The 115,343-nt window shown below is 45.0% G+C and carries 107 protein-coding genes, 1 tRNA gene and 1 pseudogene (2 of these 109 running past the window's edge); 65 read left to right on the top strand and 44 right to left on the bottom strand.

Annotation, left to right across the window (positions count from 1 at the left end; translation table 11 throughout):
- Positions 1–390, bottom strand: the 5' portion of a protein-coding gene (locus ABIX36_RS18535; RefSeq protein ID WP_348083660.1) for a hypothetical protein. It extends 111 nt beyond the left edge of the window; only the first 390 of its 501 coding nucleotides appear in the window; its start codon is at positions 388–390; its stop codon lies beyond the left edge, outside the window.
- Positions 391–404: 14 nt separating this feature from the next.
- Here ABIX36_RS18535 and ABIX36_RS18540 point away from each other — a divergent pair, with 14 nt between their 5' ends.
- Positions 405–1,313, top strand: coding sequence for a serine hydrolase (locus ABIX36_RS18540; protein ID WP_348083661.1), 909 nt, complete (start codon positions 405–407; stop codon positions 1,311–1,313).
- On the opposite strand, the gene ABIX36_RS18545 is transcribed toward ABIX36_RS18540, so the two are convergent.
- Positions 1,314–1,802 carry a VOC family protein gene (locus ABIX36_RS18545; RefSeq protein WP_348083662.1) on the bottom strand — a complete coding sequence of 163 codons (489 nt, stop codon included), beginning with the start codon at positions 1,800–1,802 and terminating at the stop codon, positions 1,314–1,316.
- A gap of 217 nt (positions 1,803–2,019) precedes the next feature.
- On the opposite strand from ABIX36_RS18545, the gene ABIX36_RS18550 reads away from it, so the two are divergent.
- From ABIX36_RS18550 to ABIX36_RS18590, 9 genes are all read left to right on the top strand, one after another.
- On the top strand, positions 2,020–4,740 hold the full coding sequence (locus ABIX36_RS18550; protein ID WP_348083663.1) for an outer membrane beta-barrel protein: 2,721 nt from the start codon (positions 2,020–2,022) through the stop codon (positions 4,738–4,740).
- Positions 4,741–4,855: 115 nt separating this feature from the next.
- A complete protein-coding gene (gene yihA / locus ABIX36_RS18555; protein WP_348083664.1) occupies positions 4,856–5,494 on the top strand; it encodes a ribosome biogenesis GTP-binding protein YihA/YsxC in 639 nt (212 codons plus the stop codon).
- A gap of 84 nt (positions 5,495–5,578) precedes the next feature.
- A complete protein-coding gene (locus tag ABIX36_RS18560) occupies positions 5,579–5,977 on the top strand; it encodes a DUF559 domain-containing protein (RefSeq protein WP_348083665.1) in 399 nt (132 codons plus the stop codon).
- Positions 5,978–6,202: 225 nt separating this feature from the next.
- Complete coding sequence (locus tag ABIX36_RS18565) at positions 6,203–7,057, top strand: UbiA-like polyprenyltransferase (RefSeq protein ID WP_348083666.1); 855 nt, start codon at positions 6,203–6,205, stop codon at positions 7,055–7,057.
- The gene (locus ABIX36_RS18570) at positions 7,045–7,653 is read left to right on the top strand and encodes a Crp/Fnr family transcriptional regulator (RefSeq protein ID WP_348083667.1); all 609 of its coding nucleotides are present in this window, start codon (positions 7,045–7,047) and stop codon (positions 7,651–7,653) included. The genes ABIX36_RS18565 and ABIX36_RS18570 overlap by 13 nt, the downstream gene beginning before the upstream one ends.
- Positions 7,654–7,778: 125 nt before the next feature.
- Positions 7,779–8,705 (top strand): NAD-dependent epimerase/dehydratase family protein, encoded by a 927-nt coding sequence (locus tag ABIX36_RS18575; protein WP_348083668.1) that lies wholly within the window; start codon positions 7,779–7,781, stop codon positions 8,703–8,705.
- 130 nt (positions 8,706–8,835) lie between these two features.
- The gene (locus ABIX36_RS18580; protein WP_348083669.1) at positions 8,836–10,536 is read left to right on the top strand and encodes a M3 family oligoendopeptidase; all 1,701 of its coding nucleotides are present in this window, start codon (positions 8,836–8,838) and stop codon (positions 10,534–10,536) included.
- A gap of 185 nt (positions 10,537–10,721) precedes the next feature.
- Positions 10,722–11,213, top strand: coding sequence for a hypothetical protein (locus ABIX36_RS18585; RefSeq protein WP_348083670.1), 492 nt, complete (start codon positions 10,722–10,724; stop codon positions 11,211–11,213).
- A gap of 195 nt (positions 11,214–11,408) precedes the next feature.
- Positions 11,409–12,071, top strand: a complete 663-nt coding sequence (locus ABIX36_RS18590; protein ID WP_348083671.1) for a hypothetical protein — start codon at positions 11,409–11,411, stop codon at positions 12,069–12,071.
- On the opposite strand, the gene ABIX36_RS18595 is transcribed toward ABIX36_RS18590, so the two are convergent.
- Positions 12,068–12,736: a phosphatase PAP2 family protein gene (locus ABIX36_RS18595; protein ID WP_348083672.1), complete on the bottom strand. Its 669-nt coding sequence runs from the start codon at positions 12,734–12,736 to the stop codon at positions 12,068–12,070. The two genes, ABIX36_RS18590 and ABIX36_RS18595, sit on opposite strands and share 4 nt — an antisense overlap.
- A gap of 81 nt (positions 12,737–12,817) precedes the next feature.
- On the opposite strand from ABIX36_RS18595, the gene ABIX36_RS18600 reads away from it, so the two are divergent.
- Positions 12,818–14,527: an amino acid permease gene (locus ABIX36_RS18600; protein ID WP_348083673.1), complete on the top strand. Its 1,710-nt coding sequence runs from the start codon at positions 12,818–12,820 to the stop codon at positions 14,525–14,527.
- 336 nt (positions 14,528–14,863) lie between these two features.
- On the opposite strand, the gene ABIX36_RS18605 is transcribed toward ABIX36_RS18600, so the two are convergent.
- Positions 14,864–16,825 (bottom strand): KUP/HAK/KT family potassium transporter, encoded by a 1,962-nt coding sequence (locus tag ABIX36_RS18605; RefSeq protein WP_348083674.1) that lies wholly within the window; start codon positions 16,823–16,825, stop codon positions 14,864–14,866.
- A 483-nt stretch (positions 16,826–17,308) separates the two neighbouring features.
- Here ABIX36_RS18605 and ABIX36_RS18610 point away from each other — a divergent pair, with 483 nt between their 5' ends.
- The 9 genes from ABIX36_RS18610 (at position 17,309) to ABIX36_RS18650 (ending at position 24,090) form a co-directional block, all read left to right on the top strand.
- A complete protein-coding gene (locus ABIX36_RS18610) occupies positions 17,309–17,821 on the top strand; it encodes a T9SS type A sorting domain-containing protein (RefSeq protein ID WP_348083675.1) in 513 nt (170 codons plus the stop codon).
- Between the two features lie 129 nt (positions 17,822–17,950).
- Positions 17,951–18,562, top strand: a complete 612-nt coding sequence (locus ABIX36_RS18615; protein ID WP_348083676.1) for a fumarylacetoacetate hydrolase family protein — start codon at positions 17,951–17,953, stop codon at positions 18,560–18,562.
- A 327-nt stretch (positions 18,563–18,889) separates the two neighbouring features.
- On the top strand, positions 18,890–20,581 hold the full coding sequence (locus tag ABIX36_RS18620; RefSeq protein ID WP_348083677.1) for a M23 family metallopeptidase: 1,692 nt from the start codon (positions 18,890–18,892) through the stop codon (positions 20,579–20,581).
- Positions 20,582–20,583: 2 nt separating this feature from the next.
- Complete coding sequence (bcp, locus tag ABIX36_RS18625) at positions 20,584–21,045, top strand: thioredoxin-dependent thiol peroxidase (protein WP_348083678.1); 462 nt, start codon at positions 20,584–20,586, stop codon at positions 21,043–21,045.
- Between the two features lie 63 nt (positions 21,046–21,108).
- Positions 21,109–21,663, top strand: coding sequence for a sigma-70 family RNA polymerase sigma factor (locus ABIX36_RS18630; RefSeq protein WP_348083679.1), 555 nt, complete (start codon positions 21,109–21,111; stop codon positions 21,661–21,663).
- Positions 21,664–21,714: 51 nt separating this feature from the next.
- Positions 21,715–22,728, top strand: coding sequence for a hypothetical protein (locus ABIX36_RS18635; RefSeq protein ID WP_348083680.1), 1,014 nt, complete (start codon positions 21,715–21,717; stop codon positions 22,726–22,728).
- Between the two features lie 16 nt (positions 22,729–22,744).
- Complete coding sequence (locus tag ABIX36_RS18640) at positions 22,745–23,230, top strand: hypothetical protein (protein ID WP_348083681.1); 486 nt, start codon at positions 22,745–22,747, stop codon at positions 23,228–23,230.
- Positions 23,231–23,448: 218 nt separating this feature from the next.
- On the top strand, positions 23,449–23,835 hold the full coding sequence (locus ABIX36_RS18645; RefSeq protein WP_348083682.1) for a DUF1634 domain-containing protein: 387 nt from the start codon (positions 23,449–23,451) through the stop codon (positions 23,833–23,835).
- A gap of 39 nt (positions 23,836–23,874) precedes the next feature.
- Complete coding sequence (locus tag ABIX36_RS18650; protein ID WP_348083683.1) at positions 23,875–24,090, top strand: KTSC domain-containing protein; 216 nt, start codon at positions 23,875–23,877, stop codon at positions 24,088–24,090.
- Positions 24,091–24,125: 35 nt separating this feature from the next.
- On the opposite strand, the gene ABIX36_RS18655 is transcribed toward ABIX36_RS18650, so the two are convergent.
- A complete protein-coding gene (locus ABIX36_RS18655) occupies positions 24,126–26,576 on the bottom strand; it encodes an outer membrane beta-barrel protein (protein ID WP_348083684.1) in 2,451 nt (816 codons plus the stop codon).
- A gap of 207 nt (positions 26,577–26,783) precedes the next feature.
- On the opposite strand from ABIX36_RS18655, the gene ABIX36_RS18660 reads away from it, so the two are divergent.
- Positions 26,784–28,070, top strand: a complete 1,287-nt coding sequence (locus tag ABIX36_RS18660) for an alpha/beta hydrolase (RefSeq protein ID WP_348083685.1) — start codon at positions 26,784–26,786, stop codon at positions 28,068–28,070.
- Between the two features lie 144 nt (positions 28,071–28,214).
- Here the strand turns inward: ABIX36_RS18660 and ABIX36_RS18665 are convergent, their stop codons facing one another.
- On the bottom strand, positions 28,215–28,688 hold the full coding sequence (locus tag ABIX36_RS18665) for a DinB family protein (protein WP_348083686.1): 474 nt from the start codon (positions 28,686–28,688) through the stop codon (positions 28,215–28,217).
- Between the two features lie 95 nt (positions 28,689–28,783).
- On the opposite strand from ABIX36_RS18665, the gene ABIX36_RS18670 reads away from it, so the two are divergent.
- Together ABIX36_RS18670 and ABIX36_RS18675 are read left to right on the top strand one after the other, a co-directional pair.
- Positions 28,784–30,568, top strand: coding sequence for a DUF885 domain-containing protein (locus ABIX36_RS18670; RefSeq protein WP_348083687.1), 1,785 nt, complete (start codon positions 28,784–28,786; stop codon positions 30,566–30,568).
- Between the two features lie 62 nt (positions 30,569–30,630).
- Positions 30,631–30,828 carry a DUF5808 domain-containing protein gene (locus ABIX36_RS18675; RefSeq protein ID WP_348083688.1) on the top strand — a complete coding sequence of 66 codons (198 nt, stop codon included), beginning with the start codon at positions 30,631–30,633 and terminating at the stop codon, positions 30,826–30,828.
- 124 nt (positions 30,829–30,952) lie between these two features.
- On the opposite strand, the gene ABIX36_RS18680 is transcribed toward ABIX36_RS18675, so the two are convergent.
- The 5 genes from ABIX36_RS18680 to ABIX36_RS18700 form a co-directional block, all read right to left on the bottom strand.
- The gene (locus ABIX36_RS18680; RefSeq protein WP_128535841.1) at positions 30,953–31,249 is read right to left on the bottom strand and encodes a septum formation initiator family protein; all 297 of its coding nucleotides are present in this window, start codon (positions 31,247–31,249) and stop codon (positions 30,953–30,955) included.
- 322 nt (positions 31,250–31,571) lie between these two features.
- Positions 31,572–32,936, bottom strand: a complete 1,365-nt coding sequence (locus ABIX36_RS18685; RefSeq protein WP_348083689.1) for a DEAD/DEAH box helicase — start codon at positions 32,934–32,936, stop codon at positions 31,572–31,574.
- 456 nt (positions 32,937–33,392) lie between these two features.
- On the bottom strand, positions 33,393–33,932 hold the full coding sequence (lspA, locus tag ABIX36_RS18690) for a signal peptidase II (RefSeq protein ID WP_348083690.1): 540 nt from the start codon (positions 33,930–33,932) through the stop codon (positions 33,393–33,395).
- A gap of 541 nt (positions 33,933–34,473) precedes the next feature.
- Complete coding sequence (eno, locus tag ABIX36_RS18695) at positions 34,474–35,769, bottom strand: phosphopyruvate hydratase (protein WP_348083691.1); 1,296 nt, start codon at positions 35,767–35,769, stop codon at positions 34,474–34,476.
- 104 nt (positions 35,770–35,873) lie between these two features.
- Positions 35,874–36,605, bottom strand: a complete 732-nt coding sequence (locus tag ABIX36_RS18700; protein ID WP_348083692.1) for a DUF2490 domain-containing protein — start codon at positions 36,603–36,605, stop codon at positions 35,874–35,876.
- Positions 36,606–36,863: 258 nt separating this feature from the next.
- Between ABIX36_RS18700 and ABIX36_RS18705 the strand changes: the two genes are divergently transcribed.
- Positions 36,864–37,163, top strand: coding sequence for an antibiotic biosynthesis monooxygenase (locus ABIX36_RS18705; protein WP_348083693.1), 300 nt, complete (start codon positions 36,864–36,866; stop codon positions 37,161–37,163).
- 6 nt (positions 37,164–37,169) lie between these two features.
- Positions 37,170–37,535, top strand: coding sequence for a nuclear transport factor 2 family protein (locus ABIX36_RS18710; protein WP_348083694.1), 366 nt, complete (start codon positions 37,170–37,172; stop codon positions 37,533–37,535).
- Positions 37,536–37,626: 91 nt separating this feature from the next.
- Here the strand turns inward: ABIX36_RS18710 and ABIX36_RS18715 are convergent, their stop codons facing one another.
- From ABIX36_RS18715 to ABIX36_RS18740, 6 genes are all read right to left on the bottom strand, one after another.
- Positions 37,627–38,802: an ABC transporter permease gene (locus ABIX36_RS18715; protein ID WP_348083695.1), complete on the bottom strand. Its 1,176-nt coding sequence runs from the start codon at positions 38,800–38,802 to the stop codon at positions 37,627–37,629.
- 160 nt (positions 38,803–38,962) lie between these two features.
- Positions 38,963–39,727: an ABC transporter ATP-binding protein gene (locus ABIX36_RS18720; RefSeq protein WP_348083696.1), complete on the bottom strand. Its 765-nt coding sequence runs from the start codon at positions 39,725–39,727 to the stop codon at positions 38,963–38,965.
- Between the two features lie 217 nt (positions 39,728–39,944).
- Positions 39,945–40,121 (bottom strand): DUF2945 domain-containing protein, encoded by a 177-nt coding sequence (locus tag ABIX36_RS18725; protein ID WP_348083697.1) that lies wholly within the window; start codon positions 40,119–40,121, stop codon positions 39,945–39,947.
- Between the two features lie 430 nt (positions 40,122–40,551).
- On the bottom strand, positions 40,552–41,265 hold the full coding sequence (locus ABIX36_RS18730) for an SIP domain-containing protein (RefSeq protein ID WP_348083698.1): 714 nt from the start codon (positions 41,263–41,265) through the stop codon (positions 40,552–40,554).
- A 77-nt stretch (positions 41,266–41,342) separates the two neighbouring features.
- On the bottom strand, positions 41,343–42,194 hold the full coding sequence (locus tag ABIX36_RS18735; protein ID WP_348083699.1) for a helix-turn-helix transcriptional regulator: 852 nt from the start codon (positions 42,192–42,194) through the stop codon (positions 41,343–41,345).
- Between the two features lie 98 nt (positions 42,195–42,292).
- On the bottom strand, positions 42,293–42,613 hold the full coding sequence (locus ABIX36_RS18740) for a DUF6686 family protein (RefSeq protein WP_348083700.1): 321 nt from the start codon (positions 42,611–42,613) through the stop codon (positions 42,293–42,295).
- A 269-nt stretch (positions 42,614–42,882) separates the two neighbouring features.
- Between ABIX36_RS18740 and ABIX36_RS18745 the strand changes: the two genes are divergently transcribed.
- Complete coding sequence (locus ABIX36_RS18745; RefSeq protein WP_348083701.1) at positions 42,883–43,425, top strand: hypothetical protein; 543 nt, start codon at positions 42,883–42,885, stop codon at positions 43,423–43,425.
- Positions 43,426–43,521: 96 nt separating this feature from the next.
- On the opposite strand, the gene ABIX36_RS18750 is transcribed toward ABIX36_RS18745, so the two are convergent.
- The gene (locus ABIX36_RS18750) at positions 43,522–44,361 is read right to left on the bottom strand and encodes a hypothetical protein (RefSeq protein WP_348083702.1); all 840 of its coding nucleotides are present in this window, start codon (positions 44,359–44,361) and stop codon (positions 43,522–43,524) included.
- Positions 44,362–44,576: 215 nt separating this feature from the next.
- Positions 44,577–45,677 (bottom strand): glutamine-hydrolyzing carbamoyl-phosphate synthase small subunit, encoded by a 1,101-nt coding sequence (carA, locus tag ABIX36_RS18755; protein WP_128535851.1) that lies wholly within the window; start codon positions 45,675–45,677, stop codon positions 44,577–44,579.
- Between the two features lie 502 nt (positions 45,678–46,179).
- Here carA and panB point away from each other — a divergent pair.
- Together panB and ABIX36_RS18765 are read left to right on the top strand one after the other, a co-directional pair.
- Positions 46,180–46,995 (top strand): 3-methyl-2-oxobutanoate hydroxymethyltransferase, encoded by an 816-nt coding sequence (gene panB, locus ABIX36_RS18760; protein WP_348083703.1) that lies wholly within the window; start codon positions 46,180–46,182, stop codon positions 46,993–46,995.
- A 91-nt stretch (positions 46,996–47,086) separates the two neighbouring features.
- Positions 47,087–47,809 (top strand): RluA family pseudouridine synthase, encoded by a 723-nt coding sequence (locus ABIX36_RS18765; RefSeq protein ID WP_348083704.1) that lies wholly within the window; start codon positions 47,087–47,089, stop codon positions 47,807–47,809.
- A gap of 13 nt (positions 47,810–47,822) precedes the next feature.
- Here ABIX36_RS18765 and yiaK read toward each other — a convergent pair whose 3' ends face one another.
- Positions 47,823–48,857, bottom strand: a complete 1,035-nt coding sequence (yiaK, locus tag ABIX36_RS18770; RefSeq protein WP_348083705.1) for a 3-dehydro-L-gulonate 2-dehydrogenase — start codon at positions 48,855–48,857, stop codon at positions 47,823–47,825.
- A gap of 164 nt (positions 48,858–49,021) precedes the next feature.
- Between yiaK and ABIX36_RS18775 the strand changes: the two genes are divergently transcribed.
- Together ABIX36_RS18775 and purN are read left to right on the top strand one after the other, a co-directional pair.
- Positions 49,022–49,525 (top strand): hypothetical protein, encoded by a 504-nt coding sequence (locus ABIX36_RS18775; protein ID WP_348083706.1) that lies wholly within the window; start codon positions 49,022–49,024, stop codon positions 49,523–49,525.
- Positions 49,526–49,570: 45 nt separating this feature from the next.
- Entirely contained in the window at positions 49,571–50,149 is a 579-nt protein-coding gene (purN, locus tag ABIX36_RS18780) for a phosphoribosylglycinamide formyltransferase (RefSeq protein ID WP_348083707.1), read from the top strand.
- Here purN and ABIX36_RS18785 read toward each other — a convergent pair.
- The 4 genes from ABIX36_RS18785 to ABIX36_RS18800 all read right to left on the bottom strand — a co-directional run bounded on the left by ABIX36_RS18785 (position 50,146) and on the right by ABIX36_RS18800 (position 51,998).
- The gene (locus ABIX36_RS18785; RefSeq protein WP_348083708.1) at positions 50,146–50,697 is read right to left on the bottom strand and encodes an STM3941 family protein; all 552 of its coding nucleotides are present in this window, start codon (positions 50,695–50,697) and stop codon (positions 50,146–50,148) included. The two genes, purN and ABIX36_RS18785, sit on opposite strands and share 4 nt — an antisense overlap.
- A gap of 67 nt (positions 50,698–50,764) precedes the next feature.
- Positions 50,765–51,166: a hypothetical protein gene (locus ABIX36_RS18790; RefSeq protein ID WP_348083709.1), complete on the bottom strand. Its 402-nt coding sequence runs from the start codon at positions 51,164–51,166 to the stop codon at positions 50,765–50,767.
- Positions 51,167–51,174: 8 nt separating this feature from the next.
- Positions 51,175–51,579, bottom strand: coding sequence for a lipocalin family protein (locus ABIX36_RS18795; RefSeq protein WP_348083710.1), 405 nt, complete (start codon positions 51,577–51,579; stop codon positions 51,175–51,177).
- A gap of 23 nt (positions 51,580–51,602) precedes the next feature.
- A complete protein-coding gene (locus ABIX36_RS18800) occupies positions 51,603–51,998 on the bottom strand; it encodes a lipocalin family protein (RefSeq protein WP_348083711.1) in 396 nt (131 codons plus the stop codon).
- A 185-nt stretch (positions 51,999–52,183) separates the two neighbouring features.
- Here ABIX36_RS18800 and purH point away from each other — a divergent pair, with 185 nt between their 5' ends.
- From purH to rodA, 6 genes are all read left to right on the top strand, one after another.
- Positions 52,184–53,710, top strand: coding sequence for a bifunctional phosphoribosylaminoimidazolecarboxamide formyltransferase/IMP cyclohydrolase (purH, locus tag ABIX36_RS18805; RefSeq protein ID WP_348083712.1), 1,527 nt, complete (start codon positions 52,184–52,186; stop codon positions 53,708–53,710).
- 284 nt (positions 53,711–53,994) lie between these two features.
- Positions 53,995–55,017 carry a rod shape-determining protein gene (locus ABIX36_RS18810; RefSeq protein ID WP_067054626.1) on the top strand — a complete coding sequence of 341 codons (1,023 nt, stop codon included), beginning with the start codon at positions 53,995–53,997 and terminating at the stop codon, positions 55,015–55,017.
- 94 nt (positions 55,018–55,111) lie between these two features.
- On the top strand, positions 55,112–55,945 hold the full coding sequence (gene mreC, locus ABIX36_RS18815; RefSeq protein ID WP_348083713.1) for a rod shape-determining protein MreC: 834 nt from the start codon (positions 55,112–55,114) through the stop codon (positions 55,943–55,945).
- Complete coding sequence (locus ABIX36_RS18820; protein WP_348083714.1) at positions 55,938–56,453, top strand: rod shape-determining protein MreD; 516 nt, start codon at positions 55,938–55,940, stop codon at positions 56,451–56,453. Before mreC ends, ABIX36_RS18820 begins: the two co-directional genes overlap by 8 nt.
- Positions 56,453–58,456 (top strand): penicillin-binding protein 2, encoded by a 2,004-nt coding sequence (gene mrdA, locus ABIX36_RS18825; RefSeq protein ID WP_348083715.1) that lies wholly within the window; start codon positions 56,453–56,455, stop codon positions 58,454–58,456. The genes ABIX36_RS18820 and mrdA overlap by 1 nt, the downstream gene beginning before the upstream one ends.
- Entirely contained in the window at positions 58,443–59,723 is a 1,281-nt protein-coding gene (gene rodA / locus ABIX36_RS18830; RefSeq protein ID WP_348083716.1) for a rod shape-determining protein RodA, read from the top strand. The genes mrdA and rodA overlap by 14 nt, the downstream gene beginning before the upstream one ends.
- Here the strand turns inward: rodA and ABIX36_RS18835 are convergent.
- Positions 59,714–60,889, bottom strand: coding sequence for a hypothetical protein (locus ABIX36_RS18835; protein ID WP_348083717.1), 1,176 nt, complete (start codon positions 60,887–60,889; stop codon positions 59,714–59,716). The genes rodA and ABIX36_RS18835 overlap by 10 nt on opposite strands.
- Before the next feature lie 75 nt (positions 60,890–60,964).
- On the opposite strand from ABIX36_RS18835, the gene ABIX36_RS18840 reads away from it, so the two are divergent.
- The 3 genes from ABIX36_RS18840 (at position 60,965) to ABIX36_RS18850 (ending at position 62,471) form a co-directional block, all read left to right on the top strand.
- Positions 60,965–61,555 carry a thymidine kinase gene (locus ABIX36_RS18840; protein WP_348083718.1) on the top strand — a complete coding sequence of 197 codons (591 nt, stop codon included), beginning with the start codon at positions 60,965–60,967 and terminating at the stop codon, positions 61,553–61,555.
- A gap of 151 nt (positions 61,556–61,706) precedes the next feature.
- Positions 61,707–61,997 carry a putative quinol monooxygenase gene (locus ABIX36_RS18845; RefSeq protein ID WP_348083719.1) on the top strand — a complete coding sequence of 97 codons (291 nt, stop codon included), beginning with the start codon at positions 61,707–61,709 and terminating at the stop codon, positions 61,995–61,997.
- A 108-nt stretch (positions 61,998–62,105) separates the two neighbouring features.
- Positions 62,106–62,471, top strand: coding sequence for a response regulator (locus ABIX36_RS18850; protein WP_348083720.1), 366 nt, complete (start codon positions 62,106–62,108; stop codon positions 62,469–62,471).
- A gap of 103 nt (positions 62,472–62,574) precedes the next feature.
- On the opposite strand, the gene ABIX36_RS18855 is transcribed toward ABIX36_RS18850, so the two are convergent.
- Positions 62,575–62,796: a hypothetical protein gene (locus ABIX36_RS18855; RefSeq protein ID WP_348083721.1), complete on the bottom strand. Its 222-nt coding sequence runs from the start codon at positions 62,794–62,796 to the stop codon at positions 62,575–62,577.
- 199 nt (positions 62,797–62,995) lie between these two features.
- Between ABIX36_RS18855 and ABIX36_RS18860 the strand changes: the two genes are divergently transcribed.
- From ABIX36_RS18860 to ABIX36_RS18875, 4 genes are all read left to right on the top strand, one after another.
- Positions 62,996–64,414: an alkaline phosphatase family protein gene (locus ABIX36_RS18860; RefSeq protein ID WP_348083722.1), complete on the top strand. Its 1,419-nt coding sequence runs from the start codon at positions 62,996–62,998 to the stop codon at positions 64,412–64,414.
- Between the two features lie 23 nt (positions 64,415–64,437).
- Positions 64,438–65,514 carry a lysylphosphatidylglycerol synthase transmembrane domain-containing protein gene (locus tag ABIX36_RS18865; protein WP_348083723.1) on the top strand — a complete coding sequence of 359 codons (1,077 nt, stop codon included), beginning with the start codon at positions 64,438–64,440 and terminating at the stop codon, positions 65,512–65,514.
- A gap of 20 nt (positions 65,515–65,534) precedes the next feature.
- Positions 65,535–65,909 carry a hypothetical protein gene (locus ABIX36_RS18870; RefSeq protein WP_348083724.1) on the top strand — a complete coding sequence of 125 codons (375 nt, stop codon included), beginning with the start codon at positions 65,535–65,537 and terminating at the stop codon, positions 65,907–65,909.
- A 565-nt stretch (positions 65,910–66,474) separates the two neighbouring features.
- Positions 66,475–67,122 (top strand): hypothetical protein, encoded by a 648-nt coding sequence (locus ABIX36_RS18875; RefSeq protein WP_348083725.1) that lies wholly within the window; start codon positions 66,475–66,477, stop codon positions 67,120–67,122.
- Between the two features lie 339 nt (positions 67,123–67,461).
- On the opposite strand, the gene ABIX36_RS18880 is transcribed toward ABIX36_RS18875, so the two are convergent.
- The 9 genes from ABIX36_RS18880 to ABIX36_RS18920 form a co-directional block, all read right to left on the bottom strand.
- On the bottom strand, positions 67,462–68,310 hold the full coding sequence (locus ABIX36_RS18880) for a hypothetical protein (RefSeq protein WP_348083726.1): 849 nt from the start codon (positions 68,308–68,310) through the stop codon (positions 67,462–67,464).
- A gap of 118 nt (positions 68,311–68,428) precedes the next feature.
- Entirely contained in the window at positions 68,429–70,165 is a 1,737-nt protein-coding gene (locus tag ABIX36_RS18885; RefSeq protein ID WP_348083727.1) for a phospho-sugar mutase, read from the bottom strand.
- Positions 70,166–70,391: 226 nt separating this feature from the next.
- Entirely contained in the window at positions 70,392–71,540 is a 1,149-nt protein-coding gene (locus ABIX36_RS18890) for a hypothetical protein (protein ID WP_348083728.1), read from the bottom strand.
- Positions 71,541–71,652: 112 nt separating this feature from the next.
- On the bottom strand, positions 71,653–72,240 hold the full coding sequence (locus tag ABIX36_RS18895) for a nucleotidyltransferase family protein (protein ID WP_348083729.1): 588 nt from the start codon (positions 72,238–72,240) through the stop codon (positions 71,653–71,655).
- Complete coding sequence (locus ABIX36_RS18900; protein ID WP_348083730.1) at positions 72,240–73,379, bottom strand: XdhC family protein; 1,140 nt, start codon at positions 73,377–73,379, stop codon at positions 72,240–72,242. Before ABIX36_RS18900 ends, ABIX36_RS18895 begins: the two co-directional genes overlap by 1 nt.
- A 22-nt stretch (positions 73,380–73,401) precedes the next feature.
- On the bottom strand, positions 73,402–75,552 hold the full coding sequence (locus tag ABIX36_RS18905; RefSeq protein WP_348083731.1) for a xanthine dehydrogenase family protein molybdopterin-binding subunit: 2,151 nt from the start codon (positions 75,550–75,552) through the stop codon (positions 73,402–73,404).
- Between the two features lies 1 nt (position 75,553).
- On the bottom strand, positions 75,554–76,534 hold the full coding sequence (locus ABIX36_RS18910) for a xanthine dehydrogenase family protein subunit M (protein ID WP_348083732.1): 981 nt from the start codon (positions 76,532–76,534) through the stop codon (positions 75,554–75,556).
- On the bottom strand, positions 76,531–77,172 hold the full coding sequence (locus tag ABIX36_RS18915; RefSeq protein ID WP_348083733.1) for a (2Fe-2S)-binding protein: 642 nt from the start codon (positions 77,170–77,172) through the stop codon (positions 76,531–76,533). The genes ABIX36_RS18910 and ABIX36_RS18915 overlap by 4 nt, the downstream gene beginning before the upstream one ends.
- A gap of 380 nt (positions 77,173–77,552) precedes the next feature.
- Positions 77,553–78,098, bottom strand: coding sequence for a hypothetical protein (locus ABIX36_RS18920; RefSeq protein WP_348083734.1), 546 nt, complete (start codon positions 78,096–78,098; stop codon positions 77,553–77,555).
- Between the two features lie 572 nt (positions 78,099–78,670).
- Here ABIX36_RS18920 and ABIX36_RS18925 point away from each other — a divergent pair.
- Positions 78,671–81,118, top strand: a complete 2,448-nt coding sequence (locus ABIX36_RS18925; RefSeq protein WP_348083735.1) for a glycoside hydrolase family 95 protein — start codon at positions 78,671–78,673, stop codon at positions 81,116–81,118.
- A gap of 86 nt (positions 81,119–81,204) precedes the next feature.
- On the opposite strand, the gene ABIX36_RS18930 is transcribed toward ABIX36_RS18925, so the two are convergent.
- From ABIX36_RS18930 to ABIX36_RS18940, 3 genes are read right to left on the bottom strand one after another with little or no spacing between them, the layout of a single operon-like run.
- Positions 81,205–81,765, bottom strand: a complete 561-nt coding sequence (locus ABIX36_RS18930; RefSeq protein WP_348083736.1) for an N-acetyltransferase — start codon at positions 81,763–81,765, stop codon at positions 81,205–81,207.
- Positions 81,762–82,346 (bottom strand): DUF1543 domain-containing protein, encoded by a 585-nt coding sequence (locus ABIX36_RS18935; protein ID WP_348083737.1) that lies wholly within the window; start codon positions 82,344–82,346, stop codon positions 81,762–81,764. The genes ABIX36_RS18930 and ABIX36_RS18935 overlap by 4 nt, the downstream gene beginning before the upstream one ends.
- Positions 82,343–84,064 carry an FAD/NAD(P)-binding protein gene (locus tag ABIX36_RS18940; RefSeq protein ID WP_348083738.1) on the bottom strand — a complete coding sequence of 574 codons (1,722 nt, stop codon included), beginning with the start codon at positions 84,062–84,064 and terminating at the stop codon, positions 82,343–82,345. Before ABIX36_RS18940 ends, ABIX36_RS18935 begins: the two co-directional genes overlap by 4 nt.
- 519 nt (positions 84,065–84,583) lie before the next feature.
- On the opposite strand from ABIX36_RS18940, the gene ABIX36_RS18945 reads away from it, so the two are divergent.
- The 7 genes from ABIX36_RS18945 to ABIX36_RS18975 all read left to right on the top strand — a co-directional run bounded on the left by ABIX36_RS18945 (position 84,584) and on the right by ABIX36_RS18975 (position 92,820).
- Positions 84,584–86,248, top strand: coding sequence for an altronate dehydratase family protein (locus tag ABIX36_RS18945; RefSeq protein ID WP_348083794.1), 1,665 nt, complete (start codon positions 84,584–84,586; stop codon positions 86,246–86,248).
- Between the two features lie 15 nt (positions 86,249–86,263).
- Entirely contained in the window at positions 86,264–87,028 is a 765-nt protein-coding gene (locus tag ABIX36_RS18950) for a glucose 1-dehydrogenase (RefSeq protein WP_348083739.1), read from the top strand.
- Between the two features lie 6 nt (positions 87,029–87,034).
- On the top strand, positions 87,035–87,892 hold the full coding sequence (locus ABIX36_RS18955; protein ID WP_348083740.1) for a fumarylacetoacetate hydrolase family protein: 858 nt from the start codon (positions 87,035–87,037) through the stop codon (positions 87,890–87,892).
- Between the two features lie 50 nt (positions 87,893–87,942).
- A complete protein-coding gene (locus tag ABIX36_RS18960; protein ID WP_348083741.1) occupies positions 87,943–88,692 on the top strand; it encodes a (Fe-S)-binding protein in 750 nt (249 codons plus the stop codon).
- A complete protein-coding gene (locus ABIX36_RS18965; RefSeq protein WP_348083742.1) occupies positions 88,689–90,050 on the top strand; it encodes a lactate utilization protein B in 1,362 nt (453 codons plus the stop codon). The genes ABIX36_RS18960 and ABIX36_RS18965 overlap by 4 nt, the downstream gene beginning before the upstream one ends.
- 79 nt (positions 90,051–90,129) lie before the next feature.
- On the top strand, positions 90,130–90,726 hold the full coding sequence (locus ABIX36_RS18970) for an LUD domain-containing protein (protein WP_348083743.1): 597 nt from the start codon (positions 90,130–90,132) through the stop codon (positions 90,724–90,726).
- A gap of 120 nt (positions 90,727–90,846) precedes the next feature.
- Positions 90,847–92,820, top strand: a complete 1,974-nt coding sequence (locus tag ABIX36_RS18975; protein ID WP_348083744.1) for a sialate O-acetylesterase — start codon at positions 90,847–90,849, stop codon at positions 92,818–92,820.
- 3 nt (positions 92,821–92,823) lie between these two features.
- Here ABIX36_RS18975 and ABIX36_RS18980 read toward each other — a convergent pair whose 3' ends face one another.
- The gene (locus tag ABIX36_RS18980; protein WP_348083745.1) at positions 92,824–93,693 is read right to left on the bottom strand and encodes a helix-turn-helix domain-containing protein; all 870 of its coding nucleotides are present in this window, start codon (positions 93,691–93,693) and stop codon (positions 92,824–92,826) included.
- A 188-nt stretch (positions 93,694–93,881) separates the two neighbouring features.
- On the opposite strand from ABIX36_RS18980, the gene ABIX36_RS18985 reads away from it, so the two are divergent.
- The 3 genes from ABIX36_RS18985 to ABIX36_RS18995 all read left to right on the top strand — a co-directional run bounded on the left by ABIX36_RS18985 (position 93,882) and on the right by ABIX36_RS18995 (position 97,221).
- On the top strand, positions 93,882–94,661 hold the full coding sequence (locus ABIX36_RS18985) for an SDR family oxidoreductase (RefSeq protein ID WP_348083746.1): 780 nt from the start codon (positions 93,882–93,884) through the stop codon (positions 94,659–94,661).
- 18 nt (positions 94,662–94,679) lie between these two features.
- On the top strand, positions 94,680–96,944 hold the full coding sequence (locus ABIX36_RS18990; RefSeq protein WP_348083747.1) for a glycoside hydrolase family 95 protein: 2,265 nt from the start codon (positions 94,680–94,682) through the stop codon (positions 96,942–96,944).
- A 204-nt stretch (positions 96,945–97,148) separates the two neighbouring features.
- Positions 97,149–97,221 (top strand) — tRNA-Phe (locus ABIX36_RS18995).
- A 727-nt stretch (positions 97,222–97,948) separates the two neighbouring features.
- On the opposite strand, the pseudogene ABIX36_RS19000 reads toward ABIX36_RS18995, so the two are convergent.
- Positions 97,949–98,728: pseudogene (locus ABIX36_RS19000) on the bottom strand (recombinase family protein); the annotation flags it as partial.
- Positions 98,729–98,832: 104 nt separating this feature from the next.
- Here ABIX36_RS19000 and ABIX36_RS19005 point away from each other — a divergent pair.
- From ABIX36_RS19005 to ABIX36_RS19015, 3 genes are read left to right on the top strand one after another with little or no spacing between them, the layout of a single operon-like run.
- Positions 98,833–99,387 (top strand): hypothetical protein, encoded by a 555-nt coding sequence (locus ABIX36_RS19005; RefSeq protein WP_348083748.1) that lies wholly within the window; start codon positions 98,833–98,835, stop codon positions 99,385–99,387.
- Positions 99,388–99,396: 9 nt separating this feature from the next.
- Positions 99,397–100,899, top strand: a complete 1,503-nt coding sequence (locus ABIX36_RS19010) for a hypothetical protein (protein ID WP_348083749.1) — start codon at positions 99,397–99,399, stop codon at positions 100,897–100,899.
- A 1-nt stretch (position 100,900) separates the two neighbouring features.
- Positions 100,901–101,947 carry a hypothetical protein gene (locus ABIX36_RS19015; RefSeq protein WP_348083750.1) on the top strand — a complete coding sequence of 349 codons (1,047 nt, stop codon included), beginning with the start codon at positions 100,901–100,903 and terminating at the stop codon, positions 101,945–101,947.
- On the opposite strand, the gene ABIX36_RS19020 is transcribed toward ABIX36_RS19015, so the two are convergent.
- A complete protein-coding gene (locus ABIX36_RS19020; protein ID WP_348083751.1) occupies positions 101,944–103,413 on the bottom strand; it encodes a recombinase family protein in 1,470 nt (489 codons plus the stop codon). The two genes, ABIX36_RS19015 and ABIX36_RS19020, sit on opposite strands and share 4 nt — an antisense overlap.
- Complete coding sequence (locus ABIX36_RS19025) at positions 103,410–103,571, bottom strand: hypothetical protein (RefSeq protein WP_348083752.1); 162 nt, start codon at positions 103,569–103,571, stop codon at positions 103,410–103,412. The genes ABIX36_RS19020 and ABIX36_RS19025 overlap by 4 nt, the downstream gene beginning before the upstream one ends.
- 190 nt (positions 103,572–103,761) lie before the next feature.
- Here ABIX36_RS19025 and ABIX36_RS19030 point away from each other — a divergent pair, with 190 nt between their 5' ends.
- From ABIX36_RS19030 to mobC (ABIX36_RS19045), 4 genes are all read left to right on the top strand, one after another.
- A complete protein-coding gene (locus ABIX36_RS19030; protein ID WP_348083753.1) occupies positions 103,762–103,929 on the top strand; it encodes a hypothetical protein in 168 nt (55 codons plus the stop codon).
- Between the two features lie 187 nt (positions 103,930–104,116).
- Positions 104,117–104,524: a plasmid mobilization relaxosome protein MobC gene (gene mobC, locus ABIX36_RS19035; RefSeq protein ID WP_348083754.1), complete on the top strand. Its 408-nt coding sequence runs from the start codon at positions 104,117–104,119 to the stop codon at positions 104,522–104,524.
- Positions 104,509–105,762, top strand: a complete 1,254-nt coding sequence (locus tag ABIX36_RS19040; protein ID WP_348083755.1) for a relaxase/mobilization nuclease domain-containing protein — start codon at positions 104,509–104,511, stop codon at positions 105,760–105,762. Before mobC (ABIX36_RS19035) ends, ABIX36_RS19040 begins: the two co-directional genes overlap by 16 nt.
- Positions 105,763–105,774: 12 nt before the next feature.
- Positions 105,775–107,835 carry a conjugal transfer protein MobC gene (gene mobC / locus ABIX36_RS19045; protein WP_348083756.1) on the top strand — a complete coding sequence of 687 codons (2,061 nt, stop codon included), beginning with the start codon at positions 105,775–105,777 and terminating at the stop codon, positions 107,833–107,835.
- Between the two features lie 123 nt (positions 107,836–107,958).
- Here the strand turns inward: mobC (ABIX36_RS19045) and ABIX36_RS19050 are convergent, their stop codons facing one another.
- Positions 107,959–108,717, bottom strand: coding sequence for a hypothetical protein (locus ABIX36_RS19050; protein WP_348083757.1), 759 nt, complete (start codon positions 108,715–108,717; stop codon positions 107,959–107,961).
- Positions 108,718–108,950: 233 nt separating this feature from the next.
- A complete protein-coding gene (locus tag ABIX36_RS19055) occupies positions 108,951–109,310 on the bottom strand; it encodes a helix-turn-helix domain-containing protein (protein ID WP_348083758.1) in 360 nt (119 codons plus the stop codon).
- A gap of 114 nt (positions 109,311–109,424) precedes the next feature.
- On the opposite strand from ABIX36_RS19055, the gene ABIX36_RS19060 reads away from it, so the two are divergent.
- From ABIX36_RS19060 to ABIX36_RS19075, 4 genes are all read left to right on the top strand, one after another.
- A complete protein-coding gene (locus tag ABIX36_RS19060; RefSeq protein WP_348083759.1) occupies positions 109,425–110,045 on the top strand; it encodes a sigma-70 family RNA polymerase sigma factor in 621 nt (206 codons plus the stop codon).
- A gap of 71 nt (positions 110,046–110,116) precedes the next feature.
- Entirely contained in the window at positions 110,117–111,277 is a 1,161-nt protein-coding gene (locus tag ABIX36_RS19065; RefSeq protein WP_348083760.1) for a FecR domain-containing protein, read from the top strand.
- A 237-nt stretch (positions 111,278–111,514) separates the two neighbouring features.
- Positions 111,515–115,075 carry a SusC/RagA family TonB-linked outer membrane protein gene (locus ABIX36_RS19070; protein WP_348083761.1) on the top strand — a complete coding sequence of 1,187 codons (3,561 nt, stop codon included), beginning with the start codon at positions 111,515–111,517 and terminating at the stop codon, positions 115,073–115,075.
- 2 nt (positions 115,076–115,077) lie between these two features.
- Positions 115,078–115,343, top strand: partial view of a RagB/SusD family nutrient uptake outer membrane protein gene (locus tag ABIX36_RS19075; protein ID WP_348083762.1) — the 5' portion only. 1,135 nt of this gene lie beyond the right edge of the window; only the first 266 of its 1,401 coding nucleotides appear in the window; it begins with the start codon at positions 115,078–115,080; its stop codon lies off the right edge, out of view.

Here is a 115,343-nt window from a genome sequence, read left to right on the forward strand (position 1 = left end):
CGACATCAAAACGAAAAATCTAAATAATCTATCCCAATATTTGGGGTCTAAACTAAAAACCACATCTCCGCCGTCGAAAAAAGCTAATCTGTCATCTCCTTTTTTTGAATTGAAAATTACGTTGGTCTTCGCCCCTTCAAATCTTACAAAATGCAGATCGGATATGATAACCTGGCGGTCTGCTGTATGATCTGTCAAATCAACCATTGCCATCGCGAGCAATTTAAAATCTTCAGGAGTGCCTAAAAAACACAGGTTCGGGCCGTCAAAACTAAACCGGACATCGTGTGATAATTCAATTAACATAAGCCCATATTTTTCATATCTACTACTGCGGTATCCTTCATGCTCTAATTTAGAGAAAATATTTAAATTAGTTTTTCTTTTCACATCAAATCCAAATCATGAAACACCTTTTACTCGCCGCCTTTCTATTTCTAACTGCCACCTCCTTCGCCCAAACCGATAAAAAGCTAACAGCGCAGCTGCAAACCGCCGTGCAGGGCTTTAACGGACAAGTAGGCATTTACGTGCAGAATTTAAAAACCGGCAAAACCGCAGCCATTAACCAGGATACGCTGTTCCCTACCGCGAGCATGATCAAAGTAAGTATCCTGAGCGGCGTAATGGATAAGATAGAAAAGGGCGAACTAAAGTACAATCAAAAACTTGCCTACCGCGATTCGCTGCTTTACGAGGGCGAGGATATCCTTGGTTCTTTTAAAGATAAAGACACCATTATGCTAAGCAAGGTAGCTATGCTTATGATCACGATGAGCGATAATACGGCTAGCCTTTGGCTGCAAAAACTTGTTACGGGTACCCATATTAACAATTGGCTGGATAGTAATGGCTTTAAAAGCATGCGGGTAAACTCGCGCACGCCCGGCCGCGAGGCGATGCGCAAGATCTATGGCTGGGGTGTTACCACGCCTTACGAAATGTGTAAGCTGTTCACCATGATCCGCAACAGGCAGGTAGTGAGCCAGGCAGCAAGCGAGCGCATGAGCCGTACGCTGAACCGTATTTATTGGGATAATACCGCCCTTTCGCAGATACCGCCTTACGTGCAGTGTTTATCCAAACAGGGCGCGGTAGATGAGTCCCGGTCCGAAACCGTGCTGGTGAATGCCCCGCATGGCGATTACGTTTTCTCTATCATCACCAAAAATAATAAAGACCAGCGTTGGGTAACGGATAACGAAGCCTACGTACTTATTCGCAAGGTATCGGCCCTGCTATGGCATTATTACGAGCCTAAAGACGAGTGGAAACCTGCCCCTGGCATCGAAAAATACATGCTGAACGAATAATTATTTCAGCTCGGCAAGCAGGCCGGGTATGTTCAGGCTGCGGGTAAACATCGTCATTTCGCCTGCTTCGTTTGTTGGCCATTGTTCTTTTGGCCGGTCCCAGTAAAGCTCTACGCCGTTACCATCGGGGTCGTCCAGGTAAATAGCTTCAGATACGCCATGGTCCGATGCCCCGGTGATAGGATACTTGGCACCTATCAGGCGTTGCAGTATGGCGGCAAGGTCCTTCCTTTCCGGGTACAAAATAGCGGTGTGGTATAAACCAGGTGCATATTCCGGCGCGGGCGATGCACCTTTGCTATGCCAGGTGTTTAAACCGATATGGTGGTGGTAACCACCGGCAGAGATGAAAGCTGCCTGGTCGCCGTACATCATCTGTACTTCAAAACCCAGCAGGTCCCCGTAAAAGCCCAGTGATTTTTGGAGATCGCTCACTTTTAAATGCACGTGCCCTATGCGGGTTTGCGCGGGTATTTTATAATCGCTCATGTTATTGTATGTTTCGTTGTTGCAATGTTGTAAAGGTACAAGGTTGATTTTGTTGAAGGCATGTAATTTAAATGTTTAAACATTTAAATTACAATGTATTGTTCATGTAACTTTATTGTTAACGTTCTTTAATAATAGTTAACGAATGTTAACGGGTAAGCATAATCCAAAACATTTTATAGATTTTTAGGCAATTAAACATGCGCCTACACCTTATATGTATAAATACCTGCTTTTTTCGCTCTTATTAATCATCGCAACACAGGCCGGGGCGCAAAACAAAGCTAACGTTAAGGGTAGGGTAGTAGATTCGTTAAGTGCCAAACCTATTGAATTTGCAACCGTTGCTATTTTAGATAACCGCGACACAAGCGCCCACCTGCTCTCTTATACCATTACCGATAAGAACGGCGCATTCGCCCTGCACAACATCCCGCAGGGCATCCCCATAAAAGTATTTATATCTTTTGTAGCTTACCAGCCTTACCGGAAAATAGTAACCCTTAAAACTGATGCACTGGACCTTGGTACCATCAAATTAAATATTAAGGAACTGAACGAGGTGGTGATAAAAGGCGAGCGCATGCCTATCGTCATAAAAAAAGACACCATTGAGTTTAACGCCGAAGCATTTAAGGTAAGGCCCAATGCCGTGGTGGAGGACCTGCTGAAAAAATTGCCCGGCCTGGAAGTGGGCAGCGATGGCGGCATCACGGTAATGGGTAAAGACGTTACCAAGGTACTGGTGGATGGGCATGAATTCTTTTCGGCGGATACGCGTATGGCCACAAAAAATATTGATGCCGATATGATAGATAAGATACAGGTGTATGATGACCGCGAGAACGACCCCGACCACCTCATCCCCGCATCAAAGCTAAACAAGATCATCAACCTTAAATTTAAAAAGGCGTTCAAAAAAAGCATTTTTGGAAAGGGTTATGCGGGGGCTGGCACCAGCGGGCATTACCAGGCGGGCGGGCTTATCAATACCTTCAGGGATACTTTGCAGATAAGCATCCTGGGTTCATCAAACGATCTGAACAACACAGGCTTCGATTTTAACGACCTGTATGGCAGTGGCGGGCTTAACCGCGGTGGCGAGGCGATCTCCAGGGCGGGCATTGCCTTTGGAGGCGGCGGTACAGGTAAGCAAACAGCCACCAACGCGGGCTTTAACATCAATACCGATTACGGCAAAAAGCTGAAGGTGAACTTTGCCTACATCTACAAAAAAGAGAACTCGGAGTACAACACCCTCACCAAACGGCAGCAATTCCTGGCAGATACCACGGTGTTTGGCAACTCGGCAAACAAGCGCAATGGCGATAACAGCAGCCACGCCATAAGCAGCACCATTGTGTGGCAGCCCGATGATAAAACCCGCTTACGGTATACCCCTTATATCAATATCAGTAATAATACATCGGCAAACCAAACTACCGGCAGCAGTTACAGCAACTTTACAAATCCTATCAACGTTTCAACAAATACCAACAACGCCAGCGGCAATAATATCAACTTTTCGCAGGCGCTGAATTATAACCGCCAGCTCAAAAAAAAGGGAGCGTCCATAAACATCGACCATACCCTCACCTTTAGTCCCCGCAACAGCACCAATTTCGATAACACCAACCTCACGTCTTACGCAGCGGCTTTGCCATCCTACGCGTTTAACCAATTGGGCGATAACCGCTCGCGCAGTACCGATGCAAGTTTATCGGCAGGCATTAGTTACCCGGTAACCGAAAAAATTAAAGTAGATGTTAACGCACAAGCCAGCTACGGCCACAGCCTGGATAAGGTATCTACCTATGATTACAGCCCCGCCACCGGCGAATACGACAGCTTTTTGCTGGAGAAAAGCAATAACCTGGCCCGCGATAAATGGATGCAGGGCCTAAACCCCGGCCTGAGTATTGAGCTGAAAAAGGACATTAACGTGCGGATGCACTTTAACACCCAGTTTCAGCAGGTGAACAATGCTTTTGGGCGCGGCGCTGCCGATCTGGATCAGCATTTTGTGTTCTTTATGCCGAACATCAATTTTAACATGAAGGGGCTCTCGGTAGATTATTCGCGGTTTACGTTTTTACCTAACATTGGCGATATGGTACCTTATACCGTGGTGTTTAGCCCCTCGTCTTCCGTTACCGGTAACCCTTTTTTAAAACCAACCAGCAGTAATTCCTTTAGCATCAATTACTCCAAATACAATTTCCAAACCCGTACCAGTTACAATGTGCGCGCCTCGGTTGTGTTTTACGAGAACAGCGTTTTCAGGCAGCGCACGCTGGATGCACAGTCGGTAGAAACCAGCACGCCCATCAACCGCGACGGCAGGTATTACATGAATTTCAGCGCTTACATTAACAAGCAATTGAAGAAGGAGGGCGATGTGCAGCTGGATGCCTCAACCAATATCAACCTAACAAAAAGTCACGATTTTTTTGTGCTGAATAGGATGGATGGCTTCCAGGATTCGTACCGGGGCACCTTGAATGAACACGTCACCTTTAATTATAAAGATGTTTTGGAACTGAGTCCCCAATACCGCCTCAGCTATACCTACACCACTTATAGCGGCGTAAACTACGGCAGCCAAAAATATATTACGCACGCCTTCGATACGCATTTCAGGGTGAACATGCCCTTTAAAACCAATATCGACGGTAACTACACTTACAACTACAATCCGCTGGTGCCGGCCGGTTTTCAAAAGAGCAGCAACCTGTTAAATGTGAGCCTTGCCCGCCAGTTTTTGAAAAAGGATAAGGGCGAAATTAAACTATCCTGCTACGATCTGCTGAACCAGAATATCAATACTTACCGGTACATTAACCAAAACTCCATTACCGATACCCAATCGCAAATCATCAGGCGCTATTTTTTACTTACCCTGCAATATAAATTCACCAAATCAACCGTAAAAAAGTAACCTAAATACAACCTACACCGCCAACTTCCCCAACTTTTTAACTTCTCGAGCCCTTCCAACATCTCCAACTTTTCTAACTTCTCCAACCCTTCTAACTTTTACCTACCTTTGCGGCATGATCATCAAATCGGCCGATTTTATTTGCAGCAACACCCAGATCTCCAGGTTGCCCATCCCTATTAAACCCGAGTTCGCGTTTATCGGGCGCTCCAATGTTGGGAAATCATCCCTGATAAACATGCTGGTGCAGAAAAAAGGGCTTGCAAAAACTTCGCAAACGCCGGGTAAAACCCAGCTTATTAACCATTTTATGGTAAACGAGTTGTGGTACATTGTCGATCTGCCGGGATACGGTTACGCCAAGATCTCTAAAAGCAAAAAAGAGGATTGGAATAAATTTATCCGCAGTTACCTGGATAAACGCGAAAGCCTGCAATGCGTAATGGTGCTGATAGATAGCCGCCTGGAGCCGCAAAAGATAGACCTGGAATTTTGCAGCTGGCTTGGCGAAAAAGGCCTGCCCTTTGTATTAGTATTTACCAAAGCCGATAAGCAAAGCAACATAAAAACCGACCAGAACATCGCCAAATTCCGCAAAGCGATCCTTACCACCTTTGAAGAAGCGCCGCAGCATTTTATAACATCGTCGGAAACATTGATGGGCCGCGACGAGATCCTGGAATTTATAGATGGCATCAACCGCGATTTTACGCCGCCAGTGTTTGATGAAGAGTATTATAAACCGATGAAATAGGTAATATTGAACCGCGCTTCCCCTCTTGAGAGGGGTCAGGGGTGTGTTAGTGAAGCGACAAGCAACTGAGAATATTCATTGTTAATGAAGCGTAAAATAATTCCATATAACCCAAACCTTAAACTATTAGCCCGGAAACTCCGTAAGGATAGCACACCCGGCGAGGTGTTGCTTTGGAAAGAGTTAAATGGTAAACAAATGTTTGGCTTTGACTTTCATCGCCAAAAGCCATTGTTAAATTATATAGTAGATTTTTATTGCTATGAATTAGATTTGATAATTGAAATAGATGGCCATTACCACAATAACGAAGAACGATATAATTTGGATGTGTTAAGGGAAGCGGAACTGGCGGAATACGATTTAACGGTAATGCGTTTTACCGAAATGGAGGTTAGAAGAGATATGGGCAATGTTTTGAGGACAATTGAAACTTATATCTTGGAATATAAGGGTGGCTTTGGCGGCGAAACACACCCCTGACTTCTCTCAAGAGGGGAAGCGAGGTTATTAATCTCTACTACAACTCCGCTCCTCGTTTGAGGGTGGGCGCAAAGGAATGGTGCGGCAGTAGACCCTGTGTTAGTGAACTTGACAATAGGCTAATACACTTCCTAAGCCTATTATAGAGGTATATAATTTATTAAGCTGGGTGGCGAACACACCCCTAACCCCTCTCAAGAAGGGAATTAAGAAAGAAAACAAACAATGAAAAAATACCTTTCGCTCGTAACTTTTACCCACACCATATTTGCCATGCCATTCGCCTTTATTGGCTTTTTTTTGGCAGTTACCACTACCAACCATCAATTCGAATGGCAGAAACTGGTAATGATGCTGCTTTGCATGGTGTTCGCCCGTAACTCGGCTATGGCCTTTAACAGGTACCTGGATAGGAACATCGATGCCAAAAACCCGCGTACCAAACAACGCGATATCCCGGCAGGGCGTATTAGTCCGGCAGCGGCGCTTACATTTACTTTAACAAACTGCGGGTTGTTTATCTTAACCACCTGGTTTATTAATCCGCTTTGCTTTTACTTGTCGCCAATTGCGTTACTGGTGGTATTGGGTTACAGCGCTACCAAGCGTTTTACCGCGCTTTGCCACATGGTTTTGGGGCTGGGTTTATCGCTTGCACCTATCGGGGCATATTTGGTAGTTACGGGGGCGTTTGCTTTAACGCCGGTATTCTTTTCTTTATCAGTTTTATGCTGGGTGAGTGGCTTCGACATTATCTACGCTTTGCAGGATGAAGACTTCGACAGGAACGAAAATTTACACTCCATACCGGCCTGGCTGGGTAAGGAGAACGCGTTAATACTTTCTACGGTACTGCATGTTTTTTCGGCGGCATTTATTGTGATGCCGGTGTTTTATACCAACGTGGGCCTATTGTATTACATCGGCATCACCTTCTTCTGCACTATGCTGGTTTACCAGCACCTGCTTGTAAAGCCAAACGATCTGAGTCGTGTAAACATCGCTTTCATGACCACCAACGGTATCGCCAGCGTGGTGTTTGCAGCCTTCTTTTTAATGGATAGGGTATGGATGCGCTAACCTCGGCACAGCTCGCAGCCTTGCGCAAAGGCATGGAACCCTACGTGGTTTTCAACGAGGCCGAATGGATCGTATTTATTCAGCAAATCGGCTTACAAACTTTTAAAAAGAAACAGCTTTTTGCCGAAGCAGGTAAAGTTTGCAGCCATGTGGGCTTCGTGCTGAAGGGCTCGGTACGTTATTACCATATTAAAGATGGAGCGGATATTACCAGCTATTTCAGTTTCGAGAACGAGTATGTAAGCAGCTATACCAGTTTCCTCACCGGTGAGCCGGCCTTAAATTATATTGAGGCTCTGGAACCCAGCCAGATCATCGTTATCAGCAAAAAGAACATGGAACTGATGTTGAATAACCCTATGCTGGCCTACAAAATGGAACGCTTTGGCAGGCTGATAGCCGAGCATTACCTTATCTGCTACGAAGAACGCCTCTCATCATTCATCACCCAAACACCCGAGGAACGTTACCTCAAACTCCTGCAAAACGGCCGCGAAATCCTCCAGCGCATGCCCCAGCACTACATTGCCAATTTTTTAGGCATAACACCGGTATCGTTATCGAGGATAAGGAAACGGATATTGGTAGAGAAGTAATCCTTCATCAAAGCTAAATCCGAAATCGAACATCCGAACTCCGAAATCAAGAAATTCTTATCTTAAGTTAACGTTTTGATTTTCAACCGGCGCCTACATTTGTATCATACTTAAAGAAAAAAAACATGCATACCATATTAGGAGCTGGTGGCCCGGTAGCCAACGCGCTCACCCGCCAGTTAGAAAGCCATAACGAAACCATCCGTCTGATAAGCAGGCGCGAAATAAAATCCGGTAAAAACACTGCCTGGAAAAAAGCCGACCTGTTGAATTTAACCGAACTGAGCGAAGCCTCAAAAGGTTCAACCGTGATCTACCTGTGCGCAGGTATTGTTTACGATGCCGAAATTTGGAAACAGCAATGGCCCGTTATCATCAAAAACGTAATTGCCGTTGCCAAAGAGAACAACGCGAGGCTGATATTTTTCGATAACGTTTACAGCTACGGCCTGGTGGATGGTGCCATGACCGAAACCACGTTATATAATCCAAACAGCGAAAAAGGTAAAGTGCGGGTGGGCGTTGCGAATGCCATTATGGATGAGGTAAAGGCCGGTAACCTGCAAGCCAGCATTGCCCGCGCGCCCGATTTTTATGGTACCGACAGCACTAACAGCTTTTTCGATATGATGGTGCTTGCCAAATACGCCAAAAAAGAAATGGCGCAATGGATAGGGGATGCCAACACCAAACACAGTTTTATTTATATTGAAGATGCCGGCAAGGCAATGTTTTTGTTAGGTCAAAACCCCGATACCGATAACCAGGTATGGCACCTGCCAACTGCTCCTGCGCTCACCGGCAAACAGTTTATAGAAATGGCAGCGGCTATCTATAAAACCAAACCCAGCTACTTCAGTCTGAAGAAATGGATGCTGTGGGTGATAGGGAAATTTATGAAGGTAGTTGCCGGTACGGTAGAGATGTATTACCAGTACGATCATGATTATATCTTCGACTCAAGCAAATTTGAGAAGCGGTTTAATTTTAAACCAACACCGTATGCGGACGGGATAAAGAAGATGTCGGAAACGTTGTACAAGGCGGTTTAACGGGGGAGTCCTGAGTCGAAAGTCTTAAGTCCATGCAAGTGTAACAAATTCTCACTTCCGACTAAAGACTTCCGACTTTCCCTACTAATCTGCATATTTGCACATCTGCAATCTGCACATCTAAAGAACCATGATCCACAAAAAAACAAGACATTATATCCCCGCCGATCTCGAAATTAAATGGGAAACGCTGGAGCCTATTTACCAGGAATTAACCAACCGCGCTATCAATTCTGTTGAGGAATTAGAGCAATGGCTGAAAGACAGCAGCGAACTGCAAGCCGCTTTGGAAGAGGATTTTGCATGGCGCTATATCCGCATGACCTGCGATACCATGAACCCCGATCTGCTGGAGAGTTTCCAGTATTTCGCTACCGAGATAGAGCCAAAAACCGCTCCCTACAACAACGAGCTGAACAAAAAGCTGGTGAACAGCGATTACGTTGGTGAACTGAGCGAAGAGAAATTCTACATTATGCTGCGCGCGGTAAAAAAATCGCTGGAGCTTTTCCGTGAGGAGAACATCCCGTTGCAAACCGAGATCCAGGTAGAGCAACAAAAATACCAGTCGATAACCGGCGCTATGTCGGTGCATATTGATGAGAAGGAATACACTTTGGAGCAGGCTTCGGTATTTTTAAAAGGTACAGATCGCGCCAAGCGGCAGGAAGTTTGGGAGAAAATAACCGCCCGCCGCCTGCAGGAAAAAACCGTGCTGGATACCTTGTTCGATCACCTGCGTGTGTTGCGCCATAAAGTGGCCCTGAATGCTGGTTTCGAAAACTTCCGCGACTATATGTTCCAGGCACTGGGCCGTTTTGATTATACGCCGCAGGATTGCTATGCTTTCCACGCCGCTATCGAAACCGAAATTGTACCCATCCTGCGCGAGCAGGCCGAGAAACGCAAAGAGGCTTTAGGCGTGGATTCGCTGAAGCCATGGGATATGGATGTTGATGTATCGGGCAAGCCCGCGCTTAAACCATTTAACAGCGGTGCCGAGCTGGTAGAAAAATCTATCCAGTGCTTTACCAATATCAGCAGTTACCTGGGCGAGCGTTTGGAGATAATGAAGGATAATAATCTGTTTGATGTGGAAAGCCGTAAAGGCAAGGCACCGGGTGGTTATAACTACCCGCTCTCGGAAACCGGCGCGCCGTTTATCTTCATGAACTCGGCCAATACCTTCCGTGATCTAACCACAATGGTACACGAAGGCGGCCACGCGGTACACACCTTCCTGACTGCCGACCTGGAGCTGAATGATTTTAAACATTGCCCAAGTGAGGTTGCCGAACTGGCTTCCATGTCGATGGAGTTGATCTCCATGGATAACTGGAATGTGTATTTTGATAACGAGGAAGACCTGAAACGCGCCAAGCGCGACCAGCTTTTTGATGTGTTGAAAACCTTGCCATGGGTTGCCGTGGTGGATCAGTTTCAGCATTGGATCTATACCAACCCCGAGCATACCGCTGCCGAGCGCACCGAGGCCTGGTTAAAGATCTACGAACCCTTTGGTGCCGGCTTTGTGGATTGGAGCGTTAACCCCGAAGCAGAGCAAAACCTGTGGCAAAAGCAACTGCACATTTTTGAGGTGCCGTTCTACTACATCGAATACGGTATGGCACAGTTAGGCGCTATCGCCGTTTGGAAAAACTATAAAGAGAACCCCGAGAAAGGGCTTCAACAATACCTCGATGCCCTAAAATTGGGTTACACCAAAACCATCACCGAGATCTACGAAACCGCCGGCATCAAATTCGATTTCAGCGCGGGCTATGTAAAAGAGCTTGCCGAATTTGTGAAAACGGAGATGGATAAGATATAAAAGCCACGACAGCCCTCTCCAACACGGAGAGGGCTTTTTTATTTCCAGGCCCCCTGCGGGCGTTGCGGTGAGGACACCACAACGAGGGGGGATTTTTTATTTATCCCCTAAGGCGTTGTCCTCACCGCCGTCTGCGGGATATTACCCCACCGTTGTCAACAGCACTTTTCGTATCTTCACACCAAATGAACCAGGCCGTAAACTTCTTCTGGACGATACTTTGCTTTACGCCGGTTATTACCGTTTGGGCAAACCATTACTCCACATTATGGCTTTGCGTTTTTTTGGCGCTGAGCGTTTTAAGTCAGGTATTTCCGGCAAGATTGCTGCAATTGAGCAGCAGCCCTAAGTTTTACGAACGGATGGGTGTAAAGTTTATTCGCAAGTTTGTGCAGAACGGGCAATACGTAAGCCGCCACCTCCGCAAAGGCAACCCCGACTATAAAGTAATAAAAAACAAGGCTACCGCTTTGCAGTACCAAAACACTATTGTAATGTACGAGCGTTTCCACCTCATTTGCTTTATATTTTTTGTGTTTACTGCTGCTTACGCACTTTTGGGTTCGCAATTTACCCTCGCTATTATTGTTTTATCGGCCAATATCATTTACAATATCTACCCCATCTTATTGCAGCAGTACAACAGGGCAAGGTTGTTAAGGGTATTGAGAATATGATTGTTTAACTTCATTTTACAGGGAGATAATATAATGATCTTATCGAACTGGGTGCAACTAAATGCGTGAATTTGGAAATATGAACCCTTACCGCAGCGGTCTGAATTAGTTAATAATCCCCCTAAATATTATAATACCTATCTCATAAATACAACTGTTTTAAAACTTATCTGTGTTTTTCAGGTTAAAACAACTATGAAAAAGATATTGATAAGTTTTAGCCTCCTGATTTTATCGGCTGCAGGCTTTGCGCAGGCCCCATTAAAGCCTGTTAAGATAGATAGCCTTGTCGCGGTTTCGTTACCGGAAACATTTACTAAGAAGGATACCCTCGGGCAACAAATATATTCGGGTAATACAAATTTGGGTTACATGGTAGTTATCAGGCAGCCAAATGCCGAAAACAACACCCCTTTAAAAAAGGAACGTGACCTCAACAAAGTGCTTAAAGATTATATCAAAGGCATCAAAGGCCAGGCAGAAGGTTCGGATGCGTTAAACGTGCGCGATACCACCATGGGGCACCTCAAAGCAAAAACCTTTACGCTTTCTACAGACCAGGGTGCCGGTGTGCAGTTTCGTAATTTTATAGTGATATACACGCAGGATGTAACCTACACCTTTGAGTATTACTATCAGCAGAACCGGGCCGACCTCATCAAAGACGAGTACAAGAAATTTTCGGGTTCCATTGTGATATCGCCGGAATTGAAGCGTACAGATCAGTACTTATCTAACGCAAAAGGTATTTCGCCGCGTTTAATAACCGGTGTGGTAATCGGCGTGTTGTTGATAGGTATCATTGTGTTTTATATCACCCGCCGCAATAAAAAACTAAGGGAACAATTAGAGCGCTAATTCCCTTTCTGTTTAATGATCCCCCTGTTCCAACGGGGGGATCTTAAAAATTGCTTGCTATCTATGAAACCCAGCCATATCATCGTAACCACTACGCCTATGGCCGAGCCGGCGGTAACATCCTCAAAAAAATGCTGGCTCAGATACATGCGCGAGTAACCCACAAGCATGGCTAAAAGCAGCAAAGCCACTCCCCATAGTTTGTTTTTAATAAGATAGGTAAGCACTATCCCTGCCGAAAAAGCGGTCACCGTATGCCCTGAGGGGAAACTCTGGATGCCGGCCACTACATGTACGCCCTCAACAAAACGCAGGCGGCTAATTTCGTTGTCGAAATAAGCACGGGGCCTTGGGCTGTTAATACTGTATTTAAGTATTTGGGCCGCTAACGCGGTTGCTAAAAAACTGGTGAAGAGTAAAAAAGCGTTGCGATAACTGTAAAGGGTCAGGATCAACGATATGATTATAATGGTGAGTCCGTCGCCGATATCGGTAACATAGGGGGCGAGGAAATCGCCTGCGCTGTTATAAACCCCATTTACAGCAAAGTATATTTCCTGGCGCGTGTAAAGTAGTTTAACAATTAAACAGGCGCACAATACGACGAGGTAGGGTACAAAAAAATATCTTACCCGGTATAAAACATCCTTAAAGCCTGTTTTCATTGCGCACAAAGTAACGCATATAGTTTTTCAATGCAAAAAAATGGTTATGTTTGGTTTGAAGAACTAAACTGATCAAAATATATGTCTAAAAGCATATTCCGCAAAAAATCTGTAGCCAAGATATTAGCCGATGTTGAATGTGGTTTCAGCGATGCGGAGCATCCCGGCACCGCTTCCCAACTCCAAAAAGAACTTAATGTAAAAGACCTTACCCTGATGGGGATAGCCGCCGTTGTAGGCGCGGGTATCTTCTCCACCATCGGCGAAGCATCGTTTTATGGTGGCCCCGGGGTATCTATATTATTTATTATAACCGCGGTAACCTGCGGTTTTTCTGCTTTATGCTATGCCGAATTTGCTTCGCGTATACCCGTTGCGGGCAGTGCTTATACCTATGCGTACGCTTCTTTTGGCGAACTTATCGCCTGGATCATAGGCTGGGACCTGCTAATGGAATACGCCATAGGTAATATAGCAGTAGCCATATCCTGGAGCACCTACTTTGTAAACCTGCTGGAGGGTTTCCATATCCACATGCCCGAGTACCTTACCATGGACTACTTTTCGGCATTCCGCGCGCAGGAGAAGATCCAGGAACTTACAGCCGCCGGCAAGCTCGGCGAAATAACCGATAACATGAAGAGCGCGGCCGTTGCCTGGGCTAATGCACCGGGTTTTGGCAATATAAAGCTGATCGCTAATTTACCAGCTTTAGGTATTGTGTTCGTTATCACCTACCTCGTTTATATCGGCATCCGCGAAACAAAGAAAGCAACCAACGCTATGGTGGTGTTAAAGGTGGTGATCGTTATCGCGGTTATCGCGATAGGATTTTTTTACGTAACGCCTGCCAACTGGCACCCATTTATGCCCAACGGTTTTAAGGGGGTGATGAAGGGGGTATCGGGTGTGTTTTTTGCTTACATCGGTTTTGATGCTATCTCAACCACTGCCGAAGAATGCAAGAACCCGCAGAAGGACCTGCCCCGGGGGATGATCTATTCGTTGCTGATCTGTACCGTGTTATACATTCTCATATCGCTGGTATTAACGGGTATGGTGAACTATAAAGACCTGCAGGTGGGCGACCCGCTCGCCTTCGTATTCGCTAAAGTAGGATTGAAAAACATCAGCTACGTAATATCCGTCAGCGCGGTTATTGCAACTGCCAGCGTATTGCTGATATTTCAGTTAGGGCAACCACGTATCTGGATGAGCATGAGCCGCGATGGCCTGCTGCCTAAGGCATTTTCGCGCATTCACCCAAAATTTAAAACCCCGTCGTTTGCTACTATTGTAACTGGTTTTGTGGTGGCTATCCCCGCCTTATTTTTAAACCTTACCGAAGTAACCGACTTAACCAGCATTGGCACCTTATTCGCCTTTGTATTGGTTTGCGGTGGCGTATTATTAATGCCGAGAGAAGCAGCCGTAAAAGGTAAGTTTCACCTCCCTTATGTTAACGCGAAATTTGTGGTTCCGTTTATTTTTATTGGGATGATTTACCTGTTTTGGAAACCATTCCTGAATATTATGGCCGGGGAAAACATACACGAAAAATTCCCTTTCTTCCTGTTTATCATATTATCTGCCGCGCTGACGATAGCGGCTGTTGTACGCAACCTGTCGCTGATACCTGTTTTAGGCCTGCTAAGCTGCTTTTATCTCATGACCGAACTTACCTACCAAAGCTGGATCAGGTTCCTGGCATGGCTGTTAATAGGCCTGGTGATCTACGTGCTTTATGGGTATAAGCATAGCTTGATTGGAAAAGCGGAGAAGTCGAAATAGAGAATAAAACCTACCGGGTTTAATACAAAGAGCCCCAGATGATAAACTTAAGGCTCTTTTGGTTTTAAGGAGATTTGCAGGCTCGCTCCGGGATGTTCCGGGCTATCTACCCGAAAGGTCTTTGCTTAAAAAAGCAGGCAATCAGGGTTAACATAATTCAAAAATATATTTTGTAAAATACTAATAATCAATAAGTTATATTTTGAGAGGGTTAACATAAAATGCTCTTGCGTTTATGAATAATTATTGTGATTTGTCTCTGCGTTTTAAAGCATCATATAAACAAAAAAGGGTTGCCATTTCCCGGCAACCCTTTTTTATCATTTAAGATTCTATTTAAACCACCCTCGTCAGGTTTACCGATTCTGGAGAGGTAAGCATCAGCGGTACTTTTTCTACCGTTACAAAACTTAGGTCGAGACCAAAGTTGCGTTCTTCCGAAAGGCTTATCTTTTTCATGTGCGAATAAATGAACATCACCACCTTTTCGTAGAAGGACAGGTTATGCGAACGCGATAAAACTTTCTCTATCACCACAAACCTAAAATCGCCCACAATTTTATGCTTGTTTAACGATTTGTAGGTGCTGGTAATATCTACTTCGCCATTCTTCACCAGGTCTTCCACCACCTTACGGAACAGCAGGTTTATTTGCTGCTCTACGCGGAAACCAAGTTTAAAGTCAACGCGGATCAATTTGCCAGGGATCAAAAAGTCAACCTCGTATTCGCTTTTGTACGGCTCATCCACCACATCAACGTGTACCAGCCAGTAAACATCGGCACGTTTGGGCTGCTTTTGTAAAATGGAGTAAATGATCTTGGATTCTACTTCCGAATTGAAGTTGGCGCTGGTTAAATAAATCAGCTGCGAAGCGTATTTGGGCACCGTTTCGTCTTCGCTCATCTCCTTGATGATGTTGTAATAATCATCTATCTCAATAAATTTTACATAGCGGTTCTTGATCTTGCGGGCGGTGTGCCACGTCCACATGATGATGAACAGGAACAGGCCGATAGATAAGGTGAACCAGCCGCCGTGTACGAACTTTACCAGGTTTCCAAGCAAAAATGTGCCTTCTATCAGTAAATAAAGCCCTAAAAAAGTGCCGATGATATAGGTTGGTACCTTTTTGCGTTGCAGGAATTTTGATACCAGGATGGTGGTCATTAACATGGCTACGGTAATACTTAAACCGTATGCCGCCTCCATCTTAGCCGAATGACGGAACAGTAACACTACGCCTATACAGCCAAAGCAAAGCAGCCAGTTTACACTGGGTACATACAATTGCCCTTTTTGCTCGCTCGGGTAGTTGATGCGTACTTTGGGCCATAAGTTTAGCCTCACTGCTTCGGCTATCAGGGTAAACGAACCCGAAATAAGCGCCTGGCTGGCAATTACCGCCGCTATGGTGGCTATGCCTATACCAAATATCAGGAACCACTCGGGCATGATCTTATAGAACGGGTTGTTGGCGTTCAGATCGATAGATTGACCTTCGCGTTGTAAAAGCCAAACCGCCTGCCCAAGGTAATTGAGGATAAGGCAGGTTTTAACATATATCCAGCTGATCTGGATATTTTTACGCCCGCAGTGGCCTAAATCGGAATATAAAGCCTCGGCACCAGTAGTACACAGAAATACCGCTCCCAATATGATGAACGCGTTGTAATTACTGGTAAGTAGGTTATAGGCGTAATATGGGTTTAAGGCCTTTAGTATAGAAGGCATTTGTATAATATACGATATACCCAAAACGCCCATCATGGTAAACCAGATGAACATGATAGGCCCAAAAGCTTTACCCACCAGTGAGGTGCCGAATTGCTGTATAATAAACAGCCCCGCTATAATGGCGATAACAATTTGCACGGTTGGCAGTTCGGGGTAGTAGGTTTTTAAACCCTCAATGGCCGATGATATGGTAATTGGCGGGGTGATGATACCATCGGCAAGCAAGGCGCAACCGCCCAACACAGCAGGTACAATAAGCCATTTAGCTTTACGGCGCACCAACGAGAACAGGGAGAAAATGCCACCCTCGCCTTTGTTATCGGCCCTTAAGGTTATTACTACGTACTTGAGCGTGGTTTGCAGCGTAAGCGTCCAGAAGATGAGGGATACGCCTCCTAATACCAGGGTTTCGGAAATACGTTGCGAAAAGTTTGAATGTTCTGAACCAACAATGGCTTTAAAAACATACAGGGGAGAAGTACCAATGTCTCCGTAGATTATTCCTAAACTAATTAGCAGCCCAGCGGCCGTTAGTTTTTGCAGATCTTTATGATTTGACACAGTGTTTTAAAAAGTTTACAAATTTATAAAAATTACATTAGCACAACCGTAATTTTAAAATTGTGTGTTTGAGCGTTTAACATTTACCGAATTGCACAGAAAGCAAAGCATTATTTGCATAATTTTTAAACAGCGCAATAAAAAGCCTTGATGATTTAGTAAACTTTCAATTCTCGTTTATGTTTTATTTACTTGCTGGAGACTGATTGCCAGGAGTTTTAATGAATTTCTGCCTGTAGAGGCACAGGTCTCTGCCCGGGTAGGCGGTTCTGATACCCTCAATTTAGTGTGGATAAGTAGCGCTCCCGTCAGAAATTATGCAGGCAACTTAAACTATTGTGCATCGTATAAGTCAATAGTTGTGAGTTTATTAAAATAAACTGGAAAATGTGTATTTTGTTAAAAATTGTTAAAACTATTTATTAATTCATTACAAAATGAATTGTAGCGCACAATATTTATACTTTTGCATGTAATATTGATATGGGTAGAAAATTTACTAAACTTAATTCCTGGTTTACATTAGCACTGCTTGCGGTGATGGTAAACGTTGCGCTTGCAAAAGGAGTAGTTGCCCAAAAAACGGATACCTCATACCTGCGGTACATTAAGGGTAAAGCCAAACCCATCAATAAAAATATCCTGCATTTATCATTGCCTCCTATAAAACCTGCTGTTATTTCAAGTACGCGCATATCGGTTGCGCCGGGGCGATCGCTGACGGCTTCAGATAAGCTACTATCAAATGTACAGGTTTATCCAAACCCGGTTAATGATGTGCTCAATGTAAAATACACCGTAGCGCGCGAAGCCTTTGTTAATATTAAAATAATGGATATGCTTGGTAACGATGTGCTTGTCCTTTTATCGCAACGTGTTGAAGTAGGTGATCAAAGCATCACTTATAACGTAAACGGCAGGCTTAACCGCGGTTTTTACTTCCTGCGCATAAACGTTGGTACCGAATCTGTAAACAAACGGATCTCGCTACTTTAATCTCCCATTCTTCTGAAGGGAGTCAAATTATTTTTCTTTAGTATTTAGAGGTTAGGTTTTGGAATTTATCCCCTTAGTATTTAGGATTTAGGGCTTAGAGTTTCTATTTTCGGCTTTATTCTGTTTACTATGAAGATAATAGCCATTGGCCGCAACTATGCCGAACATGCTAAAGAGCTTAACAACCCCGTGCCCAGCGTTCCGGTGATATTTATGAAGCCCGATACCGCGCTTTTGAAAGACAACAAACCTTTTTATCACCCGGAGTTTTCGCAGGACGTACATCACGAGATTGAGATCGTGCTAAAGGTTTGCAAGGAAGGCAAGCACATTGCCGAAAAATTTGCGGCCAGCTATTACGATGAGATAGCTTTGGGCGTAGATTTTACCGCGCGCGATATCCAATCGAAACATAAAGAAAAAGGGCTGCCCTGGGAACTGGCCAAGGCCTTTGATAACTCGGCACCCGTGAGTAACTTTTTGCCAAAGGCCCAGTTTGCCAATTTGTACGAACTGAATTTTAAGCTGGATGTGAACGGCGAAACCCGCCAGCAGGGTAATACTAAGGATCTGCTCTTTTCCTTCGAGCGCATCATCGCTTTCGTATCGCAATACATCACCCTAAAAAAAGGCGACCTGATATTCACCGGCACCCCGCAGGGCGTAGGTAAAGTAGCCATAGGGGATAAACTGCAGGGTTATTTGGAAGGCGAAAAGATGTTTGACTTTGAGGTGAAATAAGGTAACTACCCATTCATAATGATTATTACGCCTGCTACGCAAAAAAAACTTAAAGATTCTGCTCACTCTCTTTACCGCAGGTAGAGGGAGTAGGGCAGCGAAGCGTACCCGGGGTGAGTCAAACGGCAAGGCGGGCGAAACCCTTTCGTGCTATCGAACGGGCCAACCGCAAGCCTCCCATGGAGGGAATTGAAAAAAGCATAGATAATCCAATCAACAAAACCGTCGCGAGGTGGTTATCTAAACAAAATTTATAAAAGTATGCCAGTTCGACCGTGCAGCAAGGACAAACCGATAAGAAAGAATTGTAAAACATATGCAGTATTCGTGCTGCTGTCGCTGTTGGGCACTGTTACCCAAGCCCAGGATATTATCCAGAGCAAGCAATACCCGCAAGGCTATTTTCGCTACCCATTAGATCTTGCGCCCGTTACGGCCGGCTCTTTCGGTGAGCTGAGACCCGCCCACTTTCATTCGGGATTGGATTTTAAAACAATGCAGCGTACAGGCTACCCCGTACACGCGGTAGCCGACGGCTATGTTTCGCGCCTGCGCATCCAGTTCGGCGGTTTTGGGCAAGCTATTTACATCACCCATCCAAATGGCTACACTTCTGTTTACGGCCATATCCAGAGTTTTACGCCCGAGGTTTTTAGGTACATCCGCGATTATCAGTACAAAAATCAAACCTTCGAGGCGGATATCCCCGTACCCGCCGGAACATTTAAGGTGATAAAAGGGGAAGTGGTTGCCATGTCGGGCAATGAAGGTGCATCCGCAGGGCCTCACGTGCATTTTGAGTTAAGAGATACCGCTACCGAAGAAACCATCAACCCCCAGTTGTTCGGGCTTACCATTCCGGATGAAGTACCGCCAAGTATTACGGATATCGGTGTTTATCATTTAAACGGTAACCCTTTTAGCGAGAACACCCCCAAGGAGTTTTTAAGCGTAGCTGGTGCCGCGGGTAATTATCACCTTTTAAAGCCCCAGGTGCTGCAGCTAAGCGGCAACACAGGGTTCGGTATTGCCGTAACAGATCAAAACAGCTCGTCAAACAACCGCAATGGTGTATATTCTATCGAAGTAAAGCTCGATGGCCGTTCGGTTTACACTTTCGCGGTGGAGCGTTTCGCGTTCGATCAAACCCACGCGGTTAACGCTTACATAGATTATCCCACGTTTTTGTTTAGCCACCGCACCATACAAAAATGTTTTATCCTGCCCGGCAGCCGCATATCGCTGTATCCGCAATCGGTTAACAGGGGCATCATTCCTTTTAATGATAACGAAGTACACGATGTGGAATTTATATGTAAAGATATTGCAGGCAACACATCAACCCTGAAAGTTAAGGTGCAATCGAGCTCGGTTGCCAATAATATGGCCCCGGCCAAGGCCGTAGGCAAAATGTTCTATTTTAACGATCTAAACGAATTTAATACCGACCGCCTGAAAATACAGATACCCACCAGCAATCTGTACGATGACCTGGACTTTTTATATTCCAGCCTGCCTGCCAAACCGGGCGCTTACTCCGTTACCCACCGCATCCATAACAAGTTTACGCCGATACATGACGGTTACGATATCTGGATAAAACCCGACATCAGCCTGGGAGCCTATACTGATAAAGCTGTAATTGTAAGCGCGGCAGCAGGCAGTATTGGAGGTGAGTACGATAAGGGCTTTATTAAGGCAACCGCCAGAGCTTTCGGCGATTTTTATATCAGGATAGACACCGTACCGCCGGTTATTACACCCATCAACATCCGCAATGGCAGCATCCTCAAAGGCATCAGCGCTATCAGGCTACGCATGAGCGATAACCTCTCGGGTGTAAAAAGCTTTGCCGGCAAAATAGACGGTAAATGGGTGCTGGTAGAGCGCAGTTATAAAACAAAAATATTAAGTTATACCTTTACTAACGATATTGCGCCCGGAAAGCATAATTTTGAATTTACGGTGATAGACGCAAAAAATAATAGCACTACGTTTACAGCAGAATTTACACGATAACAATGGCAACTCTTCAACCCGGCGATAAAGCCCCCGATTTTACCGCGAAAGACCAAAATGGTAAGGACGTTTCCTTGTCAGATTATAAAGGAAAAAGCGTGATCCTGTACTTTTACCCAAAGGATGATACCCCGGGCTGCACCGCAGAATCATGCGATTTTAGGGATAACTATCAATCGCTGCTGAGCCAGGGTTTTGATGTAATTGGCGTGAGCGTTGACGACGAAAAATCGCACAAAAAGTTTGAAAGCAAATACAGCCTGCCCTTTACACTGATAGCCGATACCGACCATGGCATTGTAGAAGCTTACGATGTTTGGAAAGAGAAAAACATGTACGGCAAAAAATATATGGGCACCGCACGCACCACGTTTGTTATTAACGGCGACGGCGTTATCGACCACGTGATTGATAAGGTAGATACCAAAGCGTCATCGCAACAGGTGTTGGAACTGATAAAATAACTGTCGAAAAAACATATTAAAACAAAAAAGCTTTATATTTATTTAAAAGATAAATTTTGATAGATGGCCATACAGGCAGAAGACGAAGAGATACTGAACAAGTTTAGGGACGAAAAAACCCGCAACGAAGCATTTAACATGCTGTTGAAGAAGTATCAGCAAAAAATATACTGGCACGTGCGCCGCATGGTGATAGACCATGATGATGCCGACGACCTTACACAGGACGTATTCATTAAGGTTTGGAAAAACCTGCCGGGCTTTCGTAACGATGCCCAGCTATACACCTGGATGTACCGCATTGCCACCAACGAGTGCATCACTTTTTTAAATAAAAAGAAGCAGAAGAATAATATTTCGCTGGATGATGTGGACTATGAGTTGGCGGACACGCTATCAAGTTCTGACCAGTTCACCGGCGACCAGATCCAGCGAAAATTGCAAGAAGCTATATTGACACTGCCTGATAAACAGCGACTTGTGTTTAATATGAAGTACTTTGACGATATGAAGTACGAGGAAATGAGCGATGTGCTGGGTACCAGCGTGGGCGCTTTAAAAGCGTCGTTTCACCTGGCTGTGAAAAAGATAGAGGCTTTTGTTACGAATACTGATTAAATTTTGAATTAACGTTAAACCTTTGGTAATTTTATTCATCTATAACAGAGTATGAAAAGCGATATGGAGAATAAGGAGTGGGGGGACGAAGAAATGTCACTTAAACGGTTTACCCGAAATAACCCGTTTACAGTGCCGTCTGCCTATTTTGAACAAGCCGGTCAGCGCATTTTATCATTGGTTAAATTAGATGAATTAAAAAGTACAGACCCGGCAAACGGTTTTACGGTACCTGCAAATTATTTTGATGCGCTTTCGGCAAACATCATCAGCAGGACCAACATAGATGTGGACGCAAACGCGGAGCATAACGGCTTTGTGTTGCCTGCAAATTACTTTGATGCGCTTACGGCAAACATTACCAGCCGTGTAAACATAGGGGTTGATGCAGAAGCGGAGCACAATGGCTTTGCTTTGCCTGCAAATTATTTTGATGAACTTTCGGCGAATATTACCGCTCGCATCAATATTGAGGCAGAAGCGGAGGATAATGGTTTTGCCATGCCTGCCGGTTACTTTGATGAGCTTGCAAGCAAAATTCAAAGCCGCGTAAATATTGAAGAGTTTGCCAAAGGCGAAGAGTTTTTTGCCGTTCCCGAAGGATACTTTAACGATATGCAACAGCAGATAACTGCCCGCATAGCAGTTGAAGAGATACTGGAAGAAAAAACAACAGGATTTACTGTTCCGGAGAACTATTTCGAAATGCTAAATCGAAATATCTTAAATAAAACGGTAAATAAGGAAGTTGTAATACGCAAAACTATTGTACGTAAATTATTTGCCAGCAATACATTTAAGTATGCAACCGCCGCCTGCCTGGCTTTAATTGTTGGTACCGGTGCCTTTTTAAGGCAGAATGGCAGCGAGGTAGTAGTACCCGCCGTGGCGCACCAAAAAACTTTATTGCACAGCGAACTGGCAAATGTGCCTGTTGATGAAATAAAAGATTACCTTGAGCTGAATGTTGATGCCGGCGACGCAACCGGACTGATACAGGATGATAAACAAATTAATACCAAGGCGCTGGACGAAGACCTCAGCGATTATATTGATGTTAATTAACGCTACCCCGTACGTAATGATTAAATTGTTCAGATATATAGTTATTGTAATAGTTATTGCCGTTGCCGCCGGCTATGAAGTATCTGCGCAAATCCCTACAAATAACTTGCAGCAAGCTAACGGTGTGAAACGAAATTTACAGCCCCGGAGCAATAAGGGCGTGGGTAAAAAAATAGAAGCTGCCCGCGATAAATTTTTATCGCAGCAGTTGGAACTTACCGATGACGAGGCCGATAAATTTTGGCCACTGTACCACCAGTACCAGGAAGAACTAAAGGCCATACGCATCCTGAAAAGGTTGAACGGCAAAAGTGCAACGGGTAGCCCGGAAAAAGAACTTTATTACGATAACCAGATGCTTACCACCAAGAGGCGTTACCTGGATGAGTTTTTGAAAATAATCCCATCATCCAAAATAAGCATCCTCTACAAAAGCGAGCAAGCCTTTAACGACGAGGTGATCAAACAACTCAGCGAACGCAGTATCCGCGCGGGGAATTAATTTGCTTGCGATAGGAGGCACCTACGGAGCCAGAAGGTCATTTAAATTATTTGCTATAAACAGGATACTCCTAACGGAGTGTTCTGTTCTTCGTTTATAGCGGCCTGGCGAGGCCTCCCTTAAACCTAATTAGATTTTTAATTAGCCAGCAAGTGCTTGTTTAAATACGTAGTTTTGCTTTTGTCGTAGGGTTAATGACCCAATGACCCAATGACTCTATGACCAACACGAGCTTCAAAGAAAAGGATATGCAATCCATCATCGGGTGGATCTTACGCGCAGGGGTATTCATCTCCATGACTGTTGTTTTCCTGGGTGGTATACTCTACATCTATCGCCACGGTAACGAGGTTCCCGACTACCACACGTTTAAAGGCGTACCAGATTTTGTGCATAATGCTTCGGGTATTATCAACGGCATCTTCACCTTTAGAGGTAGGGCTATCATTCAGGCTGGCATCATTCTACTCATCGCTACGCCTGTTGTCCGTATAATATTTTCGGCCATCGGCTTTGTGCTGGAGAAGGATTACCTGTATGTAGGCATTACGTTGGTGGTATTGCTTATTATCTTCAGCAGCATGCTTAGCGGCCACGCCGGCTAAGTTTTTAAAACCATTTTTATTTTGCCTTGCTATATAAATATGCAAAGGCAGCCTGTACAATCGTCCGCTTTAGAAAGCATTGGCTACAATGCGGAAACGCATACACTGGAGCTTGAATTTAAAGAGCATGGCGGCGTATGGCAATACTTTAACTTTAAACCTTCGGCATTAAAAAAATTCCTGGGCAGCCCGTCGCTGGGTAATTTCTTCGTCACTCAAATAAAGGGAAAGTATAAAGAAAAAAAAGTAGGCTAACCCGCAGCACGCGATACATCATGTCTTTTTTTTGCTTAATTGGTGCCTTTACGCATCCTGTCCTGCTCCAGCTCGGTGCCGGTTTGGTGTTTGGTGGCAGCTTTTACAGTGGTTTTACCAAACCGGTAACTTAGGCTAAGCCTTGCTATCCGCGTTTCGGGTTTGCCGGTAATACGCAGATCGATGTTTTGGTAGGCGGTGTAGGCCCTGTCGCGGTTGGTGTTAAAAATATCCGACACATTTAGGCTTAGTTTACCGCGTTTACCAAATACCGGGGTACTTAAGCCTGCGTTGAGGTAGTAATTTGGGCTAAAGCGCCTGATGCCGTACTGGTTGGCGGTTTCGTAAAAGCCGGTTATTTCTAACGCCAGGCTTTTGCTTAGCGTTATGTTTTGGGTAGAATTGACGATAAGGTCGCCGGTCCCCTTATCCAGGTTGCCATTTTCGGGGTAAGTGGTGTAGCGGTAGTAACCGGCGTTTACGTCCAGCTCACCGCTCCACCAGCCGGTAAAAGTGTAAGGTGTGTTAATTTGTATGCCGATATCTTTTACGTCGCCCAGGTTGCGCGTAGTAGTAAGGTTTACTTTGGTGGCGTCGTTTTGAGTGTAAAAGGAGAAATTCGCGTCGGTAGTTTTGGCCGCGTATAACGATACCGATATGCTTTGATTGTAGAGGTAAGTTAGCGTTATAGTATTGTTAAATTCGGGCTTTAAATACGGGTTCCCGCTCTGGTAATCATAAGGGTCTACATAATAAAGGAAGGGGTTAAGGCTCTCATAATCGGGCCTCAAAATACCACGTGCAAAAGTTAAACTGTACTCATGCTTATCGTCCTTAACAAAGTGCAGCAGCAAATTGGGGAACAGCTTAAAATAATTGAAGATATTTAAAGTGGCGCTGGTTGATGCAGCACTTACCGATTCCCCCTGCGAATGGGTGTACTCGCCACGGAGCCCGGCTACCATATCAAACTTGCCGAATGCCGCTGTATAGTTTAAATAGCCCGCGTGCACATCCTCGTTATAAAAAAAGTTATTGCTGAGGATCGGATCTACTGTGTAAACGCCGTTAATCTGCGGGCCAAAAACAAGGTTGTTATCGCTTTTGGTATGGCTAAACTTAACGCCTGCTTCAAGCTTTGATGTTTTATTCAAGGGGTTTACAAAATCCAGTAAACCCGTCCAGTTACGGCGGTGCGATGGCGAAAGGTTTTGCAACAGGTTATCGGCGCGATACTTACTCCCTAACGCATCAAAAAACATGTTGTTGATATACTCGTTGGAGCGCCTGGTATAGGGCAGATAGGTTACGCTTGCAGATATGGCTCTGCCCGCATTATCCAGCTTGCCTGCGTAGTTGATATTGTAATTGATGTTGCGCAAATCGCGGTCTACGGATGAACCCACCTGGATCACCGAATCCAAGTGCCCCTGATTGGATATCCGCAGGGTGTTGTTTTTAGTAAAATCGTTATCGGTAACAAAACCGTAAACCTGCACACCCAGGGTATGGTTGGCCGACAATGAAAAATCGGCCCCGAGGCGGTAATTATGATTAATGGTTTCCTGACGGCCATAGTAATTGAGGTTGTAGCTGCTTAATACCCCTCCCGAGTTGATATTGCGGTAGCTATCAAAGCCACGGTAAGTTTTATTAGCATTTACATTATACAGCCCGAACACATTTACATACTTGCTGCGGCTGTTAAAGGTAAAGCCGGCAACGCCCTTGTAATATTTTCCGTAGCCGGCGGTTAAGTTTACGGTACCGTTAGTGCCTATATTTTTTCCCTTCTTTAAAATAATATTGATAACGCCGCCCGCTGAAGCATCATATTTGGCCGAGCCGCCGGTGATAAGTTCTATCCTGTCTATATTGCTGCCCTGGGTGCTGCGCAGGAGCGAGGCAAGGTCGGCACCCGTCATGTTGGTGGTTTTACCATCTATAAGTACCAGTGCGCTTTGCCTGCCGCTGATGCTGATATCATCGGTGTTACTCACCTTTACACCCGGCGATTGCGCCAGGATCTCCAGCACGTTCTTGCCGTCAGCCGTAATGCTGGCCGCCGGGTTAATAATGGTTTTCCCGGGCCGTACTTCCACAAATGGTTTTTTGGCTACAACGGCAACTTCTTTCAGTTCGGTGCTAAGCGGCTGCAGGTAAATGGGCTGTATAGTAACTATTTGCTCCCCAGATATTTTATAAATGGTTGAATATGCTTTGGCGTAACCCAGGTGATAGGCAAGCACGAGGTAAGTGCCGGGTTGAACTTTCTTAAATTCGAATGCGCCCTTGTTATCAACCAAAGCCGACATCACGATAGCGGAATCTGCCTGGTTTAGCAATATAGCGGTTGCCGCCTCTGCGGCCGTATTGTTTTGTAGATAAACATTCCCTCTTAAAACTGAAGAGGTGGTTTGGGCGGAACAAAAACTATAAAAACCAGCCACCATTGCCAGTAGCAAACCCCCTTTTTTTACCCTCATTAACTATTAGTAGATTTTATTCGATATTGTGTGTTTAGGAAATTCAAATTTAACAAAATATTAAATTTATAATATGTTTAATACGCTTTTTACGAATTATAATAATAAATGTTGCTTTGAGTTATAAACACATGGAATAACAAAAGCTTTCAATTTTTAGTAAATTCGCACATTAGTATCCCCAAAGTATAAACAGGTTAACCCCGGATGAAAAGAATATATACCACTGCAATAGTACTGTTTTTTGCTATCGGCGCAATAGCGCAAACTGTTCCTGCAAACTTTACGCCTGTACTGGCTAAGTTTAAACAGTTTTACAACAACAATCAGCCAGATAGTATTTACGCCATGTTTGCGCCCGAAATGAAAGCCACCATGGCTGCGGATAAATGGAACCAAACTACCATTCAGATAAAATCACAACTGGGTGTACTAAATAAAACGGAGGTAGACCGTTATGTGGCGCCAACGGCCATTTATAAAGCCACTTTTGCCAATGCGGTATTCTTGTTAAACTTATCGCTAAACAGCCAGAATAAGTTAGTGGGCGTATTTTTTTCGCCTTACCAGGAGGCTGCCAAAACCATCCAGATGGATGCATCAATTACCGAGGAGCCGGTTTTGTTTAAAATGTTTACCGGCACTATCCCCGGTACGCTAAGTATCCCCAAAAATGCTAACGGTAAAGTGCCGGTAGTGCTTATTATCCCGGGTTCGGGCCCAACAGATCGCGATGGCAACAGCCCCAAACTTGGCTTAAATGGCAATACTTATAAAATGCTGGCTAATGAACTGGGTAAAAATAATATTGCTGTTTTACGCTATGATAAACGTTTGGTGGGCCAGAGCGTAAGTTCTACCAAAGAAAAAGAACTGCGTTTTACAGACTATGTAGATGATGCAGTAGGCTTGGTTAATATGCTGCATGATGACCCCCGTTTCTCTAAGGTTATTGTTTTGGGGCACAGCGAAGGCTCGTTGGTTGGCTTGCTTACCCTACGCGACCAACCGGTGAAAGGGTTTATTTCTGTAGCAGGAGCGGGGCAAACTGCCGAAAAAATAGTGCAGGAACAGGTTGAGAAATCGATGCCGAAATTTTTGGCCGATCAATATAAAACCGTTGTTGATAGCTTGAGAAAAGGCAAAACTACTGATTATATCGATCCACAGCTGTATTCCATTATCAGGCCGAGCATACAGCCGTACCTGATGTCGTGGTTTAGGTACGACCCTATCCGGATGATGAAAAGCGTAAAAGTACCTGCACTTATCTTACAAGGGACCACAGATATACAGGTAGGCGTAAGTGACGCTGAAAAGCTAAAAAAGGCCGATTCTGATGCAAAGCTGGTGATCATACCAGGTATGAACCATATCATGAAAGAAGCCCCTACAGACCGTGAACAGAATATGGCCACTTATAATAAGCCCACGCTTCCACTCAAACCAGAACTGGTAACCGCTATTGTTGAGTTTGTGAATGGGGTAAAGTAAAGCCCCCTCCGCCCCCTGAAGGGGGAACTTTTGAAATGCATTGAAGCCCGGCTAATAGTTCAGCTGGGCTTTACTTTTACCTTAATTGTTATGTCTTGATGTACTGTGCCTAACTCCTGCTCCCCCTTTAGGGGGCTGGGGGGCTTACTCCCATATCCCCAGCAACCTCCTCAATAATATAATTTCCGAAGTATGATAAGCATTATGGTCCGCAATCTGCAGCGCTTCACGCAGAATGTTTTGCCCGGTGCCGTGAGGGATGGGTTTATAAATATCTTCATTTTTCAGCAACGCTAAAAACTCCGTTCTGTCTGCATGGATCTGCTCGATGGTATTATCCCAGGCGGCATCATCCTTTGGTTCGCTTTCTTTGGGCCAGTAATCATCGGGCCATTTTGGCGATTGGTGGTTACCGTCTTTGCTAAACTCCAGCATGTCCCACTGTGCTATCCGGATATGCTCTGCCAGTTGCCATATGCTGTAAGGCAGGTTATGAGGTTTTATGCCACGGTATTTGGCGGGTATATCATTCAAGGCATCCTCTAATGTTGCATGTGCGCCACCGCCAATTATCAGTTTCTCCAGTTCGGCTACAAGTATTTTATGCTGATCATCCATAAGTAAAAGCTTTCCTTAGTAACAAAATCGCGGTAAGTTTGATTTATATGCGGCAAAATTTCTAAGTTTATAAACCAAAGCAAACCCTTACTAAGGTGATAAAGAAACTACTTTTACTTTCCCTGTACGTAGCCGCGTTTTCGGCCTGTAAAAAAGACGGGCAATCATCCGAGCCGCTTTCGGCTAAAGACGATGCAGCCTTCCAGCTATACGAAGACCATTTTTTGGATGATTTTTGGAAAGAGAATCCCGAATGGGCAACCACCGCCGGCTACCATAAATACGATAGCTTACTGCTTATCCCCAATGATGATAACCGAAAAAAGGCCATCAAATTTACTAAAGTGCATATGGATTCGCTCAGCCGTTTTGAAGTTGGCACCTTATCTGATGCCAATAAGATAGATCACCGCATGATGCAGAACCAGCTGGAATCTATCCAATGGAACCTGGAGCAACTGCGCGAGTACCAGTGGAACCCGGCATCGTATAATGTTATAGGCGGGTTTGCGCTTATCCTGAACGAACATTACGCTCCGTTGGAAAAACGCCTGCGCAGTTTTTATCAGCGCATGGCATTTATCCCCGCGTATTACAAAGAAGCCCAGAAACAGCTTAAAAACCCGGTTGTTGAGCTAACTAACCTGGCTATAGACCAGCATACCGGTGGGCTGAGCGTGATAGAAAGCGACTTTGCCGATTCCCTTAAAAAAACAAAGATCCCAGATGCAGAGCAAAAGCAGATGCTGGACCGTGTACGCATCTCGGTTGATGCGATAAAGGGCTTTGTGGCTTATTTAAAAGTAATGAAGAACGATAAGCCCCGCAGTTTTAGGTTGGGTAAGGAATACTACGAAAATAAATTCAAGTACGAGATCCAGTCGGAAAGTACCGCGCAGCAGATCTTCAATGCCGCTATGGAGCGCAAAAAATACCTGCACCGCGAGATGGCCAAGATCAGCCGAACGTTGTGGCCAAAATATTTCGGAACCAAAGCGATGCCTGCAGATTCGCTGGACCTGATAGGGCAAATGATAGATACGCTATCTACCAGGCATGTGGCACCGTCGGAGTTTCAGTCTGCCATTGAGGCCGAACTGCCAAAGCTAACCGCGTTTATAAAAACTAAGGACCTCCTAACGCTCGACCCAAGCAAGCCGCTCATTGTACGCAAGGAACCCGGTTATATGGCCGGTGTGGCCGGTGCATCGGTGAGTTCGCCCGGACCTTATGATAAGGGCGGCAACACCTATTACAATGTGGGCAGCCTTGCGGGCTGGTCGCCGGAGCGGGCAGAGAGCTACCTGCGCGAGTACAACCAGTATATCCTGCAGATATTGTGCATTCACGAGGCTATACCGGGGCATTATACGCAACTGGTTTATGCCAATAAATCGCCAAGTATTGTGAAAGCCGTATTTGGTAATGGCGCCATGGTAGAGGGCTGGGCAGTTTATACCGAGCAGATGATGCTGGATGCAGGCTTTGGCGATAAAGAGCCGGAGATGCGCCTGATGTGGTATAAATGGCACCTGCGGTCGGTATGTAATGCTATTTTGGATTATAGCGTACACACCGGTAATATGACCAAAGAACAGGCGGTGAAGATGCTTACTCACGAGGCTTTCCAGCAACAAGCCGAAGCTGATAACAAATGGAAACGGGTAAGCGTAAGCAGTGTACAACTCACCAGCTATTTTACCGGTTACAAAGAAATTAACGACCTGATGTTGGCCTGGAAAAAGAAACAAGGCGATAAATACCGGATCAAAGAGTTTAACGAGAAGTTTCTGGGTTACGGCAACGCTCCGGTTAAACTCATCAAAGAGGCGATGTTTGCCGTACCAAAAATAGATACCAAACAAGGTACAGGCGGATAGGCAGATGTGCAGATGTGCAGATGTGCAGATGTGCAGATGTTTAAATTTTGGGATACAAAGATATGAACGAATTAGATAAAAACGACGCAAGCCACTGGATATGGCGCATGTTCTACTACAATCCCGCCGACCCAAAACTCGTGGTAACCAAACGTTTTGGCTGGGGCTGGACGTTTAACTTCGCCCACAAAACTACCTGGTTATTTTTGCTGGTTGTAATAGGTATTGCTATTGCGGTGAGCGTGTTGGCGAAGAGATAGATAGAGCGGCTCTCCAGATATTGTTACAATAACGTGCGTATAAAAAAACAAAGCCTTTCAAGCTAAACTTGAAAGGCTTTTATCATTTGCACATCTGCATATCCACGCATCTGCACATCAAAAATTAGTTTTTCTTCTCGTGCTCTATTACAAAAACATCCTCGTTATCTTTTTTCATGAGGTATTTTTCGCGGGCGAATTTTTCCAGCTTGGCTTTATCTGAGGTAAGTTCGTCCAAGTCTTTGTTCACTTTGGCAGTTTCGGCTTTGTAAAAATCGCGCTCCTGTTCCAGTTTGCTTAGCTGCTGCTTGTATTGGTATTGAGAGAACAGGTCGTTCTTATCAAAGAAGATCATCCAAACCACAAATATTACGGTTATCAGGAAAAATTTGTTTTTGATAAGGTTGATAAAACGTTTCATCGGCGCGTACTGAATTTAATTATAAAGCTATTTAATTTATCTGAACGCCGCAAATATCGTTATTAACTTGTTAACAAGGTGAGAAGAGGGGCGAGAAATAAGAGACAAGAATCAAGAGTAACTACGCAGACTTTAAGATCATATAAAACCAAAATAGCGATGGGTATCAAACCCATCGCTATTAAAATTCTATTTACTACACCCTCTTTGCGGAGCAGCGGGGGTCGACGCACGTTGTGCCGTCGGGGTGAGTTCACTTTGCGAGCGGCACGATTGATTTGTAGGTTTTAAAACTACTCACCACTCAACCACTCACAACTTTCTACTTCCTCCCGGTATATTTACCAGCTGCACCGCTCATGCCGCTGGCACCGCCTGCTTTGCTACCACCGGCAGCATTACGGCCACCGCCAGATCTGCCGCCACCACCATTACGGTTGCCACCGCCACTTGGGCGACCGCCACGTGAACCACCGCCGCCACCGCTCTTGCCTTTAGCAGGTGCGTTTTTGGCTTTGCTCATCATCTTCTCCGTCATGGCCTGGATGCTTAGCGGGTAAGGGTGGCCTTCCTCCACAGGGATCTCTTTGGCTATCAGCTTATGAATATCTTTCAGGAAATCTATCTCTTCCTCGCCATCGCAAAACGTAAGGGCTATGCCGCTTGCACCCGCGCGGCCTGTACGGCCAATACGGTGTACATAGGTTTCGGGGATGTTAGGGATCTCGTAGTTAATTACGTGCGTAAGGTCGTCTATATCGATACCACGGGCAGCAATGTCGGTAGCAATCAAAACGCGCGTGGTGCGATTTTTAAAGTTACTTAGTGCACGCTGGCGGGCATTCTGCGATTTGTTACCGTGGATGGCCTCAGCAGTGATGCCGGCTTTTACCAGGTCTTTCACCACTTTATCGGCACCATGTTTGGTACGGGTAAATACCAGCGCGGTTTTAATATTCTTATCTTTCAGGATGTGGTTAAGCAACAAACGCTTATCGTTCTTCTCCACAAAATATAATGATTGCTGTATAGTATCGGCTGTAGAAGATACAGGAGCAACTTCTACTTTAGCAGGTTTCTGTAGGATAGAATCGGCCAGGCTTTGAATTTCGCTTGGCATGGTAGCCGAGAAAAACAACGTTTGCCTGTTTTGCGGAACCTTAGCGATGATCTTTTTCACATCGTGTACAAAGCCCATATCCAGCATACGGTCGGCCTCATCCAGGATCAGCATTTTGATCTGGTCCAGGTGTACAAACCGTTGGTTCATCAGGTCTAATAAACGACCCGGGGTAGCGATAAGGATATCAACGCCACGGCGCAAAGCATCTGTTTGCGGGCCCTGCGATACACCACCGAAAATCACCAGGTTTTTCAAGCCGGTGTTTTTACCGTAAGCGGTAAAGCTTTCGCTTATCTGGATGGCCAGTTCGCGGGTTGGGGTTAAAATAAGGGCCTTTATAGATTTTTGCTCCTTATGTTTTTGCTTATCTAAAAACAATAACTGCAAAATAGGGATAGCAAAGGCAGCCGTTTTACCGGTACCGGTTTGGGCGCAGCCCAGCAGGTCGCGGTGTTGTAATATAAAAGGGATTGCTTGTTCTTGTATTGGTGTTGGGGTTGTATAACCCTCTGTTTTTAAAGCCTTTAAAATAGGCTCAATTAAATTTAAATTTTCGAATGACATGTATTGAATGTAATGTATTATGTGCTAACGCGAAGCATTAAGCGGATCTGAAGAGTGTCTATTGATCAAAACCGTAAATCAACGGGTAATTATTTCTGCAAAGATACGCTTTTTATTATGAAGTAGGGTAGGTGGGTAGTTTTGCGGCGGAATGTGACAGATAGATGTGCAGGGAATGATGTACAGATGTGCAGATTTCAGATGTGCAAATGAGGAGGAGGATATCCAGATATGCAGATTTCCAGATGTGCAAATGAGGAGGAAGATGTGAGGATATATATACAAGAGGAGGATATTGCTGTGCAAATGAGCGGCAACTACTCACTAATAAACCACTTACCAATTATGGCGTTGCCTTCGGCCCGGGCTTTACGCTACAACTCCTCATTCTGCGGCGCTGATAGAAACGCCGCTTCATTCCGGGTTTCCGCTGCAATCCCTAACGCAAAATGCAACTTATTCAGCGTCTACCGTTTTTACCGATTGTTCCTGCTCTAATCGCTTTTCGGCCATTTTCTTCAATATCGCATCCAACAATATCAGCCCGATGCCTATCATAATAGATACATCGGCCACGTTGAAAATACCGGTTTGGAAAATACCGAAACGGATGTGCATAAAATCGGTTACAGAGTCATGGGCAATACGATCGTAAATATTACCGATGCCACCACCGATAACGCAAATAAGTCCGCCAAGGATAAGCTTGCTGAAGTTCTTTTGCGTAAGCATAAATATGGTACCCGCCAACAGCGAAAGCACAGGCAAGAGGGTAAGCAGGATAAAGCGGTAAGGATTGGTTAGGGTATCGCCAACGCTTAAAAAAGCGCCGGTGTTCTCTATCTTAATAAGCGTAAAATGGTTTTGTATAAAGCTGATGGGTTCGTCGTAGCTCATTTTTTTGCGCACGATGGATTTGGAAACCTGGTCGCAACTAATATTGAGGGCGAGAATAACTAAAATAACAACAGCCCGGTACAGTCCTTTCAATTTCATTACCACGAAAGTAAAAAGAGAATTTGAGAAATGCTAATGTTATGTTTTGGCGATGACACCACAACGTGTTTCAACTATTGTTTTTGTAACGCTTTTTATTTGCAATAAAGGTTAAAACGCTTATTAGTAAAAATAGCCCGCCTGCAGGGTACATATATAAATTAAGTTCGGGATATATGTATGCCGCATAAATAAATAGCAATCCCATCGAACCGTAAATAAAAACCGTCCGGTTGTAAGTGCTCACAGCCCTCTTAGATAAGTTCTTATTTCGTTCTATTAATTCATTTATTGATTTTACTTCGCCTATACAGGTTGCTGTACACGCAATTCCATTTTTAATTTCGGTAAGGCAATCCGGACAAAGGCCCTTATTGCAATTTTTGCAAATAGCTACTGCTGGTGTGGTAACGTGGTTAAAGCAATTCATGTGATGAGGTTATAAGACTTCTAAGGTAATAATTCCGTAACAAAAAAAGCCCCGGCAAAACCGGGGCTTTAAATATTTATCCTACTCCCCCCCTTCAGGGGGTTGGGGGGCTTATTTCTTTAAAAACTTAAAGTTTTTACCAATAAAACGTGCAGAATCGCCCAATTCTTCTTCAATGCGCAATAACTGGTTGTATTTTGCTATCCTGTCTGAACGTGAAGCAGACCCGGTTTTGATCTGGCCACAGTTTAGGGCTACAGCTAAATCGGCAATGGTAACATCTTCTGTTTCGCCGCTACGGTGGCTCATTACTGACGTATAACCGTTGGTTTGTGCTAAACTAACCGCGTTGATGGTTTCGGTTAAGCTTCCAATCTGGTTTACTTTCACCAAAATAGAGTTAGCAGTATCGTTATCAATACCTTGTTGTAAGCGTTTTACGTTGGTTACAAACAAATCATCGCCCACTAATTGTACTTTGCTGCCCAATTTTTCGGTTAATAATTTCCAGCCGGCCCAATCATCTTCTGCCATACCATCTTCAATAGAGATGATAGGGTATTTACCTGCTAATTCGGCAAGGTATTCTACCTGCTCTTCGCTGGTGCGGATAGAGCCTTTTTCGCCTTCAAATTTGGTGTAATCGTATTTGCCGTCTTTGTAAAACTCAGAAGCAGCGCAATCAAAAGCAATAAAAATGTCAACACCTGGTTTGTAACCGGCTTTTTCGATAGCTTTCAGGATAGTTTCAACGCCATCTTCGGTACCATCAAAGGTTGGTGCAAAACCACCTTCGTCACCCACTGCGGTAGAAAGGCCGCGGTCGTGTAATATCTTTTTAAGGTTGTGAAACACTTCGGTACCCCAGCGCAAAGCTTCAGAGAAAGAAGAAGCACCAACTGGCATGATCATGAATTCCTGGAAAGCGATAGGCGCATCAGAGTGCGAGCCACCGTTTACGATGTTCATCATCGGGATAGGCAAAGTGTTTGCATTTACACCGCCAATGTAGCGGTATAAAGGCTGGCGGCTTTCCTGCGCTGCAGCTTTAGCAACCGCTAAAGAAACACCAAGAATAGCGTTAGCACCTAAATTGCCTTTGTTTTCGGTACCGTCAAGGTCAATCATGAGCTTGTCTATCAGGTTTTGCTCAAATACATCTATACCTTTAAGTTCGGCAGCAATTTTATCATTTACGTTGGCAACGGCTTTTAACACGCCTTTACCCATGTATACTTTCTTGTCATCATCGCGAAGCTCAACAGCTTCATGCATACCTGTTGAAGCACCAGAAGGTACTGCAGCACGGCCCAATGCGCCATTTTCGGTTAAAACATCTACCTCAATTGTAGGGTTACCGCGCGAATCAAGTATCTGGCGCGCATGAACATCAATTATTAAGCTCATAATTTATTATTGTTGTATTTTTTGGATTACTATACTAATTTGGTCGGCTAAGTTAAGCGCAAAATCAGCAAATCGCAACGTAAATTTTCTATTTGTTATGATTATTAATCAATTGTAGTAGGTATATGTTCCTTAGGCTTGGTGTTTTTACGGTTTATGCGATACATAACCGTTATAGCCAGGTTGTTTTTGGCCCCTGCGGTGGTAAGGTTGTAATTATACTGATCCAGCCAGCCGGCCTGCACGCTTAACGATTTATCAAACTGGTAGCCAAACGCCGCCGAAAAACGGTTACGTTCGAAGTGCGGCGCTACATTGTTCAAAAAGATTTCATCAAATACTGATACAAAGAAAGTTTTAGCTTCTATTTTTTTGTGGTTTAAGGGGACAACCAGGTTAAGGCGGTAGCGGAAACGGTTTCGGTAGATGCCGTTGAGCCAGCGCTGTTCGGCGCGGTAGCGGTGCTCTATTTTTATCCTGTCTAAAAAGGAGTTAATCGTCAGCTGTTCCCACATCCTAAACTCTTTTACTGTCGGCGGTGCATCTAAGTTGTTATAATCATAAGTTACATATCGCCCGGTACCTATCAGCGCGGTATAATTTTTGGCGATATCGTAGCTTATCCCACCTTTTGTTTCGTAATAAAAAAATTGATTAAATAGGGTGTTGGCACGTGCCTGCAGTTCAACGTATCCACCCCAATGGTGGGTGCTGTCGCCGGGTAAAACTACGGTGGCAATGCCCCATGTACCTGTTTTATTATTTTGAGCATTCGCGGTGTTTAAAAGTAACACCATAATGAGGGTTAATAGTACGGGGGCGGTATTTTTTAACATTTACTTAATATTATTTTAATGCAAATGTATTACCACAATATTAGCTGAATGTTAACATTACGACTCTTAATGTTATCATAATGTTAAGAATTGATTTTTAAATTGATGTGGGGATAACCATCCTTCGGCAGAATGATGGGTTTTTTTGCCGCAACTCTTAACATCGTGACCTGTTTCACCCCGCAACCTGTCGCCTATGCACCTCACTCAAATTCAATGCTCCGCCGTAGTTTTGGTATAAATTAAAAACAAACAGCTATGAAGCATTCCATTATCCAATACACCGTAAAAGAAGGGCGCGCCACCGAGAATGAGAGTTTAATTAAAGATGTATTTGCCCAACTACAGGAGAGTAAACCTGATGGCATAGAATATGTAGTGTATAAAACCGGCGACAGCTCTTTTATGCACATGATATCATTTGACAGCGATGACGCCAACGCGGCGTTTACCGAAATGCCCGCCTTTAAAGCATTTAGGGCTGCATTAAAAGAGCGTATAGAAACCCCGCCCGCACGTACAGAGGTAAGCCAGGTAGGGAATTATCAACCAAAATAATAAAACATGGAAACGAAAGAAATTGCACAAAAATTGACAGCCTATTGCCGTAAAGGCGATTGGCTGGGCGCTTACAACGAATTGTTTGCCGAAGATACTATCAATATTGAGCCAATTCCATCTCCTTTATCCGGCTTAGAAACCAAAGGGCTGGATAAAATAAAGGAGAAAGCAAAAGGCTATAATGCCATGGTTGTAAAATCGTACGGGTACACCGTATCGGAGCCATTGGTAGCCGGTAATGGCATAGCTTTTATATTAACAATGGATAACGACATGAAAGACCAGGGCCGATCTACCGTAAGTGAGCTATGCGTTTACGAAGTAAAGGACGGCAAGATCATCAAAGAACAATTTTATTACGAGCATTAAATTTTTAGAGATAAAAAGAGAGGGAGCCATAAAGGACTCCCTCTTTTTTACCTCTTGATTCCTGAATCTTACAATCTTGGGGCTCTTCCCTCTATTCCCATTTAAAGGTTTTTACGGCCACTGCGTAAACACCTATTCCCCATAGTAGTAAAATGAATAGTTGATGTGTAACATCGCCCAGGCCGGCACCTTCAAAGGCAACCTTGCGCATAGCGTTATTAAGGTGGGTGAGTGGCAACGCGTTGCTCACATATTGCAGCCATTTTGGAAACGCCGTAACCGAAAAGAAGGTACCCGATAACAAAAATTGCGGCAGCGTAATGATATTGGATAGCGGCGGCACCGTGCTTTCGTTTTTAGCGATGCCCGATACCGTAAACCCGAAGCCCATAAATATAATGAGCCCAATTGCCGAAAGGACGAGCATGTTTAATACCGTAACCACACCATGTATCAGCGTAAAGCCAAACATAAAGTGCCCCACCATAATAATAAATACGGCACCCAATAGCGAAAAGGTGAGCCTTGCCAACGCCTCGCCCAGTACAATACTGTAGCGTTTAACAGGCGTTGCAAAAAAGCGTTTGATTACCAGCGTAAGCCTTAAACTAATGAACACAAAGGCGGTACCAAACACCCCGCTGCTTAACAGCGAGAAGCCCAACTGCCCCGGAAGGATGAAATCGATGTATTTGTAGGCGCGGCCGGTAACCGTTGTTTCTCTAAGCTCGGCGCTTTGTGGCATGGCGGGCATTCCAATTTCTTTTAAAAGCTCGGCGTTCATTTGCAGCATAATATTGCTTAGTACCGATTTAAGGATACTGCCTTTATTAGACGAGGTAGTGTACTGCACGTTAACAGTATAAGGCGGTATAAATTTTTCGGGCGATGAAGTACTTGGCACCAAGGGTGAGGCTATTGTAAACGAAAATCTCTTCGTGGCAAAAGCATTTTTCTTGATATCTATAATGGCATCAAGACTTCCCTTAGATAGATTCTTGCCCATTTCATCGGCAGTTTGAGTGGTTATAAGATTAATCACACTAACCTTTCGCAACGCCTTATAAACAGGACTAAGCGTATCGCTGCCCTTCGCCACACCAACATCAACAGTTACACCCCCGCCGCCGATATTGGCAAACACTAAAATGAATATTAGCGGGAAGGCCAAACTAAAAACCACCGCCGATGGGCTGCGGATAATAGAACGGAAACTTGCTTTGGCGATGGCCAGCGTTGCGCGGGTATTACTGTATTGTTGGTTCATTTGTTCATTGGTTCAATAGTTCATTGGTCTTTTTCGCCTCACCCTGCCCTCTTCAAGAGAGAGGGTTCTACAATATTTTACTTAAAGTCCTCTCCTTTGGAGAGGATTTAGGTGAGGCTTTCTCTGCTAAGTTCTGCTCCCCCTTCAGGGGGCCGGGGGGCTATCCTTCCCGCCATTCCTTCCCTGTCAGGTTGATGAAAACATCCTCGAGGTTGGCATCTTTTACTTGTTTTTTGCGTTCGAAACCGCTTTCTATCAGTTTATCAATAAAATGGTCGGGGGTGTCTATACCTACAATATGGCCGCCGTCTACAAAAGCCACGCGGTCGCAAAGTACTTCAGCTTCATCCATGTAATGGGTGGTAATTACCACGGTGGTTCCGTTGTTGCGGATCTCGCGGATCAGGTCCCAAAGGTTGCGGCGGGCTTGTGGGTCGAGGCCGGTGGTGGGTTCATCCAAAAATATAATACGCGGATCATTTATTAAGGTGGTAGCTATGGAGAAGCGCTGCTTTTGTCCGCCGGAAAGTTCCTTGTATTTGGCTTTAGCCTTATCGGTAAGGGCGACTTTCTCCAGCATTTCCATCGGGCTTTTGGTGATGCCGTATAAGCCGCAGAAGAGGGAAATTAATTCCGACAGGTTGAGATTGGGGTAATACCCTGCTGTCTGCAACTGCACACCTATTATTTTTTTAATACTGTCGGCATCCTTATCTATCGAAAAACCGTCAACCATAACCTCACCCGATGTTTTTTCGCGCAGGGTTTCGATGATCTCCAGCGTGGTGGTTTTGCCTGCACCGTTGGGGCCAAGGAGGCCGAAGATCTCGCCCTCATAAACCTCAAAGCTGATGCCCTTTACCGCGGCGAAATCACCGTAGTTTTTTGTGAGATTATTAACCGTGATAATAGGTTGTTTTGCCATACCGTAAATATAGTAATGGATTTATGGTATTTGTGTATTGGCTTACGTTAGGACATTAAAATTCCATTAGATTTTGTAAGCTTAAAACTGTTAGTGGTGTATTGGGTGATGAATTAGATAGCTGTGCGCAAATCTGCGCCATCGGCGATGCCGTTTTGTAGAGATAAGGTATCAACAATATACTACTTGCCGCCCTTCTTCAACTCACTTCTATATTTCAGCACTTTGTTGCCGTTTTGTTGTTTATTTCGAAAGCCTGTTCATCAGCGCTGGCCTTGCGTTTTACCTTTGTGCCTTTTATGGTTTGGGTAACGGGTTGGGTATGCTTCTTTTCTATTTTGCCTTCTGCTTCAGATGCACCCCATTGCCAGTGTACGGTATCTCCTTTTTTCATAATTAATTGTTTTTGCCGGGGATAAAGCAATATACTGCCAGTTTAGCAGGTTAAGCAACCTATGCTGATAACTACCACTGCGGTAATTACAAGGGCTATCATTGAGTAAAGAGAAGGTATGGTAAGCGACGTTGTCATGATGTTTTTGTGTTGTTTTACAATACAAAGGTGCATCAGCGGGCAAAAATCGTTTAGCGTTATTAGGCGAAGTAGCGCAAAATGTCGGTGAATGGATTTGTAGGGGGAACGAGTGGGGCAGGCATTATCGGTGAAATGCGCAAGCATCGGTAAGCGGCGCTTTTTGGTGTGCGAATGCGGCTAAAGATTATTTACACAACCGGCAGTGTAACATAAAAAATCCGCATAGCCATTTGTTTATAGACTATGCGGAAGCGCAATAGTTTATTTTAACCGGCTAAATAACCCGGCCTTAGTTCCAAAACCCTTGTGTTTTAATTTGCGATGACGGATACCCCAGCTGCTTTAATAACTTGCGTAATTCGCTCACCATGGTGTTGTTGCCGGCCAGATAAAATACGGTGTGTGCCATATCATAGTGCTGCTGTATCACCCATTGTATAATACTGTGGTGCCCGTATACATCGGTCCGTTCGATAGGCTGCAGTGGCGACCAAAAATACTCCTCAAATAATTTGCGGTGATGCGGGTTGGCCATAAGCACCGCACCCGAAAAGCGTGCCCGTGGTATCACCATTTGCTGCAGGGCAAGCATATGGCCCATGCTGCTTTCGTCGCCCAGGCCAATAATGGCCGATGTACTTTGCGGTGCATGGCGGGTGCTGCCTATTTTAAGGTAATGCACAGCGTCATCTTTTTTCAGGCTGGCTGCCCATTGGCTGCCCGGGCCGTTGTGCGCGGCATCAATGTATAGCGTGCAGGTATGTGTTTCGGCATCCCAGCCACTTGGGGTATAATCGCGGTAGGTGAGGCTATCCACCTTAAATTTAATGTAAGGGATCTCCTGCCAGTTTTGTACATCGGCATGGGGCAGGTACAGGTCTATCTCTATCATGGTGGCGGGTTCCCAGTGGCGCACTTCCAGTACGCGGCCGCTTTGCAGCAGCCGGTGTTCCAGCAGGCGGCCTGCCCGGGCTTTTAGTTTATGTAAGGTAGATGTTTGCATTGGTGTGATATTTTAATATCGCAAAGTAAGGCAAGTACGAGCCTCCAGGCAATGGCCGCTTCGGGGTAATGATTGGACTATTTACGGGAATGCCTGCGAAATTCCAGTGGCGTAAGGTTGGCTGTCCGTTTAAATATGCGGGAGAAATAAGTATGATCTTCATATCCCAGGGTATGTGCTATCTCTTTGGTATTCATTTCGCTATAGTACAAAAGGCGTTTGGCTTCCAGCACAACTTCCTGCATTATCCAGTAGCTAACCGTCATGCCGGTGGTTTTTTTGAGGGCCTCGTTCAGGTACGATTCTGATACATTAATTTGCGCCGCATAGGCCGAAGGGCTTTTTATGGTGCGCATATTTTCGGTAAGCATTTTTTTGAATTGCTGGGCCAACTGTGCCGGCCGCGACAATTGTTGACTGTTGTTATTGGCGGTGCAATAGCAGCTTGCAGCTATCCCCAAAAAAGATTGAAGTAATGAATGTAAAACGGGCCGGTAAAAAGGGTCGTCTTCGTTACTTTGATATTTGTTTTCCAACAAAGTCAGTATGGCGTGGCATTCGTCTAACTGTTGCGGACTTAGTGGGTAGGGTTGCTGCAGTTGTAAATGGCCCTCAAATACCATGCGGTAATCCGGCGATATCAATGGCGTATCCACAGCGATGAACCAGCCATCGCCCAAATTGTATCGTGTGGGGTGATGCACCTGCCCCGGTAGCAGGTAAAACAGCGACCTTTCTGCAAAGTGCATTTCATGAAAATCGACCATGAGCGATGCACTGCCTTGCCGCAATACAAAAAATATGTAATGGTCATCGCGGTGTACGCCCAATTTTCCAACGTCCTTTGAATGGGCACCTGGTACAAAATGGCGTATATCCAGGCCATTGTTGCCCCTGTCCTGTATTTTATGTACCGGGATATCTTTCATGGTCGGCGGCAAAGTACTTTATTTGAAACCGATTATTGCGAACGAATCCTAAAATATTCTGTTATATCTTACTTCTTATCTCTTGCTTCTGGTCTCTTCTATCCGCCCATTAGCGAATATACTTCCTGCATATAGGCGGCCTCTTCCATAGCGGCCTGGAAATCTTCCCACTCATCGGTTGTAAAAGTAAACTGAATGTCGTTGGTTGGCGTGCGCATCACCACGCGTTCCTGTCCATCGGGGAAGGGGAAGGAGTGGCCGATAAAATCAAGGTCGGCGGCAAAATCCTTAAACTGCATAAACTGCTCGGGCGTAAAACTGAGAATGAGATTATGGTTCCAGATGAAAACACAATGGCATTCGGAGCACCGGCTAATTACCGAAGCCCCTTTCTGACTAAGAACTTTTGCGTCGCACATAGGTAGGTGGATTAAAGAGTTTGTGCCTGCTCTATTGGCAAAATACCGCACCAACAGTATCCGCCATAAAAGCAGGGCTTAAGTTTTCATAGCCGTTATTACCGGCTCACATCAGCAAAGTAAAACCTTATTTAGAATAAATCCAAATAAAAATAACGAATTTTATTTTTATAGCGACTCGGCGCGTTAGGAGGAATTATGGCATTGTTAAAGTTTGAAAAGAGGACGTAATTCTGTATTTTCGTCTAAAACCAACTCACCATCACAGAATGAAAAACCTTTTATTGATCGCCGTTTTGGCCTTGGGCATATCGGCCTGCCAATCGCCGGAAAAAAAATCAACCGATGTCTCGGCAATCCCGTCGACTTACACCGTGCCCGAGGATAGCGCAATTACAAAAGCCGTGCATGATGCCTATGCCGCCATCAGTTTTAAAAAAGGGGAGAAGCCCCGGTTTGATGAGATAGGTAATTACTTTATCCCGCAGGCACAGCTGATCAATTTCCGCACCGATACAGCAGACATAACTGCCCTGCCGCAATTCATTACACTTTATAAGCAATTTGTGACCGGTGGCCATATAGATATGTTTTACGAAGAAGAGGCGTTCGGCAAGACGGAACAGTTTGGCCGGGTGGCGCATCGCATCAGTACCTATAATACCTATTTAAATACCAGGGATACCATCGCCGAGCGCGGTGTAAACAGCTTCCAACTAATAAAAACACCAAAAGGATGGAAAGTGAGCAGTATTATATGGGATGTAGAAAGTAAGAAACTGTCAATACCCGCTTATTACCTGAAGAAGTAACAAGCAAATGCCCGAGTATCTGGAGAAGAGTTAACTTGCTTTAGGGCCGGAGTATGGCAAATAATATCTCCGGCCCGAGAGGTTTAACTTATGCCGCTAAGGTTGCGTATCAGAAGTGCTTTTGGATTTAAATATAGAGTATCCCAACCCTATGCCAAACCAGGGTTTGCTTTTATAATCCCAGTTGCGGCCAACATTGCCGCCCAAATAATCGATACCCGTAAATGCGCCTATCTGAAAGTTATCTATCTGGAATAAATACCCCAGGTGCCAGGTAAATGCGGCAAGGTTAGTTTCTGAAGTAACCGTGCTTTTTGTATTACCCGGGGTAACACCAATGGAAGTAAGTGCTATTCCGGTTAGTAGGTTATGTGAATATTTCTTACTTGGCGAGTACTTGTAGCCTATAGAAAGACCTATGCTCACATCATTGGCAAAAGTAAAGTCGCGGTGGTGGTTAGGGTCTGATGTTTCGCCGCCGAAGCGTAATTTAATTGGCAGCACCAATGCGCCGAGTGTGAAGCTATGGCGATTAAGCCGTTTATCGCAACTGTTTACAAATACCTTTAATGGTAATTTAAAATAACGATCTATTGTTCCCGCCTTTCCGGTAGTTTGGTCGGTTGTTGAACTTACAAAAGTTGTGTTTAAGTTTTTTCGCCTGTTTTTTTCGGCATCGTCTACACCGTCGGGATTCCAGATTAAAAAGCGGATAACGAAATTTCCGTCATCCAGTATTTTAGTTACCCTAAACTCTATGCCGGTAGGGATATCGGTGTCAGAACCTGCTATATCCACACCTTTTCCGTTACATCTCAGCAAAGTCTCAGACGTTAGGAAAGTGTATACATTATCGTAGATAGATTTATCTACAGTTTGTGAGAATGCTGGCTTGCAGCTAAAAAGTAACGCGATCAACAATAGTTTATATTTCATGACGATAAGATTTTGAATGTTTATGTCAAAAATATAAAGGAAACTTAGGTATGGTTACCGTAAAAATACCCTAATAATATCGGTATAAAACAGGGGGTATCGGCAGGTAAATTCTATCGCTAACGCACATGGAATGAGATTGGCAAGCAATAATTCACATTGTCAATATCTAAGAAATCTGTGGAATCAATCTTAATCGGTGTAGTCCCTAATAATTACTTCATCAAATTAATAAAATCGTCAAATAAATAACGGCTGTCATGCGGGCCGGGAGATGATTCTGGGTGGTATTGTACCGAAAATGCTTTTTTACCTTTTACACGGATGCCTTCTATCGACTGATCGTTAAGGTTTACGTGGGTGATCTCTACCTTTTCGGACGCCCTTACGGCTTCCGGAACCACGCCAAAGCCATGGTTTTGTGAGGTAACTTCGCAATGGTTGATGATCACATTCTTCACCGGGTGGTTTAAGCCACGGTGCCCGTTAAACATTTTTTTAGTCGGGATATCATTAGCCAATGCCAGTAACTGGTGGCCGAGGCAGATGCCAAATAATGGTTTATCGGCAGTTAATATTTCTTTTACAGTATCAATAGCGTACGGCATGGCAGATGGATCGCCGGGGCCGTTGGAGATAAAATATCCCGATGGTGCAAAATCCTTTTCCATTTCTGCAAAAGTGGTTTTTGCAGGATAAACCTTCGCGTAAACATCGCGGTCGTCAAAATTACGCAGGATGTTCTTTTTAACGCCAAGGTCTAAAACAGCTACACGGTAGGCAGCGCTTTCGCTACCAAATGTGTAAGTTTCTTTGGTGGAAACCTGCGAAGAAAGCTCGAGGCCATCCATATCCGGTGCTTCGGCCAATTTGGCTTTCAGTTCTTCCAGATCTAATATTTCTGAAGATATAATAGCATTCATGGCACCTTTATCGCGGATGTGGCGAACCAACTGGCGGGTATCTATATCAGAGATTCCTACAATGTTTTGCCCCTGGAAATAATCCTGTATCGATTCATCCGCCTGTTTGCGGCTATAGGCAATGTTGTAGTTTTTACAAACCAAACCGGCTATTTGTATCTGGCCCGATTCTACCTCTTCGTTAGCAATACCGTAGTTACCAATGTGGGCATTGGTAGCCACCATTATTTGTCCAAAGTACGATGGGTCGGTAAAAATTTCCTGGTAACCTGTCATCCCGGTGTTAAAGCAGATCTCGCCGGTGGTGGTGCCTATTTTGCCGGCGGCCTTGCCGTAGAAAACGGTGCCATCGGCCAACAATAATATAGCAGGCAATTTGGTGTAGTGATTCATTTTGCAAAAAAATTTAAAGGGTAATTCGTTCGGATTTTCTGGCACGAAGCTCCGTAAAAACTGGACGGAAGATTGAAGTAAAACACCTCTTTAGTCACGCCGCAAAAGTAGGTATTAAATTTCGAATTGAAAATACCTGCTCCCGATTTTTTTAAAATATCACCAATAACTTAAAGAAGTTTACTTCCCGCTGTTACCCCAAAAGAAAGTTGTTTTAAGGCAATGAGTACACCAAAAGGGCCTTACCGGTAAAAACGGGAGAAATTTCTTGAGATAAAAATTACGCGGCTTACGATCGGTATGGTTCATAGGTTTACCACAGTAAACACAGGGATATATTTTTTCGGCCATTAAAATTGGATAGTATTATATGATATAATTGGGTTGCCCCTAAAGTATAAAATATTAAATAAATGTAAAGCAATGGTGATGTTTTTTCATTCGAATAAATCCCGAATGAGTTTCTAACTTTGCGGGCAGAAATTACACCAACTAAAAAGCTATGTCGGTAAACAAGGAAGTAAAGCGCATTACCGTGCACACCCTGCAGGAAATGAAAAACCGCGGCGATAAAATTGCCATGCTCACTGCATACGATTATTCCATGGCATTAATAGTAGATAATGCCGGTACCGATATTATTTTGGTTGGCGATTCGGCTTCCAATGTAATGGCCGGGCACGAAACCACCTTACCCATCACCTTAGACCAGATGATATACCACGCCGCATCAGTAGTGCGTGCAGCTAAGCGCTCGCTGGTGGTGGTAGATCTTCCCTTTGGCTCTTACCAGGGTAACTCAAAAGAGGCCTTAGCTTCGGCCATACGTATCATGAAAGAAGCCGGTGCACACGCCGTGAAACTGGAGGGTGGGGTAGAAATTGCAGAATCCATCAGCCGGATATTAACGGCCGGCATACCGGTAATGGGCCATTTGGGCCTTACGCCGCAGTCGATATATAAATTTGGCACTTACACGGTTCGCGCCAGGGAAGATGCCGAAGCCGCAAAACTGAAAGAAGATGCTTTAAAACTACAGGAGCTGGGCTGCTTTGGTATCGTGCTGGAGAAGATCCCGTCTAAACTGGCTAAAGAAGTAAGCGAAAGCCTGAATATCCCAACCGTTGGTATAGGTGCCGGGCAGCATTGCAGCGGCCAGGTATTGGTGATACACGATATGCTGGGACTTAACAAAGGCTTTAAGCCCCGCTTTTTGCGCCAATACGCAAACCTTTACGATGTAATGGATGGCGCTATAAAAAACTACGTAAGCGATGTAAGGGCGAACAACTTCCCGAACGAGAAAGAGGAATATTAGGTATTTCATGGCGTATGGTTGATAGTTCATAGCTGAGCTGCCAACATACGATATACCATGAACTATCATCCATGAACTATGAACTAAAGAAATGGCCCGCCCCGAACATAATTACACCAACCACGATATTACCGATAAGGATATCCTTTACGAGGATAACCACCTGATTGCCGTAAATAAGCGCGCCGGCGATATTGTGCAGGTAGATGATACCATGGATGAGCCTTTGGACGAGAAGGTAAAAAAATACATCGCCCAAAAATACAGCAAACCCAACGGTGCTTTCCTGGGCGTGGTACACCGGCTGGACAGGCCCGTAAGCGGCGTGATCCTGTTCGCCAAAACCAGTAAGGCGCTGGAGCGGATAAATAAGCTGTTTAAAGGCCGCGAAATGCATAAAACCTATTATGCCATTACCCGTAAACGGCCCCAGCCCGAAGCTGGCACCCTGGTTCACTGGCTGATAAAAAACCCGCAGAAAAATGTTACCAAGGCCCACGATAAAGAAGTACAGGGAAGCCTCCGTTCGGAACTGAGCTACAAGCTTGTAGGCGAACTGGATGGCTATTATGTAATAGAGGTTGACCCGATCACCGGCCGCCCACACCAGATACGCGTTCAATTATCCACCCTTGGCTGCCCCATAGTAGGCGATAATAAATATGGTTATCCGCGCGGCAGCCTGCGCAAAAGTATTTGCCTGCATGCACGCCGCCTGCAATTTGTGCATCCCGTAAAAAACGAACCTATCCTTATTGTGGCCCCATTACCAAAGGATGGTTTTTGGGAGAAGTTTGAGGGTTTGGTGAGGTAGGAGGCGGTTTTTATTACATCCCCTTAGCTTCTTCCCAAATCTTCTCATCTACTAAAACACCTTCGGCCATACTTCTCTCTCTCGTGCGCAGCATGTTTTCGCCGGGATATAAAATTTCGCTACCGTCTATCGTTGCACTGGTTTTGGTATAGGCGATGATCTCGTTTATCAATGCCTCGTTCTGTTCTCCATTGGCTTTTATAGCGATAAATACCTGCGATACGCCTGTTTCCCTTCGGCCGCTTTGGGTAACGGCAGCGGTTGAACTTCCGCCACTGAGGATAGTAGCCAGTAGATCCAGCACCAGCGACAAGCCTGAGCCCTTCCAGAAACCGATAGGTAACGCCCTTTTTGTTGCTAAGATGGCCGCGGCATCAGTGGTTAAATTTCCTTCGGCATCATAGCCTCCGGGTAGGGGTAATTGTTTGTTTTGTGCTTCGTGTTGCCAAAGTTTGCCAAAAGAGAATTGCGTCATGGCCATATCCAGTACAATGTGGCCGTCCGCTCTCGGTACCGAAATAACTAAGGGGTTGTTTCCAAGCCGTGGTTCGGTGCCGCCCCAGGGAGGTAAATTGGCGGTTGTATTGGTAAAGCAAATGCCTACGCAGCCAGCCTCGGCGGCCTGCCAGCCGTAGGTGCCGCCCCGCATCCAGTGGTTTGTGTTTTTTATAGCTACGCAGCCTATGCCATTCTCATGGGCAAGGGTAATTGCCCTGCCCATGCTCAGGCGCGCGTTCAGCATTCCCGTTGCAAAATTGCCGTCCCATTGCTCTACCGCGCCAAATGCGTTTATCAGCGTTGGGTCGGCATTGGGGGTAACTAATCCTTCTTTTAAGTAATCTACAAACACGCGGAAACGGTTTAGTCCGTGAGAGGCCACGCCATCGCGGCTGTTATCGGCAAATATACCGGCGCAGGCATCCGCTTTGTCATCTGCAAGGCCAAGGGAGAGCAGTACCCTTTTCAATTCGGCCTTAAGTAATAGATAAGGTATACGCATGGTTGGTTGGTCTGGCGAATGGTTAATGGGGTGGGTAATTAACAGCACTTAAACTATCAGCTTTATTTATAAGGTGCAATTTAAAACTTTACAACGTAATCAACCAATCCACTCAATATATCCCGGCGTAAAATAATGACGCGTTAACAGAGTTATATTGATGCTGTGGGCTTGTATGTAAAGGGAATTCCTATTTTTGCAATTAATTAAGGATGAAGAAAAAGATAAAATTTTGGTGTTTACCCGCATTGGTGCTTATTGCATTTGCCGTTAATTCCTGTAAAAAAACAGATCAAAGCAATATCCCCAATTTACTAACCATCAGGCAGTGGGAGCTGGCATCTGTACAGGTATATAATTATATAGGCGATACGCAGATGTCTACCGATACTGTAACTTGTGATACTACCCAAATATTTAAATTTTTTAAAGATGGCAGCTGCACCTATACCAATTTCGATTGTAAAATACAGCCCATTGCCCAAGGCAAGTACAGTTTAAGCGATACCAAGCTCACCCTATTTGCAGATATGACCTGTTTGGATAACAGCACAACCGGTAGTTCAAAACCATTTGCCAATGCGCAGATTAGTAACCTTGGCGAGTTTTCGATGGTGTTGCAAACGGGTGATACGCAGGCTTACTACACATCTAACCAGCCGCGAACCATCTATCGTTGGGGATTTATACGCCAAAAAGAAGTAGTTACACGATAACTTGTTAAATTTTTATACTTTGCAGTACAATAGCTACCATTTATTTTGAAAAAGAGAATCGCCATTTTTGCTTCCGGATCAGGCTCTAACGCTCAGAAAATAATGGAGCATTTTAAACGTAATGCCGATGCTGAGGTTGTACTGATACTCACCAATAATCCGCAAGCCTACGTTTTACAGCGTGCCGATAATTTTGAGATCCCATCGCATATATTCAACCGCGCCGAATTTTACGATAGCGACGATGTAATAGCGTTGCTGAAAAACCTGCAGGTAGATATTATTGTATTGGCCGGTTTCTTATGGCTGGTGCCTAAAAGCTTACTAAACGCGTTCCCCAACAAAATTATTAACCTGCACCCGGCGCTGCTGCCCAAGTTTGGCGGTAAGGGTATGTATGGCGATAATGTGCACAAGGCCGTTTTAGCCGCGGGCGAAGAAGAATCGGGCATTACTATTCACTTTGTAAATGCCGAGTTTGACGAGGGGGAGGTTATTCACCAGTCGAAATTTAAGATCGAGCCCGGTGATACCCTGGAGATCGTAAAATTTAAGGGCCAGCAGTTAGAGCATATGCATTTCCCGAAGGTAATAGAGAATTTGTTGAAGAAGATGCGGAGTTAGCCCGCGCTTTCTTTCCACCTGCTTTGCAGTAAGGCATATAATTCTTCAAAATCATATTGTAGCGAATTAGCAGTAATGCTAATTGGCGTTTTATACGATTTGTAATTCATGGCAGCAAGCTTTTTCATAATGGCATTGGTTTGGCGGTTAATGTAATCATCGGGATTGCTTACGTAAACCATAATGAGTTTTTGCCCGCCAATTTCTATTACATCAATATTTTCGATAACGGCCCAGGATATAAGGCCAAAGGAGAACCCACTCGCATTATCTACAATACCTTCTGCATTTACGACCAATCCGGGCTTGGTATCAAATAGTTTTTTGGCAAGGCACCACGCGCAAAACCCGAAGAATGCTATTGCTGCAAAGCCGATAATGTACGTAAATACCGGATAGGGCTGATTGCCGAAAAGTCTGACATCCGGATGGGTAACAAACCAAAACCCGGCAGCAACAAAGGCCAGCGAACCCGCGGTCATAAATAAAAGCTTCTTTTTACTTAGGGGAATCTCAACCGTAGCGGCTAGTTGCAGGGTATTGGCCATAATGGTGTGATTGTGATGCCCTAAAATAGCAAGCTTTGCGCACAGCTGCAAATTGGCCCTGCAGAAACTACTTCACTTTCACAAAATGTTCAGAACATCCCTCGTAACATCTTATTGGCTCAATCGGGCTAATCCCGAGTGAATCACCTTTTATACGGTAGTAGTAATTTTGGTAGTTGCTACCGTCGGCATGCGTCATGGTAAGGGTGACCGAATCTTTTAGACTGTACTTTTTATATTCATTTCCCGGCGTCCATTCCATGGTGCCGTTTACGCTCAACTGCAAATAATTATTGTTATTGGTTGCCGGTGCCCAATACTGCGGGCCGCCATTGCTCATACGACTGCCTACATAGCGCCATTTGCCTACTAAAGACGCATTTGGCGTGGCGCCCTGTTTATTTGTACACCCTACCGCAATTATGGCGATGGCGAATATTACAAATGAAATTTTTGCGACGGTTCTCATGGCTTGTTTTATTGATCAATCTTTGTAAATCTTTCACCGCAGCCCTCAATGCACATGATCGGGCCGGCAGGGCTCATGGTAAGTTCATTACCCTTAATACTGTACCGAAAGTTTTGTTTGGTGATATGGTCTGTTTCTGTAAAAATGAGGGTGACGCTGTCTTTTTCTGTATAGCTTTCGTAATTAACAAACGCCGTGCCTGCCAACGTTCCGTCTGTATTAAACTGTACATATTCGGTATTTGAGGCGCTTACAGGCAAATATTTTCCACTGCCATCGCCTGGGTCAGCATAAGTAGCAGATAGCTTCCATTTGCCCTGCAGCGAAGTGTTCACCAGGAATTTGCTTTCTTTCCCACAGGCGACAATAAGTAGAATCAAGGCAATTGCTGAAAATTTTGCAATAGTTTTCATGTGTAGGTATTTGTAGTTTGTTTTTAGTTGGCCTTGGTAAAGTAATAACCGCAACCGGCATCAAAACAACGTATGGGGCCGTCGGGTACCAGGTTTAGTTCATCGCCATTTATGGTGTACCGGTAATTTTGAGTGGTGGTATGGTCATCAGCGGTAAAAACAAGGGTCGCGCTATCTTTTATCACATAGCTTTCATAATTATCCAAAACGGTGCCATCTAAAGTACCATCGGCATTAAATTGCAGATACCCCGGTGTTGGCGGGGTTATACGTACCGGCATACCTGTGCCATCGGTGGTTTGCACTTCGGCTTGCCATTTGCCCGATAAGGTAGCGTTTATTGCAGGCTTACTTTCTTTTTTGCAAGCGGCTAAAAACAGCAATATTGCCATTGCCGATAGTTTGATTAAAGTTTTCATCGTTGGCTTTTTTAACATTACGGGTCACATCGCCATAACGCTACATATAAAGCATCAGTTTTATTGCGATAAGTCAATTTTATCTGCCTAAGCATCAATTACAAACTACATAAAAAAAACTAATCTCTAATCACCATTCTCTAATCTCTAATTACTACCTTTGCGGCTCAAAAAAAGCCCTGCAAATGAGCCAGTCTGTTCAAATAAAAAATGCCCTTATTTCCGTTTATTACAAAGACAACCTCGAGCCGATAATTCACGAGTTGAATCGCCTTGGTGTCAACATATATTCAACCGGTGGTACCGAAACGTTTATCCGCGACCTTGGGGTTGATGTGATTGCTGTTGAGGACCTTACCTCGTACCCATCTATACTGGGCGGCCGTGTAAAAACCCTGCATCCAAAGGTGTTCGGTGGTATTTTATCGCGCCGTGGTTTAGATAGCGACGCGCAGCAACTGGAGCAATACGCTATCCCTGAGATTGACCTGGTTATTGTGGACCTGTACCCCTTCGAAGAAACCGTAAATTCTGGCGCAGGCCAGGAAGATATCATCGAAAAGATAGATATCGGCGGCATTTCTTTGATCCGTGCCGCAGCCAAAAACTTTAAAGATGTGGTTATCGTGGCCTCTAAAAATGATTACCGTATTTTAGAAGATATCCTGAAAAGCCAGGATGGTGCTACTACTATCGATCAGCGCCGCACTTTCGCTCAAAAAGCTTTCAACATCTCGTCTAACTACGATACCCATATTTTCCAGTATTTCGACCAAACTGAGCCGATGCCTGTTTTTAAACAAAGCATTCAAACCAGCCAAACTTTACGTTACGGCGAAAACCCGCATCAAAAAGGTACCTTCTACGGTAACCTTGATGCCATGTTCACCAAGCTGAACGGTAAGGAATTATCGTACAACAACCTGGTAGATGTGGATGCTGCCGTTGCTTTAATAGACGAGTTTACTGAACCAACCTTCGCTATCCTTAAGCATACCAACGCTTGCGGTATCGCCAGCCGTTTACACACTAAGGAAGCCTGGATAGACGCCCTCGCTTGCGACCCGGTTTCGGCTTTTGGCGGTGTATTGATTGCCAATGCCGAGATTTGCGAAGCAACCGCTTTAGAGATCGATAAGATATTTTACGAAGTGCTTATCGCGCCGGCTTACACCGATGATGCGCTAAAAGTACTTACCGCTAAAAAGAACCGCATTGTGCTGATCCGCAACCGGGTTGAGTTGCCAAACAAGCAATTCAAAACCCTGCTGAACGGTGTTATTGAACAGGATAAAGATCTGGTAGTTGAGGGGCCGGGTCAAATGAAATCGGTTACCGATAAATTAGCTACAACCGAAGAACTGAAAGACCTGTACTTTGCCAATAAAGTGGTAAAGCATACCAAATCAAACACCATTGTTTTTGCTAAAAACAGTCAGCTGATGGCAAGCGGTGTTGGCCAAACCTCCCGCGTAGATTCGTTGAAGCAGGCGATCATTAAAGCCGAAAGCTTTGGGTTCGATCTGAAAGGCGCTGTAATGGCATCTGACGCGTTCTTCCCCTTCCCGGATTGTGTGGAGATTGCTGCCGATGCAGGTATCACCGCGGTTTTACAGCCGGGTGGTTCTATAAAAGACCAGGATTCTATAAACATGTGTAATCAAAAAGGCATAGCCATGGTAACTACCGGGGTGAGGCACTTTAAACACTAAGTTGGTGAGTGGTGAGTTGAGAATGGTGATTGGTTTGCGTTGCTGCTGCTACGAATAACCATTAAATTCATTAAAAGAAAAGGAGACTAATCCAATAAATTAGTCGAACTTACACGAAAGAAAAAAGCGGGTAAAAAGCACCTTAAGGGCACGAATTTTTAAAAAACGGAGTTATAAACTACTAACAGTTTTAATTCGTGAAATTCGTACACCAACAGTTTGTTTCGCGAAAATTCGTGTTCATTATTATTATTAACTTTGCAAAATATTTGAAATAACGCCACATGGGTTTATTTAATTTTTTCACACAAGAGATCGCCATAGATTTGGGTACTGCCAATACCCTTATTATACATAATGATAAAGTTGTTGTTGATGAACCATCGATAGTAGCTTTTGACCGCACCACAAACAAGGTTATTGCCATTGGCCGCCAGGCCATGCAGATGGAGGGTAAAACCCACGATAACATCCGCACCGTGCGCCCGCTTAAAGATGGTGTAATTGCCGACTTTAACGCCGCCGAACTGATGATTCGCGGGATGATAAAAATGATAAACCAGGGCAAGGGGTGGTTTTTCCCATCGCTGCGTATGGTTATCTGTATCCCATCGGGTATTACCGAGGTTGAAAAACGCGCGGTACGCGATAGCGCCGAAATTGCAGGCGCTAAAGAAGTGTACCTGATATACGAACCAATGGCTGCTGCCGTAGGTATAGGCATCGACGTGGAAGAGCCGATGGGCAACATGATCATCGATATCGGTGGTGGTACTACGGAGATCGCGGTTATCGCTTTATCAGGTATCGTGTGCGACCAGTCTATCCGCGTTGCGGGAGATAATTTTGACTCTGACATCGTTCAGTACATCCGCCGCCAGCACAACATTATGATTGGTGACCGTACTGCTGAGAAAATAAAAATTGAAGTAGGTGCTGCTCTTCCCGAACTTTCTGAACCACCTGCAGATTTCGCCGTACAAGGCCGCGATTTGATGACCGGTGTGCCGAAACAGATCACAGTATCATATACTGAAATTGCCCACTGCCTTGATAAATCGATTTCTAAAATTGAAGAAGCGATTTTGAAAGCTTTAGAGATAACCCCGCCGGAGCTTTCTGCGGATATTTACCAAACCGGTATTTACCTTACAGGCGGTGGCGCTTTATTGCGCGGCCTGGATAAGCGTGTGGCTGCAAAAACCAAACTACCCGTACACGTTGCCGAAGACCCGCTGCGCGCGGTAGTACGCGGCACAGGTACTGCCCTTAAGAATATTGGTAACTTTAAGTTTTTAATGCAATAATTATAATGAGTGAAGGAGTGATTTAGTGAATGAGCGAATGTTAAGCGCCCTTATTCACTAATTCATTCATTCACTAATTCACTCCTTTAAAGGCATGCGTAACCTCCTGATATTTATCACTAAGTACAACGCATTCTTTTTGTTTCTCATTTTCGAGATCACGTCGCTTGTTATTTATATTAAATACAACTCTTTTCAGAAGGCTACGTTCATCAATAGCACTAATAAGGTAACCAGCGAGTTTTATGACCGGGCAGATGAGTTGAAGGGTTACCTTTCGCTGCGCGAGGTGAATGATCAGCTGGCAAAAGAGAATGCCGACCTGCGTAACCAGTTGCGCTCCTCCAAGTTTTTAGATTCTGTTGCCAAGCATGTGGTTAACGATACCATTTACAAGCAACAGTACGAGTATATTGATGCCAAAGTGATCAATAACTCGGTTAACAAGCGCAATAATTACTTAACCATAACCAAGGGGAGTAAGGATGGCGTTGCAAAAGGCATGGGGGTAATAACAGGTTCGGGCGTTGTAGGTAAAGTAGTGCTGGTAGGCGAGCATATTGCCATTGTACAATCATTGCTGCACAAAGATTCGCGCTTTAGCGCCATGTTGGCCACAAATAAAGAGATAGGCTACCTGGAATGGGGCGACGACCTCGACCCGCACAAAGGCTTATTGGGAGATGTATCGAACACCGCCCAACCAAAAATAGGCGAACTGGTGGTAACCTCCCAGCTTTCGCTTTTCCCGGCGGGGATACCTATTGGTAAAGTGAGCAAGCTGAATGCCAAAGGAGCCGGGTTTTTCTTAAACATGGAAGTGGCGCTGGCGGTAGATTTTAGCAAGCTGGAGTATGTATATGTAATAAACAACAAGTTTGCTACCGAGCAAACGGGATTGGAGGCCCAGGAGAAAAAAGATGAGTAGAATTATCCTGATGAACCTTGTGCGCTTTATTATGCTCATTTTTCTGCAGGTTTTTCTGCTGAAGAATGTGGCGCTTTATGATCTGTCCACGCCTTACCTGTATATCCTTTTTATCCTGTTGCTGCCCTTCGAAACACCGAATATAGTGCTGTTTATCCTCGCGTTTTTGTTAGGTTTAACTATTGATATGTTTTACGATACACCGGGGCTGCACGCCGCGGCTTCTACGGTGCTTGCTTTGGTGCGTGTAATGTTTATCAGCATAACGGTACAAAAAGATGGCTTTGATAACGAGCCCGAGCCAACCTTAAGTATTATGGGTTTCCGCTGGTTTTTTACTTATGCGCTGGTACTTACCCTTTTTCATCACTTCTTCCTCTTTAATCTCGAAGTTTTTCGCATTACTGAAATACAATATACACTAAGCCGCTTTTTATTGAGTTCAATATTTACAGTATTTTTGATACTGGTTTCGGGGCTGTTATTTTTCAGAAGGAAAGAGCGATAATGAACAGTTTTTTTGAACGGCGCTATATTGTTGCCGGTATTTTCATAGCTTTTATTTTGTTACTGCTTGGCCGCTTGTTTTATATACAGGTGGTGGACGACCGCTATGCGCTTTACGCCAGCCAAAACGTGGTGCGTAAAATGATCCAGTACCCTGCCCGCGGCCCTATATTGGATCGTAACGGCAAAATAATGGTGCAGAACGAGCCGGTTTATGATATTATGGTGATACCGAAACAGGTTACAGCATTTGATACAGCGGAGTTTTGCAAACTGCTGGGTATTGATAAAGAAGGCTACGATAAGCGGATCATCAAGGCCCGCAAGTATTCGCCATACCGTGCATCCGTTTTTGAAAAGCAGCTTTCTGCACAGTTATACGCTTCATTCCAGGAGCGCCTTTCAGAATTTCCCGGATTTTTCCCGCAGCAAAGGCCGGTACGTACCTACCCTGATTCGGCAGCGGCGCAATTCCTGGGCTACATTGGCGAGGTTACCGATCCTATTATCAAACGCTCCGGCGGCTACTACAGTCCGGGCGATTACATTGGCATTACTGGTGTAGAAAAATCATATGAAACTGTTTTACGTGGACAGCGCGGCGTACAAAATTGGATGGTAGATTCGCGCAATGTGCGTAAAGGTACCTACGCCAACGGTGTGTTTGATACCAGCGCGGTAGCCGGCGAGCGGTTAGTATCCTCGTTGGATATGAACATCCAAAAATTGGGAGAGGCGCTAATGCGTAACAAAATAGGGAGTATTGTAGCCATCGAACCATCAACGGGTGAGATCCTTGCCTTTGTAAGTAGTCCTACCTACGACCCTAACCTGCTGGTAGGCAAAGAGCGTGGTAATAACGCCGCCAAATTATATAAAGATCCTTATAAGCCCTTCTTTACCCGCCCGGTGCAAGCCTTATACCCTCCCGGTTCGTCATTTAAGCCGTTAAGTGCCTTGATAGCGATGCAGGAAGGTATGATCACACCGCAAACAGTGTATGTATGCCCTGGTTATTACCAGGCAGGTAACCGCCGAATACCATGTTTCCATCACGAAGTACACGGCGCAGTGGCACTAAGCCAGGCAATTGCACATTCCTGCAATGGGTATTTCAATATGGTGTTTGAAAAATTGGTGAACCGTTTTGGGGCGCGCAATGTGGATGCCGGGTACAACGCATGGCGCGATAAAGTGGCCAAATTTGGCTTAGGTAGTCGTCTCGACCTGGATTTGCCAAGCGAAAGCAGGGGCTTATTACCTAAAGCCGAGTACTACGATAAGATTTACAAAAAAGGTGGCTGGCGCTCCAGTGCTGTTATATCCTTAGGGATAGGGCAAGGCGAGCTTTCGGCAACGCCGCTGCAATTGGCCAATATCGAGGCTATTATTGCCAACCGGGGCTTCTACTATAAACCGCACCTGATCAAATCCATCGGCGATAAGCAAGTGATAAAGCATGAATACACCGTGCGTAATTACGTGGGGGTAGATTCGCAGTATTTCCGCCCGGCTATTGATGGGATGCAGCAGGTAGTGGATGTGGGTACAGCTAATGGCTCAAAAATACCGGGCATTATTATGTGCGGTAAAACCGGTACCGCCCAGGTGAAGAACCAGTTAGATAACTCGGTATTTGTGGCGTTCGCTCCGCGCGACAACCCTAAGATCGCCATAGCGGTTATTGTAGAGAAATCGGGACAGGGTGCAACATGGGCCGCGCCTATTGCCAGCTTTATGGTGGAAAAATATTTAACGGGTAAAATTTCCACGCGATCATCAGGCATTAACCCCGAGTATTACATGAACGCCAACCTGCTACCACCGGTAGTGTTAACATCGTCCGAAAAAAGGCAGTTGCATTTGGATAGCCTCAAAAAGGCCCAGGCAGATTCTGTAGCTAAATTGAAATTGAAAGCGGCGTCGAACACGCCGCCCAGAAAAGAACCGGTAAGCAAGCCAACAGCTATGCTGCCAAAACGAAAGGACGATGAGCTACAATAACAATCAGCAGCGCAGCTTCTTTTTAAATGTAGACTGGCTAACGGTATTCCTTTTTTTATCGCTGTGCGTTATCGGCTGGTTTAATATCCATGCCGCCGTTTTTGACGAGAACAACCCCAGTATTATTGATACCGATACCCGGTACGGCAAGCAGTTTATCTACATTATTGTAGCCATAGTATTGGGCATCATTATATTATTGCTGGAGAGCCGGTTCATCTCGGCGCTTGCACCTGCGTTTTACGTAGCAACGGTATTACTATTATTGCTGGTGCTTTTAGTGGGGCACAATGTGGGCGGTAACCAGGCCTGGATAGACATGGGAGGCGGTTTTAGGCTGCAACCCTCGGAGTTTGCTAAATTTGCAACGTGTTTGCTGCTGGCCAGGTATCTCAGTGCAACCAACGTAAAAGTAACCGACCCAAAATCGTTTCTCATAGCAGGAGCAATAATACTGCTGCCAATGGTGCTTATTAAGCTACAGCCCGATGATGGTTCTACGCTGGTATTCTGCTCGCTTATTTTTGTGTTATACCGCGAAGGCTTGTCGCCATATTTTCTTATTGTAGTTGGCCTGCTTATTACGCTGTTCATCACTTCCCTGTTATTTAATAGCTGGTATGTGGTAGCCGCCATTATTGCTGTAACCGTGGCCCTCGCGTTAGTGATCAAAAGAAACCGTGCTTTGGTGTTCAAGATAATTATTGGTGCTGCCATAAGTATTGCCTTTGTATTTGGTGTGAAACCGTTGTATGAACACGCGCTAAAACCACATCAGCGCAAACGTATAGATGTGGTACTGGGAATAACCAAGGATAATAAGGGTGTGGGCTACAATCAAAACCAGGCAAAAATAGCCATTGGTTCTGGTGGGGCATGGGGTAAGGGATACCTGCAGGGCACACAAACAAAGTACGCTTTTGTACCTGAGCAGAGTACCGACTTTATTTTTTGTACCATAGGCGAGGAGTGGGGGTTTGCAGGTTCGGTAGTGGTGCTTGGCTTGTACCTGTTTTTATTGCTGCGTATTATTATGATAGCAGAGCGACAGCGTGCGCCATTTTCGCGCATTTACGGTTATGGGGTAGCCTCCATAATTTTCTTCCACGTGCTTATTAATATCGCCATGGCCATAGGGGTGATGCCGGTAATCGGTATACCGCTCCCTTTCATCAGTTATGGTGGCTCATCGTTATTAAGCTTTACTATGCTGCTATTTATTCTGTTAAAACTGGATAGTAACCGTATGGGGGTTATTTACGCGTAGCGCCTTTTAAGCAACGCGTAAAACTTATCGGACGTTTCTTTTTTGCCTTCCCAGTTATTTTTGGTTACGTAGTTATTTTTCAGGAACCTGTCGGCCTCTTCAAAACTGCTGAAACGGTTCACAATTTCAATGGCTTCGGTATAGGCCAGATTATATCCTTTAAACAGGTCTTTTACAAACAGGAGTTTATCGTTAAGGGTTATAGCCGCTTTAATGTCAGATAATGGCTCTACGGCTTCCACCTCGACTGCCGCTTTGCTTTCCTTTTTTTGTGCCGATAAACGCTGGTTAAGCGTAAGCGGCTGCTGCTCGTTAGTTTTTAGTTCCAGGTTATCCACCTGTATATCTTCCATGCTTTCCGCTAAAACCTTCTTGCCTTTCGTCTTTGGTTCTTCAAACAGTTCGGGTTGTGCCTCAGGTGTTTCTTCCTCCTCAATTTCGGGCTCCGGCTCAAGGGCTTCCGCTACCGGTTGGGGTATTTCTTCAACTTCGGGGATTATCTCTGCTTCGGCGGGAACTTCCTCTTCTTCTATAGTTTCAACTTCGGGCTGGGCAGTTACTGTTTCTTCTTCAGACTCCAAAATTTCAGCCTCTGGCTCAGCGCTTTCTTCCGCTATCTCGGCTATCGGCGTCAATAAGGTTTCATCCTGGCTTTGTCCGTCTTCCTCATCTTCAAAATTATCTTCTTCATCCAAAACCAATTCATGGCGAATGGTTTCCGGTTCTTCGCGTTCGAATGAAAATGTATCGTCGGGGGTATCGCTACTCAGGTCGATAACTGGTGCAGGTTCTTCAATTGGTTTCGGTTCGGGCTGTTCAAACTGCAACTCTTTCTCAGGTGGGGCTATTTCAAATTTAATGCTGTCGTTATAAGCTGGTTTCGGTGTATCTTGTTTAAAGGGAACTGCAACCGATTTTGCAGGCTGTACAACCGGTTCGAACCATTTGGGTTCATCTTTTATGCTGGTTTTGGTAATGGGCTGGCTTTTAATGGCGTTCAGCTTGCGCAGTATTTCGGCATGGTCTTTCAAAAAGTGAGTGTTAGCTACAAAAAGCTCAAGCTCCAGGTCGTTTAGGTTTTCTATGGTACCTTGCAGATACTCATACTGTTCGTTTATCTCCTGTATTATTACGCCTATCTTTTTAAAAACTTCCTGTTGCTTCATGCTATTATGTTAGGAAAATGCTTATCAAAAATACTATAAAATTCTGATATTAGCCCCTCACAAAAGTTTTGAGGTTTGTACACAGAGGAAGTTTTTAGAAGGCGCAATGAGGTGGGTGGGAGTATAGAAGTGATCTGCGGATCGATGTTTTCGGGCAAGACCGAAGAACTGATCAGGCGGGTGAACCGGGCCCGCATTGCCAAAGTGCATGTGGAGATATTTAGCCCCGTGGCCGATACCCGTTACGATAAAAGCGCCCTGGTATCGCATAACCTAAATTCTATTCCTTCCAAAGCGGTAGATAAAGCCGCGTCTATTTTGCCCCTTGCCCCGCATATACAGGTTGTTGGCATTGATGAGGCCCAGTTTTTTGACGACGACCTGCCGCGTATAGTAAGCAGCCTGGCAAACAGTGGCGTTAGGGTAATTATTGCCGGCCTTGACATGGATTTTAAAGGCCGCCCCTTTGGCACCATGCCCGAACTGATGGCGATGGCCGAATCGGTAACCAAGCTGCACGCGGTATGCGTAAAATGCGGCAGCCCGGCGTTAAACTCTTATCGCCTGGTGCCCGACGAAAGCCAGATCCTCCTCGGCGAAAAAGAAAGCTACGAACCCCGCTGCCGTAACTGCTTTAACCTGGACGGAACAGCCGGTTTACAGTAAGTAGTGGTAGTTGCGGCTTAAACATAGCATTAATATCATTTCGTGTTTTTTATCTGCATATCCGCACATCTGTTTTATAATAAGAAAATTACAATCTGTTTATAAACAAACAAACAACCCTGCCCGCAGGTTAATCTTACAAAACATATTTATGAGCATTAGTTTACTGGCCTATTTGCATTGTAAAAAAGATGCGGAAATAGCATTTGATACGGAGTTGAAAAAATTGGTTAATGCATCGGTAAAAGAAGGAGGCTGCCTGGCTTACGAACTTTATCAGTACAAAGATGAGCCCACCCGCTATGTAATTGAAGAGGAGTGGAAGGATGAGGATACCTTATCGCGCCACATGGAAACACCACATTATAAATATTTTGTACACATATCGCCAGCTCTGCTGGAGAAACCGGCCGAGGTGAAGATACTGACCCGATTGATATAGCGTTTTTTGCTTTTCGTAATAAACAAATTATCTGCTTTAGTGTTAATGTTAAACAATCCGTTAAGTTAAGTTTGGATAGATACCACAACCTATATATAGGAGTATATTATGGCTAAGAAAGTTTTAGTTATTGAGGATGATAAAGATATAAGGGATGCGGTTACGCTTGCCCTGGAGGATGAGGGCTATGACGTAATATCATCCGACAATGCTAAAATACTGAAACAACTGGCCGAAATTGCCCCCAACATTATCTTGCTGGATAACTGGCTTACCGACTGGAGCAGCGATGCTAACGGGCAGCAATTAAGTAAAGGATTAAAAACCAACCCTGCAACCAGCCATATCCCGGTGATCATCGTATCGGCAGTTAGCAACATCAAAGAAATTACCGAAGCGGGCATGGCCGATGGGTACCTAAAGAAGCCATTTGACCTTACTGAGTTAGCGGCTATCGTAAAGAAGCACGCTTAGGCCCCCGGCGCCCTGAAGGGGGAGTAGAAGTTAATAACGATTTAATAATTAAGTAAGAAGCCCGCGCGGTACGTCACCAGCGGGCTTCTATTTACTTTGAAATTTAAGTCTTGACTCTTGCCACTAAATTCGCCGTCGATGTGTTTGTAATTGCCCCGGTTTCGTTAACGCCGGTGAGATGCTGGGCTACCTTTACCGCTATAAACGTATTTGGATTGTACAGGTTTTGGCTGATGAGCTCGTTCATCTGCTTATCGGTACGGTCCACCTGGTATTGCAGTAACAACAAATAGTCGCCCGAATTAAACAAGTGAATACTCAGCATTACGATGGGAAAAACCCGCTTCAATTAGTAATGATTCTAAACAGTCGTAATTTTAACTAAAATTAACAAAAAGCAATGGCCATTTATCAGTTACAAACCCAAACGGTGTTTCACACTAAGCAAATTAATTTAACTTTGCGGAATTGACCGAAAACGACATTTGGTCAATTTTTGAATGCTGCTAACATAATTGATACTGATGCAAAGCAAAAAGCGAGTGCTGTTTTATTTAGTGGACGGCGCCCACAGTGAGGTACTGCCCGAATTGATAGAACAGGGCCTTTTACCCAATATAAAACGTATTATTGATGAAGGTACTTACCGTAAGGCAACTACCTGTTTTCCTTCTACCACTGGCCCGGCATATTTGCCGTTTTTAACCGGTCACTTCCCGGGCACGCAGGATATTACCGGTATCCGTTGGTTTGATAAAAAGGAATTTAAACGCACCCGCTGGAATAAGAACGCCATGCGCAGCTACTGCGGCCCCGAAGCAGCCTGGTTTAATACCGATATGCACCCGGACAAACCAACGCTGTTTGAACTGATGGGCGAATCGTACAATATGTACAACATGATCACCCGCAACGTGCCCGATGAATACGATCTGGGTAAAAAGGGTAAGGGCTGGCTGTATACCAAAGCACATTTTAAACAGATCCACCACCCGGTAGATCTACAGGGGCACGACCGGATCATGGATATGCTGAACGCCGGCAAGGACTTCGATTTCCTGTTCGCAGTATTCCCAAGCGTGGACTGGGATTCGCACTACCACCATATCCGTGATGAACGCACTATTGAAGCTTATAAAATTGTAGACAGAAGCCTGGGCACCGTACGCGCCAAGCTGGAGCATAAAGGCTGGTGGGACGATACCTTGTTTGTAATGACATCCGACCACGGGCTTACGCCAACCACCAAGCACCTGGACCTGGGCGACTGGATGACCAACAACGGCTTAAAATCTGTTTACTACCCGGTTATCTGGAAGCAAAACCCAAAATCGGCGGTAATGATATCTGGTAACTCCTTTGGCAGTATCCACCTGCTGGATCATGAGGGCGACCATGTGCTTCGCGAAGCGGAGATTGTAAAGATCATGGGCGAGGAACGCCTGGAGAAACTTATCAAAGAAGACGCTGTAGATTTTGCCATTTACCGTGGCGAAGAAGAGCAAACATTTATCATCCATAACCGTGAGGGTAAAGCCAAAATTGCGGTGAAGGACGATGTTTTCACTTACCAACCTTTAACCGCCGACGTGCTTAAGTATGGTGGCAAGATTGAGGCCACCGGTCACCGCGCTATATTGGAGGCCACTTTTGAAACAGATTACCCGGACGCTATTTTCCAGATCTACCAACTTTTCCAAAGCCGCAGGGCAGGCGATATTGTAATAAGTGCGGCAGTTGGGTACGACCTGCGCGATTTTTGGGAATACCCCGAGCATTTGGGCTCGCATGGTTCGCTGCATCGCCAACACATCCACGTGCCTTTAATATACAACCAAAAAGGCTGGAACACCGGCCCGGCGCGTACCGCCGACCTGTTCGACAGCATCCTGAAGTGGAAAGGTATCGTGCCCGAAAAATCGGAAGGCGAGCCATTATTTTAATATATTAGTACGGGAAATTAACAATGACTGAGCAGGAAGCCATTACCGCGGATAAGCAGGAAGTAAATAAAGTATTCAACAAAAATGTTATTATCAAAGGAGCCCTTTGGTTCGCGCTGATAACGGTTATTACCATTGCCGGGATATTTTTCTACAACAATACGGGCGATACGTTAAAGGCGCTTCAGCATATCTCCTATAAATACATCGCCATTTGTTTTGTAATGCTTTTTGTAGATCTGCAGCTGGGCAGCTGGCGTAACCATATCTACATCCGCAAGCTGGCACCCGGTGTATCGCATTGGGTAAGTTTCAGGGCAAATGTGGCTAATATGTTTATGGGCGCGGTTACCCCGGCACACGGCGGCGCTGGTCCCGCTCAAATTTTTGTGTATACCAGCAACGGTGTAAAGTTTATTGATGCTTTTGCTGTGAGCCTCATCAACATGGGCGCCACGCTGATATTTATGCCATTGGCCGGCTTTGTGGCCATTATGCTGATGGATACCAGTTCGGTAAGCAGTTTTGTGCCGCAGATGCTGAAGTTTGGTTTTACCTTCTTCCTGTTGTTTTTAATGGCGTTTATCCTGGCTTTCTGGAAACCGCTTTGGGTTGGCGCTATCATTAAAAAAATTGCCAACGGCTTATCTGCTATCTTCCCTAAACGTAAAGAAAAACTAAGTAAATGGGCCGAAAGCTCATTTATCAGCATCAGCAAATACCAGCAAACCTGCAGCGTTATTATTCGGCAGCACCCGTTTTTGTTTCCGCTGAGCTTGGTAATAACTACCCTGCTTTACCTCAATAAATACTGCCTGCAGTGGGTTATCCTGATGGGACTTGGCGTTAACGCCAACCTGGTGCAGGTTATCGCTTTCCAGGTAATTATCCAGTTCGGCATCTACTTTGCACCAAGCCCGGGTGGCAGCGGCTTTGCCGAGGTGCTGATTTCCAAACTGTTCGGTACCATTATTCCGGCTACTTTGCTGCCTATTTTTACCCTGTTGCAACGCTCGTTCCTATTGTTTTTCCCGGCGATGGTGGGTGCCTATGTGGTGATCAGCCTGCTGCGAAAGCAAACGTTTAAAAAGACCGGTTAAGGTAACTTATATCGGCCCGAATGTACGCTAACCCTATCCTATATCTCAAGCTATTAGGCATAACCACTCTCTCGGGCTTTGTGTGTATTTTTATTGCCATGAGTATAACGGGTAGCCGCGAAAGCGGCATGGCTTATGGTATATACGCCGGCATTATTACCGGTAACCTAATTACGACCATACTTGGCAAACGCCCCTGGCTTTTTGTAATTATTCAACTGTTTCTTTACGGCATTATTTTAGGCGGCCTGCTTTACGCTTTGCTATATTCCTCTTTCATACCGTTAGCGGATGGCCTTAGCGTGGTAGTTATTGTACTGTCGATGATCATCGCAGTAGAAGGCGCTAATTACCTTGCTGGTAGCCTAAGTACAGGTACCTACGGTAGATTTTAGCGCCAAAACCAGTGGCGGCGAATTTATCGATGAAGAGTACCGCCGCAAACCCGGCCAATGGAAAATGTACTACCGTGCCGGCAAACCGGTAATCACCGCCGCCCGCGAAGAAGTTGCTGTGTGGTTGAAGGAGATGGAGAAGTAAGCGTTTAACATCCTAAAACCTCAGGGTCCTTTTTTACAAAGAGAGAGCCTGCGGCGACGGAAATGTAGCACCGCGTGGACATCATAAAAACTTGAACGGATTGGGCCAGCAATTGCCTGCGAATGATTAGATTCGTTATCTAAACCCCTCCACTGGTTGAAGTTTAGCACAGCGTAACTTCGACCTAAAATATGGGAAGCTTCCAGCTTCCGAATTCCCAAATCATCGCTTTTCTTGAGCTAACCTCTCCGCTTAAGCTGAAAGCTCAACTCATTGTAGGTCGAAGTTATAAACTTCGACCAGTTGGGGGCAACTTCGTACCTCGCCCGTGAGGGCTGGCACTGCGGGGATAAATAAAAATCATTTTACGGTGTTTGTTAGTTTTGTAAGAGTATATTTAAGCCGTAAACACCAAACCTTATGCGCAAAACTATTCTACTTCTCCTTTGCTGTTTCACGTTATCTGCAAAAGCACAAAAAGTATTTAACAGCGGTTATTTTTATGATAACGACGGCAAAAAAGTCCGCGGGCTTATCACCTTTGTACCATCGGACGATAAGTTTTATTACAAAACAGTAAAGACCGCCGATGCGGAGAAGATCAAGATAGAAGATATCAAAGCCCTGGTATTGATACGCCTGAATGAGAATGACAGTCTAACGGTACTCACGCAAGACGGTAAGGACAATAAAAAATACTTTGGCAAGGTCATCGCCGTTACCCCTACAACTCACCTGTATTACAAATTCAAATCCACCTCCAGCGGCGGAATGATGATAAGCCAAAGCCCGTCCTATAATTCGATGGGCAACGGTGGTTCACACATCACAAATAATTATAGCTGGCAAATGTCTCCGTATTACTCCTCCTCAAAAGCGATACCGATGTACCAGGACGGTAATACAACTTACGAGTTAACTAAAGGAAATTATATTGAAGTGCTGAGCAAAGCATTTGCCGACGTGCCCGACTTGGTGAAACAGCTGCAAAACGAAGAATTTAAGTTTAAAGAACTGGATAAGATCCTGGCAGAATATCGGTCGAGGACAAAATACCCGGGGAATTAGCCTAATAATCATCAGAATTTATGTTGCTGCCGGGTTCCCACTCAACCTAAAATATGGGAAGCTTCCGGCTTCGGAATTGCCAAATCGTACTTTTGTTGAGTTAACGTCTCCGCTTAAGCTGAAAGCTTAACTCATTGTAGGTCGAAGTTGTAAACTTCGACCAGTGAGGGGTTGAAGTTTAGCACAGCGTAACTTCGACCTAAAATATGGGAAGCTTCCAGCTTCCGACTTAGTTGTTTCGTTTTTGAACTGTAAAAGCGTCGCGAGTTAAGCTGAAAGCTTAGCTCATTGCAGGTCGAAGTTATAAACTGCGACCAGTGCGGTGAGTAATTTTTGGACTTATTCTTTAAAATTTACAATTTCTTGTCCGTCGATTGTCACAACCGTTGCGTGTTGTTGCCTATGTTCATCAAGATACGAAATTTTAAATTTCATTCCATTTAGATCGTCAGGAATGCGTTTTGATAATAACTCGTCTGCCTCAATGTGATTGCCTTCAAAATATCTTTTATAGTATGCCTCTAAGCTAAACTTGCTATAGGGTTGTAAGTTATTTATCTTATTTAGTTTCGTAACGCGCGTAAAATTCAAATTTTCAATTGGTTCTATCTTAATATTAAAAGCAGGACTGATTGAGTTGTTATATATATCCAAGCTCCAATTCCAATCTAAAATCCATTCAATTATAGGATTGCTGCCCGCGATTATCACTCGTCTACCGTTAACTATTTCACCGATATTTTTGTCACTAAGCCTTTCCCTAAATCTTCCCCCATGCGCCCAAATTAAATCAGCTTCTAAGAAAGGCGTAGGTAAATTTATTTTAATAGGCTGTTTGTAAGGCGAAATTAACTTTTCATACATTTCAGCCTCGGAACTAGTTTTCCAGTCGGTTAATAGCTTCGTCGAATAATTGTTTGGGTCTTTGTCAATTAAAGTAGAACAATTAACACAAAGCCAAATGCCGTTGTCAATTTGTTTCCTTTTAACATCAGTTAAGGTTGAATCGTAACGAGGGCCTCCTTTCGACGCCGCCGTTATATGCGCCGCAACTCCTACTATCGTAGCCTTTTCTGGATTTGAGTTTGGTCCTACGGTATGGAGCCTACAAGCGGGATTGCTACAAAGATAACCTACTCGTTGAGCTAACACTCTAATTGTAGTTTCAGTAAAATTATCTCTTGCCATTTAATAATTAGAAAATAACATTTTGCACTTCAGTCTGATAAACAATTAGCATCACAGCTTTCAACAAAAGCCACCGGTCTCAAAACCGATGGCTTTCAAATATTAAAAGAATCGAGGCTTACACCCCCAGATCCTTCATAATCGTATTGATCTTATCATCCAACTGTTTGTCGGTTTCGGCGTAAGCCTCTTTGCTGGCCAGTTTGCCGTTTACGCTGCAATAGAATTTGATCTTCGGCTCAGTACCCGATGGGCGCGCCGAAATAATGCTGCCATCCTGTGTAATAAACTGCAATACATCAGATTGTGGCAGGTCTATTATTGTAATAATTTTGGTTTCAAGGTCGGTTTGCATGCTCCGTTCGTAATCTTTAAGGGTGATCACCTTAGACCCCCCCAGTGTCGCAGGCGGGTTTTTACGGAATTTATCCATCATGGCCACAATTTCCTCGGCGCCGGTCTTGCCTTTTTTGGTGAGCGAGATCAGTTTTTCTTTATAGAAACCATACTGCACGTAAGTATCCAGCAGGGCCTCGAAAAGGCTGCTGCCTTTATCTTTATAGTAGGCGGTCATTTCGGCAATAAACGCGCTGGAAACTACGGCGTCCTTATCGCGTACAAAATCGCCAATGAGGTAACCGTAGCTTTCTTCGCCGCCGCCGATGAAGGTCTGCTGGCCTTCAAATTTGGTCATCAGTTCGCCTATGTATTTAAAGCCGGTAAGCGTGTTGTAGCAGGTTACGTTTTTAGCTTCGGCTATTTTATCTATAAGGTAGGTGGTAACAATAGTTTTTACAATGTACTCCTTGCCGGTAAGCTTGCCTTTTTCTTCCCATGCGGTAAGTAGGTAGTTGATGAGCATGGTGCCGGTTTGGTTACCGTTAAGCAGTACAAATTCACCATCGCTGTTTTTAACGGCTATACCCACGCGGTCGGCATCCGGGTCAGTAGCCAGTACCAGGTCGGCATCGGTGTCCTGCGCTTTTTTAAGGGCAAGGGTAAGGGCCTCTTTTTCTTCGGGGTTAGGGTAAACCACGGTTGGGAAATTGCCATCCGGGGTGGTTTGCTCGTCAACGAGTATCACATTCTCAAAACCGAAACGTTCCAAAGCCTGCGGCACCAAAGTAATACCCGTACCATGGATAGGCGAGAAAACGATCTTCAAATCCTTTTGGCGCTTAATGGCATCCGGAGAAACAGAAAGCGTGGTGATGTTATCTAAATAAAGTACATCTATCTCTTCGCCAATTTCTTCTATGTTAGCATCTACGCGGGTGAAATTCACCTCGTCGATACTTTTGATAGCTGCAACCTCGTCCATAACTGCAGCATCGTGCGGAGCAACAAACTGGCCGCCGTCATCACCATACGCTTTGTAGCCGTTATATTCTTTTGGGTTGTGGGATGCGGTAAGCATTACACCACTTTTGCAACCGAAATGGCGCACAGCGAAGGAAAGCTCGGGCGTAGGGCGCAGGGCCTTAAAGAAGTATACATGGATACCATTTGCAGAGAAAACATCTGCGGTAATTCCGGAGAACAGGTCGGCATTGTTGCGGCTATCGTGTGCAATAGCCACTTTGATCTTTTCGCCGGGGTACGTTTTTTTAAGGTAGTTAGCCAGTCCCTGCGTTGCCGAACCGATGGTATATTTATTAATGCGGTTGCTGCCCGGGCCCATAATGCCGCGCAAGCCGCCCGTACCAAACTCCAGGTCGCGATAAAACGAATCGGTAAGTTCTGTGTACGCTTTATCGTCTATCATTTTCTGAATTTGTGCCTTTACTTCAGCATCGTAATTTCCTTCGAGCCATGAGTTTGCTTTTTGAAGGATGGTAGGGTCTAATTCCTGCATAGTAGTCTGGGGTATTTTTCGGTTAATAGGATTCTTACATCCAAATATGATAATAAAAATGTATTTTAAGTATGGTGAGTGTTATTCTATCACAGAATATTAACATTGGATTAATAGAATAACTAAATTGACGTTTTTGTTTAGGGCGGGCAGAGATTTTTGAGGAGGGAGTGACCTCTACGCGGAGCCTCACCTAATCCTCTCCAAAGGTGAGGCTTCGAAGTCCTTATTGTTTGATCACCGTATCATCCACAAACACTTCATCCAGGTCTGGTTTGTTGCCGTCGGCTATTTTGCCTTGCAGCATACTTTGCCCGGTAATGCCCGGGTTATTGCCATGCCCCAGCGGCCATTTGCCGGTGGTTTCTTTTATGCTGAGATCGGCAAAAAGCGCGGCATTCAAGCTAAAATCGGTGCAGTTATTTTTGCTGAGATGGTATTTCAGGCCATCATAGTTTTTGGTGAGTGCCAGTATTTTTTCGAACCTGCGTTTAGAGATGAATTTCCCCGCTATCTCATCCCATTTATGCTCGGCATCATCCCTAAAGGTGGAGTGTGATGAAGGGAACAAAGGCGTGCCTGCGAACGGGTGGTTCTTATCCGGGTAGAAACCAAAGGAGAGCGATATGTAGGTAGAATCGCTATTGTATTTAATAAGGGTGATAAAAGTATGCCCCGAATTGGTGAATTTGTAAACTCTGGCTTTGCCGCCTACGGGCTGTTTTACATGGATGAGCATGGCATATGCCACCGCTTTTTTGCCGTCCTTAAAGGTTTCAATAATATGCTGGTATGTTATCTTCGGGCTCCGCGGTTCTTTATCATTAAGGGGCAACTGCAGGCCAGGCTGGTGGTTTAGCAGGGTATCGTCCTTATCGTTAAAGTTGAGGTAACGCTCGTCCAGGTTGGTTACATCCGCGCTTAATGAGTCGGGCGGAAGTGCTGTTGTACTGCCAAGTGTATCAGCCTCGACGGGTTGATCGGCTTTATTGTATTGCAGTGTTTTAAAAAAGCACTTCATGGCGAGTGAATACATTTTTAAGCGGGCAAAGGTATTGGCGAGGTTAAAAAGCAGCTTTTTGTTGGAGCGGTTGGCTTCCATATCGGTACTGATGTTCATCTCCCGCAGGTGTTTCATCAGCGCTTTACGGTCGGATGGTTTGCGGATGGATACCTGGAGTTCCTGCTCCAGGGCGGGGTCTTTCAATAAACTCTTTGCGGTAAGCGAGTTGTTGACAATAAAGCCGGGGTTTTCTTTTAGGTATCTGCCCGTTGTATCAATAGCGGATGCGTCGTGTATTACAGCCGAGAGTACCTGCGCTTTTGAGCTTAAATTAAAACTCAAAAAAGCTACCGCAAGAACTAAAGTTTTCATAAAAAACGAAAAACGACGGGTGCTCATACGTATTGTGAAAATAGCTTGATGAAGATAGGCAATAGCTGCGTATTTGCGTACGCTTTTAACAGGAATTTAACATATTATGCCGTTAATTTACACTTTGGCGACCAACAAGGCCTTCATAATCGTCCATCGTGTCAATATCTATCCCTCCATTTTCAAACGGTATCCGGGCGATATCCCCCGGGTGATTTTGTAGGATCTTTTTTGCTCCTTCCTGCCCTTGCAGCAAAAGCAATTCGGGAAAAAGAGCGCTTCCAAATAATACAGGCACACCGGTAGCGCCGTTGTAGGCACAAGCGATGATGGGTTTGCCGGTTTCTTTTTGTTTTTCTGCCATGACCTTAAGGAGCTCTGCATTAACAAAAGGCTGATCACAAAGCATCACGATAGTACTGTCGGCCTCCTGTTTTATCATCTCCTGGATAGCTAAACTGATAGAAGAGGCCATACCTTCGGACCATTCGGGATTTTGCAGGATGGTGACTTTTTCATTCGGCTGGATGCTTATCTGATCTTCATTCGCCCCCAGTATAACGATAATGGGACTGCAGGCCGAATCGAGCGCGGTATCAATGGCCCGCTGCAATAGCGTTTTACCCCGGAAAATAAGATTTTGCTTAGGTTGCCCCAGCCTTTCAGATTTGCCGGCGGCTAATATGATAATGCCCGCCATTAGTTAGCAATGGTGGTTAAATGCGGTGCATGGATAGATGCCGGTTTGTATTTGAGCGAATAACCTTTACGCTTAGATAGCACTGCTTTGATTTCGGCAACGATAGAAAGCGCGATCTCTTCCGGGCCTTCCGAACCGATATCAAGCCCTACCGGGCCGTATACATTTTTAAGCTGCTCTTCGGTTATTTGCTGGCCGCCGTTTTCTATCTCGGCAAGCAAACGGGCCAGTTTCTTTTTTGGGCCCAGCACGCCTACGTAGCTCGGTTGCAGGGGCAATAATTCTTTCAGCAGGGCCAGTTCGTAATTGTAGTTATGCGTCATCAGCACAAAAGCGGTGTGTTCATTTATGCTGATATGCGATAGCGCCTGCCCTGGTTTGGCAACAATTACTTTTTGTGCCGATGGGAAACGCTCGGGAAGGGCATAGTTGGGCCGACCGTCTATAACGGTAGTATCCCAGCCCAAAACCGCGGCGAGTTTGGTAAGCGGAATAGCATCATTGCCCGCGCCAACCACCACCAGCGAAATAAGCGGCTTTACAAATTCAACAAAGGCGGTGTAGCTGATACCATCATTATAAAATTTGGTGTCAGACCGTTGACCCTCCATTACCCGTTTTGCATCATCGATTATCTGCTTATGGTGTACTGAACTTTCCAGTCTGTTCGGCAGCAACTCACTTGAGGTTAAACACAAGCAGGTGCCGGGTTGCGGCGCTTTCCTGTCCTCAACAGAAAACAGCGTTACCAGCACCGCGTTCCTGCGACCGCTAACTACAGTTTTTAATAAACTGATCGGGTTGTTCGGGTCCTCGGTTATAGGTTCGATAAGGATATGGATGATGCCGTTACAACCGAGACCTACGCCAAGTTTGGCATCGTCATCGTCGGTAGTATCATAGGTAACCAGCATGGGTTCCTGCTGTAAGATCACCAGTAGGGCTTTGCGCAGCGCGTCACCCTCCAGGCAGCCACCGCTGATAGCGCCGGTAAGTTGCCCGTCCTCAGTAATGAGCATGCGCGCGCCTGCCCTGCGGTAGGCGGAACCCTCTACCTGTACAACCGTTGCCAGCGCCGTTTTTTTGCCCTGTTTGGCGGCAATATTGTAAGCAGCAACAATATCTATCAGTTCCTTCATCCGTATTATTAGGCCTGTTGAATTATATGAGTTTATCGGGTGTTATAGGCAGGTCTCGCACGCGTTTACCCGTAGCGTTGTAAACCGCATTTGCTACGGCAGGCGCCATGCCTATCAGGGCAATTTCGGCCATGCCTTTAGCACCGATAGGGTTAATATACGGGTCGGGTTTGTTTACAAACATAGCATCTATCTGCGGGATATCGGCACTCACCGGCACATGGTAATCGGCAAAGTTGTTGTTTACGTATCGCCCGTAACGGTGGTCTATAATGCCTTCTTCCATCAATGCCATACCAATGCCGCCAATGGCGCCGCCAACTACCTGGCTGCGGGCAGTTTTAGGGCTGATAATTTTACCGCAATCGGCCACGCAGGCCACCTTATCAATTTTAACCACACCGGTTGCAGTATGTACTAATACTTTCACAAAATGCACTGACCATGATTGCATCGAATATTTTTGATTATCGGGTCCCGGTTGCGATTTGGTGAGCACCTCAAGCGAGGGGAGATTGTTATCCTTCAGTATTTTTACGTAATCGGGCTTATCGGTACCTCCGTTTCCCATCAGCTTCTGAAATTTTTCTTTTAAAACTGTGCAGGCGTCATGCACAGCAGAGCCCACTGCCGAAACAGTAGCCGAACCGCCTTGCATCGGCGCGTCCGGCAGCGACGAATCGCCCATCTCGAACTTTATCTTGCCGGCATCAATTCCCATTTTATTAGCAGCTATGATTGTCATAGCGGTACCTGTGCCGGGGCCTATGTCGCTTACGGCGCTCTGTATGGTGAGGGTGCCATCGGCTTTCATAATAGCCTTAATAACGGCCACATCTCGGTAAGCACCAAACATTCCCCCGGCCATACCATAGCCAACCAGCCATCCGTTTTGGCTTGCGGCACGCGGCTCGGCCTGGCGGTTTTCCCAGCCAATTTGAGCCGCACCCATGGCGTACGCTTCATCTAAAAATTTACTGCTGTATTCCTTGCCGTTGTCCGGGTCATTCTTGGCGTAGTTTTTCATGCGCAGGTCGATGGGGTCCATCTTCAGCGCATAGGATAATTCATCCAAAGCCGATTCCAAAGCGAACGCACCCGTAGCTTCACCCGGCCCGCGCATCCAGGTAGGGGTGTTTACATCAAGCGATAAGAGTTTGTACCGCGTGGTGATGTTGGGGCTGGCATATAATCCTTTGCTGGTGTTGATAGGCCCTTCGGCAAAATCTTCAAAGGTGGAAGTTTGGCCAACCGCCTCGTGCGTAATGCCCACCAGTTTGCCATCGGCAGTAGCGCCGATGCCAATTTTTTGCCAGGTATAGGGGCGGTAACCCACCGAAGTGAACATATCCGGCCGGCTCAGCACCAGTTTTACCGGGCGTTTTACTACTTGCGCACCAAGTATTGCTGCAACCTCGTGCGGCCATACCTGCAGCGCGCTGCCAAAGGCCCCGCCTACATACTGCGAGTTTACCTGCACATCTTCTTTTTTTAGTTTGAATGCTTTTGCAATATCATCGCGCGTGGCTTGGGTACCCTGGGTTTTATCCCAAACGGTAAGTTTATCGGGCGCATCCCAACGGGCTATAATGGCATGCAGTTCCATAGGGTTGTGCACGTCGCTCGGGTGGGTGTATTCCTGCTCCAGTTTTATGGGGGCTGTTTTCCAGGCATCAACCGTTCCCTTTGTAAAATCTTTACCACCCCACGCCCCAACGCCCTGCGTAATATTTTTTGGCGGTTTTGTGTCGTGCGGTTCTTTGTTATAGGTGGCTTTTACCAGCGATGCGCCGTATTGAGCCCGCTCGAAAGTATCGGCCACTACCATAGCTATAGGCTGCCCGTTGTATAGTACCTTGTTATCGTAAAACACTTTTAACGGCCCTGATTTTGAACCCGGTTTTTGTGCTTTTGTAGGAATATGCCCCGGCACCTTTGGTGAATTTAAATAGGTAAGCACCGCCAGCACACCCGGCGCAGCCGAGGCTGCTTTGGTATCTATGGTAGCTACAGTGCCCTTGGTGATGGTGCTACCTACCAGCACGGCATAGGCCATATTGGGCTGGTTGTATTCGGCGGAGTATTTGGCGGCACCGGTAACTTTGGCGCGCCCGTCAACCCGGCTCATGCCATCGGCAGATGTTGGTATGGCTTGTTTTGTTAAAGTTTCCATATTATGCTAAGCCCCCCGCATGCTTTAAGGCCTCGGCAATTGTAGCCGGGGCAAGTTTTAATTTAAATGCATTGTACTCGTAAGCCTTTGCGCCCTGCATAGCCAGTTGCGCGGCTTTGTTAAAATTTTCTTCGGTGGGCGCTTTGCCTGCCAAAAACTTTTCGACATCAAACAAGCGCCAGGGCTTATGCGCCACGCCACCCATGGCCAGCCGTGCTTCTTTGATCACACCGCCTTGTATGTCCAGCGCGGCGGCAACCGAAACAAGTGCGAAAGCGTAAGATTGCCTGTCGCGCACTTTTAAGTAATAGCTGTTTTTGCTGAAGTTGTTATCCGGGATATCTACACCCAATATCATTTCGCCTGTGGCGAGGTGGTTATCCATCTCGGGGTGTTCGCCAGGCAGGCGGTGGAACTCGGTAAAGGGAATGTGCCGTTCGCCTTTTTTACCGGCGATGGTTACGGTTGCACCCAACGCGGCAAGGGCTACGCACATATCGCTTGGGTGTACCGCTATACATTGCGGGCTGCTTCCAAATATAGCGTGCATGCGGTTATAGCCGCCCATAGCACCGCAGCCTGTGCCCGGTGTACGTTTGTTGCAGGGCATAGTGGTATCGTAAAAATAAGCGCATCGGGTACGCTGCATCATATTGCCGCCAACCGTTGCCATATTGCGCAACTGCGGCGAAGCACCTGCCTTTAAGGCCATCGAAAGCAATGGATGTTTATCCAGCACTAAACTATTTTCTGACAGCACACTATTGAGCGTTAACGCGCCGATGTGCAGCCCGTTAGGGCTGGTGTTTATAGTGTTTAAGGGAAGACTGTTAATGTCTACCAGTTTATCCGGCGACATCACACCTTTCTTCATCAGGTCTACCAGGTTGGTACCGCCGGCAATAATTTTGCTGCCCGGTTTGGCTATTGCATCCAGTACGGCGGCCTGGCTGGCGGGGCGTACATATTGAAACTGTTTCATACGGTTTTCCCTCCTGCTTTTACTTCCTGTATGGCGTTTACAATGTTGGGGTAAGCGCCGCAGCGGCAAATATTACCGCTCATGTATTCCCTTATTTCTCCTTCGGAATTGGCGTGCCCCTCGCGGATACAAGCTACTGCCGACATGATCTGTCCAGGTGTACAATACCCGCATTGGAAACCATCATGCTTTAAAAAAGCTTCCTGCATCGGGTGCAGTTCTTCGCCTTTGGCCAGCCCTTCTATAGTGGTAACCTTTTTACCGTTCACCATTACGCCCAGCGTGAGACAGGAGTTTACCCTATCCCCATCCACATGCACGGTGCAGGCGCCGCATTGGCCATGGTCGCAGCCTTTTTTGGTGCCGGTAAGGTCGAGTTGTTCGCGCAGGATATCCAATAGAGTAGAGCGTGGTTCTACCGAAAGGCTTTGCAGCTTGCCGTTCACTTCCATTTTTAGGGGCATCTTTTCAAATACAGCGGCTATCTGCTCGTCTATATGATCAGACGCGGCCTTTACAACGGTGCCGGGCGCCATAGCTACGGCTGTTAGCACGGTGGTTTGTTTGATAAAATCGCGGCGCGTTCCATTGGAAATGCCTTCGCCATTGGGCGGGATTATCGGCTTCTTATCGGACATAGGTATTGGATTTTTTAAGGAATGTCAATGTACCACTTTTATTGTTAATGATAAAATAATCGGGAGGTAAAAATGTTTTGGGGGAAGTGGAGAAACAGATCATTCGCTTTAATTTGGGAGTCTTTACTACCCATCAAGCATCTTTGCTTAAAAAAGAGGGTTAACATAACTTAACACAATTTCAATATTTATTTTTTAAGCATATGATAATCAATTAATTAAGAAAAATTTGGGTTAACATATTTTTTTGATAATAGTGTCACCATAAATTTCAAATATTTTATTATTGGTACCGCAGATAAAGAAAACACGTGTATCCCGATCGACGTCGAAATCGGGTGAATAAGTCTTATAACTCCGGTTAATTTACGCTATCTAATTTAGTTTAACATATGCGGCAAGTAAGGATGTAATTCTATTCCAACATCATCACAAACACAGAATACGCCTTGCTTATACTTTGTTCCAGCAATGTCTTGATAACTCAAAGAAAAGTTAACAAACCCGCCTCCTTTACGGTCAATTAAAAAATGGAATAGTAATGGAGCATCACCCTTGACTAAATGAGTTCGCGTATCTGAAAATCCCATAGGAATGAATATTTGGTCTTTTTCGGAGATTATCTTTGAAATATTCAACGCATTACTACTCGTTTCGTTCAATACCTCAACGGTTAATATTTTCTTAGTTTTATCTCCTGGGTGCATCAATTGTGTAGTTCCGGTATACTTCAATATTGGTTTTATACTTTCTTTAAACCGAATGCTTTCAATAGTAAATAACTCATTTTGTGTCTTTTGCACCTCTTGCTGCGACTTTAATGTTTTATAAAGATAAAATGCTGTTAGAGATGTTACAGCAACGATAAACCAATCGGATACAGTACCCCAAACTTCTGCGGAGAATAGATAAATAATAATACTCATTATTGAATTATGTGATTATGATTACCTGAGCAGGCTACTAATGATTTGACGACATTGTTGGAAGTCGTAGTAATCATTTATGATTTTAATTCCTTTGCTTATATCGTTATAAACGAACATTATTGGAATGCCTGCCGTGGCTATCAATTCATCCAATTTTTGTTCAGTGTCGCAGCTCTCATAAAATAGAACACTGCTCATTTCATCGCTTTGTTGAAATACGTAATACATATCGTATGTTAAGTAATTTACCTATGATAAATCTACGGTATTAATCGATGATATTTTGGATCAAAAATATCATCATAATTCAAGCACACCATATTTAAGTTCTTAACTATTCAGCCTGTGGTCGGTGTTATCTCCCCGCCCGGTCAGGCGTCCATGCCTAACCGTAAAATTTCTCAACCTCAACGCTGACGGGTACCAATCCGGGCTGAGTGACCTCACCACGCGTATTCACCATGTCACTCCCTCATAAAAATATTTTCACTAAAGTTTTGATTTCAGCATAAACAAATGTTACTTAGATGAATTACGCAATCGATTGTTTTAAACCAATTATACCATTCATGAAGAAGCTTTTCATCGCGCTATTATTGTCGTCGCCATTGGTGGCGCTAAGCCAGCAACCCTTAAAACTATGGTACAATCAGCCCGCCAAACGCTGGACGCAGGCCTTACCCGTGGGCAACGGACGCCTTGGTGCAATGGTTTTTGGCCGCCCCGATGATGAGCTCATTCAGTTGAACGAAAGTAGTTTATGGTCGGGCGGGCCGGTAAAGGGTGGTATGAATCCTAATTCGCCTTCGTACCTGCCGCAGGTACGGGAAGCTATTTTTGCAGGCGATTACCAAAAAGCACAGGAACTGAGCAAGAAAATGCAGGGCCATTATTCGGAAGGATATTTACCATTGGGCGATATCCGCATCAAGCAGAATTTTAACGGTTCCGTTAGCAATTACTACCGCGACTTAAACATCAGCGACGCCATTGCCACAACAAGATTTACGATTAACGGCGTTACGTACAAGCGCGAAGTGTTTTCTTCGGCACCGGCGCAGGTAATCATTGTAAGATTAACGGCCAGTAAGCCTAACCAGTTAAGTTTAAAGGTATTGGCCAGTACGCCACTTAAAAACAGAAAAGCCGTTACAGGGCAAAATACGATTTTGATAAAGGGCAGCGCCCCAACCCATGTTGATCCCAGCTATCTTGGTAAAAAGCCCAATCCGATCCATTACGACGACTCGCTCAGCAAGGGGATGCGCTACGCCTGGGTTACAAAAGTGCTTAACAAGGGGGGAGCAGTATCGGCAGATACATCGGGCATCAGCATAAAAAATGCCAGCGAGGTTACCATATTAATATCCGCGGCAACCAGTTACAATGGTTTTGACAAAAGCCCGGTTACCGAGGGGAAGGATGAACTGGCAATCAGCCGGAAATATTTGGCCGGCGCTATTACTTTACCATACACATCGTTATTGGCCGCTCACCTTGCAGACTACCACCATTATTTTAATCGCGTAAGCCTGAAACTGAATAACAACGAGGCGGTTAGCCTGCCTACCAACGAACGCTTACTGGCTTACACAAAAGGAGACAAGGACGCAGGCCTGGAAAGCCTGTTTTTTCAGTTTGGGCGGTACCTGCTTATCTCCAGTTCGCGCCCGGGCGGCATACCGGCAAATCTGCAGGGCATCTGGAACAACGAAACGCGACCGCCATGGAGCTCTAACTACACTATTAATATTAACGCCCAAATGAACTATTGGCCGGCCGAAACTGCCAACCTGAGCGAACTGCACCAGCCGCTTTTAAGGCTGACCGGCGAACTGGCTATCACAGGCAAAACGACGGCTAAAGAGTTTTATAATTTAAATGGCTGGGTAGCGCACCATAACAGCGATATCTGGGCGATGAGTAACCCGGTTGGCGATGGAACCGGCGACCCTATGTGGGCCAATTGGTCTATGGGTGGCGATTGGTTGTGCCGCCACCTTTGGGACCATTACCTGTTTACTAAAGACGAAGTTTTTTTAAAGAACAAGGCCTACCCGCTAATGAAAGGTGCTGTCGATTTTACCCTGGGCTGGCTGGTAAAAGATAAAGACGGCTATTGGGTTACCGCGCCAAGCGGCTCGCCCGAGAATGCTTTTAAGGATGAGAACGGCAAAGTAGGCACTATTGCTTTGGGTAGCACGATGGATATGTCTATCATCCGCGACCTGTTCGCGCATTTTGTAACCGCATCAGAAAAGCTCGGGCTGGATAAGGCGCTGCGCGATACGGTGATAGCCCGGCAGGCAAAATTGCTGCCTTTCCACATTGGCAAAAAAGGGAATTTGGTGGAGTGGTATAAAGACTGGGACGAAACCGACCCGCACCACCGCCATGTATCGCACCTGTATGGTTTATACCCCGGAGAGCAGATCTCGCCCGTAACCACGCCCGATCTGGCTGCCGCCGCTAAAAAAACTTTGGAACTGCGTGGCGACGAAGGCACCGGATGGAGCAAGGCCTGGAAAATAAACTTTTGGGCAAGGCTGCTGGATGGAAACCACGCGCACAAACTCCTGCGCGACCTGCTGCATCTTACCGGCGAAGATGGCACCAATTATGCCAGCGGCGGCGGTACGTATGCCAACCTGTTTGACGCGCACCCGCCGTTCCAGATAGATGGCAACTTTGGGGCTACCGCAGGCGTTGTTGAAATGCTGCTGCAAAGCCAAACCGGCGATGTTTACCTGTTGCCTGCCTTGCCGGATGAATGGAAAAGCGGCGTTATTAAGGGCCTAAAGGCAAGGGGTAATTATGAAGTAGGCATCAGCTGGGCCGAGCATAAACTGGCCAAAGCAAGCATAACCTCCGTTGCCGGAGGGATTTGTAAAGTGCGGAGTAACTGGCCGTTCAAACTGGCCGGTAATGCGGCAAGTGCTAAAAAAGACGGGGAGAGCTATTTGTTATCCTTCCAAACGCAAAAGGGCAAAACGTACCAATTGTTGGCAGACAAATAAAATTCGATAAAGTATTTAGGATATAGCCTCGCATTAACCTGTTTGTTGGTGCGGGGCTATATTATTAAGGGATTGTCCTAATCAGCCTAAGGCAATTGATATTGCAGGTGAAAATGCCTGCCGCCCAGTAAAGCCTGTTCGCCCACTACCGCGAATCCAAGCCCGGTGTAGAGTCTTTGGGCTTTATCGTTGCCTTTGCTTACCAGTAAGCCAACGGTTTGGTGGCCTAATTCCGCGGCGCGTATAAACAATGCTTTTATCAACTTTTTGGCAATCCCCTTGCCCTGGTACTGCGGAAACACGCCGAGGCAGTCGATATAAAATTCGCCGTTTTGGGTTTCATTTTCAATAGTGCCGCTGAAGCCAAGTTGCTGCCGGGTATATGTTAGGAATGGTTCCCTAAGCGCATCCAGTTGCCCGCCATCATAAGCTAATATCGTTCCGCAAACGGTGCTATCTTCTTCCCAAAGCAGGGCGTTTTCATAGCTGTACTGGTTGGCGGTTAGCCCGGCAAACCTTGTAAATAATTCTGCCGTGATATCCGGGTCATTACTATTGGCAAATCTACCCGCGAGGGCGTCGCCCATGGCAAGGATGATGAGTTGGGAGAGGATGGGGGCGTCGGCGGGAGTGGCAGGGCGGATCATAGTTTCTCCAACCTGAAATATCCCAAATGCACGTCGTCCTCCGGCAGATTTGAAGCGGGTTCGATACCGATATGGTACTGCTCTTTTTGCGAGGGAGAAAGCATTTCTTCTATCTTGTAAATATCATCTACGTCTATACCGTACTTGTCGTCGATATGGGAGTTGGCACCCTTCATTCCGGCGATGGTAGCGGTGCGAAAGAAAACGGTTTTCTTGGACTGCTGGATGGCGAGCGCTTTGTCGCTTTGTACGGTTAACACGGTGTAATGCTGCTCCTCCAGCTTATTGGCCTGGTAGCCGCCGAGGTTTACGAAAAAAAGCCTGTTTTCCGAGTCGGGGCAGGCATCCTGTTTCAATAGTACTTTTACGCGGTAGCCGTCTACATTGGTCACTTCGCGCCAGCCATCAATATGCAGCGAGGTGCCCGTGCCATGCCAAAAGCTTTTAATGGCAGGCACGAGTTCTTTTAAGGAATGAGCAACGCCGAAGAAGAAGTCGTGCTGTTCCACGTGCCTGCCGGGCGCTTTAGAACCCAGCAGCAACATATATAATTTTAATTCCGTTGATGTTTCTTCGCTCATGCATCTTCTGTTTTAAACAGGCTGTCGATAATATTTGCCGACGCGGCCTCGCAAAAATCAAGCCCGGAGTAATCGGGGTTATAGCCGCCAATATACGGCACGGCCATCATATAAATCCGATCATTTACGGTGCCCTGCTCATCAAGCACCTGGAAATTATCGTTAATGGCAACGCCGGGTACCACAAGGTAGTAGTTGCCTTTTGCATCTTTTTGCACCAGCTTCTCATCTTTTTGCATCTGCTCCTTACCCTTGTCGGCATCCCTGAATTTAAGCAGGGCAGGGGCGACGGTTTTATTATCGATAAGGCTTTTATACGGCAGGTCTTCATAGGGTAGGTGCGGCTGGCCAACCGAATCTACAAAGGTTTTAAAATGGTCCGCGCGCTTATCGCCGGTCTCGTCGGTATAATAATAGGTAGCACCGCCGGTTTCGTTGGGTTTCACTTCGCTGTCTTCACCCACCGAAACGATCTCCAGTAAACCTGCCTGATGCATGGCTAACAATTCTTCACAGGAGCTTTGGGGAATGTAGGCGATCACTACCGATATAAGCGGTTGCAGCACTTTTTGTAGCCTTTGCATATCCTCGGCACATAAATGTTTGGCAGGATAATTCATCGCGAAGCTTAAAACACCCAGCATCTCCTTCCAGTAAATAGATTCCTTTCTTTTGATGGAGCGCTCGGCCTCCATATATTCCGCTTTTAACAACTGGAAAGCGTCCAGGCGTTCGCGCTGTTCCATCATTTCGGCTACAAAGACTTCCATGCTTAGGTCCTTTACATATGCGTAAAACTCCGGGTCTTTTTCCTTAAATACCTCTTTGAAATCCTTTTCGAAGATATAATCGAGCGACAAAAAGCCGTCATTGTTTTGAATATGCTCCGCTATTTCTTCGTCGGTTAACAGCGAGTCGTTCTCCAGATGCGAATCATCGAGGTGAAACCTCACCGCGGGCAATAAGCCATTGCGCGAGTGCAGGACGATCTTAAAATCGGGACTATCGGCAGCCAAATGATAAACGCGCCTGCCATCCTTTTCTATCGAAAATTCACCATTCCCACGTGCCAGCGTGCGGATGGCGTCTACCGCGGTAAGCGATGACCCTTTGATGGCAACGGGGTGGTTTGTTTTAATATGTAATTTGGCCGGTGGGTAAGGCGAATCGAAATAACCGGGTACGCTCCCTTCGTGTTTCTTTGGCCAGTTGTGCCCGGTGCAAATGATCACCGTATCAAATTCGTGGCGGCTTTCGGCGTTTACTTCTAAGGCGACGATGCCCTTTTCCGGTTCGTCCGTGATGTCGGTTACGCTGCTTTCAAAGTGTACGTTTACCTCAATGCCTGCTTCCCGGGCCTGTTTTTGCAACAGTTCGAACTGTGCCGACAGGTATTGCCCAAACAGCAAGCGCGGCAACACTTTATAATCGTTATAGCTTTGCGGCGTTATCTGGTAATGATCCAGCAGGTGTTTTGGCGCAATTGCTAACCAATCGGCAATGGGGGTAACCAACTCGGGGATCTCGTTGCCCGATACATTGGTGATGTGCTCATCGTTGGCACCGTCAGTGCTGTAAGGCATGCCAACGCCCAGTTGTTTCTTACGCTCAAATATGGTTATAGCAAGGTTGGCATTACCGGTATCCACAAGCCGCTTAAACATAAACAGCCCGCTTGGGCCACCACCCAGAATTGCAATATGTAGCTTCGTTTTCAAAATATTTAATATGTAAGAAATAATCGTGATATAGGTAAATTAAAACGGGCTTAAATTGTTTTATAATTGCAACCACATCTTTTAATTGTTGTTTTAGCACTCATTACAATATCACTTAACAATTAGCCAATAATGGATAAAAATAGTTAGTACGCATGTTCTTCCTTTGTAGTGTTACCTGAATTATAATAAAGCTGGATAACCACCCGCTGAAAAACCAGATATGGGGCAAAGTCCGCAGTACGGGATGGATTAAATATACAAAATTGCGTACCTTGTACGGCCGCGTTTACCCCGGGTAAAAAGCTTCGCCCGATTATAATAGAACAGGTAATGCAATAATAACTAATAAAATAAACCGGGTTTTGCTTTTGATGAGATAACCATATAGTCCATCTTTTTTTGAGATTAATCCATTTTAAAAAGCGGGCAGGCGATTAATTTTACCGCTTGTTCCTGTTAATGTGGATCGACACAAAACCGGGCTAAGATCATCAGCAGAACGACCAATTAAAAATGATGGTAGAAGAAGAGAAACGTATTTTTTTACAGATACACCATACCGATAATGTGTTGGTAGCGCTTACCGACCTGCCAAAAGGAACCGTTATTGAGCATGATGGCATCAGCCTGGTATTGGCGGATGATATAGCCGGTAAGCATAAATTCACTATAACCCCACTCGCCAAAGGGGATGAAATCCACATGTACGGTGTGTTGGTTGGCAAAGCCAGCGAACCCATTGCACAGGGCGGACTTATCTCTACCAAAAACGTGCACCACGCTGCGGATGGATTTAAACTGGGCAGCCGCAAAACGGAGTGGAAACAGCCGGACGTGAGCGATTTTAAAGACCGCACATTTATGGGTTACCACCGGTCTGATGGTTCGGTAGGGACCGCCAATTGCTGGCTGGTTATCCCGCTGGTTTTTTGCGAGAACCGCAACATTAATGTACTGAAGGATGCCTTGCTGGATAAATTGGGCTTTGCCAAACCACGCGGTTACGAAAGCGAAGTAGATCAACTGGTGAGTATGCTGCAAACAGGCAAGTCGGTAGAAGAGATCTTACAGGCCGACCTGCAGATGACGCCCGAAGGCAACGCTACTAAAAAGATCTTCGCCAATGTTGATGGCATAAAATTCCTCAACCATGATATGGGTTGCGGTGGCACCCGCACGGATTCTGACGCGCTTTGCGGACTGTTGGCCGGATATATTACGCACCCCAACGTAGCAGGCGCAACCGTATTAAGCCTGGGCTGCCAGCACGCGCAAGCCAGCATTTTGCAGGATGAGATCGCTAAACGCGACCCGAATTTCTCTAAACCTTTAATGATACTGGAGCAGCAAAAGCTGGGCACCGAAAGCCGCCTGCTGCATGAGGCCTTAAAACAAACTTTTGCCGGGCTTATAGAAGTAAATAAACAACAACGCGAACCCGCGCCGATAAACAAACTCTGCATTGGTTTGGAGTGCGGTGGTTCTGATGGCTTTTCGGGTATATCGGCTAACCCTGTGCTGGGCTATTTATCAGATATTTTGGTGACCCTGGGCGGCAATGTGGTACTGGCAGAGTTCCCCGAACTTTGTGGAGTAGAGCAGGAGCTGAGCGACCGATGCGTAGACGAACCAACCGCCTTAAAATTTATGAACCTGATGAGCACTTATGCCGCCAGGGCAGAAGCAGATGGATCCGGCTTTTACGCCAACCCTTCGCCGGGCAATATCAGGGATGGCTTAATAACCGATGCCATTAAATCGGCAGGGGCAGCAAAAAAAGGGGGCTCGTCACCGGTAACCGCTGTGTTGGATTATCCCGAGAAGGTAACCAAACCGGGGCTTAATTTGCTATGCACGCCAGGCAGCGATGTGGAGAGCACTACCGCAGTAGTTGGCTCGGGTACAAACCTGGTGCTTTTTACAACCGGGCTGGGTACGCCAACGGGCAACCCTATTGCGCCGGTGGTAAAGCTATCTACCAATACCAAATTGTTTAACCGCATGCCCGATATTATCGACTTTAATTGCGGTGCCGTTATAGAAGGCGACGAAAGCATTCAGCAATCGGCACACAGGCTGCTTAATTACGTTATTGAGGTGGCTAATGGCGATATCAAACCAAAAGCGGTACAATTAGGGCAGGACGATTTTATCCCATGGAAAAGGGGTGTTTCATTATAAATCATCAGATAAAGCATGTTTAGCTTAATAAATAAAAGCGCCGTAATAACCGGTGGCGGCAGCGGGATTGGCAGAGCCATAGCCCTGTTGTTTGCCAAACAAGGCGCGCAGGTACACATTATAGAACTGAATGCCGACGCTGCCACAGGTGTGGTGGAAGAAATAGCGGCTGTAGGCGGGCAGGCAAAGGCTTACGCGGCAAACGTTGCGGATCAGCAGGCGGTACTGGGTGTTTTTGTCGAGATAGGTAAAGTGGATATCCTGGTGAATAACGCGGGCATTGCCCATGTAGGTAGCCTGGAGAATACTGCCGAGGCCGATTTGGACCGGATTTACAATGTAAACGTAAAAGGTGCATACAACTGCCTTTTTGCTGCCGTGCCGACCATGAAACAAGCTGGTGGCGGGGTTATCCTCAACATGGCATCTATAGCGGCGCATGTGGGTATTACCGATAGGTTTGCTTACAGCATGAGCAAGGGCGCCATCTTCGCCATTACTTTATCTGTAGCGCGCGATTACATGGCCGATAACATCCGCTGTAACAGCATTTCGCCGGCAAGGGTGCATACGCCATTTGTAGATGGCTTCATCGCCAAAAACTACCCGGGCAAAGAGGATGAAATATTCGAAAAACTATCAAAAAGCCAGCCTATAGGGCGTATGGGCAAGCCGGAGGAAATTGCTTCGCTGGCGCTATACCTGTGTTCGGATGAATCCGGTTTTATCACCGGGATGGATTACCCTATCGACGGGGGCTTTATTACCTTAAATAACTAACAAGAGATGAAACTGATAAGATTTGGCAACGCCGGTGAAGAAAAGGCAGGCGTAAATATAGATGGTGTTAACTACGATGCATCCTTTTTGCAAAGCGATTACGATGAGAAATTCTTCGAACGCGGTGGACTTGCCGAACTGGAAGCTTACGTAAAAGCGCATCAAAGCGAATTAACACCTATCCCGGAAGGCAGCCGTTTGGGCAGCCCTATAGCCAGGCCGTCAAAAATTGTATGCATCGGCCTTAACTATGCCGACCACGCCAAAGAAACCAACGCGGCAACCCCAACTGAGCCTATCATCTTCATGAAAAGCACCACCTCGCTGGTTGGCCCCAATGACGATATTATGGTTCCAAAGAACTCGGTAAAAACGGATTGGGAAGTAGAACTGGCAGTGGTGATCGGCAAAAAAGCATCTTATGTAGACGAGGCCGAAGCAGCGGATTACATTGCAGGTTACGTGTTACACAACGATGTGTCCGAACGCGAGTTTCAACTGGAACGCAACGGCACCTGGGATAAAGGAAAAGGCTGCGATACGTTCGCACCGATGGGGCCGTATTTGGTTACGCCCGATGAGGCAGGTGATGTAGATGCCATGCGCTTATGGTTAACCGTAAACGGTACCAAAATGCAGGACGGCAATACCTCCAACTTCATCTTTAAAGTGCCTTTTGTAATTTATTATATCAGCCAGTTCATGACCCTGTTGCCGGGCGATGTGATCTCTACCGGCACGCCAGCCGGTGTTGGCCTTGGCTTTAAGCCACCGGTTTACCTGAAGCCCGGCGATGTGGTAGAACTGGGTATCGACGGCCTGGGTACTTCGAGGCAGGAAGTAGTGGCCTACGCCAAAGCTTAAGGCATACAGTACAGGACAATTAAATTATATGAATACTGCAGATTTGTAACATGAGAGTAGGTTTGTTCATCCCTTGTTACGTCGACCAGTTTTACCCCAATGCGGCTATTGCCACTTTGGAGCTGCTGGAAAAACTTGGCGTAGAGGTTGGCTATCCGGCACAGCAAACCTGCTGCGGGCAGCCGATGGCAAACTCGGGTTACGAACATTTAACCGGCGGCTGTAACGATCTTTTTGTAGACAACTTCGCGGAATTTGATCACATCGTATCGCCATCGGGCAGTTGCGCCCTTCATATTAAGGAACACCTGCACAGCCACGATAATGAGGAAGCCGCCACCGGCATCCGCAAAAAAATATACGAGCTTACCGAGTTTTTAACCGATGTGCTGAAGGTTGAAAAACTGGATGCTAAGTTCCCGCATCGGGTTGGCCTGCATCAAAGCTGCCACGGGCAGCGCGGGCTTAAACTGGCGCAGATGACGGAGCTTACCGCTTCGCCCTACTCCAAACCCGGTAGTTTATTAAATATGGTAGAAGGTGTGGAGTTGGTGCCGCTAACCCGTAGCGACGAATGCTGCGGCTTTGGCGGTACGTTTTGCGTGGCCGAGGAAGCGGTATCGGCCAAGATGGGGAAAGACAGGGTTGCCGACCATATCCAAAATGGCGCGGAGTACATTACCGCTGCCGACCTCAGTTGCCTCATGCACATGGAAGGCATCCTGAAAAGGCAAAAAAGCGGCGTAAAGGTGATCCACATTGCCGAGATCCTGAACGGTGTAAAGGAAACCGTAGCATGAAAGACCACGCCGAACTATCCGAAGTATTTAATAAAGACGAAAAGCGCGTAGACTGGCACGATGAAACCCTTTGGTTTGTGCGCCAGAAACGTGATAAGGCCTCGCACCAGATCCCTGATTGGGAAGAATTGCGCGAAGCTGCCTCGCAAATAAAACATAATGTACTCTCCGACCTTAGTAATTACCTGGAGCAGTTTGAGCAGCAGGCTATCAACAACGGCATTAGGGTGCACTGGGCGGCTGATGCAAAAGAGCATAACAAGATCGTTCACAGTATTCTAAAACGGCATGGCATCAGCCAGATGGTGAAAAGTAAATCCATGCTGACGGAGGAATGCCACCTTAATCATTACCTCGAAGAGCAGGGCATTAACGTGGTAGATTCCGACCTGGGCGAACTCATCGTGCAGTTGGCCAAAGAACCACCAAGCCATATTGTACTGCCCTGTATCCACAAAAAAAAGGAAGAAATAGGCGATATATTCCACGAATTTTTAGGCAGCGCCAAAGGCGAGGCCGACCCACAGGTATTGACCGAAACTGCCCGTATCCATTTGCGTAACACTTTCTTATCCCGCAGGGCAGCGCTCACCGGCGTTAACTTCGCGGTAGCAGAAACCGGCGAGTTTGTGGTTTGTACCAACGAGGGTAACGCTGATATGGGCGCGCATCTTTCAGATGTACATATCGCAAGCATGGGGATAGAAAAACTGATCCCTAAACGCAAGGATCTCGGCGTATTTCTGCGCCTGCTTACCCGAAGCGCTACCGGGCAACCCATCACCACTTACAGCAGCCATTTTAAACGCCCAAGGCCGGGGCAGGAGATGCATATTGTGTTGGTTGATAACGGCCGCAGCATACAATTGGGGCGTGAGGATTTTCGCAATTCGCTTAAATGTATCCGTTGCGGAGCGTGTATGAATACTTGCCCGGTTTACCGGCGCAGCGGGGGGCATAGCTACCATACGGCGGTTGCTGGTCCGATAGGCTCTATCCTTGCGCCGAACCTGGATATGAAACAATATGCCGATCTGCCCTTTGCGTCCACGCTATGCGGGTCCTGCAGTAATGTTTGTCCGGTTAAGATTGATATCCACGAGCAGCTTTATAAATGGCGGCAGGTAATTGTAAAGGAAGGCTACGGCGATAAAAAGAAAGCCGCTGCCATGCAGGCGATGGCCTATACGCTGTCCTCACCAAAGGTTTACCGCTTGGCCGGTAAGGCAGGCCGTTGGGTGATGAAGCATACGCCTTTCGCGGTGAATAACCCGCTAAACCCCTGGTACAAGCAACGCGACATGCCCGATCCTCCGAAGGAATCATTCGGGGAGTGGTATAGGAGGAACAGAGAGTAGTGAGTTGTGAGTAGTGAGAATAGACATGCAAGAGGCAATCTGATAAAATAAATTCGACATTGAACATTCGAAATTCGAAATGAATAGCCGTGATAAAATATTAGCAAATGTACGCCGTAGCCAGCCGCCTTTGGTGGCTGCGCCGGATATTGCCGTGTGGGAAGAAAAGGCCACCGCGAAAGGCGCCTTGCTGGAAACTTTTGCTACGGTTGCCGGCAATGTGGGCAGCAGGGTGGTGCTTGTTGATAGCATTGCCGATCTGAAAGCGCATTTGGTTATTGCACCCCGCGCACGGGTGTTAACCTCCATCCCCGGGTTATTGGATATTGCTAAAAATGCCGCCTTGTTTGCCAACAACGCCCCGCATGAGATGGAGAACGTAGAGCTGGCCATTTTGCAGGCGGAATTTGGGGTTGCCGAGAACAGCGCTCTTTGGGTTACCGAAAAACAAATGGGCACCCGTGTGCTGCCTTTTATTTGCCAGCATTTGGCGCTGGTGGTAAAGTCGACAGATATTGTGCCCGATATGCACGCCGCCTATCTGCGTACCCAGGGTACCGACCATGGCTTCGCCGCCTTCATTGCTGGTCCCTCAAAAACAGCCGATATTGAACAATCTTTGGTGCTCGGCGCGCACGGGCCAAGGAGTTTGAGCATATTTGTTTTAACGGATTGATTTTAGGTTTTTATCATTTTGACTGTGCAGGTTGCTTAATCCTTTTAGCAGCATCAAAAAAGAAGAAAACGCCCTTTCATTTAACCAATAAAAATAGAATATTTGTCTAACCTTAAAATTATGAAAATCCTTCGTGTCCTACTCCTTACGGCGCTTGTGGCTACCGGCTTTTGTGCCCATGCTAAAGTTGTTCTGTCTTCTGCATTTTCCGATAATATGGTGCTGCAGCAAAAAACAAAAGCCGCTATTTGGGGCAAGGCAGATCCCGGTAAAACGATAAGCGTCACCGCTGCCTGGAGCAGTAAGCGCTACACAACGGTAGCCGGTGCCGATGGTAAATGGAAGATAATGTTGGCTACGCCATCTTACGGCGGCCCTTATGATATTACCGTTTCTGACGGCGAAGCCGTTACGCTAAAAAATGTATTGATAGGCGAGGTATGGATCTGCTCCGGGCAAAGCAATATGGAGTTCCCGGTTTCGGGCTGGTCGCAGGTGGTAAATTACCAGCAGGAACTGGCCGATGCGCAATACCCTAATATACGCCTGTTACAGGTAGAGCATGTGGTAAGTACCGTTCCGCTTGATGATGCTAAAATAACCGGCGGCGGCTGGCAGCCCTGCACCCCGCAAACGGTGGCGCAGTTTTCGGCGGTGGCTTATTTTTTTGCAAGAGATATTTATAAAAAGACCGGCATCCCGATAGGCTTGATCCATTCCTCATGGGGTGGCACTATTGTAGAAGCATGGACCAGCGAGAACACCGTAAAGCAGCTACCTGACCTTGCCAAAGCTTACCACACCATGAAAACCCTTAGTAAAGAGCAAAGCCTTGCCCTGTATAATACCGAAGTGGCAGCCTGGCAAACAGCCATTATAACGAAGGATGGCGGCTACCAAAACGGCGTACCTGTTTGGGCCGCGCCAAGTATTGATACCGCCGGATGGAAAACCGTGCAATTACCCGGCTCCTGGGAAACCTCTATACTGCCCGATTTTGACGGCATCGTATGGTTCCGTAAAACGATAACCATCCCCGAAAGCTGGGCCGGTAAACCTGTGCAGGTAAGTTTAGGCGCTATTGATGATGCCGATATCACTTTCTTAAATGGAGAAAAAATAGGCGAAACCAACTTTTATGCCGCGCCGCGTAACTATGTGGTCCCGGCAGAAAAGGTAAAAGCGGGTGAGTTTGTACTGGCTGTGCGTGCTTTTGATACCGGCGGCGATGGCGGCTTTACCGGCAAAAAAGGCGTAATGTTTATACAAAGCGGCACCGACCGCATCCAACTGGATGGCGCATGGCAATATAAGGCAGCGGTAGATTTTAAAGGCTTCCCTTCGCCGGTATTTAACGATGGGCCAAACCGGCCATCTGTATTGTACAACGCGATGATAAACCCCTTTATACAATACGCGGTAAAAGGCGCCATTTGGTACCAGGGCGAGGCAAACACCAACAGGGCGCAGCAATATGCAGAACTGTTCCCGGCTTTAATAAACGATTGGTGCCGCGATTGGAACAACCCAAAAATGTCTTTCTACTTTGTGCAACTGGCCAATTTTATGCCGGCTATTCCGCAACCCATGCCCTCTGCCTGGGCCGAGCTGCGCGATGTGCAATCTGGTACCCTGGCCCTGCCAAACACCGGCATGGCTGTGGCCATAGATATTGGCGAAGGCGCTGATATCCACCCCAAAAACAAACAAGAGGTTGGCCGTCGGCTGGCGCTTATTGCCCTGGCAAAAAACTACGGACAAAGCGACGTTTATACAGGTCCGGTTTACAAATCTTCTAAAATTATTGGCAGTGCTATCAGCATAAAATTAAAAAACGCCGAAGGACTTAACGCCAAAGGCGGCGGTGCCCTTACCGGTTTTATAATAGCCGGTGCCGACCAAAAGTTTTACTGGGCCGATGCCGTAATCGATGGTGATAAAGTAACGGTAAGCAGCCCGAATGTGAAAAACCCGGTTGCGGTAAGGTACGCCTGGGCCAATAACCCGGTTTGTAATTTAGTTAACGGGGCGGGGTTGCCCGCATCACCGTTCCGTACGGATAGCTGGCAGTATAGCACTTTCGGCAAAAAATAAGCGCTATTTTTTAACGTAGCACTTTTGATAGCTCAGGGGGCTTTTCCCGGTTATCTCTTTAAAATATTTATGGAAGCTGGCGAAATTATAAAAGCCGCTTTCATAACATATTTCCTTCACGTTCATCTGGTTGTTGATGAGGAGTTTACAGGCACTGCCAACCCTTATCTCGTTAATAAAGCGTGAGTAGGTTTTTTTGCTGCGTGATTTAAAATATTTACAAAACGAATTTGGGCTGATATTGGCAACCGCAGCTATCTCGTCCAGCGTTATCTTCTTTTTGAAATTTACGATAGAGTAGTTGTAAATAGCGTTGATGCGGTCTTTCTCCGATTCCTGGAAATTATGCGCGAAACCCAATGATGCCAATATATTGTTCTCCCCGCTGCCGGCAATGGCAAGCAACACTTCCATTAGCAGGATAATTTTACGAGGGCCCTCGGCAAATACCACTTGTTCTACCAGGCTGCCCACCTTAGTAAGGTTAGCGCCGGTTATTTGTATACCCCGCTTAGATTTATTCAGGATGTTTTTGATCTCCTTATTTTCTGGAAGCTCCAGGAACTGGTCGCCCCAAAAGTTCTCATTAAAATGCACCACGCTTACATCCGCCGTAAGATCGGCGTCACCATGGAAATACACCTCGTCAAACTGCCAGTAATGCGGCAGGTTAGAGCCAACCAGCACCACATCGCCGGTGTTGAACTGGGTGATACAATCGCCGATAAATTGGGTGCCGCTGCCTTTTTTAAAGTAAACCAGCTCAACTTCGGGGTGGTAGTGCCAATGGTTATTTACATTGGGCCTGTTATCGCGCCGTGCATTGAACGACTGCACCAGGTTTGTGGATACTTTTAATAGTTGGGGCTTCATTGGCGTATATTGGTTGGATGAATGTACAAAAATTCAACATTAAAGTTGCAAAACCTGCATATGTTTTTAATGAAATACAATATCGCTTAATATTTTGATCAAAGAATAAAATGTTGCGCCTGCAACAAAGCCTATACTTGTATAGTAAAAAACCAATTATACCCACCGTACCGGCATCTTTTTCAATTATGGATCTACAGCTAAAGGACAAAGTAATTATTGTAACAGGGGGTGCCCGTGGTATAGGCAAAGGCATAGCGGTGCTGCTGGCGAAGGAGGGGGCTATTTCCGTAATTATCAGCCGTACCGAAGCGGAGAATTTAAAAACGCTGAACGAAATTACTACTGCGGGCGGCAAGGCTTTTCATTTTGTGGCAGAACTATCAAACCCGGATGCCTGTCGCCAGGCGGTTGAAAAAGTAGTGGCCGACTTGGGCCGGATAGACGGCCTGGTGAATAACGCAGGCGAGAATGATGGCGTGGGCCTGCAAAACGGCGGCTATGAAAAATTTATGGCTTCGCTGCATAAAAACCTGGTACATTATTATTTAATAGCACATTATGCCTTGCCCGAGTTGATCAAATCACAGGGTAGTATCCTTAATATCACCTCAAAAGTGGCAGATACAGGGCAGGGCGGTACATCGGCCTACGCGGCTGCCAACGGGGGACGCAACGCTTTAACGAGGGAATGGGCGGTGGAACTTTTACCTCACAATATCCGGGTAAACGCCCTTGTAGTAGCCGAATGCTATACACCGCTTTACGAGCGCTGGCTAAGCACCCTGCAAAACCCAGAGGAAAAACTGGCATCCATTGTAAAAAACATCCCGCTTGGCAACCGTATGACCACGGTGGAGGAGATCGCCAATACAGCAGCGTTTTTGCTGTCACCGGTTTCCAGCCATACTACCGGGCAAATAGTTTATGTGGATGGCGGTTATGTACATTTAGACAGATCAATTTAAACACTCACGATAATTCTGATGAAAGCCATCTCCACCCTGAACCTGAAATTTGCTGCCCTCGCAATTTGCATCAGCAGTTTGTTTTTTGCGGGGAATGCCTCCGCGCAAAACTTAAAGCTATGGGATAATAAACCCGCTAAAGACTGGATGACCGATGCTTACCCCATTGGCAACGGCCGCATAGGCGGGATGGTGTTCGGTGGTGTATCAAGCGAGCATATTCAGTTTAACGATATAAGCCTGTGGACCGGCGACGAAAAAGAGACCGGAGCATACCAGGCCTTTGGCGATCTGTACATTGGGTTTAACACCCCGGATACCATCACCACCAATTACCGCCGCGAACTGGATATCAGCAAATCGCTGATGCATATCGGTTATAATACCGATGCCGGTTATAAGCGCGAGTATTTTTGCAGTTTCCCGGATAAAGTAATGGTGCTGCACTACACGGCTGATAAGCCGGGCGCGTATGTATCTGCCACTATCCGGTTAAGCGATGCCCATAAAGGCGTAATTACTGCTGATGGTGCTACGCTGAACATCAACGGGAAGCTGGAGAATGGCGAAGTGTACAGCGCCACCGCTAAAATTATTTTGGATGGCGGCAAGGTAAACATCGGTACCGATGGGAATGGCGGCACTCAATTAAGCATCAGTAAGGCAAACGGGTTTACCATACTACTGTCTGCCGCTACCGATTACAGCAACAAACGCGAAAATAAATGGAAGGGCGAGGACCCGGCTATAAAAGTTAAAGGCATTATTGCAGCAGCATCCGCCAAAACCTACCCGCAATTACTGGCAAGGCATATTGCCGATTACCAGTCATTATTTGGCAGGGTATCAATAAACCTCGGCAATAAAAAAGCCGCGCAAAGTACCGTGCCGACCTATCAGCAAATTCTGAATTATAAAAAAACGGGCGATACGCAGCTGGAGGCGCTGCTTTTTCAATACGGGCGATACCTGCTTATCGGTTCATCCCGCAAGGGCGGCCTGCCGGCCAACCTGCAGGGGCTTTGGAATAACAGCAATAACCCGCCATGGCGCAGCGATTATCACTCCAATATCAATATACAAATGAATTACTGGCTGGCGGAGCCTACCAACTTGTCGGAGTGCCACTTCCCCTATCTCGATTATATCAACAGTCAAAGGGCGGTGAAAACCGAAAGCACAGCCAAAGAATACCCCCATACCCGCGGCTGGACGGTGCGGACAGAGAACGGCATCTTCGGCGGATCCAGCTATTTGTGGAACACGCCGGGCAGTGCCTGGTACGCGCAGGCGCTTTGGGAGCATTACGCTTTTACGAAAGAAAAAGAATATCTCAAAAACTTCGCTTACCCTATCCTCAAAGAGATCTCGGAATTTTGGGACGACCATTTAAAACGCCGAGACGATGGTACCTTGGTATCGCCATTAGGCTGGTCGCCGGAGCATGGGCCAACGGAGGATGGCGTAACTTACGACCAGGAAATTGTGTACGACCTGTTTACCAATTATCTATCAGCAGCGGATATATTGGGGTTGGATAAGCCATACCGCACGCACATCGCATCCTTAAAAGAACATCTGCTGAAACCAAGAATTGGCAAATGGGGCCAGTTACAGGAATGGGAAACCGACCGCGACGACCCTAAAGATACGCATCGCCACGCCTCGCACCTGTTTGCCCTGCACCCGGGCAGGCAGATCAGCGTTATCACCACACCGGACCTGGCCAAAGCGGCCAAAATAAGTCTGCTGGCCCGTGGCGACGAATCTACGGGTTGGAGTATGGCCTGGAAAATGAACTTTTGGGCCCGCCTGCAGGATGGCGACCATGCGCACACCATCCTCAATAACTTTATAACGCTGGTTGGCGGGGGAGGTGTTGATTACAACCACGGCGGGGGCATTTATGCCAACCTTTTTTGCGCGCACCCACCGTTCCAGATAGATGGAAACTTTGGCTATACCGCCGGCGTTGCCGAAATGTTATTGCAAAGCCAGGCCGGAGAAATTCAGCTATTACCTGCTTTGCCAAAGGCCTGGGCAGATGGCAGCGTACAGGGCCTGCGTGCCCGCGGCAATTTCGAAATAAGCAATATGGAATGGAAGGCAGGCAAGGTGGTGAAGGTATCTATCAAATCGTTATCGGGCGGCGATTGTATTATACGAAGCGCAAATAAACTAAAGTTGACCGGCGCAGGTAAATCTAATAGTAATGGTAGCGGTATGCAGGTAATAAATCTTAAAACTGCGGCGGGCAAAACGTACGAGTTTACCGGTATATAAGCGCGATATTTAAAAAAGGCTGCGGCGAAGCCCCCCGGCCCGAGAAAGATGTAAATTATTTATAGAAAAATTGAAGTTTAAATACCTGAAATTCAACGCGCCGCCCCTTACTAAAGCTCTTTTTGACCGGAACGGACAAACTAAATTGAAAAAAAACTTTCCGTTTTTAAAAAAAACGCTACATTTGCAAACCTTAAACGGAGCGGTATCATAGCTCAGTCGGTAGAGCAAAGGACTGAAAATCCTTGTGTCGCTGGTTCGATCCCAGCTGATACCACGGAACTGGACAAGGATGAAAATTCATCTTTTGTCCAGTTTTTTTTTGCCCGTAACTTTTTGTTAATCAGTGAGATATTTAAAATAATTTCGTTCGGTCGAGCGGTTCGATGTTGCGTCCCATCGTACATTAATTTATCAGGATAAAATGCCCCGATTACCATCCGCTTTTTGGTAGTATTATACATTTTATACTCATTATGAGCTTGATAGAGTTTCGAAATAGCTACACTCAGGGTTTCGTCTATATTTCGGGTTGCAAGGTTAATTTCAGGGAGTTGCGCTTCCAATGCGGTGATTTGTTTTTCGCAGGTTAGTTTCACTTGTTTGAAATCACTGGTATCGAAATCCCCTGATAGCGTGAGTTCCCTCGCGTTGTTGATCTTGTTATACAATTCCTGTATTTGTCCCATAACGAGTTTCCGTCCGTCCTGTACGCCGGTAGCTTTTTCTTTAAAGGCTTTCCGTATCATTTCAAAATAGAAATCCTTGAAATTGGTTTTGGGGTTATAGTTTTTTAGCTCTCTGGTAAATTCAGTATTGACCTCATCGGCTTTAAAACGGGTGCCACATGCGTTTGAGCAATGGTAATAATAGTAGTAATCCTTACGTCCTTTGGAGGCGCTGGCGGTTAATATACGGGTGCATTTCGGGCATTGCAAAAATCCGCGTAATGGGAATTGTTCATCGGAAGCAAAGGTTGTTCCTTTTTTGTTACCGTTAAGTATATCCTGCACTTCGTAATACAAGGCTTCGCTAATCAATGCTTCATGCTGTCCTTCGGCTAAGTATTCTTCTTCGTCTTGGTGTTTTGGTACCAGTACTTTACCGCAATAAATCGGGTTGTGCAGAATATTGAAAAAGTTGTTACGCTTACAACTAAGCCCGCGCGAGGAAGCCTCTGTAAAAATTTGGGATAGGTTGAATTTCCTTCGCCTGACTTCCTCAAAAGCCCAACGCATAATCGCCGCGTGCGGCTCTTTGGGTTTAATGGACTTTCTGCCTCTGTCGTCAATATAATTTGCATACCCTACCGGGGCGGCAGCAGGCCAGCGCCCTTCTTTTTTTGCCCGCCTGATACCGTTAAAGATATTCAGGGAACGCCTGTCATTCTCCACTTCGGGAGCTGCGAGGTAGAAAGCCAGCATCATTTTGTTTTCAGGTACACTTAAATCTAAGGGTTGCTCTATGGCTTGCGGGTCAACACCAAAGCGGCGCAATACGTTGATCATGGAATATGCATCACCTGTATTACGACTGAACCTGTCCCACTTTGTAAATAACACGAGGTCGGCTTGTCTTTTGTTTTTACGAAGATCCACCAATAGCCTGTTCCAAACAGGCCGCTTGAAAGTTTTAGCTGAATGGTCTTCAAAATAGGTTCTGAAAATCAGGATGCCTTTTAGCTCACAATATTTGCGTAAAACTTCTTCCTGGTGACGTTGAGAGAATCCCTTTTCCGCTTGTTCGTCTGTACTTACCCTAATGTATAAAGCTGCTGTTTTCATTGTAATAATCTTTATTCTACTACCAATTTAAGGTTTTTTGGGCTAAAGTGGAATGACTTTTTTTGTTATATTTACTTAATATCCAACCGATAAACCTCAATCTAATGACGACAATTGAAGTGTACTATGATTTGCTACGTAAGAAGGAAATCAGTGATTTTAAAATATCCCTTTATGCGAAGCGGGATGATGAAAAACAGGAATTAGCGAGTGAACAGGAAAAAAATAATGCGATTACAAATGAACTTGAACAGATCAAGGTTACTTTGACAGAAAACAGCGATGATGCTGATAAAGTGAGGGTCGCATTTGTATTTGTAGCTAATGGCGTATTAAAAAGTCTGGAACAGATCAAAGCGTGGGGTTCTCATTATCCGGATTTAAGCCAGGGCATGATCGTTCCGGGCTACCTTTTTGGCAAAATCCTCAATGACTTTAACATCGCTTTAAAATATGAAGGTGGCATGCCTGTAGTAGAAATATTCATGTCACGACGGGAGTGGGAATATGAACCATTGCAATCGTTGATACAACAATTTCGGGATGAGTTGGTCAAGACGCATTTCCAAACTAAAATGGATGCTGTAAATTATTATGAGCATATCCGTGAATCTATATTGGCTATCGTGGATGATCTAAGAAAAAAAGGAATTATATAATTATACAGCATGGGCTTATACGTTGAATCTTTGAATAATATTCCTGCTGAAGCCAGACGGGATTACTACATCTATTTACTGGATTACGGCTGGGACGAGCAAATCGGTAATGCCTTAATGCAGAATTATGAAAGGATGGCAACACTGGCTGCCCGTAATAAGGCGGTTGTCATTCGCGGAACCAATCGGGTGCATTTTGAGGACGAAGTTTTATCATGGCATAACATCAATGGTCAAAATGCCGACGACCTGTTACCTGCTATTTTAATTACTAATCGTAACCCGCATAAATTTAAGCCGGTTTTTCAACCGGGCGATGCCGGAGAAGTTGAAAATGATCTGCGTTTGATCCTGATCCCGGTAAAAAAGTTCTGCCGAAATGCCACCGAGGTTGTCCAACTGATCGAGCGGCTGTTTAATGATATTATCCAACAAAAAGCTTTAAAAGATTTCCGGATCGCAAAGGAGGTGATAAAAGATAACCGGCGCGCCTTTGCAGACCTGATCACTTTGGAACCGGACAATAGCGGCATAGAGATACCTATTGAAAGTGTAATCAATTATTTGAAGTCTGGCAAACGGAACAGTATGGTTGTTGAGCGTTCGGTAATGCCTATCCATTTTGAAGACCGTGGCGGCCCGGAATTTGAGAGATTGGCATTTGCCTATGTTTCCCGGCTGAAAAATTGGAATAAGATAGAATGGCTTGGTCAAACCGGCGACGATGACGGCCGGGATATTTGGAGTGAATGCGATGGTAAGAGTTATTGTTACCAATGCGCTAATTACCGTTCGCTGGTTTTAAAAAAGGTAACGGACGATATAGACAAAATGGTTAAGATCGGCTTAATGCCGGATTATTTCACCGTGGTTTGTGGCGGACGGGTAAGCGTGAATATGAGGGCGGCGATCAGTAGCTACGCTGCGCAGCATGGCATCAAACAAACGCATATTTGGAGCGGTGTTGAGTTTGAGGAGCAATTACGCAAACACGCGCCGGAACTTTTAAAACGATTTGTTGATGGTGAGATTTTTCCTGAATTGAGCGCTCCCGGCAATGGCGGCCACAATGACCAGGATATATTGAATCAAATTATCCAGTGCTTTGACAGACCGGCTTTTACTACACCTTTCCATAGGGAAGTAAATATACCTGATTTTGAAAAGGCGATTACGGATACAATAGAGGTATTAAACACCGGGGTTCATAGGTTGCGGGATGGTACGGTGATCGGTCATATCCCGTCACGGTATCAGGTCGGAGATAGCAGGTTAAAAGATACCCTGTCCAGTATTTACAAAATGGTGGTTAAACTGCGTGATACGCTGGTAGATTTAAAGCGCAAAAAAGAAATTACGGAATGCGAATGTGATCAGCCCGATTGCCCAGTTTATTTTTTCACCGACAATGCCTGCCAACTGATGGATCATATCAGGCAGGATATTTTTAATGCATTTCGGGATATTATGCCACAAGGCGCAGGTAAAAGCTTTGATCTACACGTTGGATAGCATGACAAGACAAGATGAAATAGAAAGGGTACGTGGTAATGGTACGCATGTCGTCCTGTTAGGTGCTGGCGCAAGTATCGCTTCTACGATCAAAAACTCGGAAAAGAATGGGCGATCATTACCCGCCATGAATAATATTATACAGGTATTGGGCATGGAGCAAATTGTTGCAGGTCTGCCTAAAGAATTGACTAATCTTTCTGCCGATTTTGAGAAATTCTACAGCTTATTAGTTCAGCATAAAGAGTTTGAAGACCAGCAACAGCTCATCGAAAAGACGATCTATCAGTATTTCAGTGAACTTGAATTACCCGACCAACCTACTATTTACGATTACCTCGTACTTTCTTTAAGACCCAAAGACGTTATTGCAACTTTTAATTGGGACCCTTTTCTATACCAGGCTTTTGTTCGTAATGGAAAGTTCACTAAGACCCCTGGTATTCTTTTTTTACATGGTACAGTTTCTTTAGGATATAGCAAAGAAGACAAGCGGGCGGGGCCAGCTGGTTATTACTCCAAAGCAACAAAGAGTTACTTAGATCCTATTAAACTACTTTATCCAGTTGAGAAGAAGGATTATAACAAAGATGACTTTATAAGAGGGCAATGGGAGCAGATTGTTTTAGAATTAAAAAAAGCAGAGCGAATAACTGTATTTGGATATCGTGCACCTGATTCAGACGTTGAGGCAATTGAACTTTTGCAAAAAGGATGGGGCACGCCCGATGAAAGGGCAATGGAGCAATTTGAACTCATTGATGTGCGCGAAGAACAGGAAGTAAAACAATCCTGGAACGGGTTTATCCACAGCCACCATTACAGTTATTCAACCTCTTTTTTTGACAGTTCCATTGCCAGGCATCCGAGGAGATCGGTTGAAAGCTATCGGCATTGGTCGCAACCTTTCTCACCGAGCGATGCGTTCCAGGATGGGAACCGGGTACCGGATAACTTTCAAACATTGGATGAAATGTGGGACTGGTATAAACCAATTGTTGCAGCCGAGGAAAAATTTGTTGCGGAAATAAAGAAAAAACAAAGTTAACGTGTATTCTTCGTCTGATAGATCAGGCTGATAATGTTTATCATCGGTATGGTATTAAAGCCCTGGCCGGTATATGGCATTGGATTGGGATGTAAGCGATTGATCAGCTTCCGTTGATCTTCAATGGTCGCATGTTCATACGCATCAAAGAGATCAAGAAACTTGTTACCGCGGTGGTTTAACAATTGCGTGATGGCTTCCCCCATATCGGCTAAGCCATTCAACATATTGTTTAGCGATGCGATTTGATGATCGCATTCCATTTTGATCTCTTGGTAATCCTGTAGGTTAATTCCGTCATTTAACAGCAAATCCCTTGCCTTTTTTAACCGGGCCTGTTGGCTCTCCAGTTTCGCTATGGTTTGCAGCCTTTGGTTTTGCCTGTTGGCAGTTTGTTGTTTAAAAACATCCTTGGCTATTTCTTTAAACAAGGTTCTGAACGGGCGTTTGGGAATAAAGCTTTTGAGCAGCTCGGTAAAATCCACATTGACCTGATCGGCTTTGAATCGGATTCTACAGGCAGCGGTACAGTGGTAGTAGTAATAACGGAATCTGCGGCCTTTGGAAGCGCTGCCGGTTAAGAGGCGGCCACAAACCGTACAGGTGATGAAGCCGCGTAGGGGTAGCATTTCCGGTGAGATCAGTTTGGTTCCTTTCGTTCGTTTTCTGCCGTCTAATATATGTTGTACCTGGTTAAATAATTCGTCGCTGATAATAGCTTCGTGTTGGCCTTCGACCAGTTGCCGCGTTTCATCCTGGAATGGGTGAACTACGATCTTGCCGCAGTAAACCGGGTTGCGAACCATGTTCCAGAAGTTATTGCGGCCGCAACTCAATCCTTCCTTTTTCGCTTTCTTCCAAACTTGTTCGACAACAGTGCGGCCGGTGGCCAGTTCGGCAAACGCACGCTTCATGATACCTGCCTGAGGCTCATGCGGGCGGATATACTTACGGCCTTCTTCCGTGGTTCGGTTGATATAACCAACAGGCGCGATGGTCGTCCATCGGCCTTCTTTTCTTGCCCGACGTATGCCATGGAAGATATTGAGCGCTCTGCGGTCATTTTCCACTTCGGGCACGGCCAGGTAAAAAGCCAGCATCATTTTGTTTTCGGGTACGGATAAATCCAGGGGCTGTTCAATGGCTTGTGGTTCTGCACCTAATTTGCGCAACAGGGCGATCATTTGGTAAGCATCGGCGGTGTTGCGGCTAAACCTGTCCCATTTGGTAAAGAGGATGAAATCAACCGGCTCTTTAGTTTTTGATTTTTTTAGTCCGTTGAGCATTTTCGACCAGGCCGGGCGGTTGAATGTTTTGGCGGAATGATCTTCGTAAACCACATCATGAACGGCGATTGATCTTAATACACAGTATTTGTGCAATACTTCATCCTGGCTCCTTTGAGAGTAGCCTTTATCCGCTTGCTCATCGGTGCTCACCCGGATATATAAGATGGCCTTTTTCATAGTTCACTACCGTATTGTTTGTAAAATAAAAGTGCCAGGAAATACAGCAGTTCAACTGCCAAACCCCCATCTTCCGGGCTGATGTTTAACCCTTCTTTTTGTAAAATTGCCATCGCTTTTTCAGGGGTGATGTTCCGTTTAATGTTATTAAAATCCATAGCGTTATCCTTTCCAAATACAAAACTGCCGCATCAAAAACAGTCCCTATCCCATATAGGGAATATAGTACGCCAGTCAAGCGCAGAGGTCTTTAAGACGCTGATACGCTCCGTAAAAACGGGTTATTTATCCCACATGGGATAAGCCCTTATTTTACCTGCTAACCTTTGTGCTGATCAATTCATCGACATGAAAAGAAAAGCAATAAGTAAAGAGAAATGTGCCCAGGTCAAGGGCAAAAGACAGGCGAGCAGGCAGCGCATCCGCGAAGCGCCCCGACAGAAAATCCGGCAACTGTTACGCAGTTTTATCCCGCTGGATGAACTCATGCAGCAAACCAAATCCGATCAGATTTAAATCTGATTATTCAAGCCATCATTAACCAGCAACCGAAGTTCAGAGCAGCTTCAGGGACGAGCTTTCTTGTAGCCCTCGAGGGCTAAGCAAAGATGTATTTTTGCATGCGCAAAAAAATCTTTGCCCGGCTTGAGCCGGGGGATTTGCTCGGAACTCGCAAATCTGAACTTTCTATAAGTGTACTTTTATGCCACGAAAAAAAGCCAGCAATCCCGAGGATTTATTAACGCATAACCTCATCATCCGTGTTACCGAAGCTACCTTTAACCGCCTCGATAAGATCAGGAAGGAAAGTAAAAATCCTTCCATCGCAGAGGTGGCCCGTAAGGTCTTATCTGGTAAACAAATCAGGTTATTCTATTACGATGTTTCCCTAAATCCCATAATGGAAGAACTGGCTTTGATCCGGAAAGAGCTGCGCGCAATCGGTATTAATATCAACCAGATCACCCGTAGTTTCAACCAGGATAAGGCCGGTATGCATCAGGGTTTTTATGTGCTGAAAGTAGCCGAACAATATCAAAAGGTAGATGAACGTGTGGAGCGGTTATTAACGGTCATTTCCCAACTCGCCGAAAAATGGTTGCAAAAATAAGCATCGGCAAAAGCATCCGAGGGATGCTACATTACAATGAGCGCAAGGTTGGCGACAAAGAAGCTACGCTCATTTTAGCCAGTGGTTTTGCGGGTGAAATTGAACGTATGGATCTCCGGCAGAAGCTGACTAGGTTCGAGCATTTAACCATGCTTAAACCCAAGGTAAAAACCAATGCTCTACACATATCCTTGAACTTTGATGCCAGCGAGAAACTTAACCGGGCCAAGCTACAACAGATCGCGGTTAGTTATATGGACAAAATAGGTTTTAGTGACCAACCCTTTTTGGTTTACCGCCATGATGATGCCGCGCACCAGCACGTACACATTGTGACCACCAACATTACAGCAAGCGAAGAACGCATTGACCTGCACGACATTGGCAAACTCAGATCGGAACCTGCCCGTAAAGCCATTGAGCAGGAATATAACCTGGTTAAAGCCGAAAGCAAAAAGTTAAAACAAGCACCGCCAATTAAGCCCGCAGACCCCGAAAAGGCAAAATATGGGCATTTGCCTACCAAGCGGGCGATCAGCAATGTGGTAACAGCTGTAACAAGGGATTATAAATACACATCGCTGGCTGAATTAAACGCCGTACTCAAACGATTTAATGTAGTGGCGATGCGTGGTTTGGAGCATACCCCTATGTTTGAAAAAAAAGGTTTGATGTTTTCTATACTGGATAGCAAGGGAAACCCCATTGGCGTACCGATCAAGGCCAGTTCATTTTACTGCAAGCCGACCTTGCGGGAACTGGAAAAAAAGTTTTCCAAAAACGTGGAACGACGTAGGCCCAATAAGGATTTCCTGAAAAAACAGGTTGATTATGTTTTTGGCAAATACAACGCAATAACCAAACAGACATTTCAACAGGAACTGCAAAAGCAACAGGTCGAGATCCTGTTCCGGCAGAACGAGCAGGGCTTTATATATGGGGCCACTTTCATCGACCACCAAAGTAAAGCGGTGTTTAACGGCAGTGATTTGGGTAAGGAATACAGCGCAAAAGCTTTGACGGCAAAATTCAACCAAGAAGATCAGCCGAAAACATATCTCAAACCAAACGCAGACACAAAAGCCTATCTAAACCCTAACGGTAATTCCGGCAAAACCTATCTGCCAGCCTTATCACCGACCAATTACTTGAACGATCTTTTAGGTAAATCACAGCCGGAAGCCGCACCGTCTACCACATCACCCAAAAAGAAGAGAAGAAAAGGTATCACTATTTAAATCACATTTTTTATGAATACAGGAGAGGACATCCAGGGGCTTAGGAAAATCGTAGATTTTACCCGTCTCATCAGCATTTTTATATTGGCTATTCACTTTTATATCTGTTGTTATCAGGCATTCAGCCATTGGGGATGGACTGCAAATATAACCGACCGGGTCATTTCCAATATCTCTAAAACAGGTTTATTCATCAATATGCTCCGACCCAAGCTGGCGGCATTGCTCATGTTATTTATTTCTCTGATCGCCGTAAAAGGCAAAAAAGACGAGAAAATACAGATAAACGCAATTGTCTCCTATCTGCTTACCGGGCTGCTGTTATATTTCATCAGCGTTTTATGCTTCTATATCCATGTTAACCTATTTATTATCGCAGTCTTATACATGGGGATTACCGTTACAGGTTACATGCTGATCCTAACCGGCGCTGGTTTGTTATCGAGGTTAATCAGAGATAAGTTAAACAAGGATATTTTCAATACGGATAACGAAACCTTCCCCCAGGAGGAAAGATTACTGGAAAACGAATATTCGGTAAACCTACCTGCCAAATACCGGTTAAGGGATAAAATAAGAAATAGTTGGATCAATATCATTAACCCTTTCCGGGGTTTATTAGTTGCCGGGACACCGGGCGCGGGTAAATCCTATTTTGTGATCCGGCACATTATTGACCAGCATATCAAAAAGGGTTTCAGCATGTTTCTTTATGATTTCAAATTCGATGATCTGTCAAAGATCGCCTATAACAAGTTGTTACAGTATAAGGGTAATTATAACGTAAGGCCATCATTTTACGTTATTAACTTTGACGACCTGAACCGTACACACAGATGTAATCCGCTTGACCCTCAGGGCATGGAAGATATCACCGATGCGACCGAAGCCAGCCGTACCATCATGTTGGGCTTAAACCGGGACTGGATAAAGAAGCAGGGCGATTTCTTTGTGGAAAGCCCAATCAACTTTTTGACGGCCATTATCTGGTATTTGCGCAAATATGACAACGGTAAATATTGTACCTTGCCGCACGTGATCGAATTGATGCAGGCTGATTACGACCCTCTATTTGCCGTTTTGCAACAGCAGGAAGAGATCAAAGTACTGATCAATCCTTTTGTTTCGGCCTTTCAAAATAAAGCTAAGGAACAGCTGGAGGGGCAGATCGCTTCAGCTAAAATCGGCTTGGCGCGTTTATCCTCACCGCAATTATACTACGTGCTATCTGGCAATGATTTTACGTTAGATGTAAACAATCCCGATGAGCCGAAAATAATATGTGTGGGTAACAATCCACAAAAATTGCAGGTATATGGAGCCGTTCTTTCGCTTTATATTTCGCGGATGATCAAGCTGGTGAACCGCAAAGGACAATTAAAAAGTAGCCTGGTTTTTGACGAGTTTCCTACTATATATTTTAACAATATGGATAGTCTAATTGCCACGGCGAGGAGTAATAAGGTGGCGACCACATTAGCGGTGCAGGACTTCAGCCAGCTTAAAAAGGATTATGGCGCGGAGCAATCGGATGTGATTACAGGCATAGTGGGTAACATCATTAGCGGACAGGTTACGGGCGATACGGCTAAAAAGTTATCTGAATCATTTGGGAAGATTATGCAGGACAGGGAAAGTATGAGTATTAATAGTGCCGATACTTCGATTACCAAATCTACGCAGTTGGATTATGCTTTACCTGCTTCCAAGATTGCTTCTTTATCATCGGGCGAATTTGTCGGCATGGTGGCCGATAACCCTGATTGCAAGATTAAGTTGAAGGCGTTCCACTGTGAAATACAAAATAATCATGAGGCAATTGCTAAAGAAGAAGTAGGTTATAAATCTATACCTGTAATACAGAAAGTGAATGCCGACGATATTCAGGAGAATTATTTAAAGATCAAGGCAGATATTGAAAACTTGTTTTTTGTAGAGTTGGCTTTGATCAATGCGAAGAATCAGGCTAAAAATAATGAGACAGAAGCCTCGATTGAAAAACCGGTAGATGAAATATTGAATCCCAAAGCATTAGATGATAGCTCAGGCAATGGGAGGTCAATCTCGATGTAAAATTGAAAATAGTTATTTTGAGTCAAGTGATTAAAAAGCCCCTTAAACGGAGCTTATATACAAATCGGCGAACGGCAGAAAATATCAAAAGCGGCTCACAGCCGTGTAAGAGTCGTTTTACAACTACCTATTAGTAGATAATTCGTCAATCAGCTGTTTTAAAGCTACATCGTCCATCCGATTCTTATATTCAAAAGCAATAGCTTTAATTCGATCTTGTTCAAATTCGTACCGCTCGTCGTAAACAGCTTGCGATAAATTAGCTAAGAATGAATTAACTTTATCATGAATTCTTTTGTAAAATTGTTCGCAGTTTAAATAAGTTATAGCCTCTGCATTAGCAAATTCCTTGATGCCCTTGACATCCTTACTTAATTCATAACCGTGTTTGATTTGGTTATTAACATTCTTTAATTCATTAGTTTCTGCATAGCCTGATATCTTACTCATTATTATTCCAAGTCCTTTGAAAAAGTTCTTTAAAGAATCCCATTTATAGAAATCGCTAAAACCTGAATCTTTATATACTTGTTCAATTAGCAACCGAACCCCAATTTCAAAGTTTTTAAAAAGATAGATAATTCGCATTTCTGCAACAGCGGTTAAATTTGCCTCATGCCACAACATATTTTCAGAGTTTTCCATTTGCCTTTCAAAATATTGTTCATCATCATCATTAGGGCGACCGTTAGTTAGATATGAATCGCTCAGTTTTACTTCTGACAGATACTTTGATATATCTTGTTCACGTTTCATTTCTGATTTCAACTGAATTATAGTTTTCGCAATAGCGGTATTAAAAAACTGTCCCAATTCAGGGCTGGGATTCAGAATGGCACTTTTTCTAACATCCTTAAAAAAATCTTGAAAGCTATTTTCCATAATGTATTTCCTTATATAATTTGTCTAAGATGGAAATACTATTACACAAACCATAAATTATACTTCATCAGAAACTCCTATTCCTTATGAAAAGCTTCAGTGCTATTCGGAAAAAACCGACTCATTTCACCACATGCACCTTTAGCCGGATTTATAATTGTAATAAAACCCGGTAAATTTTGCTGCGGATGTTGAAAACAACGTTTTGAATTTTAAAAGTATCCGAGGCGTCTCTAAAATCTTTTAGCAGGTCTTTTCCCCATTGGGTTATTCACCATATAATTTATCGCCTGTTGTTCGATCTCGGCATTACTGTTGCGTCGCTGGCTGGCTAACCAATCATTGATTTCAGTGCGCTTCAAATATACCTTTTTACCCCCTGGGCGATAGGTAGGCAGTTCACTGCGCATCGTCATCTTATATAATGATGACTTAGAAATGCCCATGTATTCCGAAGCTTCAACGATGGTCAGCATTTCTTTAAGGGTTATACCATTATCCTTACCATTGACCAGTAAGTTTTCCAGCCGTTCAACCTTTGCGAGTAGCAGGGCTACCATTTCGGGGAGTTGTTCAAAGGTGATCTTGTCCATATCTTTCTGTTTGTTTCCTTTGTTTTCCTGTTAGTTATCTCAGCCCCATTTTGAAAATATTATTATTATCATTAGGCAAAATTTCTTATATTTATTGTTAACGACACACTGTAAATGAATGCCGGCACTGCATATTCTCCCAATGAACACCTTCTGCTTTCGCAGCTTAGGGAAGGGGATCAACGCGCCTTTAATTACTTCTACGAACGCCACAGCCTTGTCATCTACCGTAAACTAAAAAAAATGGTAAGGGTTGATACATTGGCGGATGAATTGATGCAGGATGTTTTTGTCAGGCTTTGGGACAAGAGGCATTTGATCGATCCTGAAAAGCCATTAAAAGCCTACCTTTTCCTGATTGCTCAGAATATCGTTTATGATTTTTATCGTAAGGTGAGCCGGGAAGGACGTTTACAGTCAGAAATCACTGCAAGCTTTGTAGAGGCTTACGATCATTCCGAAGAAACACTTTTTCTGAAAGAAACCCAGGAACTATTGGAAAAGGCAGTTGATAACTTACCGGCGCAACAACAATTAGTATTCCGTCTTTGTAAATTCGAGGGTAAAACCTATGAACAGGTAAGCGAGGAACTGAACATTTCTACGTCGACCATTAACGGTCATATTGTACGGGCAACAAAAAGCGTCAAGGCTTTTATGCTGAATTATAACAATGTCGCCGTACATATCCTGATCGCTTCTGTCATTGCCAGTATCGGCGAGCAACCAAAATAATTTTATTTTTTTTCAAACAGAGTAGATGATGCCTTTTTGACAAGCGTAATAGCTTATAAAAAGACAATACTTTGGCACAACCAACATCATCATTTTTATATAACAAGTTCTTACAGGGGCTTTGTACACAGGAAGAGTTGGATTCCCTATTCCAATTATTCGGTACCGGTAACGAGCAGGAAATCAAAAAAATGATCCTGGCTGAGATGCAAGTTGAAGAAGATAACCCGGCTACACAAGAGGAACAGGAAAAATTAGATCATTTAAAACAACTCATTGACCAGCATATTAATACTGATAAGAAACAGACCCGCCGTTTATGGCCGCGCATCGCTGCCGCAGCATCAATTATACTTGCCTTATCGGCAGGCACCTACTATTTAACGCACCAGGCAAAACCTATACAACTTGCAAATAACCCTGAATTAATCAGTCCGGCAAAAAAGGGTATTACCTTAACATTGGCAAACGGCCAAATCATACGATTAGACCAGCGACATCTGGGGAAAACAAAGAACGCGGACGGCACCCAGATTGAGCAAACAACTAATGGTATCAGATATGATGAAACCGGCACACCAAAAGCTGAAGAACATACACTGAGCAACAACAGTAGCAACAAGTACAGTTTAATCTTAGCAGACGGTACCGAAGTTTACTTAGATGTTGCGTCCAGCATTACTTACCCGGTAGAGTTTACAGGCAAAGAAAGACGTGTAGCTATAGTCGGTCAGGCGTACTTCAAAGTCAAGCACAATACCCGCCGTCCATTCTTTGTAACGACCAAAGCCGAAACCGTCGAAGATATTGGCACCGAGTTTAACGTCGATGCTTATCCTGATGATCAAGAATTGAAAACGACCTTGATTAACGGTTCCGTGCGGGTCAATGTTGATGATAACAGCCCCATCATGCTTAAACCAGGGGAGCAATCGCGAATCAGTGGTGATAAACTAACGGTTGTCTCAGCCGATATGGAAGCCGTCACTGCCTGGATGCAAGGCAAGCTGGTATTCAATCACGAAGGCCTGGAAAGCATAATGACTAAAGTTGCGCGCATTTACGACGTGCAATTTATATGGCAGGACGAGCAACTAAAGAAATTGAAATTTAATGGTGCGGTCAGCCGCACCAAAAAACTGAATACCGTGCTAAATTTTTTCCGCAAGACTGGCGAGGTTGACTTTTTGGTTGAAGGCAAAACAGTAAAAGTTTTCAGACACAAAAAATAACCAAATTATAAGAAGTATAACTGTATCATTAACGCTCAAAAAGAAATCAATATGAAAAGAATTCTAAACTGTTAAGGCCGAACGGCAAAAGGTGACAAGCACAAAAAAACGCATCCCGAATTGAGCCTCGGGATACGTTATACGTCCGGGTTACCCTTTCCTTGCGGCAGAGCCTCATGGGAAAAATAATTCATGTGTGACAACAAAAATTTATTTAAACCCGAACAATTCAAAATTATGAATTTTAATGCAATACGCATCGGCGCGGCGCATTTTCATGTGCCGCGACAAACTTTATTAGTCATGAAGATTACGACCCTCATACTGCTGATCTCAGTAATGACTGTCAGCGCGGCCAGCTTCGCCCAAAAGATCACGTTAAGTGAAAAGAAAGCAAACTTAGAACAAGTACTTAAAAAGATACGTGTACAAAGCGGCTATGACTTTGTATACAGCGATGAGATGCTTAGTAAAAGTGCTCCTGTGACAGTAGATATAAAAGATGTTTCATTAAATGAGGCCCTGAATGCTGTTTTGATTAATCAACCGCTAAAATTCGAGATAGAAGACGGCGCGGTAGTTTTTAAGATGAAAGATGTTAGTCCTCTTGATAACAAAAAAATTCTTGGCATCCCTATTCAGGTTTTTGGTAAAATCATAGACAGCTTAGGTGCCCCCCTTCCTGGTGCATCTATTAAGGTGGTAAGAACAAATATAACTGTGTTATCAGGAAATGACGGAAGCTTTAGTGTAATGGCTCAGATTGACGACGAAATAATTATATCATTTATTGGTTATTCTTCATACGTATTTAAAGTAACCAATGGATTAACTCACCAAACAATTGTATTACATACCTCATCATCGCGATTGCAGGAAGTTGTAGTATCCACTGGCTACCAGACGCTACCTAAAGAAAGGGCAACGGGGTCATTCGTGCAATTAGATAATGCTACAATTAACCGCAGGGTTAGCACCGATATTGTAAGCCGTTTGGAGGGCGTGGTTCCTGGCTTGCTTTTCAATAGGAACACCAACAATTCTGCAAATGGTACAACTGACATAAACATAAGAGGACACAGCACTCTATTTTCAAATGATCAACCATTAATTGTTGTTGACGGTTTCCCTTATGACGGAGACTTAGGCAATATCAATCCAAATGATATAGAGAGTATAACGGTTTTAAAGGATGCGGCGGCAGCATCAATTTGGGGAGTACGGTCAGGTAACGGCGTAATTGTTTTGACAACTAAAAAAGGCAAACAAAATCAGAAACTCATCACGGAGTTAAATGCGAATGTGACTATTGGAAAAAAGCCTGATTTATTATACAACCCCAACTTTTTGGATGCAAATAACTATATCAATATTGAACAGCTTCTGTTTAAACAGGGATATTATAATTCTCTACTTAATGACCCGACCCAAGCTATTTCACCAGTTGTCCAGCTTCTTGCCGACCAGCAGGCAGGAAAAATAAGTACTGATGCGGCAAATTCGCAAATCAATATTTTAAGGAATCAGGACGTAAGAAAAGATCTAAGTGATAATTTTTACAGATCATCCGTTTTACAGCAATACGCACTAAATTTCCGCGGCGGCGGCGATAAAAGTGATTATTTCTTTTCTGTTGGGAATGACCATAACCAGTCTTCTCTCGATGGCAATTCCAATAATCGGATCACTTTGACTGGCAATTATAATTTCTATCCTGTTAAAAACCTTCAAATTACGGCAGGTATTAATTTTATAAAATCTGATGGTAAAAACAACAGCCCTGTTGGTAATATTAATTCCGGGGACTTTTTCGCAGGATACATATATCCGTATGCGAAACTTGTTGATGATAATGGAAACAGTCTGCCTATTGTTAAGGATTATAATTCTGCATTTATCAGTTCTGCACCCCAAAAGGGTTATCTGAACTGGCAATTCCGGCCACTGGATGAATTAAATAATGCCGATAATACATCAAACTCTCTCGATAACAGAATAAACCTCGGAATAAATTATAAAATAATTCCAGGGCTGACTGCCGGCATTAAGTACCAATACGAAAAGGGTTCAGTGCTTGTAAATGACTACTATAGCACGGCAACCTATTATACCAGAAATTTAATCAATGAATATTCGCAGCAAAATGCCAATGGCAGTTTTTCTTACCCTATTCCAAACGGAGGCATATTGCAGCAATCAAATGCCTATCTCGACTCGCATCATTTTAGAGGGCAATTAAACTATAATAGAACACTAAATCAGCTGCATGAATTCAATGCCATATTAGGAGGTGAAATAAGTTCTGTAACGAATAGTGGCGGCAGTAACACGGTTTATGGCTATGATAAAAATACTGAATCGAACTATTCTCAAATTGATTTTTCTAATTACTATAACCTAAGTCCTTCGGGTGTGGGATCGTCTCAAATTCCTAATAATCAAAATGTTTTCAGGACTACTGACCATTACATATCCTATTTCAGTAATGTGTCATATACCTATGATAGCCGTTATATCTTTTCTTTGAGCGGGAGAATTGACAGATCAAATTTATTTGGAGTTTCTACTAACCAAAAATCAGTACCTCTTTATTCGATCGGTTTATCCTGGGATTTGGCAAAGGAGCAGTTTTATCATATCGACTGGCTGCCCTACCTTAAAATAAGGGGAACTTATGGCTATAATGCCAATGTAAATAAGTCAGCTACAGCAGTTACAACCTTATTGCAACAAAGCAATTCTTATTATTCCGGAATTCCTTACAATTCTATTGCTAATCCCGGTAATCCTGAATTAAGGTGGGAAAAGGTACGCATGACGAATTTAGGAATTGATTATGGCTTTAAGAATAACAGAGTAACCGGAAGTCTTGAATACTACTTTAAAAAGGCAACAGATCTCTTTGGCAGTTCTCCCTTACCGCCGTCAACCGGAAACCCATTGTTTTTTGGTAATACGGCCAGTACAAACGGGAATGGATTTGATGTGGTTATCAATACCCGGAACATTTATGGCAATGAATTTAAGTGGATAAGTAATATCTTAATTAGTCGTGTATTGGACAAGGTGACAGTTTATAACGCGCCATCAAATGCCATCACTTATCTGACCGGAGGATCTGGCAATGGAGGTCAGATAGCTCCGCTTACTGGCCAACCAATTTTTGCAATTTATAGTTATCGTTCAGGGCCGTTAACCCACGATAAAGGCGATCCTCAAGGCTTTTTAAACGGCCAGCTTAGCACTGATTATGCCTCAATCATTGCAAATACCCCCGTTCAGGAACTTTATTATAACGGCCCTTCAAGGCCAACTACATTTGGCTCCTTTAGAAATACTTTTAGTTACAAAAACTGGTCTTTATCGGCAAATGTCATCTTCAAGCTTAATTACTATTTTAGAAAATCTTCTACTTCAATTTCGTATTCCGGCATTGTATATGGCGGGGTTAATAAAGATTTCGAGAACAGATGGCAAAAACCGGGTGACGAACTGACCACTTCCGTTCCATCAATTCAACTTCCACCATCCGACGATAACCGAAATTATTTCTATCAGTATTCACAAAACCTCGTTGACAAAGCAGATAATATCAGGCTACAGGATTTAAAACTTTCTTATGATTTAACCAAAAGTCGAAGCCCAAAGCTGCCATTTTCACGAATACAAATCTATGGGTACATGAATAATATCGGGATTCTATGGCGGGCCAATCACGATCATCTTGACCCGGACTTATATGCTGGTTCAATACCAATACCCCTTACAATATCATTAGGCATTAACTCAACTTTTTAAAAATGAGAACTTTAATTTTAAAATATAAGCCAATAGTATATGGTAGCATCATTGCATTAATGCTAATAGGCTGCAAAAAGCAGGATGACTTTTTAAATACGAAGCCCAATCAGGCCCTTGAAACACTCACGAGTTTATCAGATGTGAGCAAACTTCTTAATAATGAGGATGTGTTTAATCGATACAGCGACCCTGGAATTGGTGAAATTGCATCCGATGATCTTTATATCCAGGATTCCGCATTTGGAAGTTTGTCCCTATCTATTGA

The organism is Mucilaginibacter sp. (assembly GCF_039925265.1).
In the GTDB taxonomy this organism is placed as follows: domain Bacteria; phylum Bacteroidota; class Bacteroidia; order Sphingobacteriales; family Sphingobacteriaceae; genus Mucilaginibacter.

Excerpts from the sequence above, each read along its gene's own strand:
- ABIX36_RS18540 (WP_348083661.1), top strand. The coding sequence starts at position 405 with ATGAAACACCTTTTACTCGCCGCCTTTCTATTTCTAACTGCCACCTCC.
- ABIX36_RS18545 (WP_348083662.1), bottom strand. The coding sequence starts at position 1,802 with ATGAGCGATTATAAAATACCCGCGCAAACCCGCATAGGGCACGTGCAT.
- ABIX36_RS18550 (WP_348083663.1), top strand. The coding sequence starts at position 2,020 with ATGTATAAATACCTGCTTTTTTCGCTCTTATTAATCATCGCAACACAG.
- yihA (WP_348083664.1), top strand. The coding sequence starts at position 4,856 with ATGATCATCAAATCGGCCGATTTTATTTGCAGCAACACCCAGATCTCC.
- ABIX36_RS18560 (WP_348083665.1), top strand. The coding sequence starts at position 5,579 with ATGAAGCGTAAAATAATTCCATATAACCCAAACCTTAAACTATTAGCC.
- ABIX36_RS18565 (WP_348083666.1), top strand. The coding sequence starts at position 6,203 with ATGAAAAAATACCTTTCGCTCGTAACTTTTACCCACACCATATTTGCC.
- ABIX36_RS18570 (WP_348083667.1), top strand. The coding sequence starts at position 7,045 with ATGGATGCGCTAACCTCGGCACAGCTCGCAGCCTTGCGCAAAGGCATG.
- ABIX36_RS18575 (WP_348083668.1), top strand. The coding sequence starts at position 7,779 with ATGCATACCATATTAGGAGCTGGTGGCCCGGTAGCCAACGCGCTCACC.
- ABIX36_RS18580 (WP_348083669.1), top strand. The coding sequence starts at position 8,836 with ATGATCCACAAAAAAACAAGACATTATATCCCCGCCGATCTCGAAATT.
- ABIX36_RS18585 (WP_348083670.1), top strand. The coding sequence starts at position 10,722 with ATGAACCAGGCCGTAAACTTCTTCTGGACGATACTTTGCTTTACGCCG.
- ABIX36_RS18590 (WP_348083671.1), top strand. The coding sequence starts at position 11,409 with ATGAAAAAGATATTGATAAGTTTTAGCCTCCTGATTTTATCGGCTGCA.
- ABIX36_RS18595 (WP_348083672.1), bottom strand. The coding sequence starts at position 12,736 with ATGAAAACAGGCTTTAAGGATGTTTTATACCGGGTAAGATATTTTTTT.
- ABIX36_RS18600 (WP_348083673.1), top strand. The coding sequence starts at position 12,818 with ATGTCTAAAAGCATATTCCGCAAAAAATCTGTAGCCAAGATATTAGCC.
- ABIX36_RS18610 (WP_348083675.1), top strand. The coding sequence starts at position 17,309 with ATGGGTAGAAAATTTACTAAACTTAATTCCTGGTTTACATTAGCACTG.
- ABIX36_RS18615 (WP_348083676.1), top strand. The coding sequence starts at position 17,951 with ATGAAGATAATAGCCATTGGCCGCAACTATGCCGAACATGCTAAAGAG.
- bcp (WP_348083678.1), top strand. The coding sequence starts at position 20,584 with ATGGCAACTCTTCAACCCGGCGATAAAGCCCCCGATTTTACCGCGAAA.
- ABIX36_RS18630 (WP_348083679.1), top strand. The coding sequence starts at position 21,109 with ATGGCCATACAGGCAGAAGACGAAGAGATACTGAACAAGTTTAGGGAC.
- ABIX36_RS18635 (WP_348083680.1), top strand. The coding sequence starts at position 21,715 with ATGAAAAGCGATATGGAGAATAAGGAGTGGGGGGACGAAGAAATGTCA.
- ABIX36_RS18640 (WP_348083681.1), top strand. The coding sequence starts at position 22,745 with ATGATTAAATTGTTCAGATATATAGTTATTGTAATAGTTATTGCCGTT.
- ABIX36_RS18645 (WP_348083682.1), top strand. The coding sequence starts at position 23,449 with ATGACCAACACGAGCTTCAAAGAAAAGGATATGCAATCCATCATCGGG.
- ABIX36_RS18650 (WP_348083683.1), top strand. The coding sequence starts at position 23,875 with ATGCAAAGGCAGCCTGTACAATCGTCCGCTTTAGAAAGCATTGGCTAC.
- ABIX36_RS18655 (WP_348083684.1), bottom strand. The coding sequence starts at position 26,576 with ATGAGGGTAAAAAAAGGGGGTTTGCTACTGGCAATGGTGGCTGGTTTT.
- ABIX36_RS18660 (WP_348083685.1), top strand. The coding sequence starts at position 26,784 with ATGAAAAGAATATATACCACTGCAATAGTACTGTTTTTTGCTATCGGC.
- ABIX36_RS18665 (WP_348083686.1), bottom strand. The coding sequence starts at position 28,688 with ATGGATGATCAGCATAAAATACTTGTAGCCGAACTGGAGAAACTGATA.
- ABIX36_RS18675 (WP_348083688.1), top strand. The coding sequence starts at position 30,631 with ATGAACGAATTAGATAAAAACGACGCAAGCCACTGGATATGGCGCATG.
- ABIX36_RS18680 (WP_128535841.1), bottom strand. The coding sequence starts at position 31,249 with ATGAAACGTTTTATCAACCTTATCAAAAACAAATTTTTCCTGATAACC.
- ABIX36_RS18685 (WP_348083689.1), bottom strand. The coding sequence starts at position 32,936 with ATGTCATTCGAAAATTTAAATTTAATTGAGCCTATTTTAAAGGCTTTA.
- lspA (WP_348083690.1), bottom strand. The coding sequence starts at position 33,932 with ATGAAATTGAAAGGACTGTACCGGGCTGTTGTTATTTTAGTTATTCTC.
- eno (WP_348083691.1), bottom strand. The coding sequence starts at position 35,769 with ATGAGCTTAATAATTGATGTTCATGCGCGCCAGATACTTGATTCGCGC.
- ABIX36_RS18700 (WP_348083692.1), bottom strand. The coding sequence starts at position 36,605 with ATGTTAAAAAATACCGCCCCCGTACTATTAACCCTCATTATGGTGTTA.
- ABIX36_RS18705 (WP_348083693.1), top strand. The coding sequence starts at position 36,864 with ATGAAGCATTCCATTATCCAATACACCGTAAAAGAAGGGCGCGCCACC.
- ABIX36_RS18710 (WP_348083694.1), top strand. The coding sequence starts at position 37,170 with ATGGAAACGAAAGAAATTGCACAAAAATTGACAGCCTATTGCCGTAAA.
- ABIX36_RS18715 (WP_348083695.1), bottom strand. The coding sequence starts at position 38,802 with ATGAACCAACAATACAGTAATACCCGCGCAACGCTGGCCATCGCCAAA.
- ABIX36_RS18720 (WP_348083696.1), bottom strand. The coding sequence starts at position 39,727 with ATGGCAAAACAACCTATTATCACGGTTAATAATCTCACAAAAAACTAC.
- ABIX36_RS18725 (WP_348083697.1), bottom strand. The coding sequence starts at position 40,121 with ATGAAAAAAGGAGATACCGTACACTGGCAATGGGGTGCATCTGAAGCA.
- ABIX36_RS18730 (WP_348083698.1), bottom strand. The coding sequence starts at position 41,265 with ATGCAAACATCTACCTTACATAAACTAAAAGCCCGGGCAGGCCGCCTG.
- ABIX36_RS18735 (WP_348083699.1), bottom strand. The coding sequence starts at position 42,194 with ATGAAAGATATCCCGGTACATAAAATACAGGACAGGGGCAACAATGGC.
- ABIX36_RS18740 (WP_348083700.1), bottom strand. The coding sequence starts at position 42,613 with ATGTGCGACGCAAAAGTTCTTAGTCAGAAAGGGGCTTCGGTAATTAGC.
- ABIX36_RS18745 (WP_348083701.1), top strand. The coding sequence starts at position 42,883 with ATGAAAAACCTTTTATTGATCGCCGTTTTGGCCTTGGGCATATCGGCC.
- ABIX36_RS18750 (WP_348083702.1), bottom strand. The coding sequence starts at position 44,361 with ATGAAATATAAACTATTGTTGATCGCGTTACTTTTTAGCTGCAAGCCA.
- carA (WP_128535851.1), bottom strand. The coding sequence starts at position 45,677 with ATGAATCACTACACCAAATTGCCTGCTATATTATTGTTGGCCGATGGC.
- panB (WP_348083703.1), top strand. The coding sequence starts at position 46,180 with ATGTCGGTAAACAAGGAAGTAAAGCGCATTACCGTGCACACCCTGCAG.
- ABIX36_RS18765 (WP_348083704.1), top strand. The coding sequence starts at position 47,087 with ATGGCCCGCCCCGAACATAATTACACCAACCACGATATTACCGATAAG.
- ABIX36_RS18775 (WP_348083706.1), top strand. The coding sequence starts at position 49,022 with ATGAAGAAAAAGATAAAATTTTGGTGTTTACCCGCATTGGTGCTTATT.
- ABIX36_RS18785 (WP_348083708.1), bottom strand. The coding sequence starts at position 50,697 with ATGGCCAATACCCTGCAACTAGCCGCTACGGTTGAGATTCCCCTAAGT.
- ABIX36_RS18790 (WP_348083709.1), bottom strand. The coding sequence starts at position 51,166 with ATGAGAACCGTCGCAAAAATTTCATTTGTAATATTCGCCATCGCCATA.
- ABIX36_RS18795 (WP_348083710.1), bottom strand. The coding sequence starts at position 51,579 with ATGAAAACTATTGCAAAATTTTCAGCAATTGCCTTGATTCTACTTATT.
- ABIX36_RS18800 (WP_348083711.1), bottom strand. The coding sequence starts at position 51,998 with ATGAAAACTTTAATCAAACTATCGGCAATGGCAATATTGCTGTTTTTA.
- purH (WP_348083712.1), top strand. The coding sequence starts at position 52,184 with ATGAGCCAGTCTGTTCAAATAAAAAATGCCCTTATTTCCGTTTATTAC.
- ABIX36_RS18810 (WP_067054626.1), top strand. The coding sequence starts at position 53,995 with ATGGGTTTATTTAATTTTTTCACACAAGAGATCGCCATAGATTTGGGT.
- mreC (WP_348083713.1), top strand. The coding sequence starts at position 55,112 with ATGCGTAACCTCCTGATATTTATCACTAAGTACAACGCATTCTTTTTG.
- ABIX36_RS18820 (WP_348083714.1), top strand. The coding sequence starts at position 55,938 with ATGAGTAGAATTATCCTGATGAACCTTGTGCGCTTTATTATGCTCATT.
- mrdA (WP_348083715.1), top strand. The coding sequence starts at position 56,453 with ATGAACAGTTTTTTTGAACGGCGCTATATTGTTGCCGGTATTTTCATA.
- rodA (WP_348083716.1), top strand. The coding sequence starts at position 58,443 with ATGAGCTACAATAACAATCAGCAGCGCAGCTTCTTTTTAAATGTAGAC.
- ABIX36_RS18835 (WP_348083717.1), bottom strand. The coding sequence starts at position 60,889 with ATGAAGCAACAGGAAGTTTTTAAAAAGATAGGCGTAATAATACAGGAG.
- ABIX36_RS18845 (WP_348083719.1), top strand. The coding sequence starts at position 61,707 with ATGAGCATTAGTTTACTGGCCTATTTGCATTGTAAAAAAGATGCGGAA.
- ABIX36_RS18850 (WP_348083720.1), top strand. The coding sequence starts at position 62,106 with ATGGCTAAGAAAGTTTTAGTTATTGAGGATGATAAAGATATAAGGGAT.
- ABIX36_RS18855 (WP_348083721.1), bottom strand. The coding sequence starts at position 62,796 with ATGCTGAGTATTCACTTGTTTAATTCGGGCGACTATTTGTTGTTACTG.
- ABIX36_RS18860 (WP_348083722.1), top strand. The coding sequence starts at position 62,996 with ATGCAAAGCAAAAAGCGAGTGCTGTTTTATTTAGTGGACGGCGCCCAC.
- ABIX36_RS18865 (WP_348083723.1), top strand. The coding sequence starts at position 64,438 with ATGACTGAGCAGGAAGCCATTACCGCGGATAAGCAGGAAGTAAATAAA.
- ABIX36_RS18870 (WP_348083724.1), top strand. The coding sequence starts at position 65,535 with ATGTACGCTAACCCTATCCTATATCTCAAGCTATTAGGCATAACCACT.
- ABIX36_RS18875 (WP_348083725.1), top strand. The coding sequence starts at position 66,475 with ATGCGCAAAACTATTCTACTTCTCCTTTGCTGTTTCACGTTATCTGCA.
- ABIX36_RS18880 (WP_348083726.1), bottom strand. The coding sequence starts at position 68,310 with ATGGCAAGAGATAATTTTACTGAAACTACAATTAGAGTGTTAGCTCAA.
- ABIX36_RS18885 (WP_348083727.1), bottom strand. The coding sequence starts at position 70,165 with ATGCAGGAATTAGACCCTACCATCCTTCAAAAAGCAAACTCATGGCTC.
- ABIX36_RS18890 (WP_348083728.1), bottom strand. The coding sequence starts at position 71,540 with ATGAAAACTTTAGTTCTTGCGGTAGCTTTTTTGAGTTTTAATTTAAGC.
- ABIX36_RS18895 (WP_348083729.1), bottom strand. The coding sequence starts at position 72,240 with ATGGCGGGCATTATCATATTAGCCGCCGGCAAATCTGAAAGGCTGGGG.
- ABIX36_RS18900 (WP_348083730.1), bottom strand. The coding sequence starts at position 73,379 with ATGAAGGAACTGATAGATATTGTTGCTGCTTACAATATTGCCGCCAAA.
- ABIX36_RS18905 (WP_348083731.1), bottom strand. The coding sequence starts at position 75,552 with ATGGAAACTTTAACAAAACAAGCCATACCAACATCTGCCGATGGCATG.
- ABIX36_RS18910 (WP_348083732.1), bottom strand. The coding sequence starts at position 76,534 with ATGAAACAGTTTCAATATGTACGCCCCGCCAGCCAGGCCGCCGTACTG.
- ABIX36_RS18915 (WP_348083733.1), bottom strand. The coding sequence starts at position 77,172 with ATGTCCGATAAGAAGCCGATAATCCCGCCCAATGGCGAAGGCATTTCC.
- ABIX36_RS18920 (WP_348083734.1), bottom strand. The coding sequence starts at position 78,098 with ATGAGTATTATTATTTATCTATTCTCCGCAGAAGTTTGGGGTACTGTA.
- ABIX36_RS18925 (WP_348083735.1), top strand. The coding sequence starts at position 78,671 with ATGAAGAAGCTTTTCATCGCGCTATTATTGTCGTCGCCATTGGTGGCG.
- ABIX36_RS18930 (WP_348083736.1), bottom strand. The coding sequence starts at position 81,765 with ATGATCCGCCCTGCCACTCCCGCCGACGCCCCCATCCTCTCCCAACTC.
- ABIX36_RS18935 (WP_348083737.1), bottom strand. The coding sequence starts at position 82,346 with ATGAGCGAAGAAACATCAACGGAATTAAAATTATATATGTTGCTGCTG.
- ABIX36_RS18945 (WP_348083794.1), top strand. The coding sequence starts at position 84,584 with ATGGTAGAAGAAGAGAAACGTATTTTTTTACAGATACACCATACCGAT.
- ABIX36_RS18950 (WP_348083739.1), top strand. The coding sequence starts at position 86,264 with ATGTTTAGCTTAATAAATAAAAGCGCCGTAATAACCGGTGGCGGCAGC.
- ABIX36_RS18955 (WP_348083740.1), top strand. The coding sequence starts at position 87,035 with ATGAAACTGATAAGATTTGGCAACGCCGGTGAAGAAAAGGCAGGCGTA.
- ABIX36_RS18960 (WP_348083741.1), top strand. The coding sequence starts at position 87,943 with ATGAGAGTAGGTTTGTTCATCCCTTGTTACGTCGACCAGTTTTACCCC.
- ABIX36_RS18965 (WP_348083742.1), top strand. The coding sequence starts at position 88,689 with ATGAAAGACCACGCCGAACTATCCGAAGTATTTAATAAAGACGAAAAG.
- ABIX36_RS18970 (WP_348083743.1), top strand. The coding sequence starts at position 90,130 with ATGAATAGCCGTGATAAAATATTAGCAAATGTACGCCGTAGCCAGCCG.
- ABIX36_RS18975 (WP_348083744.1), top strand. The coding sequence starts at position 90,847 with ATGAAAATCCTTCGTGTCCTACTCCTTACGGCGCTTGTGGCTACCGGC.
- ABIX36_RS18980 (WP_348083745.1), bottom strand. The coding sequence starts at position 93,693 with ATGAAGCCCCAACTATTAAAAGTATCCACAAACCTGGTGCAGTCGTTC.
- ABIX36_RS18985 (WP_348083746.1), top strand. The coding sequence starts at position 93,882 with ATGGATCTACAGCTAAAGGACAAAGTAATTATTGTAACAGGGGGTGCC.
- ABIX36_RS18990 (WP_348083747.1), top strand. The coding sequence starts at position 94,680 with ATGAAAGCCATCTCCACCCTGAACCTGAAATTTGCTGCCCTCGCAATT.
- ABIX36_RS19005 (WP_348083748.1), top strand. The coding sequence starts at position 98,833 with ATGACGACAATTGAAGTGTACTATGATTTGCTACGTAAGAAGGAAATC.
- ABIX36_RS19010 (WP_348083749.1), top strand. The coding sequence starts at position 99,397 with ATGGGCTTATACGTTGAATCTTTGAATAATATTCCTGCTGAAGCCAGA.
- ABIX36_RS19015 (WP_348083750.1), top strand. The coding sequence starts at position 100,901 with ATGACAAGACAAGATGAAATAGAAAGGGTACGTGGTAATGGTACGCAT.
- ABIX36_RS19020 (WP_348083751.1), bottom strand. The coding sequence starts at position 103,413 with ATGAAAAAGGCCATCTTATATATCCGGGTGAGCACCGATGAGCAAGCG.
- ABIX36_RS19025 (WP_348083752.1), bottom strand. The coding sequence starts at position 103,571 with ATGGATTTTAATAACATTAAACGGAACATCACCCCTGAAAAAGCGATG.
- ABIX36_RS19030 (WP_348083753.1), top strand. The coding sequence starts at position 103,762 with ATGAAAAGAAAAGCAATAAGTAAAGAGAAATGTGCCCAGGTCAAGGGC.
- mobC (WP_348083754.1), top strand. The coding sequence starts at position 104,117 with ATGCCACGAAAAAAAGCCAGCAATCCCGAGGATTTATTAACGCATAAC.
- ABIX36_RS19040 (WP_348083755.1), top strand. The coding sequence starts at position 104,509 with ATGGTTGCAAAAATAAGCATCGGCAAAAGCATCCGAGGGATGCTACAT.
- mobC (WP_348083756.1), top strand. The coding sequence starts at position 105,775 with ATGAATACAGGAGAGGACATCCAGGGGCTTAGGAAAATCGTAGATTTT.
- ABIX36_RS19050 (WP_348083757.1), bottom strand. The coding sequence starts at position 108,717 with ATGGAAAATAGCTTTCAAGATTTTTTTAAGGATGTTAGAAAAAGTGCC.
- ABIX36_RS19055 (WP_348083758.1), bottom strand. The coding sequence starts at position 109,310 with ATGGACAAGATCACCTTTGAACAACTCCCCGAAATGGTAGCCCTGCTA.
- ABIX36_RS19060 (WP_348083759.1), top strand. The coding sequence starts at position 109,425 with ATGAATGCCGGCACTGCATATTCTCCCAATGAACACCTTCTGCTTTCG.
- ABIX36_RS19070 (WP_348083761.1), top strand. The coding sequence starts at position 111,515 with ATGAATTTTAATGCAATACGCATCGGCGCGGCGCATTTTCATGTGCCG.